The 115343-nt window shown below is 39.3% G+C and carries 120 protein-coding genes, 5 tRNA genes and 2 pseudogenes (1 of these 127 running past the window's edge); 42 read left to right on the forward strand and 85 right to left on the reverse strand.

Annotated elements, in window-relative coordinates; all coding sequences use genetic code 11:
• Positions 1-728, forward strand: a pseudogene (locus tag J678_RS23695) (hypothetical protein); the annotation flags it as partial.
• A 69-nt stretch (positions 729-797) separates the two neighbouring features.
• Here J678_RS23695 and J678_RS15270 read toward each other — a convergent pair.
• The 6 genes from J678_RS15270 to J678_RS15295 all read right to left on the reverse strand — a co-directional run bounded on the left by J678_RS15270 (position 798) and on the right by J678_RS15295 (position 2023).
• On the reverse strand, positions 798-1391 hold the full coding sequence (locus J678_RS15270) for an HAD family hydrolase (protein ID WP_017392652.1): 594 nt from the start codon (positions 1389-1391) through the stop codon (positions 798-800).
• A 106-nt stretch (positions 1392-1497) separates the two neighbouring features.
• Positions 1498-1574, reverse strand: a tRNA-Arg gene (locus J678_RS15275).
• A gap of 39 nt (positions 1575-1613) precedes the next feature.
• A tRNA-Arg gene (locus J678_RS15280) sits at positions 1614-1690 on the reverse strand.
• A gap of 39 nt (positions 1691-1729) precedes the next feature.
• Positions 1730-1806 (reverse strand) — tRNA-Arg (locus J678_RS15285).
• Positions 1807-1845: 39 nt separating this feature from the next.
• Positions 1846-1922: transfer RNA gene (locus J678_RS15290), tRNA-Arg, on the reverse strand.
• 10 nt (positions 1923-1932) lie between these two features.
• A tRNA-Ser gene (locus J678_RS15295) sits at positions 1933-2023 on the reverse strand.
• Positions 2024-2284: 261 nt separating this feature from the next.
• Between J678_RS15295 and rnr the strand changes: the two genes are divergently transcribed.
• The 4 genes from rnr to J678_RS15315 all read left to right on the forward strand — a co-directional run bounded on the left by rnr (position 2285) and on the right by J678_RS15315 (position 7586).
• Positions 2285-4705 (forward strand): ribonuclease R, encoded by a 2421-nt coding sequence (rnr, locus tag J678_RS15300; protein WP_031955899.1) that lies wholly within the window; start codon positions 2285-2287, stop codon positions 4703-4705.
• Positions 4706-4838: 133 nt separating this feature from the next.
• A complete protein-coding gene (locus tag J678_RS15305) occupies positions 4839-6893 on the forward strand; it encodes a M3 family metallopeptidase (RefSeq protein WP_031955901.1) in 2055 nt (684 codons plus the stop codon).
• Positions 6894-6933: 40 nt separating this feature from the next.
• A complete protein-coding gene (locus J678_RS15310; protein ID WP_002049754.1) occupies positions 6934-7143 on the forward strand; it encodes a YheV family putative zinc ribbon protein in 210 nt (69 codons plus the stop codon).
• 11 nt (positions 7144-7154) lie between these two features.
• Positions 7155-7586: a hypothetical protein gene (locus tag J678_RS15315; protein WP_031955903.1), complete on the forward strand. Its 432-nt coding sequence runs from the start codon at positions 7155-7157 to the stop codon at positions 7584-7586.
• A 147-nt stretch (positions 7587-7733) separates the two neighbouring features.
• Here the strand turns inward: J678_RS15315 and J678_RS15320 are convergent, their stop codons facing one another.
• The 5 genes from J678_RS15320 to J678_RS15340 form a co-directional block, all read right to left on the reverse strand.
• Complete coding sequence (locus tag J678_RS15320) at positions 7734-9929, reverse strand: TRAP transporter large permease subunit (RefSeq protein ID WP_031955904.1); 2196 nt, start codon at positions 9927-9929, stop codon at positions 7734-7736.
• Positions 9930-10116: 187 nt separating this feature from the next.
• Positions 10117-10683: a rhombosortase gene (rrtA, locus tag J678_RS15325; protein WP_004711824.1), complete on the reverse strand. Its 567-nt coding sequence runs from the start codon at positions 10681-10683 to the stop codon at positions 10117-10119.
• 83 nt (positions 10684-10766) lie between these two features.
• Entirely contained in the window at positions 10767-11852 is a 1086-nt protein-coding gene (locus tag J678_RS15330) for a hypothetical protein (protein WP_002049690.1), read from the reverse strand.
• A gap of 767 nt (positions 11853-12619) precedes the next feature.
• On the reverse strand, positions 12620-13009 hold the full coding sequence (locus J678_RS15335; RefSeq protein WP_031955906.1) for a hypothetical protein: 390 nt from the start codon (positions 13007-13009) through the stop codon (positions 12620-12622).
• Between the two features lie 6 nt (positions 13010-13015).
• Positions 13016-13273: a succinate dehydrogenase assembly factor 2 gene (locus tag J678_RS15340; RefSeq protein WP_002049719.1), complete on the reverse strand. Its 258-nt coding sequence runs from the start codon at positions 13271-13273 to the stop codon at positions 13016-13018.
• A gap of 189 nt (positions 13274-13462) precedes the next feature.
• Between J678_RS15340 and J678_RS15345 the strand changes: the two genes are divergently transcribed.
• A complete protein-coding gene (locus J678_RS15345; RefSeq protein WP_031955908.1) occupies positions 13463-14635 on the forward strand; it encodes an acyl-CoA dehydrogenase family protein in 1173 nt (390 codons plus the stop codon).
• Between the two features lie 48 nt (positions 14636-14683).
• Here the strand turns inward: J678_RS15345 and J678_RS15350 are convergent, their stop codons facing one another.
• The 30 genes and pseudogenes from J678_RS15350 to J678_RS15495 form a co-directional block, all read right to left on the reverse strand.
• Positions 14684-16174, reverse strand: coding sequence for a flavin-containing monooxygenase (locus tag J678_RS15350; RefSeq protein WP_031955910.1), 1491 nt, complete (start codon positions 16172-16174; stop codon positions 14684-14686).
• A 181-nt stretch (positions 16175-16355) separates the two neighbouring features.
• A complete protein-coding gene (rplQ, locus tag J678_RS15355) occupies positions 16356-16733 on the reverse strand; it encodes a 50S ribosomal protein L17 (RefSeq protein WP_002049717.1) in 378 nt (125 codons plus the stop codon).
• 18 nt (positions 16734-16751) lie between these two features.
• Positions 16752-17759, reverse strand: a complete 1008-nt coding sequence (locus J678_RS15360; protein ID WP_002049752.1) for a DNA-directed RNA polymerase subunit alpha — start codon at positions 17757-17759, stop codon at positions 16752-16754.
• Positions 17760-17776: 17 nt separating this feature from the next.
• Positions 17777-18403, reverse strand: a complete 627-nt coding sequence (gene rpsD, locus J678_RS15365; protein ID WP_002049716.1) for a 30S ribosomal protein S4 — start codon at positions 18401-18403, stop codon at positions 17777-17779.
• Positions 18404-18415: 12 nt separating this feature from the next.
• On the reverse strand, positions 18416-18802 hold the full coding sequence (rpsK, locus tag J678_RS15370) for a 30S ribosomal protein S11 (RefSeq protein WP_001040166.1): 387 nt from the start codon (positions 18800-18802) through the stop codon (positions 18416-18418).
• 19 nt (positions 18803-18821) lie between these two features.
• Entirely contained in the window at positions 18822-19178 is a 357-nt protein-coding gene (gene rpsM / locus J678_RS15375) for a 30S ribosomal protein S13 (RefSeq protein WP_000090816.1), read from the reverse strand.
• Between the two features lie 107 nt (positions 19179-19285).
• Complete coding sequence (rpmJ, locus tag J678_RS15380) at positions 19286-19402, reverse strand: 50S ribosomal protein L36 (protein WP_000867907.1); 117 nt, start codon at positions 19400-19402, stop codon at positions 19286-19288.
• 20 nt (positions 19403-19422) lie between these two features.
• Positions 19423-20742, reverse strand: coding sequence for a preprotein translocase subunit SecY (secY, locus tag J678_RS15385; protein WP_170318186.1), 1320 nt, complete (start codon positions 20740-20742; stop codon positions 19423-19425).
• Positions 20743-20787: 45 nt separating this feature from the next.
• Positions 20788-21228 (reverse strand): 50S ribosomal protein L15, encoded by a 441-nt coding sequence (gene rplO, locus J678_RS15390; RefSeq protein ID WP_002049750.1) that lies wholly within the window; start codon positions 21226-21228, stop codon positions 20788-20790.
• A gap of 3 nt (positions 21229-21231) precedes the next feature.
• Positions 21232-21408, reverse strand: coding sequence for a 50S ribosomal protein L30 (rpmD, locus tag J678_RS15395; protein WP_000849088.1), 177 nt, complete (start codon positions 21406-21408; stop codon positions 21232-21234).
• Positions 21409-21414: 6 nt separating this feature from the next.
• A complete protein-coding gene (gene rpsE / locus J678_RS15400) occupies positions 21415-21912 on the reverse strand; it encodes a 30S ribosomal protein S5 (protein ID WP_001141025.1) in 498 nt (165 codons plus the stop codon).
• Between the two features lie 2 nt (positions 21913-21914).
• Positions 21915-22265: a 50S ribosomal protein L18 gene (gene rplR / locus J678_RS15405; RefSeq protein WP_002049741.1), complete on the reverse strand. Its 351-nt coding sequence runs from the start codon at positions 22263-22265 to the stop codon at positions 21915-21917.
• A gap of 14 nt (positions 22266-22279) precedes the next feature.
• Entirely contained in the window at positions 22280-22813 is a 534-nt protein-coding gene (gene rplF / locus J678_RS15410) for a 50S ribosomal protein L6 (RefSeq protein WP_002049709.1), read from the reverse strand.
• 13 nt (positions 22814-22826) lie between these two features.
• Positions 22827-23222, reverse strand: coding sequence for a 30S ribosomal protein S8 (gene rpsH / locus J678_RS15415; RefSeq protein ID WP_002049732.1), 396 nt, complete (start codon positions 23220-23222; stop codon positions 22827-22829).
• Positions 23223-23233: 11 nt separating this feature from the next.
• The gene (gene rpsN, locus J678_RS15420) at positions 23234-23539 is read right to left on the reverse strand and encodes a 30S ribosomal protein S14 (RefSeq protein ID WP_002049689.1); all 306 of its coding nucleotides are present in this window, start codon (positions 23537-23539) and stop codon (positions 23234-23236) included.
• 9 nt (positions 23540-23548) lie between these two features.
• Positions 23549-24085, reverse strand: a complete 537-nt coding sequence (rplE, locus tag J678_RS15425; protein ID WP_002049698.1) for a 50S ribosomal protein L5 — start codon at positions 24083-24085, stop codon at positions 23549-23551.
• Between the two features lie 15 nt (positions 24086-24100).
• Entirely contained in the window at positions 24101-24418 is a 318-nt protein-coding gene (gene rplX, locus J678_RS15430) for a 50S ribosomal protein L24 (RefSeq protein ID WP_002049703.1), read from the reverse strand.
• Positions 24419-24427: 9 nt separating this feature from the next.
• Positions 24428-24796, reverse strand: coding sequence for a 50S ribosomal protein L14 (gene rplN / locus J678_RS15435; protein WP_001982634.1), 369 nt, complete (start codon positions 24794-24796; stop codon positions 24428-24430).
• Positions 24797-24888: 92 nt separating this feature from the next.
• Complete coding sequence (gene rpsQ, locus J678_RS15440; protein WP_001291845.1) at positions 24889-25146, reverse strand: 30S ribosomal protein S17; 258 nt, start codon at positions 25144-25146, stop codon at positions 24889-24891.
• Positions 25143-25340 carry a 50S ribosomal protein L29 gene (gene rpmC, locus J678_RS15445; protein ID WP_000849928.1) on the reverse strand — a complete coding sequence of 66 codons (198 nt, stop codon included), beginning with the start codon at positions 25338-25340 and terminating at the stop codon, positions 25143-25145. Before rpmC ends, rpsQ begins: the two co-directional genes overlap by 4 nt.
• Positions 25340-25753, reverse strand: a complete 414-nt coding sequence (gene rplP / locus J678_RS15450; protein WP_002049688.1) for a 50S ribosomal protein L16 — start codon at positions 25751-25753, stop codon at positions 25340-25342. The genes rpmC and rplP overlap by 1 nt, the downstream gene beginning before the upstream one ends.
• Positions 25693-26509: pseudogene (gene rpsC / locus J678_RS15455) on the reverse strand (30S ribosomal protein S3). Before rpsC ends, rplP begins: the two are co-directional and overlap by 61 nt.
• A 1-nt stretch (position 26510) precedes the next feature.
• Positions 26511-26840 (reverse strand): 50S ribosomal protein L22, encoded by a 330-nt coding sequence (gene rplV, locus J678_RS15460; protein ID WP_001982638.1) that lies wholly within the window; start codon positions 26838-26840, stop codon positions 26511-26513.
• Between the two features lie 11 nt (positions 26841-26851).
• Complete coding sequence (gene rpsS, locus J678_RS15465) at positions 26852-27127, reverse strand: 30S ribosomal protein S19 (protein ID WP_001138119.1); 276 nt, start codon at positions 27125-27127, stop codon at positions 26852-26854.
• 13 nt (positions 27128-27140) lie between these two features.
• Positions 27141-27965, reverse strand: a complete 825-nt coding sequence (gene rplB, locus J678_RS15470) for a 50S ribosomal protein L2 (RefSeq protein ID WP_002049686.1) — start codon at positions 27963-27965, stop codon at positions 27141-27143.
• Positions 27966-27976: 11 nt separating this feature from the next.
• Positions 27977-28297 carry a 50S ribosomal protein L23 gene (rplW, locus tag J678_RS15475; RefSeq protein WP_002049693.1) on the reverse strand — a complete coding sequence of 107 codons (321 nt, stop codon included), beginning with the start codon at positions 28295-28297 and terminating at the stop codon, positions 27977-27979.
• A complete protein-coding gene (rplD, locus tag J678_RS15480) occupies positions 28294-28896 on the reverse strand; it encodes a 50S ribosomal protein L4 (RefSeq protein ID WP_002049755.1) in 603 nt (200 codons plus the stop codon). Before rplD ends, rplW begins: the two co-directional genes overlap by 4 nt.
• Before the next feature lie 11 nt (positions 28897-28907).
• Positions 28908-29546 (reverse strand): 50S ribosomal protein L3, encoded by a 639-nt coding sequence (gene rplC, locus J678_RS15485; RefSeq protein ID WP_002049740.1) that lies wholly within the window; start codon positions 29544-29546, stop codon positions 28908-28910.
• Positions 29547-29603: 57 nt separating this feature from the next.
• Positions 29604-29915, reverse strand: coding sequence for a 30S ribosomal protein S10 (gene rpsJ, locus J678_RS15490; RefSeq protein ID WP_000070912.1), 312 nt, complete (start codon positions 29913-29915; stop codon positions 29604-29606).
• A 252-nt stretch (positions 29916-30167) separates the two neighbouring features.
• Positions 30168-30896: a type 1 glutamine amidotransferase gene (locus tag J678_RS15495; protein ID WP_004711809.1), complete on the reverse strand. Its 729-nt coding sequence runs from the start codon at positions 30894-30896 to the stop codon at positions 30168-30170.
• 168 nt (positions 30897-31064) lie between these two features.
• Here J678_RS15495 and J678_RS15500 point away from each other — a divergent pair, with 168 nt between their 5' ends.
• From J678_RS15500 to J678_RS15525, 6 genes are all read left to right on the forward strand, one after another.
• On the forward strand, positions 31065-32255 hold the full coding sequence (locus J678_RS15500; protein WP_031955911.1) for a PLP-dependent transferase: 1191 nt from the start codon (positions 31065-31067) through the stop codon (positions 32253-32255).
• A gap of 43 nt (positions 32256-32298) precedes the next feature.
• Positions 32299-33834, forward strand: a complete 1536-nt coding sequence (locus tag J678_RS15505; protein ID WP_031955912.1) for a helicase HerA-like domain-containing protein — start codon at positions 32299-32301, stop codon at positions 33832-33834.
• A 145-nt stretch (positions 33835-33979) separates the two neighbouring features.
• Entirely contained in the window at positions 33980-34744 is a 765-nt protein-coding gene (locus tag J678_RS15510) for a globin domain-containing protein (protein WP_031955913.1), read from the forward strand.
• An 85-nt stretch (positions 34745-34829) separates the two neighbouring features.
• Positions 34830-35267 carry an RrF2 family transcriptional regulator gene (locus J678_RS15515; protein ID WP_001176605.1) on the forward strand — a complete coding sequence of 146 codons (438 nt, stop codon included), beginning with the start codon at positions 34830-34832 and terminating at the stop codon, positions 35265-35267.
• Between the two features lie 108 nt (positions 35268-35375).
• Positions 35376-36152, forward strand: a complete 777-nt coding sequence (gene yihA, locus J678_RS15520; RefSeq protein ID WP_001254456.1) for a ribosome biogenesis GTP-binding protein YihA/YsxC — start codon at positions 35376-35378, stop codon at positions 36150-36152.
• A gap of 123 nt (positions 36153-36275) precedes the next feature.
• Positions 36276-37226 (forward strand): metal-dependent hydrolase, encoded by a 951-nt coding sequence (locus tag J678_RS15525; protein WP_080754110.1) that lies wholly within the window; start codon positions 36276-36278, stop codon positions 37224-37226.
• Positions 37227-37271: 45 nt separating this feature from the next.
• Here the strand turns inward: J678_RS15525 and J678_RS15530 are convergent, their stop codons facing one another.
• Both J678_RS15530 and J678_RS15535 read right to left on the reverse strand, forming a co-directional pair.
• The gene (locus tag J678_RS15530; RefSeq protein ID WP_002000599.1) at positions 37272-38537 is read right to left on the reverse strand and encodes a dicarboxylate/amino acid:cation symporter; all 1266 of its coding nucleotides are present in this window, start codon (positions 38535-38537) and stop codon (positions 37272-37274) included.
• 106 nt (positions 38538-38643) lie between these two features.
• On the reverse strand, positions 38644-39516 hold the full coding sequence (locus tag J678_RS15535) for an acyl-CoA thioesterase (RefSeq protein ID WP_031955917.1): 873 nt from the start codon (positions 39514-39516) through the stop codon (positions 38644-38646).
• A 275-nt stretch (positions 39517-39791) separates the two neighbouring features.
• On the opposite strand from J678_RS15535, the gene plsB reads away from it, so the two are divergent.
• Positions 39792-42365: a glycerol-3-phosphate 1-O-acyltransferase PlsB gene (plsB, locus tag J678_RS15540; RefSeq protein WP_031955919.1), complete on the forward strand. Its 2574-nt coding sequence runs from the start codon at positions 39792-39794 to the stop codon at positions 42363-42365.
• A gap of 43 nt (positions 42366-42408) precedes the next feature.
• Here the strand turns inward: plsB and adeT2 are convergent, their stop codons facing one another.
• Complete coding sequence (adeT2, locus tag J678_RS15545; RefSeq protein WP_031955920.1) at positions 42409-43395, reverse strand: putative multidrug efflux protein AdeT2; 987 nt, start codon at positions 43393-43395, stop codon at positions 42409-42411.
• Between the two features lie 79 nt (positions 43396-43474).
• Positions 43475-44290, reverse strand: coding sequence for an NAD-dependent epimerase/dehydratase family protein (locus J678_RS15550; protein WP_031955922.1), 816 nt, complete (start codon positions 44288-44290; stop codon positions 43475-43477).
• A gap of 20 nt (positions 44291-44310) precedes the next feature.
• On the opposite strand from J678_RS15550, the gene recG reads away from it, so the two are divergent.
• On the forward strand, positions 44311-46356 hold the full coding sequence (recG, locus tag J678_RS15555) for an ATP-dependent DNA helicase RecG (protein WP_016686247.1): 2046 nt from the start codon (positions 44311-44313) through the stop codon (positions 46354-46356).
• The gene (locus J678_RS15560; protein WP_000472273.1) at positions 46349-46984 is read left to right on the forward strand and encodes a ComF family protein; all 636 of its coding nucleotides are present in this window, start codon (positions 46349-46351) and stop codon (positions 46982-46984) included. The genes recG and J678_RS15560 overlap by 8 nt, the downstream gene beginning before the upstream one ends.
• A gap of 2 nt (positions 46985-46986) precedes the next feature.
• Here J678_RS15560 and J678_RS15565 read toward each other — a convergent pair whose 3' ends face one another.
• Together J678_RS15565 and J678_RS15570 are read right to left on the reverse strand one after the other, a co-directional pair.
• Positions 46987-47388, reverse strand: a complete 402-nt coding sequence (locus J678_RS15565) for an NUDIX hydrolase (RefSeq protein WP_000849705.1) — start codon at positions 47386-47388, stop codon at positions 46987-46989.
• A 14-nt stretch (positions 47389-47402) separates the two neighbouring features.
• A complete protein-coding gene (locus J678_RS15570; RefSeq protein WP_001084310.1) occupies positions 47403-47984 on the reverse strand; it encodes a TIGR00730 family Rossman fold protein in 582 nt (193 codons plus the stop codon).
• 157 nt (positions 47985-48141) lie between these two features.
• Here J678_RS15570 and J678_RS15575 point away from each other — a divergent pair, with 157 nt between their 5' ends.
• Complete coding sequence (locus J678_RS15575; RefSeq protein ID WP_002049699.1) at positions 48142-49155, forward strand: CorA family divalent cation transporter; 1014 nt, start codon at positions 48142-48144, stop codon at positions 49153-49155.
• 73 nt (positions 49156-49228) lie between these two features.
• Here the strand turns inward: J678_RS15575 and J678_RS15580 are convergent, their stop codons facing one another.
• The 9 genes from J678_RS15580 to dxs all read right to left on the reverse strand — a co-directional run bounded on the left by J678_RS15580 (position 49229) and on the right by dxs (position 57994).
• Positions 49229-49516 (reverse strand): STAS domain-containing protein, encoded by a 288-nt coding sequence (locus J678_RS15580; protein ID WP_000250997.1) that lies wholly within the window; start codon positions 49514-49516, stop codon positions 49229-49231.
• Positions 49517-49527: 11 nt separating this feature from the next.
• Positions 49528-50169, reverse strand: a complete 642-nt coding sequence (locus tag J678_RS15585; RefSeq protein WP_002049753.1) for an MlaC/ttg2D family ABC transporter substrate-binding protein — start codon at positions 50167-50169, stop codon at positions 49528-49530.
• 26 nt (positions 50170-50195) lie between these two features.
• A complete protein-coding gene (locus J678_RS15590) occupies positions 50196-50879 on the reverse strand; it encodes an outer membrane lipid asymmetry maintenance protein MlaD (RefSeq protein ID WP_002049738.1) in 684 nt (227 codons plus the stop codon).
• Positions 50879-51655 carry a lipid asymmetry maintenance ABC transporter permease subunit MlaE gene (gene mlaE / locus J678_RS15595; RefSeq protein ID WP_031955924.1) on the reverse strand — a complete coding sequence of 259 codons (777 nt, stop codon included), beginning with the start codon at positions 51653-51655 and terminating at the stop codon, positions 50879-50881. The genes J678_RS15590 and mlaE overlap by 1 nt, the downstream gene beginning before the upstream one ends.
• Positions 51652-52470 (reverse strand): ABC transporter ATP-binding protein, encoded by an 819-nt coding sequence (locus J678_RS15600; RefSeq protein ID WP_004711782.1) that lies wholly within the window; start codon positions 52468-52470, stop codon positions 51652-51654. The genes mlaE and J678_RS15600 overlap by 4 nt, the downstream gene beginning before the upstream one ends.
• Positions 52471-52596: 126 nt before the next feature.
• The gene (locus J678_RS23700; protein WP_162181823.1) at positions 52597-52737 is read right to left on the reverse strand and encodes a hypothetical protein; all 141 of its coding nucleotides are present in this window, start codon (positions 52735-52737) and stop codon (positions 52597-52599) included.
• Between the two features lie 136 nt (positions 52738-52873).
• Positions 52874-54727: a DEAD/DEAH box helicase gene (locus tag J678_RS15610; RefSeq protein WP_031955925.1), complete on the reverse strand. Its 1854-nt coding sequence runs from the start codon at positions 54725-54727 to the stop codon at positions 52874-52876.
• 410 nt (positions 54728-55137) lie between these two features.
• Positions 55138-55968: an inositol monophosphatase family protein gene (locus J678_RS15615; RefSeq protein WP_002052337.1), complete on the reverse strand. Its 831-nt coding sequence runs from the start codon at positions 55966-55968 to the stop codon at positions 55138-55140.
• A 121-nt stretch (positions 55969-56089) separates the two neighbouring features.
• Positions 56090-57994 carry a 1-deoxy-D-xylulose-5-phosphate synthase gene (gene dxs, locus J678_RS15620; RefSeq protein WP_031955926.1) on the reverse strand — a complete coding sequence of 635 codons (1905 nt, stop codon included), beginning with the start codon at positions 57992-57994 and terminating at the stop codon, positions 56090-56092.
• Between the two features lie 303 nt (positions 57995-58297).
• Here dxs and ribA point away from each other — a divergent pair, with 303 nt between their 5' ends.
• The 3 genes from ribA (at position 58298) to aroE (ending at position 60944) form a co-directional block, all read left to right on the forward strand.
• Entirely contained in the window at positions 58298-58900 is a 603-nt protein-coding gene (ribA, locus tag J678_RS15625) for a GTP cyclohydrolase II (protein ID WP_024437243.1), read from the forward strand.
• Between the two features lie 127 nt (positions 58901-59027).
• Positions 59028-59978: an oxygen-dependent coproporphyrinogen oxidase gene (gene hemF / locus J678_RS15630; protein WP_004884608.1), complete on the forward strand. Its 951-nt coding sequence runs from the start codon at positions 59028-59030 to the stop codon at positions 59976-59978.
• Positions 59979-60155: 177 nt separating this feature from the next.
• Positions 60156-60944, forward strand: a complete 789-nt coding sequence (gene aroE, locus J678_RS15635) for a shikimate dehydrogenase (protein WP_031955927.1) — start codon at positions 60156-60158, stop codon at positions 60942-60944.
• 47 nt (positions 60945-60991) lie between these two features.
• On the opposite strand, the gene J678_RS15640 is transcribed toward aroE, so the two are convergent.
• Positions 60992-63334 (reverse strand): hypothetical protein, encoded by a 2343-nt coding sequence (locus J678_RS15640; protein ID WP_031955928.1) that lies wholly within the window; start codon positions 63332-63334, stop codon positions 60992-60994.
• Between the two features lie 257 nt (positions 63335-63591).
• Between J678_RS15640 and J678_RS15645 the strand changes: the two genes are divergently transcribed.
• Positions 63592-65415 (forward strand): acyl-CoA dehydrogenase C-terminal domain-containing protein, encoded by a 1824-nt coding sequence (locus J678_RS15645; RefSeq protein ID WP_004884612.1) that lies wholly within the window; start codon positions 63592-63594, stop codon positions 65413-65415.
• Positions 65416-65486: 71 nt separating this feature from the next.
• Here J678_RS15645 and J678_RS15650 read toward each other — a convergent pair whose 3' ends face one another.
• Positions 65487-66134 carry a hypothetical protein gene (locus J678_RS15650; protein ID WP_016803860.1) on the reverse strand — a complete coding sequence of 216 codons (648 nt, stop codon included), beginning with the start codon at positions 66132-66134 and terminating at the stop codon, positions 65487-65489.
• A 251-nt stretch (positions 66135-66385) separates the two neighbouring features.
• On the opposite strand from J678_RS15650, the gene J678_RS15655 reads away from it, so the two are divergent.
• Positions 66386-66640, forward strand: coding sequence for a PspC domain-containing protein (locus tag J678_RS15655; protein WP_002052345.1), 255 nt, complete (start codon positions 66386-66388; stop codon positions 66638-66640).
• Positions 66641-66709: 69 nt separating this feature from the next.
• On the opposite strand, the gene J678_RS15660 is transcribed toward J678_RS15655, so the two are convergent.
• The 4 genes from J678_RS15660 to J678_RS15675 form a co-directional block, all read right to left on the reverse strand.
• Positions 66710-67810 carry an HPP family protein gene (locus tag J678_RS15660; RefSeq protein WP_032027383.1) on the reverse strand — a complete coding sequence of 367 codons (1101 nt, stop codon included), beginning with the start codon at positions 67808-67810 and terminating at the stop codon, positions 66710-66712.
• A gap of 132 nt (positions 67811-67942) precedes the next feature.
• Positions 67943-68740 (reverse strand): TIGR03915 family putative DNA repair protein, encoded by a 798-nt coding sequence (locus J678_RS15665; RefSeq protein ID WP_031955930.1) that lies wholly within the window; start codon positions 68738-68740, stop codon positions 67943-67945.
• Between the two features lie 2 nt (positions 68741-68742).
• Entirely contained in the window at positions 68743-70005 is a 1263-nt protein-coding gene (locus tag J678_RS15670) for a putative DNA modification/repair radical SAM protein (RefSeq protein WP_002052302.1), read from the reverse strand.
• 109 nt (positions 70006-70114) lie between these two features.
• Entirely contained in the window at positions 70115-70531 is a 417-nt protein-coding gene (locus J678_RS15675; RefSeq protein WP_004711766.1) for a lysozyme inhibitor LprI family protein, read from the reverse strand.
• A 29-nt stretch (positions 70532-70560) separates the two neighbouring features.
• Here J678_RS15675 and J678_RS15680 point away from each other — a divergent pair, with 29 nt between their 5' ends.
• The 3 genes from J678_RS15680 to glyS all read left to right on the forward strand — a co-directional run bounded on the left by J678_RS15680 (position 70561) and on the right by glyS (position 74122).
• Positions 70561-70986: a hypothetical protein gene (locus J678_RS15680; protein ID WP_031955932.1), complete on the forward strand. Its 426-nt coding sequence runs from the start codon at positions 70561-70563 to the stop codon at positions 70984-70986.
• An 89-nt stretch (positions 70987-71075) separates the two neighbouring features.
• Positions 71076-72053: a glycine--tRNA ligase subunit alpha gene (gene glyQ, locus J678_RS15685; protein ID WP_000085212.1), complete on the forward strand. Its 978-nt coding sequence runs from the start codon at positions 71076-71078 to the stop codon at positions 72051-72053.
• Positions 72053-74122, forward strand: coding sequence for a glycine--tRNA ligase subunit beta (gene glyS, locus J678_RS15690; protein ID WP_031955933.1), 2070 nt, complete (start codon positions 72053-72055; stop codon positions 74120-74122). The genes glyQ and glyS overlap by 1 nt, the downstream gene beginning before the upstream one ends.
• Positions 74123-74173: 51 nt before the next feature.
• On the opposite strand, the gene J678_RS15695 is transcribed toward glyS, so the two are convergent.
• Together J678_RS15695 and J678_RS15700 are read right to left on the reverse strand one after the other, a co-directional pair.
• Positions 74174-74458: a YciI family protein gene (locus J678_RS15695; RefSeq protein ID WP_004711760.1), complete on the reverse strand. Its 285-nt coding sequence runs from the start codon at positions 74456-74458 to the stop codon at positions 74174-74176.
• 35 nt (positions 74459-74493) lie between these two features.
• Positions 74494-75396 carry a DMT family transporter gene (locus J678_RS15700; protein ID WP_032027385.1) on the reverse strand — a complete coding sequence of 301 codons (903 nt, stop codon included), beginning with the start codon at positions 75394-75396 and terminating at the stop codon, positions 74494-74496.
• A 108-nt stretch (positions 75397-75504) separates the two neighbouring features.
• Between J678_RS15700 and J678_RS15705 the strand changes: the two genes are divergently transcribed.
• The 3 genes from J678_RS15705 (at position 75505) to J678_RS15715 (ending at position 77454) form a co-directional block, all read left to right on the forward strand.
• Positions 75505-76371, forward strand: coding sequence for a LysR family transcriptional regulator (locus tag J678_RS15705; protein WP_004711757.1), 867 nt, complete (start codon positions 75505-75507; stop codon positions 76369-76371).
• A gap of 145 nt (positions 76372-76516) precedes the next feature.
• Positions 76517-76936: a hypothetical protein gene (locus J678_RS15710; RefSeq protein ID WP_002052287.1), complete on the forward strand. Its 420-nt coding sequence runs from the start codon at positions 76517-76519 to the stop codon at positions 76934-76936.
• An 86-nt stretch (positions 76937-77022) separates the two neighbouring features.
• Positions 77023-77454, forward strand: a complete 432-nt coding sequence (locus J678_RS15715) for a hypothetical protein (protein ID WP_006580724.1) — start codon at positions 77023-77025, stop codon at positions 77452-77454.
• A 100-nt stretch (positions 77455-77554) separates the two neighbouring features.
• Here J678_RS15715 and J678_RS15720 read toward each other — a convergent pair whose 3' ends face one another.
• Together J678_RS15720 and J678_RS15725 are read right to left on the reverse strand one after the other, a co-directional pair.
• Complete coding sequence (locus tag J678_RS15720) at positions 77555-78886, reverse strand: S8 family peptidase (protein WP_031955937.1); 1332 nt, start codon at positions 78884-78886, stop codon at positions 77555-77557.
• Between the two features lie 35 nt (positions 78887-78921).
• Entirely contained in the window at positions 78922-79230 is a 309-nt protein-coding gene (locus tag J678_RS15725; protein WP_079377436.1) for a hypothetical protein, read from the reverse strand.
• Positions 79231-79813: 583 nt separating this feature from the next.
• Here J678_RS15725 and J678_RS15730 point away from each other — a divergent pair.
• Positions 79814-80548: a hypothetical protein gene (locus J678_RS15730; RefSeq protein ID WP_031955941.1), complete on the forward strand. Its 735-nt coding sequence runs from the start codon at positions 79814-79816 to the stop codon at positions 80546-80548.
• Positions 80549-80603: 55 nt separating this feature from the next.
• On the opposite strand, the gene astE is transcribed toward J678_RS15730, so the two are convergent.
• The 8 genes from astE to J678_RS15770 all read right to left on the reverse strand — a co-directional run bounded on the left by astE (position 80604) and on the right by J678_RS15770 (position 92262).
• Positions 80604-81581: a succinylglutamate desuccinylase gene (gene astE / locus J678_RS15735; RefSeq protein ID WP_031955942.1), complete on the reverse strand. Its 978-nt coding sequence runs from the start codon at positions 81579-81581 to the stop codon at positions 80604-80606.
• A 12-nt stretch (positions 81582-81593) separates the two neighbouring features.
• Positions 81594-82937, reverse strand: coding sequence for an N-succinylarginine dihydrolase (gene astB, locus J678_RS15740; protein ID WP_031955943.1), 1344 nt, complete (start codon positions 82935-82937; stop codon positions 81594-81596).
• Positions 82938-82954: 17 nt separating this feature from the next.
• Positions 82955-84424, reverse strand: coding sequence for a succinylglutamate-semialdehyde dehydrogenase (gene astD / locus J678_RS15745; RefSeq protein WP_031955945.1), 1470 nt, complete (start codon positions 84422-84424; stop codon positions 82955-82957).
• Positions 84424-85455 (reverse strand): arginine N-succinyltransferase, encoded by a 1032-nt coding sequence (gene astA, locus J678_RS15750; RefSeq protein ID WP_031955946.1) that lies wholly within the window; start codon positions 85453-85455, stop codon positions 84424-84426. Before astA ends, astD begins: the two co-directional genes overlap by 1 nt.
• Positions 85456-85473: 18 nt before the next feature.
• Positions 85474-86688, reverse strand: coding sequence for an aspartate aminotransferase family protein (locus tag J678_RS15755; RefSeq protein ID WP_031955948.1), 1215 nt, complete (start codon positions 86686-86688; stop codon positions 85474-85476).
• A gap of 138 nt (positions 86689-86826) precedes the next feature.
• Complete coding sequence (locus J678_RS15760; RefSeq protein WP_002048804.1) at positions 86827-88098, reverse strand: Glu/Leu/Phe/Val family dehydrogenase; 1272 nt, start codon at positions 88096-88098, stop codon at positions 86827-86829.
• A gap of 1038 nt (positions 88099-89136) precedes the next feature.
• Positions 89137-90570 carry an amino acid permease gene (locus J678_RS15765; protein ID WP_004711738.1) on the reverse strand — a complete coding sequence of 478 codons (1434 nt, stop codon included), beginning with the start codon at positions 90568-90570 and terminating at the stop codon, positions 89137-89139.
• Positions 90571-90984: 414 nt separating this feature from the next.
• The gene (locus tag J678_RS15770) at positions 90985-92262 is read right to left on the reverse strand and encodes a hypothetical protein (RefSeq protein ID WP_031955950.1); all 1278 of its coding nucleotides are present in this window, start codon (positions 92260-92262) and stop codon (positions 90985-90987) included.
• A 127-nt stretch (positions 92263-92389) separates the two neighbouring features.
• Between J678_RS15770 and J678_RS15775 the strand changes: the two genes are divergently transcribed.
• Both J678_RS15775 and J678_RS15780 read left to right on the forward strand, forming a co-directional pair.
• Positions 92390-93184 carry a class I SAM-dependent methyltransferase gene (locus J678_RS15775; protein WP_031955952.1) on the forward strand — a complete coding sequence of 265 codons (795 nt, stop codon included), beginning with the start codon at positions 92390-92392 and terminating at the stop codon, positions 93182-93184.
• A 15-nt stretch (positions 93185-93199) separates the two neighbouring features.
• Positions 93200-93733: a hypothetical protein gene (locus tag J678_RS15780; RefSeq protein WP_006582574.1), complete on the forward strand. Its 534-nt coding sequence runs from the start codon at positions 93200-93202 to the stop codon at positions 93731-93733.
• Between the two features lie 48 nt (positions 93734-93781).
• On the opposite strand, the gene J678_RS15785 is transcribed toward J678_RS15780, so the two are convergent.
• Both J678_RS15785 and J678_RS15790 read right to left on the reverse strand, forming a co-directional pair.
• Complete coding sequence (locus tag J678_RS15785; protein ID WP_006580734.1) at positions 93782-94354, reverse strand: hypothetical protein; 573 nt, start codon at positions 94352-94354, stop codon at positions 93782-93784.
• A gap of 139 nt (positions 94355-94493) precedes the next feature.
• Positions 94494-94961, reverse strand: a complete 468-nt coding sequence (locus J678_RS15790; protein WP_031955954.1) for a Holliday junction resolvase-like protein — start codon at positions 94959-94961, stop codon at positions 94494-94496.
• A 159-nt stretch (positions 94962-95120) separates the two neighbouring features.
• Here J678_RS15790 and J678_RS15795 point away from each other — a divergent pair, with 159 nt between their 5' ends.
• The 4 genes from J678_RS15795 to yccS all read left to right on the forward strand — a co-directional run bounded on the left by J678_RS15795 (position 95121) and on the right by yccS (position 100044).
• Positions 95121-95765 (forward strand): ParA family protein, encoded by a 645-nt coding sequence (locus tag J678_RS15795; protein ID WP_002048798.1) that lies wholly within the window; start codon positions 95121-95123, stop codon positions 95763-95765.
• 125 nt (positions 95766-95890) lie between these two features.
• The gene (locus J678_RS15800) at positions 95891-97009 is read left to right on the forward strand and encodes an AI-2E family transporter (protein WP_002048810.1); all 1119 of its coding nucleotides are present in this window, start codon (positions 95891-95893) and stop codon (positions 97007-97009) included.
• Between the two features lie 116 nt (positions 97010-97125).
• A complete protein-coding gene (gene sodC, locus J678_RS15805; RefSeq protein WP_004884652.1) occupies positions 97126-97701 on the forward strand; it encodes a superoxide dismutase family protein in 576 nt (191 codons plus the stop codon).
• Positions 97702-97893: 192 nt separating this feature from the next.
• Positions 97894-100044, forward strand: coding sequence for a YccS family putative transporter (gene yccS, locus J678_RS15810; RefSeq protein WP_031955955.1), 2151 nt, complete (start codon positions 97894-97896; stop codon positions 100042-100044).
• Positions 100045-100080: 36 nt separating this feature from the next.
• On the opposite strand, the gene J678_RS15815 is transcribed toward yccS, so the two are convergent.
• Together J678_RS15815 and J678_RS15820 are read right to left on the reverse strand one after the other, a co-directional pair.
• Positions 100081-101310, reverse strand: coding sequence for an MFS transporter (locus tag J678_RS15815; protein WP_031955956.1), 1230 nt, complete (start codon positions 101308-101310; stop codon positions 100081-100083).
• A 367-nt stretch (positions 101311-101677) separates the two neighbouring features.
• Complete coding sequence (locus J678_RS15820) at positions 101678-102043, reverse strand: hypothetical protein (protein WP_031955957.1); 366 nt, start codon at positions 102041-102043, stop codon at positions 101678-101680.
• Positions 102044-102264: 221 nt separating this feature from the next.
• Between J678_RS15820 and J678_RS15825 the strand changes: the two genes are divergently transcribed.
• Both J678_RS15825 and J678_RS15830 read left to right on the forward strand, forming a co-directional pair.
• A complete protein-coding gene (locus tag J678_RS15825; protein ID WP_031955958.1) occupies positions 102265-102852 on the forward strand; it encodes an NAD(P)H-dependent oxidoreductase in 588 nt (195 codons plus the stop codon).
• A gap of 13 nt (positions 102853-102865) precedes the next feature.
• Entirely contained in the window at positions 102866-103180 is a 315-nt protein-coding gene (locus J678_RS15830) for a putative quinol monooxygenase (RefSeq protein ID WP_004884660.1), read from the forward strand.
• 45 nt (positions 103181-103225) lie between these two features.
• Here J678_RS15830 and J678_RS15835 read toward each other — a convergent pair whose 3' ends face one another.
• On the reverse strand, positions 103226-103594 hold the full coding sequence (locus J678_RS15835) for a hypothetical protein (RefSeq protein WP_031955959.1): 369 nt from the start codon (positions 103592-103594) through the stop codon (positions 103226-103228).
• Positions 103595-103779: 185 nt separating this feature from the next.
• Between J678_RS15835 and J678_RS15840 the strand changes: the two genes are divergently transcribed.
• Positions 103780-104568 carry a hypothetical protein gene (locus J678_RS15840; protein WP_031955960.1) on the forward strand — a complete coding sequence of 263 codons (789 nt, stop codon included), beginning with the start codon at positions 103780-103782 and terminating at the stop codon, positions 104566-104568.
• 66 nt (positions 104569-104634) lie between these two features.
• Here J678_RS15840 and J678_RS15845 read toward each other — a convergent pair whose 3' ends face one another.
• Entirely contained in the window at positions 104635-106044 is a 1410-nt protein-coding gene (locus J678_RS15845; RefSeq protein ID WP_002051720.1) for an FAD-binding oxidoreductase, read from the reverse strand.
• Positions 106045-106422: 378 nt separating this feature from the next.
• On the opposite strand from J678_RS15845, the gene serA reads away from it, so the two are divergent.
• From serA to J678_RS15860, 3 genes are all read left to right on the forward strand, one after another.
• Complete coding sequence (serA, locus tag J678_RS15850) at positions 106423-107655, forward strand: phosphoglycerate dehydrogenase (protein ID WP_002051786.1); 1233 nt, start codon at positions 106423-106425, stop codon at positions 107653-107655.
• A 98-nt stretch (positions 107656-107753) separates the two neighbouring features.
• On the forward strand, positions 107754-108638 hold the full coding sequence (locus J678_RS15855) for an EamA family transporter (protein ID WP_004884668.1): 885 nt from the start codon (positions 107754-107756) through the stop codon (positions 108636-108638).
• Between the two features lie 90 nt (positions 108639-108728).
• Positions 108729-109592, forward strand: a complete 864-nt coding sequence (locus J678_RS15860; RefSeq protein ID WP_031955961.1) for an EamA family transporter — start codon at positions 108729-108731, stop codon at positions 109590-109592.
• Between the two features lie 7 nt (positions 109593-109599).
• Here J678_RS15860 and J678_RS15865 read toward each other — a convergent pair whose 3' ends face one another.
• From J678_RS15865 to truB, 3 genes are all read right to left on the reverse strand, one after another.
• Positions 109600-110043: a hemerythrin domain-containing protein gene (locus J678_RS15865; protein ID WP_002051715.1), complete on the reverse strand. Its 444-nt coding sequence runs from the start codon at positions 110041-110043 to the stop codon at positions 109600-109602.
• Positions 110044-110254: 211 nt separating this feature from the next.
• Positions 110255-111031, reverse strand: coding sequence for a sulfite exporter TauE/SafE family protein (locus J678_RS15870; protein WP_079377473.1), 777 nt, complete (start codon positions 111029-111031; stop codon positions 110255-110257).
• 19 nt (positions 111032-111050) lie between these two features.
• Complete coding sequence (gene truB, locus J678_RS15875) at positions 111051-111956, reverse strand: tRNA pseudouridine(55) synthase TruB (RefSeq protein WP_004711706.1); 906 nt, start codon at positions 111954-111956, stop codon at positions 111051-111053.
• 153 nt (positions 111957-112109) lie between these two features.
• Here truB and J678_RS15880 point away from each other — a divergent pair, with 153 nt between their 5' ends.
• Both J678_RS15880 and J678_RS15885 read left to right on the forward strand, forming a co-directional pair.
• Positions 112110-113144, forward strand: coding sequence for a lipase secretion chaperone (locus J678_RS15880; protein ID WP_031955964.1), 1035 nt, complete (start codon positions 112110-112112; stop codon positions 113142-113144).
• Positions 113145-113258: 114 nt separating this feature from the next.
• Complete coding sequence (locus J678_RS15885) at positions 113259-114200, forward strand: lipase family alpha/beta hydrolase (protein ID WP_079377478.1); 942 nt, start codon at positions 113259-113261, stop codon at positions 114198-114200.
• A 50-nt stretch (positions 114201-114250) separates the two neighbouring features.
• Here J678_RS15885 and rplS read toward each other — a convergent pair whose 3' ends face one another.
• Positions 114251-114619: a 50S ribosomal protein L19 gene (gene rplS / locus J678_RS15890; protein WP_002051668.1), complete on the reverse strand. Its 369-nt coding sequence runs from the start codon at positions 114617-114619 to the stop codon at positions 114251-114253.
• Positions 114620-114834: 215 nt separating this feature from the next.
• Positions 114835-115343 carry the 3' portion of a tRNA (guanosine(37)-N1)-methyltransferase TrmD gene (trmD, locus tag J678_RS15895; protein ID WP_002051760.1) on the reverse strand. Its footprint extends 247 nt past the window's final position, so the window shows 509 of its 756 coding nt (coding positions 248-756); its start codon lies beyond the right edge, outside the window — the gene reads right to left on this strand; the stop codon is at positions 114835-114837.

Raw genomic sequence — 115343 nt, forward strand, 5'->3', positions numbered from 1 at the left:
CATCTCCTATTTCCCCAGTTGTTGATGCCGTTCAAAGTGGTATTGATGTTCTTCAAGGTGTGGAAAGTTTAAAAACTAGCATTATTAATACAGGCATTAATACTGTTGCGGACACTGTAGTTGGCGTACTTCCTCAAACTGAACACCCTGTTACTGATATTGCTCACCTCGGTACATTAACTTTTGAAACTTCTCGCGATACTGTAAATGGTGCGCTTGAAGTTGTATCTGATTTAGTGGGCGGCAATATCCAAGGTGCAACTGATCATGCGACTGGTATTGTCAACACTCTCGTTTCAAATACCACAACTGCGGCTGGCATTTTAACCGACATTCTTGGTGGTGCGACTGGTGCTATTGGCGGTGTTACTGGTGGTGTAGGCGGTGATAGTCCACTTGGCACTGTAACTGACATTATTGGTGGTTTAACTGGTGGTGCTACTGGAAGTAACCCACTTGGCACAGTTACCGATATTATTGGTGGTGTGACTGGGGGTACAGCTGGCAGCAACCCTATCGGTGTCGTAACAGATATCGTAGGTAGCTTAACTGGTGGCGTAACTGGTACAGGTGGCACAGATGTTATTTCTAACTTATTAGGTGGAGTAACTGGTAACTTAGGCGGAGTATCTTCTACAGTATCTAACGTAACAGACACGGTTCATACTTTAGTACCTCAGTCACTACTTACTGACCACTTCTTAAATATCTCTGTACATACTGTTTAATAATCTTCAAGAAAGCCACTGATAAAGTGGCTTTCTTTTTTAAATATATTTTTAAATATTAATTAATAATTAATTCATCTCTTGCCATCTATAATATTTCTTATGTGCTAGCTCTAACATTGCATAATCATTAGGAGTATCTCCATAAGCATAAATTGTAGAATATTGGGTTAGGTCATATTTATTTTTTATTCTATTTACTTTTTCTAAATAACCACAATCACCATTAATAAAATTACCCGTTAAAATACCATTATCTATTTCAAGTTGATTACAGATAACGTCCAAATCTAAAGACTGACACCAACTTTCTAAATAAACACCCAATGAAGCGGATACCACAACAACCTGATCTCCTTGCTGTTTATGCCAGTGAATACGTTCTAAAGCATTTTCACGAATACAGGTAGGAATTACCGTTTTAGCAAACTCTTGTCCCATATATTTTAGAGAGTTTGCATCATAGCCTATATATCCCACCTGACAGAGCTTAATTCGTATGGTTTTATCCGTTACCCATCCGAACTTATATCCTGCAATATAAGGCGCAAGCCGAAGACCACCTAATATTTGAGTTTTTCTACTCAAAGAGAATTTAAGAAATAAACTAAAAGTATCGTTATGAGTGATCGTGCCATCAAAGTCAAATAAAGCCAGATTCATTTATCATTATCTCTAATATAATTAAAAGTTATAAATTTAGATTTTTAAAATTTTACTAAATAACAGGCACAAAAAAACCGCTATAAAAGCGGTTAATTCTTCAAGTTGGTGCGCTCAGAGAGATTCGAACTCCCGACCCCTTAGTTCGTAGCCAAGTGCTCTATCCAGCTGAGCTATGAGCGCGTAACTTGTGTGCTTTTCAGCGATTCGTTCTGTTTTACTTGGTGCGCTCAGAGAGATTCGAACTCCCGACCCCTTAGTTCGTAGCCAAGTGCTCTATCCAGCTGAGCTATGAGCGCGTAACTTGTGTGCTTTTCAGCGATTCGTTCTGTTTTACTTGGTGCGCTCAGAGAGATTCGAACTCCCGACCCCTTAGTTCGTAGCCAAGTGCTCTATCCAGCTGAGCTATGAGCGCGTAACTTGTGTGCTTTTCAGCGATTCGTTCTGTTTTACTTGGTGCGCTCAGAGAGATTCGAACTCCCGACCCCTTAGTTCGTAGCCAAGTGCTCTATCCAGCTGAGCTATGAGCGCATTAAGTAAATGGCGGTGAGAGAGGGATTCGAACCCTCGATACCAGTAATAGGTATGCTTCCTTAGCAGGGAAGTGATTTCAGCCACTCATCCACCTCACCGGAACGAGCCGCCATAATACAAACTAAAACCTTATTGTTCAAGTCATCATACTGAAATTTTCTTATTTTTTCGTTCAATGAATTATTTTTTAAGCAATTTCCTTATTATTTTCGTCTTTTTCGATCAAACGCTTGTTAAGATAGATATTATTTCTTCATTAAAATACAGTAGCGCATAACACATTATTGCAAACCTAAACGTGCAGTTCGGGTCTGCATGACTTATGCTAAACTTATCTGCCAAGCGTGAAACCAAAAGACATGACAAAAAACTGGGCTGATCCCGAAGCGAAAGCTGAAGCTGAACGTTATGACAATCCTATTCCAAGCCGTACTCTAATATTAGATACGTTGGAACAATTGCAAACGCCGCAATCTCATGCAGAACTTGTTGACCATTTTCATATTCAAGACCAAAAAAGTATCGAAGCTTTAAGCCATCGCTTAAGTGCAATGGTTCGTGATGGCCAAATCATGAAAGAAGGGTTCAAGTTTCAGTTAGTGGCAGACCAACCAACCTATGAAGCCACTGTCTATATTAATAGTAAAGGTTTAGGCACTGCACATATTGATGGCCAAGATGATCTTTTGCTTCCTGAGCGCGAGTTACGTTTAGTCTTTAACGGCGATCGCGTCCGAGTTCGGCAGACCTCAGTAGACCGAAAAGGTAAACCGTGGGGTTTCATTACCGAGGTTCTCCAACACCGTGTAAAACAGTTAATTGGTAAATTGTCGATACACGAGGGTGAATACTTTATTCAACCCAATAATCCAAATCAGCATCAACCTATCCCATTAGAAAAAGAATTAGTTGCACATGCCAAAGCAAATGTTGGCGATATGCTTCGTGTTGCTATCGATACCTATCCAACCCGCGAAGAGTTTGCTACGGCGCATATTATTCAATCTATGGCCGATAAAGCGGATACAGAAATTATTATCCCACAAACCATTCTTGAGTTTGGCTTGCCTTATGAATTCCCAGATGAAGTTATAAAAGAAGCAGAAAGTTTTAAGGAACCTTCTGCACAAGACCGTGAAGGTCGAGTTGATTTAAGAGATTTAGCACTCGTCACAATCGATGGTGAAGATGCTCGAGATTTCGATGATGCTGTGTATGCAGAAAAACGTCCTGGTGGCGGTTATCGCGTTGTTGTAGCAATTGCTGATGTAAGCCACTATGTACGCCTAGGCTCAGCACTAAATGAAGAAGCAGAAGAACGTGGTACTTCAGTTTACTTCCCTCATTTTGTTTTACCAATGCTACCAGAAGCATTATCAAATGGATTGTGCTCACTTAACCCACACGTAGATCGTTTATGTATGGTCTGTGACTTGAAGCTCTCACGTACGGGCCGCGTAACTGGTTATGAGTTTTATCCATCGGTAATGCATTCAAAAGCACGTTTGACCTATACACAGGTAGCGCAATACTTTGACGGTGCAACTGACGCAATTCCAAAAGATCGTGATATTCACAAATCGTTAAATACGCTTTTCCAGCTTTATCAGATTTTGAAAAATTTACGTGCTGATCGTCATGCAATGGAGTTTGAAACCATTGAAACGTACATGACTTTTGATGAGCTGGGCGGAATTAAAGAAATTTTGCCACGTACACGTAATGAAGCACATAAGCTGATTGAAGAATGTATGTTGCTTGCTAACGTTGCTGCGGCTGAATATGCATTAGAACATGATATTCCAATGTTATATCGCGTACACGAAGCGCCTGAGTTCTCACGTATTCAGAAAGTAAAAGACTTTGTAAAACTTCTTGGCTTACCGTTCCCCGACCAACCAACTCAAGCAGATTATCAAAAAGTTATTGAGGCAACTAAAGACCGCATTGATGCGCCAAGCATTCATGCAGTGTTATTACGCTCAATGATGCAAGCTTACTATGGTGCAAAAAATGCCGGTCACTATGGTTTAGCTTATGAAGCTTATACACACTTCACTTCACCAATTCGCCGCTACCCAGATTTATTGTTACATCGTGCCATTAAAGCGCATCTTAAACAAAAGCCTTATCCGCTTTCTGGTGCGGCTTTAGATGATGCTGGTGAACATTTCTCTCAAACCGAGCGTCGTGCTGATGAAGCATCTCGTAGTGTAACGACTTGGTTAAAGTGCCACTATATGCAACAGCACTTAGGTGATGAGTTCATTGGTATTGTAAGTGCTGTCACTGAATTTGGTCTATTCGTTACTCTTAAAGATCTCTATGTTGATGGCATGATTCATATTAGCCAACTCGGCGATGATTTCTTTATTTATGATCAAGCGAGTCAAAACCTTATTGGACAAAATCGTGGTCAGGTTTTCGGTTTAGGCGATGAAGTTAAAATTCAGGTTGCTGGTGTAAATCTAGAAGAACGTAAGATCGATTTCCAACTTATTCAGCAAGTGACACATGCTGGACGAATAGTTCGCAGTCGTGCCCCACGCACAACCAGAACAGCGGCACAAGCAACTGAAGAAGTTTTTGGCAAACCATCTACTCCTTCGAATGATGGTGAAAAACCTGTCCGTAAAAAGAAGGAAAAAGGTAAACCTAGTTCATATAGTAAAAAGTCTGGCAAAAAAACCTCTACGAAAACAGAAGCCAAGCCAGAAAAAGTAAAGAAAAAAGCGAAACCCAAAAAGAAAAAGTCGAATGCCAAGTCTAAGGCTGACTAATTCATAGATGTTTCTATTCCCTTTTATTAAGCTCCCAAGCATGGGGGCTTAATACTTTTAAAACGTTTATTTTCAAATTAAGCTTGATTTCCTGCCTAACAATACCTACATCTAATACTATGTTTAAAAAATAATGTGGCTATTAGCAATGACTTTACAGCAAGCGACTCTACCTACTCCCCGCTTTGACCAAATTACATTAGATAATTTAAAACAAGATATTCAACAAGCGATTCAAGCAGGACAAGAGTTCTTAAATACCCTTACGGCTGCACCATCCGAGACAGATCAGCAACTTGCCGTGCTTGAACAAATTGATGCACTTGAAAATAACCTCAGTGAATCATGGGGAGTGTTGTCACATTTAAATGCTGTGATGAGTAATGCTGAAACTAGAGAGGTCTACCAGTCGCTCTTACCTGCTTTAAGTGAATATTACACTCAGCTTGGCCAACATACGGCGCTGTACCAGACTTATCAACACATTCATGATGGTCAGAGTTATTCAACGTTAAGCCCCGCAAAACAAAGTGCGATCCGCCTTGCATTACGTGACTTTAAACTTTCTGGCGTTGCTTTAGAAGGTGAAGAGAAAAAACGCTACGCAGAAATTTCTGCACGTCTTTCACAGCTTTCTTCGGACTTCTCAAACCATGTACTTGATGCGACACAGGCTTATTTTAAACCACTGACAGAAGATCAATTAAAAGGCCTTCCAGAAAGTAATGTTGAGTTATTAAAACAGTACGGCAAACAGCGTGAGCTTGATCAAGCAGTAGCAACTTTAGATTTCCCAGCTTATTTTGCCATTATGACCTATGCCGATGACCGTACTTTGCGAGAAGAGCTTTATAAAGCTTATGTCACTCGTGCATCAGATCAATCTGAACAAACAGAATTTGATAACAGCAAGATTATGGAAGAAATCTTGAGCCTTCGCCAAGAGATGACAAAACTACTTGGTTTCAATAACTACGCTGAATATTCTCTTGCTAGCAAAATGGCTCCAGATGTTAAAACTGTTCATGACTTTTTAGCCGACTTAGCTGAGCATGCACGTACCCCTGCTCTCCAAGAAGTTGCTGAGCTACAAGCCATTGCCAAACAAGATGGGATTGATGAGCTCAAACCTTGGGATACCACTTACTATTCTGAAAAGCTTAAACAACAACAGTTCAATTTGTCACAAGAAGCATTAAAGCCTTATTTCCCTGCTCCGAAAGTCATTCAGGGTTTATTCCAGATTGTGCAGCGCCTCTACGGTATTAATATTGTTGAACGTGAAGCTCCAGTTTGGCATCCAGATGCACGTTATTTTGAGTTAGAAGACCAAGGTCAAGTGATTGGTGGATTCTACTTTGATTTATATGCACGTACCGGTAAACGCGGCGGTGCATGGATGAGTGGCTTCCGCTCACGTATGCAAACTGTTCATGGTTTACAAAAACCAATTTGCTATATGGTGTGTAACTTCACACCACCTGTAGGTAACCAGCCTGCCTTATTAACTCATGATGAAGTCATCACCTTATTCCACGAATTTGGCCACGGCTTACACCATATGCTCACTGAAGTAGATAATATTTCGGTTGCAGGTACTCACGGCGTTGCTTGGGATGCAGTCGAGTTACCAAGTCAGTTTATGGAGTTTTGGTCATGGGATAAAGAAAGCCTCGATGTTTTAAGTGAGCATATTGAGAGCAAGCAGACCTTACCTCAAGAGTTACTTGATGCTTTATTAAATGCACGTTTCTTCCAGTCTGGTATGCAAACTTTACGTCAACTCGAATTTGCATTGTTTGATTTAACCATTCATACCAAAACACCTGCATTAAATAGTGAGCAAATTCAACAGACTTTAGATGATATTCGTAAACAATATGCAGTGGTTCCAACTGTTGAATACAATCGTTTCCAACATAGCTTTAGTCATATTTTTGCAGGCGGCTACGCAGCGGGTTACTACTCTTACAAATGGGCGGAAGTTTTAGCAAGTGACGCATTTGACCGTTTCGAAAATGAAGGTATTTTCAATACTCAAACAGGTAAAGAATTCCGCCAAGCAATTTTAGCTGTAGGTGGAAAAGACACTGCTCTTGAAGCATTTGTGAATTTCCGCGGTCGTGAGCCAAAAATTGATGCATTGTTACGTCATCAAGGTTGGACGAATGACAATAAAACCGCTTAAACTATGGGCCTAAATTGATCGTGTGGTTAGGGTGATAAAGATGAAAAAACGTTTCATTGCTGGAGCTAAATGTCCAAAATGTGAAGCCATTGATCGGATTGTCATGCTAACCACCGCTGAAGACGAATGGATTGAATGTATCGAATGCGGATATAGCGAAAATCGACCGACTCATGTTGATGAGCCCGAAACGCCTGCTATACCTGATGAAGTTGGAGTAATACAATTCAAGCCTCGTCGTTCTGACTAAAGGTCTTAGACATGCCACTACAAAGAAAACAAAACTCAAAATTATTGTGGATTTTAATTGGGGGCTTAAGCATTCTCGTAGTGCTTTTTTTCGCAGCACAATGGTTTTTCAAAAAAACTGAATCGTCAGCGCCAATGGTTGATCCTCAACTAGCCTCGACACCTCTACCTCAAAAAACGACACAACCATCTGCAAGTTCGGAGCCTGTAGCTCAAACACACACTGCTAACTCGCAGCAACTTGTAAATGAAGATGTGCTCAAACAGCCTGTACCTGCGCAAGAGTCTTTAGCCAAAGAAGAAGTTTCTAAACTTAATGACATTCATCAGCAGCTGCAAGATCAGGAAGCAACACTAAAAGCCCAGCATGCCGATGCAGACCAACTCATTAAGTTAAAAGAAGAGCAAGTAAAACTCCTTGAAGCTCAGGTTAAACAGCAATAGTATTTATTTAAATATCATTAAGATGCAAAAAGCTAGTTCACTCTGAACTAGCTTTTTATTTATTAAGAATTTTTATATCAAAATAACTACCACATAAAAAAACACCCTCCTTAAAGAGAGTGTTTTTATTGAGCTTACATATTTAGACTATTGGTACCAACCAAATAGTTTGAGTACTAATGGAGCATAAGTGACTAATACCAATGATGAGAACAAAACGATAATTGGTAATAACCAACGTTCATAACGGTAATAGAAACTTGTATATTTCTCTTTCGCCTCTGCATCGGCAGCATTTACCTCATCATCACCAACGGATAACCGTGTCAATAGATGGTTCAAGGCAACTGGTGGGGTTACATAACCAAACTCGAATGCAACCAATACAATCATCCAGAAGTGAATTGGATGAATACCATTTTCGTAGGCTACAGGTGCAATCGTTGCTGCTACTAAAATTACCGCGCCAAATGGATCGGTACACATACCAATAATGGCAAGTAGTAATGCAATAAATGCGAGCGAAATATAAATATTACCCAAATGAGTCGGCAACATTTCAACAATTTCGGTACGCTCGATTAAACCACCCACACTTGCTGACAATGCCATCAAAATAATAAGTGCACCAATATGTCCAACTGTTTCTGATGTTGCAAAACGTAATGCTCCACCAAAACCTAGACGGAACTGTGAACTATGCGGATCGTGTGATTGTAAGAACGGAGATTTTTTCTCATGTTCACGAACAATTGCTTCATGAATATTTAAAGCTGGTGCCTCTTTAGGCATAACCATTTTATCGTACAAGATCATCGCAATCAGCACGAGTGGCAGAATTACTGGTGCAGTAAATTCGTTCATTCCTGTATCTAATGCATATTTATAAAATGCAAGAACAACTACAGTAATCAAGATGTATGGAATAACAGGTATAAAAGCACGCGCCATACCTGGAAGTGCTACTTTCGGCGAGTTCACGCGGAATTTCTCTTCTGCCAAGAAAAGAGATACACCTAAGAAAATAAATGCAGTTAACCAGAAGACATAAATACCATGACCAAATAACTCATCAGATGTAACATGGCGACTGTCTAGCATGGCAATTAAAACTACCAATAGACATGGACGTACCACAACACCTAATGAACCTGACATTGCAGATACAGCAAGTGCATACTGACGGCGAGCACCTGCATTCCAAACTTCCTTATAAATAATCGCACCGGCTGCGATAACGAAAATTCCAGAAGCACCCGTATAAGCAGTCGGCACAGCAGCAGCGATTAAAATTAACCAAGTTAAAGTTTCTGGAGCCAAGTTCCATGGACGAAGTACGTTTAGGAATAAATCCATAACACGTGTTTGCGTGAGCAACATACCCGCCCAAATAAATAAGGCAAGGTTTAAGAAAATGCCCGAGAATTCTACCAACTGACCTAGGTAAATCCCTTGGCCCATTGGATAGTCCATAAAGAATGTAAAAGCTACACCTGTAATCACAGCCATATACGCATACAAAGGTACACATAATAAAGCTAGGCCAATATTGCCACCCTCACGTTTTGGCGTAGGAGAAACAAATAGCTGATAAAGGCTAATTAAGGTCAGAATGACAAACAAGATCATCCATAACCAATAAATAATGATTGTTTCATGAGTTGGAGAAACCCCTGAATTAATCACAGAACGGTACTGGCTAATTACTGACGAACTGAGCAATGCATTACCAAGCAACATAAAGAAGGCATACACTTTATAGTCCAGCTTTGTTGCAGGGTTACGTAAACCAATATGGTGAAACTTTAACGATGCAGTAATCGCTGAAATCAAAACCATAAAGACCAGCAAAATTGCGCGATTTTCTGTACCAAATTTAAATATACCAAAGAAACCCGTTTCAATCGTACGGTATGTACGTACGCCTGGATGTGCTTCAATATATTTAATGGTTTTATCGTAAGCCAAATATTTATCTTCACATTGCTGCTGTGCTGCTAGTAAGGATGCACGGACATCACTTTCTGAAGCTGCACCAAAGAAGCTTGCGAAATCATCAGATGCATTCGCTTTCATTTGCTCTTTTACTTGAGCATCAATATTTGGGTGTCGATCACAAGATGGCTTTTCAGGCTCAGCACGCAAAAACGAATATTGCATGCCTGAAGCAGGGTCACCATAAAGGCGTTCCCCGATACGTAATAATTGTCCGTGGATCATTTCCCCGGTACCAATTATGAGCGTCATTAATAACAAAATGAGGATCACGAATGTTGAGATCCATTCGTTCCATACATAACCCAGCAGACCTAATCCAGATCTTTTTTCTTGATATTCTTGCATAAATATTCCAATTTTGTTCTCTCAAATCCCTCATAACAAAGGCTTTGAGTCATGCAATTTCCTTGGTCAGGGGTATCGTCCATTCCCCTTCTACCAATCCCTTTATTCAACGATCAAATTTGCATCAAACTTTATCAATAAAGAATGACTAAAATCTCTTTTTTAACAGTTTGTATTGTCAATCTTTCTATTTGAATCTTTGTATTAGCCAATAGCATCCTCCAAAGATTGCACCGCCTATCGCCCCATATAAATGAGCTTCGGTTAAAACAGGACTTCCAATTAGCTGTGCTGTGCCTGTTTGACCAAATGTATTTTCCCAAATTAGCTTGGCGATAATTAAACCTAAAACCAGTAATGCAAAATTCCGTTCTTTACGGTATTGCAAATAAACTAAAGCAACAGCCGTATACAGCCCATGGAGCACTCCAGATAGACCGGCATATGCATCGATATAAGGCAAATAAAAATAGAAAACCAAACTAATAAAAGGCGGCAGAAGAAAAAGAAGACTTAAAATATGCCACACTTTGGTATGTGGAAATATGAAAGGCAAACATGCAAATGCCATCATATTTAATAGAAAATGAATCCAGCCGACATGTACCCAGTGTGCTGTCCACAAACGCCAAAATTCACCAAGTAAGCTTTCGCGCCAATAAATAAAATAGTCTGGAAATACCTGCAGACATGCAGAAACAGAAATGCACCCTGCGACCAAAAGCACTTTTTTATTGAGTACATGATCTTTCATAGCACACTCCTTTTAAAACTGAACTCCTTACGATTAATACGAAAATAAGTAGTAACGCAAGGAGTGAGTTTCTTCAGATCTTTTTACTGTGCAGGTGCAGTTGTTGAGTCAGCTGGAACTTCTGATGCAGCCCCACCATCAAATAACTCATCCAGTTCTGCTGAACCTTCGTTTTTCTCATCCCAGAAATGAGACATACCACCATCACCTGTACGAACACCGGTATGCTCAGTCCAGTAACGGTCAGAAATGCCACGAACGATTAAACCAGCCATACTATCGATTAACTTAAAGTTCGGATTAACTGGTTTATCATCTGCTTGAGATGCTGCATATGTTTTTAATGCATCACGGATTTTTGCATCGTCACCACTCGCCTGAGCAGCTACAGCATAGAGTGCGTGAGACAAACGAACACCTTTTTGTTCACCAATTTGGACTGACTGTTTTAAAGTCTCATACGGATCAGGCTTACCTTCGTTAGCCCCTGGTAATAAAGTCCAGATCACCGCACGTGTTGCATTTGGTGCGCCCCAGAACTTTTGGTTATCAAGGCAGACCATACCACGCTCTACAATAGCAGCGATATCTTTCGGAACATTGACAGAACCACCTGAGTTAATATCATTCGTCACTGCTTGAAGACCGCTGATCATCCCAAGTAGATATACAGTCTGATCAGTATCACTACGCATAGTTGGACATGAGTCACCTAAATGGTACTTATATTTAGATTCCCAACGATCAGCGAATAATTTATAGCCGGTATATTGGCGTTCAGCAGCAATAGCAGCCCAACGCTTCTGCGCAATACGTGCATCTTGAGCTTCTGTTACCTGTCCTGCTTTTGAAGCGCGCAAGTAACGTAGCTCCTGTTCTAATGCTTGGTTTTCCGCGCATACACCTGAAGCAGCATACATTAAGACAGCAACACGAGTAGGATCTGCACCCATACCCTTAGTCGACATGATTGCAGGAGTTAAGGCACTACCAGTATTACAAACCATTTCCGCATCTTGCATTGCTAAAATAGGTGGAACAACGTGCTTTTCCGTAAAACCTAAAGCAACATTTGCTCCACTTTTCACGACGTATGAACAACCTGATAAAACTGAAGCTGCAAGAAAACTCATCGCCAAACCTTGGCTTATTTTTTGGACTTTAGACATCTTCCTGTCCTCGATGTAATTTGTTTTTTCCTTTTCAGATGTACATTAGCAGATGCATATCTTGAATAAAAGAGTAATTACTCTAATTGTAGCGCTTATACTTTGACACACTTCACAGCAGATAAAATTGACAGTTTTTCAGGGAAACAAAAATTTTAGGCAAAAAAAAGTAGCATTGCGACGGTTCAGCACATGCTACTTATTAACTGGGATAAGCTTTTAACAGCTTATATTATTGTTGTTCTATATAATCCTTGAGTAAAGTTCCTGCTCTTCCTACTACTACAGCCATAACAACTGCAATTAACAGAAACATCCACATTGAAATCTCCATGAGAGACCTCCTTACTACATTCGCACCCAGTAAAACTGGACACTTGATGAAATTAATCGATTAACCAATTAAACTATTGACTGACCGACGACCTTTGCATCCTCTGTCTCTTAACTTTGCTATAATTAGCTTTATTAAGATGTTCCCTGAGTAAAGTTCCTGCTCTTCCTATCACCACTGCCAGAATGATGGCAATGACCAAGAACGACCATGTTGGCATCTCCATTTGAGACCTCCGACACACTTTACGTTGGTGTTTGTACTTTAACCGATAGAATAATAACCATATTGAGAAATTGTCCGACAATTAACTTTCTTGCTCTTTTTTCTGTATTTTAACTAGACAATTTAAATTTTCTAAAAAGAAATAAATAATAATTATCTGATTTTTAATAATTTTAAATAAATATACAAATGTAGAATTGTCTAACAATTAATAAAATTTTTCTAAAGTTTTAAGTTGTTTCCACTGAGATAAAGGCATTTGATCAAACCAAATAACAGAAGTTAGTGTCTTATGCCCTTCAAAATAGACCACTATGAAAATCTGATAATCAATTATTTTTAAAATCTCTACCCGAGAAATTGTTTGTTCTGAATGAAAGCTAAGTGACCATAATTTTTGATCTAAATGAGCAATTTGAGCGAGCTGTGGCCGCTTTAAAAAGAAAATAAAACTTATGAATAGTAAACTGACTGTAACCAACCACCATAGTATTGGTAGGAGTTGATAAAATAGAACTACCAAACTTAAGCCAATAAAAAACTGAAATATAATCGCAAAACGGCTATATTTCAGTTTGAAATTCAAATGGTTGATCAAAACTAATCAGCCATGAACATAATGCTTTAATTTATGGATAAAATCACGTAACTCTGTACGTGGCGGTTCAGATACTTCCATAAACCAATCAAGTAAATCAGGATCTTCCTGCTCTACTAATTCAGCAAACAATGCTTTTTCTGCTGGATCTGCCTTTAAATAATAATTTTTCACATACGGGTCAAAATAGACATCAATTTCCTTTAAACCGCGGCGTGCGCGATAAACTACTTTACGTTCTTCCAAGGTCATTTCTTCAGACATTTATTTCCCCATCTGCGTTGATAGTGCGCCTAGTTTACCTGATCACATAAGAAAGTTCGCTAAAAATCTCAAATTGACCAAACTTATCACTTCATAGCTACAAATGAGCATTCATCACATTGTTAGACCTAGTAAGCTTCCCGTATGTTTAGACTTATAACATCAAGCCCAAACCAAGGAAGAAATACAATGCAATCTGGTGCTATTCGTCCCATTCCAAATATGTTACCTCGCCGTCTATTAAATGAAGAACATGAAGCTTTCCGAGAAACTGTACGCAAGTTTTATGAAAAAGAAGTGGTACCAAATACTGAAAAATATGAAAAACAACAACATGTTGACCGAGATCTTTGGAATAAAGCTGGTGCCTTAGGCTTACTGTGCACAACCATGCCTGAACAATACGGTGGCTCAGGTGTTGACCGCCTATACAGTATGATTCTTATTGAAGAACAAGCCTATGCAATGGACTCAAGTACAGGTTTTTCACTGCATTCCGATATTGTCGCGAACTATATCAATAACTTTGGAAACGAAGAACAAAAGCAAAAATGGCTCCCTAAAATGGCGACTGGTGAAACAGTAACCGCGATTGCCATGACCGAGCCAGGAACAGGATCCGATTTACAAGCTGTGAGAACGACTGCTGTTCTTGATGGCGATGAATATGTCATTAATGGTTCAAAAATATTTATTACCAATGGTTATTTGTGCGATATGGCTATCGTTGTTTGTAAAACAGGCAACAGTGATAAAGGCTCTGCCAATTTATCACTTATTATTGTTGAAGCTGATCGTGCAGGTTTTACTAAAGGTAAGCCACTCAACAAAATTGGCATGAAAGGCCAAGATACATGTGAACTTTTCTTCGACAACGTCCGTGTTCCTAAAGAAAATCTTTTAGGCATGGAAGGTATGGGCTTTATTATGCTCATGAAAGAATTAGCATGGGAGCGTATGTTGGTGGCAATTATCTGCCAAGCTGGTGCAGAAGCAGCGTTTGCTCATACTGTTCAATATACAAAAGATCGTAAAGCATTTGGCAAGCCAATTAGTGCTTTCCAGAATACACGTTTCAAACTCGCAGAATTACGTACAAAAATTGATTTCTGCCGTACCTATTTAGATCGTTGTATGGAATTACAACTCGATGAAAAATTGAGTGTTGAAGCAGCTGCAGCTGCAAAATATAAAATTTCAGATATGTTCTCAAAAGTTGTAGATGAATGTCTTCAATTACATGGTGGTTATGGCTATATGCTGGAATATCCAATTGCTCGCGCTTACATCGATCACCGAGCAAACCGTATCTATGCAGGTACCAATGAAATTATGAAAGAACTAATCTCTAGAACTCTTTAATGTTCACAATAAAAAGGAGGCTTATAGCCTCCTTTTTATTTTTGAATATCAAGATACTAATTTTGGTTTACGTGTAGTAACTTCTGAATGCTTATGAAAGCGTAGAACACCATCATCAAATTTTGCATTTTTTAATGATTTTCGGTCTTCAAGATAATTATTGGTTACCTGCCATGGTGCTTGTTTACCTTGTTTAGGAATCACGTCAGCAGCACGACTAATATAACCAGATGATAAGCTACCCATGACTGTGTCCTCTTCCATCACAGTCTTATCACCAAATGGGATGACTTCATCATAATTATTCTTATCCATATAGTTTAATAAACGACAGATATAATCTGCTGCAATATCAACTTTTAATGTCCACGAAGCATTTACATAGCCAATAATCATCGCCATATTTGGTACATCGCTGAGCATCACGCCGTTATAAAGCATGTGTTCAGATGATTTAACTGGCTCTCCATCAATAGTTGCCTGCACACCACCCATGATTTGAACCTGTAAACCAGTTGCAGAAACAATGATATCTGCATCAAGATGTTTACCTGATTTTAATTGAATACCGGTCTCAGTAAATTTTTCAATTTGATCAGTTTCAACACTCGCCTTACCTTCACGAAGAATTTTAAATAAATCACCATCAGGTACCACACACAAACGCTGATCCCAAGGGTTATATGAAGGTGTAAAATGTTTCATATCTACTTTACCCTTAAGCTGCATTTCAATTGCTTTTAAGAGTAAACGACGAACTGTCTTCGGATGCTTTTGAGACAATGCATAAATTGCCCGTTGCATACCAATATTACGTGCACGTGTAAATTTATAAGCCGCCTCTTCAGACATAAATCTACGTGTTTTTTCATAGATGAAGTCAATAGACGGAACAGAAGCAATATAAGTCGGTGAACGTTGTAGCATCGTCACATGACCTGCGCCACCTTTTGACATAGCTGGTACTAAAGTAATTGCAGTAGCTCCACTACCAATAATTACTACTTTCTTACCCGTATAGTCTAAATTCTCTGGCCAATGCTGCGGATGAATAAGTTGACCTTTGAACGCTTCTTGATTTGGGAATGTCGGCGCATAGCCTTGATCATAATTATAATAACCTGTACAACCTACAACAAAGTTGGCTACCCAGGTCTGCTGTTTTTTATTACTGTCTTCGACAACAACATTCCACTTCTTAGATGAAGAATCATAATTTGCAGAAAGTACACGATGACCAAAATGAATTTTTTCTTTTAATTTAAATTCATCAATAACTTCGCCTAAATATCCTTTAATAGAAGCTCCATCAGCCAATACATTTGCTTTACGCCATGGTTTAAAGTTAAAACCAAAAGTTGACATATCTGAGTCTGAACGAATACCAGGATAACGAAAGAGGTCCCAAGTCCCCCCAAAAGATTCACGACGCTCTAAAATTTCAAACTGACGTTGTGGAGAATTTTTAGATAAATGGGCAGCCACTCCGATTCCTGAAATGCCGGCACCAATGATTAGAATATCAACTTGCTTTTCCATTTTATTTTTATACCCATTGTTGAGAATATGACTTTATTAAAGCACAATTTTGACAATACACAATGTCAAGTTTGACCGTTTATCCGTTTTTTTATGTCACTTGAGGACAATTTTTAAATTTTCCATTTTTCAAAACATAAAAAAGACCGGCATAAAGCCGGCCTTTTTCGAATAATATCAATTATTCAGCTGAAGTGTTCACTTCACGATCTACAAGCTCAACGTAAGCCATCGGTGCTGCATCACCAGCACGGAAGCCCGCTTTAAGAACACGTAGATAACCGCCGTTACGTTCTTTGTAACGAGGGCCGAGTACGGTAAATAATTTACCAACAGTTGCAGCATTACGAGTACGAGCAAATGCTAAACGACGATTTGCTACAGTATCGTTTTTTGCTAGAGTGATTAAAGGCTCAGCAACACGACGTAATTCTTTAGCTTTAGGAACAGTTGTTTTGATCAACTCGTGTTCAAATAAAGAATTAGCCAAGTTTTGGAACATCGCTTTACGATGGCTGCTTGTACGGCCTAATTTCACACCACTATTACGATGACGCATGGTGATAGTCCTACTTAATTAACGGCTACGATAGGCAAAACGGTCGTCCATACGAAGACTAGCTGGTGGCCAGTTTTCAAGACGCATACCGAGTTGTAAGCCTTTCGATGCCAAAACATCTTTGATCTCTGTTAACGATTTTTTACCAAGGTTAGGAGTTTTTAACAACTCAACTTCAGTACGTTGAACGAGATCACCAATGTAGTAAATATTTTCTGCTTTCAAACAGTTAGCAGAACGAACAGTAAGCTCTAGATCATCTACTGGGCGAAGCAAGATTGGGTCAACTTCTTCACGAGGCTCTTGAGCAACTGGAGTTTGGTCTTTCTGAAGATCAACAAAAATTGCAATTTGTTGTTGCAAGATTGTTGCCGCTTTGCGGATTGCTTCTTCAGGATCAACCGTTCCATTTGTTTCAAGGTCGATTACCAGCTTATCTAAATCGGTACGTTGTTCAACACGCGCATTTTCAACGGTGTAAGAAACACGTTTAATTGGGCTATAAGAAGCATCTAATTGCAAACGACCTACAGGACGTGTTTCACCTTCAGGGAAACGAGAATCAGAAGTTTCATAACCACGACCTTGAGCAACTTTCAAGCGCATTTTTAATGAACCTGAAGCACTCAAAGTACCGATTAAATGATCTGGGTTAACCACTTCAACATTATGAGGTAAACGAAGGTCGGCAGCAGTAATATCGCCAGGACCTTGTTTTTCTAATGTTAAATAAGCTTCATTTTGATCGAACAGCTTAATAGACAATCCTTTTAGGTTCAGCAAGAGCTCGACGATGTCCTGCTGCAAGCCTTCTAAAGTACTGTACTCGTGCTCGACACCTTCTATCTCTACTTCAACCACAGCAGCGCCAGGTAAAGAAGACAATAGAATGCGACGTAAAGCATTACCTAGAGTATGGCCAAAACCACGCTCTAAAGGTTCTAGAATCACTTTTGCCGAGGTCCCGCTTACCGCTTCGACCTTGATCGCTTGCGGAGTGAGAAACTCGTTTGCAGTACGCGTCATTATTGCTACCTCAAGGATTATTTAGAATACAATTCTACAATCAAGCTTTCGTTGATTTCAGCAGGTAAATCAGAACGATCTGGTGCAGCTTTAAACGTACCTTCAAGTTTAGAATGATCAACATCAATCCAAGCTGGAATACCACGTTGAGCAGCTAATTCAATCGCGTTTTTGATACGCAATTGTTGTTTAGCACCTTCGTGAACCGCAATTACATCACCCGCTTTAACTTGAATAGATGCGATGTTTACACGACGACCATTCAAAGTAATGCTACGGTGACTTACTAACTGACGAGCTTCTGCACGTGTAGAACCAAAACCCATGCGATAAACAACGTTATCAAGACGGCTTTCAAGCAATTTCAACAAGTTCTCACCAGTTGCGCCTTTTACACGAGCTGCTTCTTTATAGTAGTTACTAAATTGACGCTCTAACACACCGTAAATACGACGGACTTTTTGTTTTTCACGTAATTGTAGTGAATACTCAGATTGCTTACCACCGCGAGCCTGACCGTGTTGACCAGGTGCTTTGTTAGCTTTTTTTGTTTTGACGTCAAATGGTTTAACGCCAGATTTAAGTTGCAGGTCTGTCCCTTCGCGGCGAGAGAGTTTGCATTTTGGACCAATATAACGAGCCATGAATGTTTCTCCTTACACGCGACGTTTTTTAGGTGGACGGCAACCGTTGTGAGGAATTGGAGTCACATCGGTAATGCTGTTAATCTTATAACCCACTGCGCCTAATGCACGAACCGCAGACTCACGACCTGGACCAGGACCTTTTACAAGGACGTCAAGGTTTTTCAAACCGTAATCTAAAGCTGCTTTACCAGCAACTTCAGCAGCTACCTGAGCAGCAAACGGAGTTGATTTACGTGAACCACGGAAGCCTTGTCCACCTGAGGTGGCCCAAGCCAATGCATTACCTTGACGATCGGTAATCGTAACAATGGTGTTATTAAAAGACGCGTGAATGTGTGCAACACCTTCAGAGACGGTACGAGTGACCTTCTTGCGTGTGCGAGTATCTTTAGCCATCTTTTAGCTTCCAGAAATCTTACTTTTTAATCGGTTTGCGCGGACCTTTACGGGTACGTGCGTTAGTTTTGGTGCGTTGACCACGGACAGGCAAGCTGCGACGATGACGAAGGCCACGATAGCAACCTAAATCCATTAAACGTTTAATGTTCATGGAAATTTCGCGACGTAAGTCACCTTCGGTAGGAACCTTAGCAACTTCTGCACGAATCGCATCAAGCTGAGCATCGTCCAACTCACGGATCTTAGTAGTCTCAGTAATACCAACTGTAGCTAAGATATTCTTAGCAGTGTGGCGACCGATACCAAAGATGTAAGTGAGGGAGATAACAGCATGCTTGTTATCCGGAATGTTTACACCGGCAATACGAGCCATTCACTTTTCTCCAAAAAGGCAGTAGAGATAATCAACCGCCCCACAAAAATCTTGAGGGGCGGATATTAACCCAATTCGCCTACTGAAATCAACAGGTCTTGATTAGATTAACCTTGACGCTGCTTATGACGAGGTTCTGCGCTACAAATCACGCGAATAACCCCATTACGACGGATAACTTTACAGCTACCACAAATTTTCTTTACAGAAGCTTGTACTTTCATGATGAAACCTCTAAGTGCGCTTATCCCTTAGGATGAGCAGTCGTTTTTCTCATTAATGTTTGATTGTCATATTGATGAGATGTTAAATGCGCTTGTAGCTGAGCCATAAAGTCCATAACAACAACGACTACGATCAGTAATGAGGTACCACCCAAATAGAATGGAATACCAAAAGAACTTTGTAGAATCATTGGCATCAAACAAATGACTGTAATATAAATCGCACCAATAAACGTCAAACGATTAAGAATATGATCTAAGTAACGAGCAGTTTGCTCACCTGGGCGAATACCAGGCACATAAGCTCCGCTGCGTTTTAGATTTTCTGATACTTCCTTAGGGCTAAATACTAAAGCCGTATAAAAGTAACAGAAAAAGATAATTAACGCACCAAAGAGCACCAAATACAAAGGCTGTCCAGGCGACAATACCAAAGCTAAATCTTGTAAGCTACGTTTAATTAAACCAGCATTCGGATCTGCACTACCCACCCATTGTCCAAGACTTGCTGGGAACAATAGTAAAGAACTTGCAAAAATCGCAGGAATCACACCAGCCATATTAATTTTTAATGGTAGATGTGTTTGCTGAGCTGTAAATATACGACGCCCTTGCTGCTTCTGCGCATAGTTTACTGGAATACGACGCTGTGCTTTTTCAATAAACACAATCGCAGCCAATACACCAAGAGACAAAAGACCAAAGATAACAAGACCAATTAAACTTGTTTGACCATTATCTACAGATGACACTGATTGCATAATTAACTTAGGCAAACCAGCTACAATACCTGCAAAAATAATCATTGAGATACCATTACCGATACCTCTTTCAGTGATTTGTTCACCTAACCACATTAAGAACATAGTTCCAGCGATAAGTGATGTAACTGCAGGTATATAGAATGCAAGTCCTGTAGACAGAGTAATACCCTGACCAATAAGGCCTGCACACATACCTACTGCCTGAACCACTGCAAGTAGTAATGTACCTTGACGCGTATATTGATTAATTTTTCGCTTACCTTGCTCCCCTTCCTTTTTCAAGGCTTCAAGAGAAGGAATCACTGTTGACATTAACTGCACAATAATAGATGCAGAAATATAAGGCATGATCCCTAAAGCAAGAATCGACATTCGCTCTAAAGCACCGCCAGAAAACATATTGAATAGCCCAAGAATAGTTCCTTGGTTTGCATGAAATAAATTTTCTAACGCAGCATTATTAATGCCTGGTACTGGAATATGCGCTCCTAGTCGAAAGACCAGCAATGCACCGATTAGAAAACTCATCCGGCGAATAATTTCACGGTATTTCACATGAAATGGCTGACCTTTCATCATGTTGACATGACCTGAAGAACTAGGAGACATAGACACTCGAGATTACTCCTCGACTTTACCGCCAGCTGCTTCAATTGCAGCTTTAGCGCCTTTAGTCAATGCAACACCTTGAACAGTGAATGCACGAGTGATTTCACCAGAAAGCACGATACGAGCACGAATTTGATCGCGACGAACAACATTCGCAGCTTTTAAAGTTTCAAGGCTAACAATGTCGCCTTCCACTTTAGTTAACTCAGACAAACGTACTTCAGCAGTTTTTAAAGCGATTTGGCTAGTGAAACCGAATTTAGGTAAACGACGATAAATCGCTGTTTGACCGCCTTCGAAACCTGGACGAACGCCACCGCTTTTACGTGATTTTTGACCTTTGACACCACGGCCACCAGTCTTACCAACGCCAGAACCGATACCACGGCCTAAACGACGGTGTTCACGTTTTGCACCTTCTGCAGGTGCAAGCTCATTTAAACGCAGAGTCATGGCTTATTCCTCTACACTAACCATATAGTAGACTTTGTTGATCATACCACGGTTAGAAGGCGTATCTTGCACTTCTACAGTATGACCAATACGACGCAGACCTAAACCTTGTAAGCAAAGCTTGTGATTTTTCAAGCGATGTGAAGAAGATTTAGTCTGGGTAACTTTAATCGTTTTCATGATTGATTACCCTTGAATTTCTTCTACTGATTTACCACGTTTCGCAGCGACTTTCTCAGGAGAAGTCATATCACGCAAACCTTTAAAAGTTGCGTTTACTACGTTAGCAGCATTTGTAGAACCATAACATTTAGCAAGTACGTTATGTACACCTGCAGCTTCAAGAACGGCACGCATTGCACCACCAGCGATTACGCCAGTACCTTCTGAAGCAGGTTGCATGTATACACGGCTTGCACCATGACGAGCATTCACAGGGTGTTGTAAAGTAGTACCAGCAAGGTCTACAGTGATCATGTTGCGACGAGCAGCTTCAAGTGCTTTAGAAATAGCAGCAGGAACTTCACGTGCTTTACCACGACCAAAACCAACACGACCATTACCATCACCCACAACAGTTAATGCTGTGAAAGAGAAGATACGACCGCCCTTAACAACTTTGGCTACACGATCAACGGCAACCAGCTTTTCAACAAGACCTTCGTTTTGTTCAACTTTAGCCATGATTAGAACTCCAAGCCGTTTTCACGAGCAGCATCAGCCAAGGCTTTGATACGACCATGATATTTAAAACCAGAACGGTCAAATGCAACTTTAGTTACACCAGCTGCTTTCGCGCGTTCTGCGATTAAAGCACCTACTTTAGTAGCTGCATCTACATTACCTGTAGTACCGCTACGTAAAGATGCATCCAAAGTTGAAGCTTGCGCTAAAACTTTGCCACCATCTGCTGAAATAACTTGAGCATAGATGTGACGCGGAGTGCGGTTTACACACAAACGAGTCGCACCCAATGCACGAATGTGCAAGCGTGTGCTTTTCGCACGACGCAAACGGGATTGTTTCTTTTCGTTCATAAGAACCTCGCGCCTTATTTCTTCTTAGCTTCTTTACGAAGAATGACTTCATCCGAATAACGAACACCTTTACCTTTATATGGTTCAGGAGCACGGTACGCACGGATTTCTGCCGCTACTTGACCTAACAACTGCTTGTTTGCTGATTTCAAAATGATTTCAGTTGCAGTTGGAGTTTCCGCTGTTACACCTTCTGGTAAAGCGTAGTCAATTGGGTGTGAATAACCAAGGTTAAGGTTTACAACAGTACCTTTAACCGCAGCTTTATAACCAACACCAACTAGCTGTAACTTACGTTCGAAGCCTTCGCTAACACCTTTTACAAGGTTGTTCAATACAGCGCGAGCAGTACCAGCTTGCATCCAAGCATCTTTCGATTCTTTAACTGGAGCAAGTTGAAGTTTACCTTCTTCCTGTTTTAGCTCGACCAGCGCATGCAGGTTGAAAGACAATGTACCTTTGCTGCCTTTCACTTCGACCTGCCGGCCGTTCTGAGTAACTGCTACACCATTAGGTACAGTTACTGGGGCTTTAGCCACACGAGACATGAGGAATCACCTATTAAGAAACAAAAGCAATAACTTCACCACCAACGCCTGCAGCACGTGCAGCGCGATCAGTCATGATGCCTTTGCTTGTAGAAACAATTGCAATACCTAAACCTTGCTTAACGCTTGGAAGTTTATCTTTACCACGGTATTGGCGAAGACCTGGACGGCTTACGCGCTTAACCATTTCGATAACTGGTTTGCCTTCGAAATATTTTAAAGTAATTGTCAAAGTAGATTTTGTCTCTTCTTGAGCAACTTCTACATTTGAAATATAACCTTCTTGTTGAAGTACGTTTGCAATTGCAACTTTCAACTTAGAAGAAGGCATAGAAACAGTTTGTTTCTTAGCCATTTGTGCGTTACGAACACGTGTTAGCATGTCGGCAACGGTATCTTGCATACTCATTTAGTCGCTCCTTACCAGCTTGCCTTAACAACGCCTGGTACATCACCCTGCATTACTGTGTCACGTAATTTGTTACGGCTTAAACCGAACTTACGGAAGTAACCATGAGGACGACCAGTTAAACCACAACGGTTACGAAGACGTACCGGAGATGCATTACGTGGCAATGCTTGTAACTTTAACATCGCTTCGAAACGCTCTTCTTCACTTGCGTTTACGTTTGCAATTGTAGCTTTTAATTCAGCACGTTTTGCAGCGTATTTAGCAACTGTTTTTTCGCGTTTCAATTCGCGATTAATCATACCTTTCTTAGCCATATCGACCTCTTATTTGAACGGGAAGCCGAATGCACGCATAAGCGCACGGCCTTCGTCATCGGTGCGAGCAGTCGTAGTAATGGTAATATCCATACCACGAATACGATCAATCTTATCGAAATCGATTTCAGGGAAAACGATTTGCTCTTTCAAACCCATTGAGTAGTTACCACGACCATCAAATGATTTCGAAGAGAAACCACGGAAGTCACGGATACGAGGGATTGCGATAGAGATCAAACGGTCCAAGAATTCGTACATTTGGTCGCCACGTAAAGTAACTTTACAACCAATTGGCCAACCATCACGGATTTTGAAACCTGCGATAGATTTACGAGCAAGTGTAATTACTGGTTTTTGACCAGCAATTAATTGCATGTCGACTACAGCGCCATCTAATAATTTCTTATCAGTTGCAGCTGCGCCTACACCCATGTTTAGGGTAATTTTTGTGATGCGTGGAATTTCCATCACGTTCTTAATGCCAAGTTCTTCTTTTAACTTTGCTTTAAGTTCATCGTTGTAACGTGCTTTAAGTCTGGCCATTGCCTTTTCAACCTATTACTTCGCTACCGCCACTGATTCACCATTTGATTTATAAACGCGAGTTTTCACGCCATCAATCACTTGGTAACCAACACGGTCAGCCTTCTGGGTTGTAGCATTTAAAATTGCCACGTTTGAAATATGAAGCGAAGCTTCTTGAGTAACTACACCGCCTTCAGCGCCAGTTACACGGTTAGGCTTTTGATGCTTCTTCACTAAGTTAAGGCCTTCAACCTTAACGCGGTCTTCAGAAACAGACAACACAGTACCCTGTTTGCCTTTTTCTTTACCTGCGATCACGATAACTTGATCGCCTTTTTTAATCTTAGCCATGATTGCCTCTTATAGAACTTCAGGAGCCAATGAAATGATTTTCATGAACTGTTCAGTACGAAGTTCACGAGTCACTGGTCCGAAGATACGAGTAGCAATCGGAGCTTTGTTGTTGTTCAAAATAACTGCAGCATTATCATCAAAACGGATCACAGAACCATCTGGACGACGAATGCCGAATTTAGTACGAACTACAACCGCATTCATCACGTCACCTTTTTTAACACGTGCGCGTGGGATTGCTTCTTTTACAGTAACTTTAATAATGTCGCCAACAGAAGCATAACGACGATGTGAACCACCAAGTACTTTAATACATTGTACGCGGCGAGCACCACTGTTGTCTGCTACGTCGAGCATAGTTTCGGTTTGAATCATTGCCCTACTCCAAAACCGAGCATCACCGGTCACAATTTCGAAAGGCTCAAAGAGTACTCGAAATTGACCGATGATGCAACAAGAACGTCGAATTACTCAGCAGCTGCTTCAACTACTTCCACTAAAGTCCAAGCTTTAGTTTTAGAAATTGGGCGGCTTTCTTTAATGGTTACAACATCACCAATTTTAGCAACGTTGTTCTCATCATGAGCGTGTAACTTAGTTGAACGGCGAATTGACTTGCCATACAACGGGTGTTGAACGCGGCGTTCAATAAGAACAACAATAGATTTATCCATTTTGTCACTTACGACTTTGCCGGTTAACGTGCGGACTGTTTTTTCACTCATTGTCCGTTCCCCTGTTTTTCGGTAAGGAGTGTCTTAATACGAGCAATTGTCTTACGAGCAACTTGCACTTCGTGCGATTTACCCAACTGACCAGTTGCTTTCGCCATACGAAGACGGAATTGGTTAAGCTGCTGCTCATCAAGCAAAGCTTTCAACTCTTCTACCGATTTTTCACGTAGATCTTTAGTTTTCATTACATTACCGTCCGAGTCACGATAGTGGTTTTAAACGGAAGTTTAGCAGCAGCTAAAGCAAATGCTTCACGCGCTAATTCTTCGTTCACACCTTCAATTTCGTACAGGATCTTACCTGGTTGGATCTGGCAAACCCAGTATTCCACGCTACCCTTACCTTTACCCATACGCACTTCAAGAGGCTTTTGAGTAATTGGTTTATCCGGGAATACGCGAATAAAGATTTTACCACCACGCTTAATACGGCGGCTAATAGTACGACGTGCAGCTTCAATCTGACGCGCAGTCATACGACCACGTTCAGTTGCTTTAATTGCAATCGAACCAAATGATACTGTACTACCACGATGCGCTAGACCAGTGTTACGGCCTTTGTGCACTTTACGGAATTTGGTACGTTTAGGTTGCAACATGGATTATTCTCCCTTGTCAGCAGCACGGTCACCGCGACGACCACGACGCTCTTGACCTTCACCACGACCACGACCACGTTTAGCTGGACGATCTTCAGCAGGAGCAGGGTTCATGACTTGTTTCATGCCACCTAAGATCTCGCCACGGAAAATCCAAACTTTAACACCAATCGTACCGTAAGTTGTTTCTGCACGCATAGTTGCATAGTCAATGTCTGCACGTAATGTATGCAAAGGTACACGACCTTCACGATACCATTCTGTACGAGCAATCTCTGCACCACCTAAACGGCCAGACACTTCAACTTTGATACCTTTAGCACCAGCACGCATAGTGTTTTGAACCGCACGCTTCATAGCACGACGGAACATAACACGCTTTTCTAATTGAGAAGCAATTGCTTCAGCAACTAAACGCGCATCTAAGTCTGGGCGATCAATTTCGTTGATACTTACTTGCGCTGGAACACCCATAATGCTGGTAAGTTCGCGCTGTAATTTCTCAATATCTTCGCCTTTTTTACCGATTACGATACCAGGACGAGCTGTGCTAATAGTTACTTTAGCAGCGCCTGATGGACGTTCGATAAGAATATTGCTTACCATCGCATTCTTAAGTTTTTTAGTTAAAAACTCACGAACTTGAAGATCTTTAAGCAAGTATTCAGCGTATTGTTTCGGATTCGCATACCAGTTAGCGTTATGACGTTTCACAACACCTAGGCGGATACCGATTGGATGAACCTTCTGACCCATATCAAACCCCTACCTTAACGGTGATGTGACAAGTACGCTTAGTAATACGATCTGCACGGCCTTTAGCACGTGGCATAATACGTTTAAGGCTCATGCCTTCATCAACGTAAATCGTAGAAACTTTAAGATCGTCAACATCTAAACTGTTATTGTGTTCAGCGTTTGCAATCGCAGATTCCAATGCTTTTTTTACTAAAACAGCAGCTTTTTTATTGCTGAAGTTTAAGATGTTTAAAGCATGCGCAACAGATTTGCCGCGAATAAGATCTGCAACCAAACGTGCTTTTTGTGCCGAGATAGCGGCACCGCGTAATTTAGCAGTTACTTCCATCATGACACCTATTAACGTTTAGATTTCTTGTCAACACCGTGACCACGATAGGTACGAGTTGGCGCGAATTCACCGAGTTTATGACCAACCATATGCTCAGTAACAATTACTGGAACGTGATTACGACCATTATGAACAGAGATTGTTAAACCAACAAAATCTGGAAGGATCATCGAACGACGAGACCAAGTTTTGATCGGCTTGCGAGAGTTACTAGCAACAGCCGCTTCAACCTTAGCGAACAAGTGCGCATCGACGAATGGGCCTTTTTTCAGAGAACGAGGCATTAGTCAGATTCCTTTACTTGACGCGACGGTCGCGAATAATCATCTTAGTCGTACGCTTATTGGTACGTGTCTTGTACCCTTTAGCTTTTTGACCCCATGGGCTTACAGGTTGAATACCTTTGTTACGCCCTTCACCACCACCGTGTGGGTGGTCAATCGGGTTCATCGCCATACCACGTACGGTAGGACGAACACCACGCCAGCGTGAAGCACCAGCTTTACCCAATGAACGAAGGTTGTTTTCTTGGTTAGAAACTTCACCAATTACAGCGCGGCATTCAACATGCACTTTACGCATTTCGCCTGAACGAAGACGAATAATCGCGTAAGAACCATCACGACCCAACAACTGAACAGAAGCACCAGCAGAACGCGCTAATTGTGCACCCTTACCAATTTTAAGTTCAACGTTATGAAGTGTAGAACCGATCGGCATATTACGAAGTGGCAAGCAGTTACCTGGACGAATTGGAGCATCGTTACCAGATTGTACTTTATCGCCAGCACGTAAACCTTTAGGTGCAATGATATAACGACGCTCACCGTCAGCATATTTCAATAAAGCAATATGTGCTGTACGGTTTGGATCGTATTCAATACGCTCTACAACAGCTGGGATGCTGTCTTTGTTACGTTTGAAGTCAACGATACGGTAGTGTTGTTTATGACCACCACCAACGTGACGAGTAGTAATGTGACCGTTGTTATTACGACCACCAGTACGTTTTTTAGCTTCAACCAACGGTGCGTAAGGAGCGCCTTTGTGAAGATGGTCATGAACCACTTTCTCTACAAAGCGACGTCCTGGAGACGTTGGCTTACATTTTTGAATCGGCATAATTTTCGTCCTTATTCCGCTGCGCTTTCAGCGGTATCGCCCAAGTCAGCCATTTCAACATCTTGGCCGGCTTTCAGGGTGACGTATGCTTTTTTAACATCAGAACGACGTCCTAATGTACGACCAAAGCGCTTAGTCTTACCTTTAGTAATAGTTGTGTTAACTTTAACAACTTCTACACCAAAAAGTTTTTCAACTGCTTTTTTGATTTCAAGTTTAGTAGCATTGATGTCTACTTTAAATACTTGAACACCAACAGTATCACCTAAAACTTGTGCCTTTTCTGAGAAGACTGGTCCTTTAAGGACTTGATAGATACGTTCGTTGTTCATCCGAGTTCTACCTCAATTTTCTTAGCAGCAGCTACAGACATCACAACTTTATCAAACGCGATCAAGCTTACAGGATCGATTGCAGTTGCATCCACCACATCTACATGTGGAAGGTTACGTGCTGCAAGATATAAGTTCTCATCTACAGCGTCAGTAACGATTAATGCACGAGCAGCATTTAAGTCGTTAAGTTTTGCAAGCAATTCTTTAGTTTTTGGAGCTGCAACAGCAAACTCTTCAACTAATACAAGGCGATCTTGGCGAACAAGTTCAGCTAAGATACATTGCATTGCACCGCGGTACATCTTACGGTTTACTTTTTGAGACCAATCTTGTGGACGAGCAGCAAAAGTTTTACCACCACCAACCCAGATAGGGCTACGAATAGAACCCGCACGAGCACGACCAGTACCTTTTTGACGGAATGGTTTTTTACCACCGCCAGAAACGTCTGCACGCGATTTTTGAGCACGAGTACCTTGACGACCACCTGCTAAATAAGCAGTAACAACTTGGTGTACAAGAGCCTCGTTAAATTCACGTCCGAAAGCAACTTCAGACAATTCAACAGCAGAGCCGGAAACAGTTTTCAAATTCACGGTATTTCCCCTCAGGCCTTGATGGTAGGACGTACAATTACGTCACCGCCAGTTGCACCAGGAATTGCACCTTTAACAACTAAAACAGAACGTTCAGCGTCAATAGATACGATTTCAAGACCTTGTACTGTTACGCGTTCATCACCTAAGTGACCAGCCATTTTTTTGCCTTTGAACACGCGTCCAGGAGTTTGGTTTTGACCTGTAGAACCTAATACACGGTGAGAAACTGAGTTACCGTGAGTAGCGTCTTGGGTACGGAAGTTCCAACGTTTAACACCACCTTGGAAACCTTTACCTTTTGATTGACCAGTTACGTCAACAATTTGACCAACTGTGAACAAATCAACGCCAATAGTACCGCCAACTTCACGACCTTCAAGCTCAGCTTCAGTAACACGGAATTCTTTAACCAAGCGACCAGCAGCAACACCAGCTTTCGCGAAGTGACCTTTCTGAGCGTTAGTTACGCGAGATTCGCGACGTTCACCAGTAGTTACTTGAACAGCTTGATAACCATCAGTTTCAAGTGTTTTGATTTGCGTAATGCGGTTTGGATCGACTTCGATGACTGTAACAGGTACAGAAACACCAGCATCTGTAAAGATGCGAGTCATACCACATTTGCGACCGACTAAACCAATAGCCATGTGCATAAACCTCTAAAAAAGCGGCCTAATTAACTAATCGTTAATTAACCGAAAGCCTTAACCCAAAGCGATCTGAACATCAACACCAGCTGCAAGATCCAACTTCATCAATGCATCAACAGTTTTATCTGTAGGTTGAACGATGTCGATCAAACGTTTGTAGGTGCGGATTTCGTACTGGTCACGCGCATCTTTGTTAACGTGCGGTGAAGTAAGAACGTTGAAGCGTTCGATGCGAGTAGGCATCGGAATTGGACCACAAACTTGTGCGCCGGTACGCTTAGCGGTTTCTACGATCTCTTGAGCAGATTGATCAATCAGACGATGATCAAAAGACTTAAGACGGATACGAATTCTCTGGTTAGACATACCAGTAAACTCCAAGCCAAATATATAAAGAATCACCTTTGACGCATCTCACCTATTGGTAAGTGTCAAAGGCAGTGATAATCACCAAGGTCGTGATCGATGCCACGACTGTAATGCACATTTACTACTTTCTTCGCAGTAAATGCCCTCTTCTTGAGGGTCGCTCATTATAACGATTGTTTAAGTCTTATGCAATTCTCTTTTTCTATTTTTTGCTCAAATTCCACTTTAGCTACGTATTAATAATTCATTCTATGCATTTATTACAAACTCAATTGCTTTATTTAAGAGTTGATTACCTTGTTCAAATTTCTGTGCTTCTGAAGATTGCAGTTCATGTGCAGATTGAACATATTCTCCGTCAAAAATAGATAGCTCTTCTTCATTTTCCAGTAAAAGCTGTAAAGCTGCTGGTGTCATTTCCGGATGAAATTGAAAACCTAATACATTTTTCCCAATCTGATACATTTGATTACGGCAAGCAATGCTCTCAGCCAAACGTATAGCTCCTTTAGGTATTTCAAATGTTTCACTATGCCACTGCATCACATTGATTTCTTCAGGTAGCGGAAAACTTTCTTGTGGTAAGTTTGCAACTCTTTGAACTGTCGACCATCCTAGTTCTTGATAACGATTACGGCTTACTGCTGCACCCAATGCATTCGCAATTAGCTGCCCACCCAAGCAAAGACCTATTGCTGGTTTCCCTGCTGCCAAATATCGACGCAACCATCTTTTTTCTATTTTAAGCCATGGATAGTTTGCCTCGTCATTTACACTCATGGTTCCACCCATAATTAGTAGTAAGTCAACTTCTTCAATACGAGGTAAAGCTTCTATTTCAAGTGACCGATCTACGGGAAGTGCAAAGAATTCTGTAGAGCTAATAGTGGCGTGATGCGCTTTTAAAAACGAATAGCAACTTCCAAAACCTTCGCCAGCAATATGTTGAAAATAGTGAACACGTAAATGCGACTTCATGCGCTTAAACCTATTGTTGTTAGAATGTTGGTTTGATCTTTGCAAAAATAAAGCCAAGTTTTTAGTGAATGTTACAGTAGTAACGAAACATCTTAGAATTAACCAAAAATCTGGCGAATAAATCAGTTTTCTCTTAATCTAATCTTATTATTTAAAGCATAGCGCCCCATGAAAAAGCATAACAATTTCCAAACCCGACTCATTCATGCACCACGAAAAGCACCACAATTTATTGAAACTGTGCAACCTCCCTTATTTCGTGCATCGACTATTATTTTTAAATCAACTACGCACCTTTTTGACCGCCACTGGACCGACCCTTATGATTACAGTTATGGAACGCACGGTACGCCAACCACATTTACCTTAGGCGACAATATTGCTCAAATTGAAGGTGGCTTGTACTGTTTACTTGCACCCAGCGGTTTATCTGCAATTAACTTAGTTAACTCTGCTTTTTTAGCAACAGGCGATGAAGTTTGGGTCCCGGACAATATATATGGCCCAAATCTAGAGCATCTAAATCACTTAAAAGATCAATATGGTATTAGTGTCAAAATTTATAATTCAATTGATGTATCAAGTTTTAAACCGACTGAAAAAACCAAGCTCTTATGGTTAGAAGCAGCAGGTTCAGTGACTCTTGAATTTCCCGATCTTAAAGAACTTGTTAAAAAAGCCAAGTCACATGGAGTTGTAACTGCTTTAGATAATACTTGGGGAGCTGGACTTGCATTTAATGCTTTTGATTTCTCTGATGAGCATTTGTCGGTAGATCTAACCGTACATGCGCTAACAAAATATCCAAGTGGTGGTGGTGATATTTTAATGGGAAGTGTTGTAGCACGTGATGAAAAACTGTATCACCGCCTGTTCCGTACACATGCCATTCTAGGTATTGCTATCTCAGGAGATGATGCAGCACAAGTTCAGCGCAGCCTAGCACATATATCACTACGATATAAACAGCAATCAGATAATGCAAAAACCTTATTGGAATGGTTAAAGCAACAGCCTCAATTTGCACAGGTTCTACATCCAAGCGATAAAGCTTCTCCAGGTCATCAATATTGGCAAGAGATTTGCACTACAGGTAAGAGTGCAGGATTAGTCAGTGTCATATTTAAACCTGACTATGATATTTCAGCAGTACGCCGTTTTTGTGACGCTCTTAAGTTATTTAAACTTGGCTTTAGCTGGGGCGGACCAGTTAGCCTGGTTATGCTTTATGATTTAAAAATGATGAGGAAACTTGAGAATACACATTTACAACAAGGTTTATTGGTTCGTTTGTGTATAGGGCTAGAAGATCCTCAAGATTTAATTCAAGATATCGAAAATGCACTAAAACATTTGTAAAACGACAACATCAATAGTGGCTCGCTCCAAGGGATAAAAATATATGGGTACACCGATTGTTATTGCAAAAAACATTAATGACACATCAAAAGAAATTGTTTTGCTTTCTCAATTTGCCAACCGACATGGCCTGATTGCAGGTGCTACGGGTACAGGTAAAACTGTCACCCTAAAAGTTCTTGCAGAAAGTTTTTCTCGAATCGGTGTTCCCGTCTTTCTTGCTGACGCAAAGGGTGATGTTTCAAGTCTTGCAAAAGCTGGCGAGGCCTCGGATAAATTTAATGAACGCTTAAAGCTTCTACAAATTGATAGTGTTCCATTTGCGGCTAATCCCGTTATTTTTTGGGATCTATTTGGGCAACAAGGCCATCCTATTCGGACCACTATTTCTGAGATTGGACCAATTTTATTAGCACGCATACTTAACCTAAATGATACTCAAGAAGGTGTTTTATCTGCTGTATTCCGCATTGCAGATGATCAAGGATTACTGTTAGTCGACTTTAAAGATCTGAAAGCTATGATCACCTTTGTGAGTGAACATGCGGCAGAATTTAAAGCCGAGTACGGCAATCTATCTCCAGCTAGTTTAGGAGCAATTCAGCGTAATTTACTCGCTCTTGCCGACCAAGGTGGAGACCAGTTCTTTGGAGAGCCAGCTTTAAATATTCTAGACTTTATACAAACTGATGCTAATGGTCGTGGCTATATCAATATTCTTGCTGCAGACAAGCTCATGAATACACCTAAGCTATACGCCACTTTCTTGTTATGGATGCTTTCTGAATTATTTGAACAACTTCCTGAAGTTGGTGATATGGATAAACCAAAACTCGTGTTTTTCTTTGATGAAGCTCACTTGTTATTTGATAATGCCAGTCAAGCTTTACAACAAAAAATTGAACAAGTTGTACGTTTAATTCGCTCTAAAGGCGTCGGTATTTACTTTATCACTCAAAACCCACTTGATTTACCAGAAAGTGTTTTAGGTCAGCTCGGTAACCGTGTGCAACATGCCCTACGCGCCTTTACCCCCAAAGATCAAAAAGCAGTAAAAACTGCTGCAGATACATTCCGTTCAAATCCTGATTTTAAAGTGGATGAGTCAATTACACAGCTAGCCGTGGGTGAGGCACTTATTAGTTGTCTAGATGAGCAAGGTACTCCACAAATTGTTGAACGTGGCTGGGTTATGCCTCCTTACTCTTCATTTACACCTATCACTCCAGAAGAGCGTCAAACCTTAATCTCGCAAAGTATTATTGCCGGGGTTTATGAACAAGCTGTAGATCGTGATAGTGCCTATGAAATGCTCCAAAACAAAGTGGCTGAACGGGAACAGCAAAAACAAGATGCAGAACTCGCAAAACAGCAAGCTAAAGAACAGGAAACTTTAGCGAAACAACAAGAACGTCTAGCACGTGAACAGCAAAAAGAAGAGGAACGTGCGGCGCGTGAAAGAGCTAAACTTACTCAAGATATTGTCGGAACTTTTGCAAAAAGTGCTGCTCGCAGCTTAGGTGGTAGTACTGGCCAAAAATTAGTACGGGGGCTACTCGGCTCATTATTTGGAAAATAAAATTTATTTTTAAATCAGCATATTAATTTAAGGGATTTTATATCCCTTAAATTTTTTAAGGTTTTTATTAAAAAGCTATTGCTACAACTATTTTAAAGATGTATTTTAAATACATCTTATATAGCCAGATAATTAAGGTCTAGCCATGACTCCACAACAAATTGAACTCGTTAAATCTACTGTACCTGTATTGCGTGAACATGGTGTTACTCTAACTACATACTTCTATAAGCGTATGTTGAATAACAACCCAGAATTAAAAAATGTTTTTAATCTTGATGATCAGACCAGCCTGCGCCAACCTCGAGCCCTTGCAGCAGCTGTACTCGCATATGCTGAAAATATTGAGAATCCTACGGTGCTTGCCAAAGCAGTTGAACGCATTACCACCAAACACGTAAGCTTAGATATTCAGCCAGATCAATATGCAATTGTGGGTGACAACTTACTTCATTCAATTAGTGAAGTTTTAAATGTTCCATTTGAATCAGAACTCATTGAAGCGTGGAAACAAGCTTATTTACAGTTGGCAGATATCTTAATTGGTGTTGAAAAACAAAAATATGAACAACTTGAAAGCTTGAAAGGTGGATGGGCTGGCTGGCGTTCATTTGAAATCACACAAATTGATCCACTTGAGTCTGGCAAACGCTTTACTTTAAAGGCAACTGATCATGAAGATGTACTCACCAGCCCAGCAAATGCTTTTATTTCTGTAAAGGTTCAAGTACCTAACCAACAGCTTGAACAACCAAAAGCATTTAAGTTCACAGAGGCTCAAGAGGACAATACTTATCATTTTGATGTTCAACCAGAAGAAAACCATACAGAATTCTCTGTTTCAAACATTTTGCTTGAGCACTATAGCGTTGGTGATCAAGTACAAGTTTCAGCTCCTTTAACGCTGTAACTTAAAAAGCTCTGGCCTGAAAGTTTTATTCTTTAGACTTTCAGGCTAAGATGATCAACCTCTTAACCTTTAGTTTTTGGTGATCATGCAACTTAATAAATTTACCGATTATGCTTTGCGAATATTAATGTATGTCGCTCGTCCAAGTGATGCGCCGTACACGATTGCAGAAATCGCTCAAGATTTATATGTTTCGCAAAATCATCTTGTGAAGGTTGTCCATTTTATGGGTAAACAAGAGTGGATTATTACCATCCGTGGCAAAGGTGGTGGAATTCGATTAAATCCAAAAGCTTTAGATTTAAAACTTGGAACAATTGTCCGAATTTTACAAGGCGACCACCAAATTGTTGAATGCAATACACCGCCTTGTGTTTTACGCTCCCATTGTGGTTTGAAAGGAATTCTTGATCAAGCTTTGGAAAGCTTTTATCAAAGTTTAGATCAATATACGTTAGGTGAAGTTTTACAACAGCCAAAATCCGCTTCAGATCACTCCCCTATCGCCTTTTTGCAAATCTAGTACCCGTTATTCTATTTATCTTTTTAAGCAAGCTTACTGAAAATTAGCAAGAATAACCAAGCTCCTTTATACTAGGCGCGAGCCCTCTCATTTAAAAAGTTATTTTTTATGCGTCGTAGTGAAAAATCGAAAGACACCAAAGCCAGACTCGCACCCAAGCAAAAGATCAGTTATGAAAAGAAACCGGATCCAGCGATTACAGCCTATGCTGTGCAATCTCTAAACTGGTTACGCCAAGCTGAATTTTTAATGAGTGCTCCTAAATTGGCACTATGTGTTGAAGATAGCGGCTACGAGATTGCGTTTGCCGGACGTTCAAATGCAGGAAAATCTAGCGCAATTAATGCATTAACAAACCAGAAACAGCTTGCACGTGCCTCCAAAAAACCTGGGCGCACGCAAATGATTAACTTTTTCAGCCTAGGTAATCCAGATCAACGCTTAGTTGACCTTCCTGGTTATGGTTATGCAGCCGTACCAGAAGATATGAAACGTGTATGGCAAAAAGAATTAGAAAACTATCTAATCCATCGTAAAAGTTTACAAGGTTTGGTTTTACTCATGGATATTCGCCACCCTTTACAGCACTTTGACATGATGATGCTAGAGTGGGCTTATTCACGCCATTTATTTGTTCATATTCTTTTAACCAAAGCAGACAAACTGAACCGCGGCCCAGCGAACAAAGTATTGCTTGAAGTTAAACAACAACTGAAAAAAATGAAGCTTGATTTCTCGATTCAGCTTTTTTCTTCATTAAATAAACTAGGTTTAGAAGAGCTAGCAAGTGTGATGGCTGGACGTCTACATTTTACGCTTGAACAACAGCCAGAATTTGACGTTGATGCAATCCCAGAAGCAAGCGATGAGGATGCAGAAGAGTAAATCGTCAAAACAGATACAATTTCTTCATTAAATTTATATTCAATTGGCCCCTATTGCTAAACACAAATGTAGGGGCTTTTTTTATACTCATCATAACTTCATCGAGTTAAAAATCAGGACTAAATGATGAAATTGCTATCTTTTTTGAAGAATAAGGCTTTAGGTTCTTCTATTGATTATAAAATTCTTCCACGCAAGGTAAAATTTGACTGGAAAGATACCCCTGTAGACTGGATTCCAAACCAACCGTTTGCAAGTTATTTTATTAATGAAATTAACAATATCTTGCCTGCTGGAGAGTTCTGGTTTTGCCGGCTCTATAACAAGGTTTTACCTCGTATTACTGATGAAAAACTTAAACAGGATGTACAAGCATTTATTCGCCAAGAAGCAATGCATGCAAACGCACATACTTCTGCCAATAAAGAATATTTAAGTGCACGCAATATTGATATCCAGAGAAATCTGGACATTATGAATTATCTATTTACCACTGCTTTGGCAGATAAGCCTTTTGACAAAGAAGTTCCGCAATTCTTGCAAGAGCAATGGGATTTATTCCGTTTAGGTGTTATCGCGACAGTTGAGCACATGACATGTGTCCTAGGTAACTATGCGCTTTATAACAAACGTTGGGAAGAGTTAGGCGCAGATCCAGAAATGGTAGACTTGGTAAAATGGCATGGTTCAGAAGAAATTGAACATCGCACGGTTGCTTTCGATTTATATCGCCATTTAGGAGGTGGTTATATCCCGCGCTATTATTTAAGTCTTGCAGTGATTGTGCTTGTGTTAGGACTATGGGTAGACGGCGCTGCACATATTATGAAGCAAGATCCACGTTTTGCTGATGCTGCCAAATCTAGATTTTTCCCAGCTTGGGTTGCTCTAGAATGGTATAAAATCAGCCGAAAAGATAATCAGGTTTTACCAAACCCAATCTGGCTTATTGCTCAGCAAATTGACTACCTCATGCCGTGGTATGATCCAGTTAAAGAAGGTAGCACTGAAGATGCGGTAAGTTATTTATCGCAGTCGCCAGCAGCCAAAAGAGCTGAATTACAAGCAGCTTAAAATAAAAAAAAGCAGGATATAAATCCTGCTTTTTTTATTTAGAGATTAGATACTGATATCTTTATCTTTGGTATATCGATCTACTACCACACTAATCATCATATCTCCCTGCACATTTACAACCGTTCTTACCGTATCGAGTAAACGATCGATTGGAAGTAAAATCGCAATTGCTTCGGCAGGTAAACCCACAGACTGTAATACCATAATCATGGTAACCATACCCGCACTTGGAATTCCTGGTGCTCCAAGTGATGCGATCATTGCGGTTAGGCATACTACAATTTGTTGTGTCAGGTTTAAATCTAGTCCAACTAGATTTGCCACAAAGAGCGCGGCAGCAGCCTCATATAAAGCTGTACCATCCATATTGAGCTGTGTACCCAATGGAATCACAAAACCCGCGGTTTGAGGACGAACACCTAAGTTTTCCTGTGCGCATTTCATACTCAACGGCATAGTGGCAGAGCTAGAGCTCGTTGCAAATGCGGTAATTAAAGCTGTACGTGTGCCTTTGAAGAAAGTCCAAGGGCTCATACGACCAAAAATCCAAAGCAGTAGCGGTAAAACAACAGCGCCATGAAAAATAGTAGTACCTGTTACCACAGCAGCAAACTCCGCCAATCGGCTTAATACTGAAATGTCTTCGGTAGCCATTAATTTAGCGAGTAAGGCAAAAATACCTAACGGCGCCAATTTCATTACCCAGCCTACTAGCATCATCATCATTTCAAAAAACTGATGACTCAATACCCGAATACTTTTAAAACGTTCGCCACCATGAACTAAAGCAACACCCACAAATAGAGCAAACACGACGACAGCTAAAACATTCCCGTCACTAAAAGCTTTAAATGGGTTAATTAAAGTATTTTGAATAAAATTAGTGAAGAAAGTTGCCGGGTTTAAACTATCTGGTGTTTGATAGCTTTGCATAGATGCCTGAAAAATTGAAATATCTACACCTCGCCCGACCTCAAACAAATGAGCACAGCTAATACCTAAAATTAAGGCCAAGGTGGTGGTGGTGATACAACACAAGAATGTGATTTTCCAAACCGGGCCTAATTGTCCACCTGCCTGCAAATTTGAAACTCCAACCACAATAGAACTAAAAATTAATGGCACCAACAACATTTTAAGTAGCCCAATAAAAACACTACTTAATATGCCTAATCCATATAAACTGTGCTTTACAAAAGCAGTGTCCGGATACATGGTAAGTAGGAAGCCAAAGGCTAAACCTAAAATGGCAGCAATCAGAATTTGTGTATTTAAGTTCATATCAACATTATTTTTTTCAGTAGGCAATCCTTTTGTAAATATGACATGAGCTTGCTTTTCATTCGAGCAATTTTTTGTCACATCGTTTCAATTAAAAATAAAAAAGCCATCTTTTCAGATGGCTCATCGTTATTTATTGAGTTTCAATTTCCCGTAAACGCATCAAACCCTCTTGCACCGTACTACATACGAGTTGGCCATTTTGCCACATACGGCCAAAGTTTAAACCGCGAGAAGCCGCACTAACTGTAGCTTCCATGTCATAGAGCATCCATTCATCAGCACGAAGTGGGCGATGGAAATAAATCGCATGATCAATACTGGCACATTGCAAACTCGGAGAAATATAACTTAAGCCATGTGGTCTTAAAGCTGTTGTCATCAAAGTAAAGTCTGAGTAAAACGCTACAATTGCTTGATGCAATGAAATGTCATCTAGCTGTTTTGGAATACGGTCATGGGTACGGATATAGTGCGCATTGAAAGGCGCTTCCGGTTGTGGTTGAAACGGATTGACTGGATCAATCGGACGGATTTCAACATGACGCTCACGCATAAAACTTGCACGAACATTTTCCGGTACAAAATTCAGGATACCTTCTTTCAGCTCACTTTCCGATTTTAGCGCTTCAGGAGTTGGGTAATCTGGTTCTGGATGCTGATAGTTCAAGCCTTCTTCAGGGTTAGCAAAAGACACCATTGCCGAGAAAATAACTCGTCCATGCTGAATTGCCCGAACTTGACGGCTGACAAAGCTTTTGCCATCACGTAAACGGTCTACTTCATAGATGATTGGAGCATTAATATCACCACCATATAAAAAGTAGGCATGCAGAGAATGCGCAGGACGATCAGTTGTGTAAGAAGCAGCACGTAATGCTTGACCGAGAACCTGACCTCCAAAAACACGTTTACCGACCAAATTACGGCTAATTCCACGGTAAATATTTTCTTCAAGCTTTTCTAAAGTGAGCAGCTCAACCAGTTCTTGGGTTAACGCATTCATGAGAGATACCTTCATATTGCAGGCAAAATTGGTATTAAAGGACAGATGTGTAGAATCTATTGTGCCATAAAAAACTATTTGTACATGGAACAATCAGTCAACTTCTGACAAACATTGCCCTTAAAACAGCTAAAAATACGATTTTTAACGATAAAAAATGCCAAAAGAATTATAATTTATCAGAAAATAGCATATTGTTTTTTTTAATAAATACCGCAAAATATTTACCCTCTGCCTTTGGTGCCGGGATTTGTCTTTAAGAAGTAGGAGTTCTTATGTCCAAGAGTGGGTTTGGTCAAATGTATCGTCGGCTTTCGAGTAAACTACTTGACCTCGTGGTAACACCACATGTTCTTGGGGAAGTTCCTACTGAACCAGTATCAGCAATAACAGAAAAAGAAGCGAAGACCGAGCGCCAAAAAGTAGTGTGCTATGTCTTGCAAAACCATTCTCGCAGTAATGCTTTAGTGGTAGATGGGGAAACTCGCCGCTTAAATTTAAAGCCAGCGCTAGATCCATTAGTCATCGGTACTCATCAGGAAAAAGCTTCAGTTTTATTTTTACAACACAATGATGAAAATAACCTACTGAATCCCCCTCCTCATGCTTTTCCGCCACGTTTAATTAAACTGATCGAAGTTTTGCAAGCAAATCCTGAACTCGACATAGAACTGGTTCCGGTAACCGTTTTATGGGGTCGTTCTCCAGATAAAGAAGACTCTTGGTTTAAGTTGTTATTCTCAGATACATGGGCAACACCAAGTACAGTTAAACAGCTTGTAAATATTGGTTTGCATGGTCGCCAATCTTATTTGGAATTCCATGAACCACAGTCTTTACGTGACCTCGTTGAATATGCTCAGAAGCATTATCCGAACCTTTCGCCAGCGACTTATATTGTTAGCACTTTAAATGACTACCTTGATCGTCAACGTGAAGTTGTTTTAGGCCCTGACTTATCTGACCGCCGCAATGTCATGCAGTCGGTATTAAAGTCTCGTGATGTTCAAGAAGCCATTCGACGCGAAAGTATTCGCGGTAAAATCAGCATGCTTGAAGCAGAGCGCCGTGCAATTGGTTATGTGAATGAAATCGTATCTGATTATTCTCACTCAGCAGTACGTTTTGCAGATTTGGCATTAACACGTCTATGGACTCAGCTTTATGACGGCGTAGAAGTTCATAACTTCAGTACTGTCCGAGAGCTTGCAAAAGACTATGAAATTGTTTACACACCATGTCACCGTAGCCACATTGACTACTTACTACTATCTTATGTGATTTATAAACGTGGCTTGATGGTTCCGTATATTGCTGCGGGCGACAACCTAAACTTACCTTTTGTTGGTCAGCTTTTACGTGGTGGCGGTGCCTTCTTTATTCGCCGCTCTTTCCGTGGTAATGGCCTTTATACTTCTGTATTTAAAGAATATTTATATAGTATTCTTTCTCGCAACACACCACTTGAATACTTTATTGAAGGTGGACGTTCGCGTACAGGCCGCTTATTACCACCGAAAACCGGCATGCTCGCAATGACAGTCCATAGTCATTTACGTGGCCGTGCCAAGCCGATTGTATTTGTGCCAACTTACATTGGTTATGAGCGCCTTATGGAAGGTTCAACCTATGTAGGCGAAATGCAAGGTAAGCCAAAAGAAGCCGAGTCTATTTTTGGTATTTTAAAAACACTCCGAAAAATTGAACGTATTTTCGGTAAAGTACACGTTAACTTTGGTGAACCTGTTTTTCTAGATGACTTGCTTAAACAGCATAATGCTGAGAACGTTTATATTGAAAAGAACGATGACCCAGTGCCACCTGCTGTTTCAGAAGCAGTAAACAGTTCTGCAAATGCGATTTTAGAAAATATTAACCGTGCGGTAGTGATTAATCCGGTTTCTTTACTCTCAATTATTTTGCTTGCAACACCAAAGCATACGCTTGATGAAGAAATCTGCATTAAGCAGCTTGAAGCTTACCGCAATTTAGCATCAAATTTCCCTTACGATCAGCGCACAGAAGTGACGCCGCTATCTGGCAAGGAAATTATTGCTTATGGCTTAAAGCTTAAATTGATTAAGCGCGTACAGCATGCCCTTGGTGACATTATTGCGATTGAAGATAACCAAGCGGTTCTCCTCACCTATTTCCGTAATAACATTTTGCATGCATTCGTTTTACCTTCATTGATTGCATCTCTTGTTGAACATAACGGGAAAATTAGCCGTGCTGATTTAAGCAATGTTATCTATACGCTTTATCCATTCTTAAAAGCCGAACTATTCCTTAAATGGAAAAGTAGCGAACTTAAAGAACAGATTGAGCAATATGCAGATGCATTGGTTCAATCAAATCTTATTCAACAAGATGACGAAGGCAATTTAATCAGCTCTGCACCGAATACTGAAGAGCATAATCAGCTTGTTGTATTAGCAACACCTGTTAAACAAAGCCTTGAACGTTATTACATGACTTTAGCTTTAATCACTCAGCGTGGTTCAGGCAATATTTCAGCAAAACAAGTTGAAGAATTAAGTCATTTATTAGGACAACGTTTATCAGTCCTTTATGAATTTAACTCTCCTGAATTCTTTGACAAAGCATTGTTCCAAAGCTTTATCAAAGTTTTAACTCAACAAAACTACATTCGAACGAATGACCAAGGCCAAATCGAGTTTGATGATAATTTCCGTCAAATGGCAGCAGGCGCACAGTTGGTGCTTGATGAAGTGACATTACAAATGTTGCAACACATCACGACCTTTACTGATGAAGAGTTAAAAGAAGCTCTTGAAGCAATGGCTTCTCAGCAAGCTAAACGCCGTTTAAAACGTAAAAAAGCTTAGAATCTTCATATAAAATAAAAGGCAACTTAAGTTGCCTTTTATTTTATCTACTCATTGGACATTCAAAGTAACGCGGATCATCAATACAACGTAAGCGTTTCATTAGCTCCACAAAGTAGGCATCGTAATAACCGGAGCGAACATATTGATTGCGTATTTTTGCCACCATAATGTCATAGCTCTGCTTTTCGTAAAAAGAAACGTCAACCCAATAATAGGCTGGTAAATGGTTTTCCCATTGTATAGCTCGATTTGTTAATAATTGACTATTTTGAACAAACCAAGCCCGAATTTTTCGTCCAAAATTGGCTGGATAATCTTGGGGTTTAATAATTAAATTTACCCCGAAATACGCCAGAGGAAAATTAATCACCTGAGTATCTGGCCCAAAATCTTTCTGTAAGTTATAAGGCAAAAGACCATAAACAGGCGCTGGCATAATATCGATTTTATTTTGTTGAAATTGCGCAATCGCATTCGATAAATCAACATATACCGGCTGCGCACCTACACTTCTCACCAAAGCTTGTTGTGGCGGATTATTGGCCAGAACTCCAATTCGTTGGCCTCTAAGCTGTGCCACTTTTGATATTTTTTTGGTTTTCATGACCATATTTGCAGTTCCAACCGGAATCATGCCGACTGCTTCATAGTCTTTATTAATTAATCTTTTCTCAATTGTAGGATGATTTAAAAGCTGCAATAGATTTCGTGCAGTCCGGTTATTGGGTATAAGACCAATACCTGAGGTACTACCCATAAAATGATTATACTGATAAGTATTAAAGTTACTGGCTGCTAAGCCTGAGCATTTACCCGCATCAAAGGCTTGAATGGCTTGTTGCTCTTTTTGATAACTAACGACTTTGAATTTAACCTGATATTGCTGAGCATATAAACGAATGTCATTTAGTCGACGCGTAATATCCCCTTGGGTACCCGCTGGATCATATGCACACCACACCTGATCCCCAGCCCAACTCGTAACTGACGTTACACTCAAAAAGAGAGCTAAACAAAATTTTTTCACTTTTAACCTTTTTATCTTTATCGGCAATTTAACTGCCTCATCAGGTATTTCTGTTGTTATTTAAAGTTTAGTCTAAATTTTAATTTGTACCATGAGCATTTAAACATAATAAATAGTCATTAAAGCAAATTGGATGCTCAAGTTGAAAACCCGTCTCAAACAAATGTTTCGCATAAATTTTTTTGCCTGACACATGAGCTGAATCTAAGGTAAGTAGCGGTAAATCTAACTGACTTTGAAACCACAGTAAGACTTCATGCAAAGGTACAGGTGCATTATTAGCAACAAGATAACTTTTATGGGGTTTTTCAAAATCAGCTAAAAATGCCAAAAACCTTGCTAAATCATCAATATGAATACGGTTACTATAGTGAATATTTGGATAGGTTTGCGTGTGCTCAGCCATTCGTTTTAGGCGATCAATAGAAGCCCCATAAATCCCTGTAGGACGCACAATCACGCACTGTGACGGAAAATACTTTTGCCATAGGAATTCCATATTGTGCAAGATATGCCCTTGGGCATCGTTTGGGTGAATCTCACTATGATCATCAATTGTTTCACCAGAATTTTCACCATATACCCGCGTAGATGACACCACAATTAATCTTTTAACCGGATGCGATTTTAAAGCCTGACGAATAGGCTCAATACTATCCACATAAGTATGCTGATAACCTTCAACAGTACTATCGTCTGGTGAAAGTAAAATATACACTACATCTACAGGTGCAATTTCGCTTAAATCGAGCGTAAAAATATCCTGTACGAGATGTGTCCCATAAGGGTCTGTCTTTTCACTACGGCTAATTGTGGTAATTTGATGTCCTTTCTCAAATAGTTGTTTAGCAACACGCTGAGATGTTTTACCATAACCGATAAATAATATATGCATAGAGAACTCGTTGAGGGGACATGACTTCAGTCCATCAGTTACAAGGCGTTGGATCGGCTTCAGCAGCCCTACTCGAAAAACTAAATATTTTTACCACAGATGATTTGCTGTTTCATCTGCCCCGTGATTATGAAGATCGCAGTACCATTATTCCTATGAATCAATTGGTGGTTGGTCGTAGTTATTTACTCGAGGGTGAAGTCAAATCTGTTGATTTCCCTCCAGGTAAACGTAAATCTATGGCCGCATTAATACAAGATGAATTTGGTAAGGTGACTTTACGCTTTTATCATATTTATAAAAATTTAACCGACAAAATAAAACCTGGTAACCGTTTACGTATTTTTGGTGAAGTTCGCGTAGGTGCACGAGGGCTTGAGCTTTATCATCCAGAAATTCAACTTATTAATGAACATACTCCCCTTCCAAAAACGCAGCTCACAGCAATTTATCCAAGTACCGATGGACTAACACAAGCTAAATTACGCGAATATGTTAAACAAGCGTTGAAGCATCACAGTGATGCTTTACCCGAGTTACTCCCTAAACAATATACAAATGGGTATGCACTCAAAGAAGCTTTACATTACATTCATGAGCCACCAGTTGATGCCAATATGATCCAATTGGCTCAAGGCTCTCATCCTGCGCAGCAACGTCTTATTTTTGAAGAGCTGGTCGCACATCAAATTAGTCTTCTCACTCGACGTGCTTATATTCGCCAAATTGCTTCACCTGCTTTTCCGAGTAGTAAAGTACTTGCAAAAAAACTGCTAGAAGCTTTACCTTTTCAAATGACCAACGCACAAAAACGTGTATCAAAAGAAATTTTAAACGACTTAAAACAAAATCAACCTATGCTACGTTTGGTACAAGGTGATGTAGGGGCTGGAAAAACTTTAGTTGCAGCGGTTGCAGCATGTCACGCATTGGAAGCAGATTGGCAAGTTGCTTTAATGGCACCTACCGAAATTTTAGCAGAGCAGCATTATTTAAATTTTAAACGCTGGTTTGAACCTTTAGGTATTACGGTAGCTTGGTTGTCGGGTAAACAAAAAGGGAAAGCGCGGGCACACGCTGAGCAACAAATTAAAGAAGGCCATGCTGAACTGATTGTGGGTACTCATGCCTTATTTCAAGATAACGTTGAGTTTGCAAAACTAGGACTCGTGATTATTGATGAGCAGCACCGATTCGGGGTCGATCAACGATTAGCCTTACGTAATAAAGGCGCCGAACAGCTCACCCCACATCAACTGGTCATGACTGCAACGCCAATTCCTAGAACACTGGCAATGAGTGCTTATGGCGATTTAGATACATCAATTATTGATGAATTACCGCCAGGTCGAACTCCAATTCAGACCGTCACGATTCCGCTAGATCGTCGTGAAGAAGTACTGCATCGAATTGCTTCAAACTGCCGAGAAGGCAAACAGGCCTACTGGGTATGTACTCTGGTCGAACAGTCCGAAACTTTAGATGCTCAAGCCGCCGAAGCCACCTATCAAGAAATGAAAGAGCGCTTTCCTGAACTTAATATTGGTTTGGTTCATGGCAAAATGAAAGCCGATGAAAAACAGGCTGTCATGCAAGCATTTAAAAACAATGAACTACAACTGCTAATTGCCACAACTGTTATTGAGGTTGGAGTAGATGTACCCAATGCGTCAATTATGGTCATTGAAAATGCTGAACGATTAGGGCTTTCACAGCTACACCAATTACGAGGGCGTGTAGGACGAGGTGCAAAAGCCAGTTTTTGCGTTCTTCTCTATAAACCACCACTTTCACAAAATGGGCAAGAAAGACTTTCAATTTTAAGAGAAAGTAATGATGGCTTTGTTATTGCTGAAAAAGATCTTGAGCTAAGAGGCCCGGGTGAGTTATTAGGAACAAAACAAACAGGTGATATGGGTTTCCGTGTCGCACGTTTAGAGCGAGATGATCATTTATTGAGTCAAGCACACTACGTTGCACAACAAGTTCTAAAAGATTACCCTGAGCAAGCTGATGCCTTATTGAAGCGCTGGCTTCCTGAAGCTCCTCGATACGCATATGTTTAAGTTTTTAAACCCACAGTATCTTTTTCAGTTGCTGTCCCCTTGCCTACTTTGCGAAATAGGAACACGGGAAAAATACTCTCTTTGTAAAGAATGCTGGGAACAGCTACCGTGGCTTAAGCAAACCATTCAGCGCAATGATCAATCTGTTCTTGTGGCCTGTCACTACGCCTATCCAATTAACCGGATTATTCAGCAGTTTAAATATGAACAAAAATTACATTACCAAACCTTACTTGCTGAAGTTTTACAGCAATTAAAATTTCCTAAGGTACAAGCGATTGTACCCATGCCTATTTCTAAACAACGTTTAACTGAACGTGGTTTTAATCAATCCTTATTACTCGCCAATCTTTTGAGTAAGCAATTAAAAATACCAGTTTGGCAGCCTGTACAACGCTTAAATGAGCATTCTCAAAAGGGATTATCTCGACTCGAAAGATTTGAAAATATTGAACAGCAATTTGTTGCGCTCACTCAAGAAAAACGGCGTTATCGTCGTGTACTGATTATTGATGATGTAATCACAACAGGAAGTTCAATTCACGCTTTAAGTCAGGCGCTCAAACAGCTAGGGTGTACATCTATTCATGCCAGTTGCCTAGCTGCTGCTTCATCTACATCATATTAAAATTATAGAGTTATAGATAAGTTCTGCTCACACCACGGAATTACAATTTCTTTAGTTAATGGTGCGAGTTTTGTCTCGGAATCATTAAATTTCACCCACTTCATTTCAGCAATTTCAGCTGCAATTTGTGGAGATTGTTTTAATCGAACCAAATATAAATGGCTAATAAGCGTATGATCCGGTTCATTGGCAGCTGCTGTCTCAAAACGCCCTATAAATTGTTCTATTACACACGGGCTGCCTATTTCTTCCAAGATTTCACGCTGTATAGCAGTTTCCGGAGCCTCATTCGGCTCCAGTTTACCGCCTACCTGCATAAAAGCTTGTGTATTACGCTTTCTAACAAGCAATAATTCATTTTGTTCATTTAAGATCACCGCAGCGGCAACCGTAATTGTTTTCACCTATTTAACCTCATTTATGGTTGAACGTCGGCATTTGTCCATTTCGGAGCAGGAGCCTGATATTGCTCAAATTGTTGAAGAATATCTTCAATTTTGTCTGAGGCAATCAATTTATCAACAAACCGTGCTTGGCTAAATCCGTTATCTACAGTTCCTTGAATCATTTTAAGCAAATCTTCATAAAAGCCAGCTACATTTAGAAAAGCACACGGCTTTTGATGAATACCTAATTGTGCCCATGTCCATTGTTCAAAGATTTCTTCCAATGTACCTGCCCCACCTGGTAAAGCAATAAAACCGTCCGACAGATCTGCCATTTTGGTTTTACGCTCATGCATATTTTCGACGACATATAATTTTGTCAGTCCAGGATGAGCTAACTCGCGATCAACTAAAGCACGAGGAATTACCCCAATGACCTGCCCGCCGGCTTGCAAAGCACTATCAGCAACAACACCCATTAAACCAGAACGGCCACCACCATAAACGAGTGTTTTACCTTGTTTAGCTATAGCTTCACCAGTTAATTGAGCAATTTGTTGAAAGATTGGGTTTGAACCAAGAGATGAACCACAGAAAATACAAATTGAATTCATAGTATAAAAACCGTTTTATTGAACTGTCATGCTGACAAACTAGACTATCGACAGAGTTTTTTTTTGCAAAATAGCGTATTGGCAAGTGTTTTTCGGCAAATCCTTGTCTAAAATACACCCATCAATTTCCATCAGACTGCGTGAGGAAAAAAGACACATGCTTGAAGCCTTTTATGCCACAGAACGCGGAAGTCTGGAAGATGCCACCATCAACGGTGGATTTGATCTACATCCCGAATTAGTATGGCTTGATCTAATTGCACCCTCTCAAGAAGAACAACAATGGGTCTTAGATGCCTACGATCAGAACTTACCTACACTAAAGTCGCTAGAAGACATTTCATCTTCTGCTCGATTCTACCGTGATGATGACGGCATTTTGCATATCAGCACCTATTTTTTAACGAAAAATAAAAATTATCAGGTTGATGGAGATGCGGAAGATTCATCACATATGCTTGCCATGGTGCAAACCGTAGCATTTATTTTACATAAAGATCGCTTATTTACTTTGCGTGGTGAGAAACTAGTTGCATTTCGTGCATTTCGTGCGCGAGCTCGTCGTAATGACTATGAAATGGATTACAAAGATCCAACTTGGATTTTATTGGGCTTGCTTGAAGCAAAACTGGATGAGCTTGCGGATATCTTAGAAGATATCCACAAGGATCTAGAAAAATACTCTACTGAGGTGCTCAACAACCATCAACGTGAGAAGATTTTAGACCTTGATGACATGATTACCCGCTTGGCTCAACAAGAAGATATGCTTGGAAAAGCTCAACTGTGTTTAATTGATTTACGACGAGTCTTAACGTTTTTATCTCGTCCACGTGCCTTAGGCAGTCATATCTACGATGCAGATATCCGAGAGCTCAGTGAAGACGTTCGTTCACTTGTAGAACATGATGCTTTCTTATTCCAAAAAGTACGATTCTTGCTTGATACAACGTCTGGGTTCATTAACACTGAGCAAAACGATACGATTCGTCGATTCTCGATTTTACCAAGTATGTTAGCGCCACCAATGCTGATCGCGAGTATCTATGGCATGAACACTGAAGTATTGCCTTTTGCTCATGGTAAAAGTAGTTTTATCGCAGTCTTATTAATCATTATTGGCTTTTTTATTGGCCCTATCATTTATTTCCGCTGGAAAAAGTGGATTTAAAGCCTGTCCATATTCACCAATCCTTTATATAAAAAAAGCACCTAAATTTAGGTGCTTTTTTATCTTTGCATAATCAGACCAAATGTAGATCTTCTTGCAAATGGCAAGCTTGAATGATTTTCAGCATCTTCTCTGGAACATTTTTAAAATGTAATCCAGACTTCTGTGGCGTCTGACGTAACCATTGAACTAACACCGCCAATGCTAACGTATTACCGTGCTCAAGCTGTTTTAAATCAACAATTAGAGGAAAGCTAGTCTGCTTTTTAATAATTGCCAATCCAGCTTGATATTGTTGTTCAGCATTTTCAAAATCGATTTTGCCTGAAACAACTAACTCTTGGTTAAGATACTGAACCACTCTTCACCTACTTATTTTTGTTTGTTCTGATTAACAGCAGCATCTGCATCAGGTTGGAACGTAGCAATTGCTTTATTTAAATCGCCACCATTACGCTTAACAGTTGCAGCAAACTGGTTGCGGAACTGTAATCCTAAATCAATACCAGAAACATTGATGTTACGGATTTTCCACTGCGAACCTTTGTCAGCCAACTGGAACGACACAGGAATTTTATCGCCATTGTGGTTGAAGTCTAAAGTTACAACAGGATTTTTGCCTGCTGTCGCTTTATAAGGACGCATGGTGTAAGTCTGGTTTGTATACTTAGCAAATGCACTACCGTAATTCTCAATTAATGTATTACGGAAGTTTGTTTCAAACTGAGCACGCTGTGCAGCCGTACTATACTGATTTGTCGCATAAGTACCCATCACAATACGAGTGAACGCTTGTGAGTCAACATACGGATCTAAATTTTGACGTATGATTGATTTAACTAAAGCAGGGTTGTTTTGCAACTTGGCATGATCTGTTTTTAAACGAGCAATCAAACCATCAGCAACACGCTTAATAAAATCAGGTGGTGCTTCTGAAGGTGCAGCAAAAGCTGTACCAGCAATCATAGTAGACAAAACACTTGCTGTCAGGGTTTGTTTAAACAACTTATTCACCTGGAACCACTCCTTCAAATAATCTCTTACTCAACAAATGACGGCTGTGCGCTGCTGTCAGTACTTGCAGGAGCTTTTTCTTCTGCTGAGGATGATGAACCAGCGGCAACTTTACCTGCGCCACCACCAGTAATAAATTTACTAATTAAATCTTCTAAATCCATCGTTCCTTGGGTATTAGAAATTGTATCGCCACGTTTAAGGTAATTAAGACCACCACCTGGTACGATTTTTAAATATTTCTCACCCAACAAACCATTGGTTGCAACCATTATATAAGCATCTTCATCAATACTGGTGATGGATGACATGTTACTGATCAGTTGCTGTTCCATTGTTTTTTGTTGTGCTGGAGTCGCTTGCGTATAATCAGAACTATAACGTAATTCGTCTAAAGCATTTTTTTGAACTTCTTTTAACTGTTCAGCATTAAAACTTGTCAGTTTTCCATCAAGGTCAAAAGTTACTGTAGCTAAACGTGTAACCGGATCAAGCGTGATTGAATCAACACGACCAATTGTTACACCGCTCATCGTTACTTTAGCACGTGGTTTAAGTCCGTTAACATTATCAAACTGAGCTTTCATGGTGTAACCTTCGCTCAAGTTTGTACCTACCAAACCACTTACTTTCATCGCTAAAAAAAATAAAGCAATACCGAAGATAATGACAAAGATACCTACGGCCAGCTCACTAGTACGTGATTTCATTAAATCCCTCCGAACATGACCGCAGTCAACACGAAATCAAAACCTAAAACACATAATGAAGAATATACAACCGTCCGGGTCATTGCCGTTGCAATGCCTTCAGGTGTTGGATCACATGCATACCCTTGGAAAACAGCAATCCATGTACAAAGTAAAGCAAATACAATGCTCTTAATGATGCCATTTACAACGTCATGGCCAAATTGAACATTATTTTGCATACCACTCCAGAAGGAGCCTTCATCAACGCCAAGAAAGTCAACACCAACCAATTTACCGCCAACGATACCAATCGCAGCAAAGATAACAGTTAACATTGGCAAACTGACCATGCCAGCCCAAAGACGTGGTGATACGATTTGCTTTAAAGGGTCAACACCAATCATTTCCATACTGGCAAGCTGTTCACTTTGTTTCATTGAACCAATTTCAGCAGTTAATGCAGAACCTGCTCGTCCAGCAAACAGTAAAGCAGCAACAACTGGTGCAAGCTCACGCAGTAAAGTTAAAGACACCATAGTGCCTAGCATTGATTCACTACCAACATTGACCAATATTGAGTAGCCTTGCAATCCGAGTACCAGACCAATAAATAAACCTGATACCGTGATAATAAGTAAAGACATTACCCCTACACGATGCATTTGATAGACGAAACGTCCAAAACCGCCTGCTGAAGGTAATGAAAAAATAATTTGTAAGAGCATCAGTGCCGCAACACCAATCCCTCGAATCCGCTCAATAACGAGTCTACCTAACCAGGCAATCGTATTCATGGACGAACCTCGTTATCTAAATAAGCTTGGTGGCTAAACTGGTACTCAACCGGACCTTCTGCAGAACCGGTTAAGAACTGTTTTACAAATGGAGAAGCATATTTTTGCAATTCTTCTGGTGTTCCTTCCCCTTGAATTTTTCCTTCTGCCACAACATAAATGTAATCGGCAATAGATAGGGTTTCAGGAACATCATGCGAAACAATAATGGTGGTTAAATCCAAAGCTTCTCGCAATGAGCGTATGAGACGTGTTAAAACACCTTTTACAATCGGATCCTGCCCTGCAAAAGGTTCGTCATACATAATTAAATCTGGATCAAGCGCGATTGCACGAGCTAAAGCAACTCGTCGATTCATACCACCCGATAGCTCAGTAGGCATAAGCTGTTCTGTTCCACGCAGGCCAACAGACTCAAGCTTTAAAGCGACCAGTTCAGCAATCAGATTTTCAGAAAGCTTAGTATGCGCACGAATTGGAAAAGCGACATTTTCATACACCGACATATCGGTAAATAAAGCACCACTTTGGAATAGCATTCCCATACGCGCACGCGCTGCAAACAATTCCTGACGTGACATTTGAGCAATATCTTTACCATCAAGCAAAACTTCACCATGATCGGGAACAAGCTGCCCACCAATCAGACGTAATAAAGTCGTTTTACCTGTACCAGATGGTCCCATGATGGCCGTAATCTGGCCTCGACGTATATTTAAACTAATATTGTCATAAATGACGCGTTCCCCTCGATTAAAACTCAAATTTTTCACTTCAATGAGTGACTGAGTCGAGAGAGGAGTTTTATTATTCATAATGGCAATCATTCCTGCACTTTTATGCCCGCATACTATAACACTGAATTTTGAGAATCTTGTTGTAATTTTGACAAAAGCGAAACAAGCTCATTCATCAATATGAGCTAGATTTTGAAAAGAAATTTACTGATTGAGAACTTGAAACTGATCTACGAAATGGCCAGTTAATAAAGCATAGGCAAAATAGATTCCATTACACAAAGCGAGTGCAATAAAAAGGTATGGCAAACCATGTTGAAGTAATAATTTACTCAACCATGCCAAAGGAGTCTCTTTTCGCTTACTTTTACGCATTATTACAATAAATGTTGAACTATTTCACACTTTGTTATTTTATAACAAAACTGAAAAATAAAAAAGGCCAGTATGTTAACTGGCCTTTTTTTAAATCTTTTTAAGATTAACGGTCGAATTTACGACGACGTTCACCACGAGATTCTTGATTAAAATGTTCTTCACGAACTGCGCGACGTGGACGGTCTTCACCACCAAAACTACGTTTTGGACGATCACCGAAACCACCTTCACGACGTGGACGATCTTCGCCACCAAAACTACGTTGTGGACGGTCACCAAAACCGTTTTCACGACGAGGTTTATAATCTACGCGATTACCACGGTTGTCATCATTTGAATCAAAACGAGGCTTATCGTTAAAACCACCTTCACGACGAGGGCGTTCAGAGTTGAACTCACGACGTGGACGATCTTCACCGCCAAAGCTACGTTTTGGACGATCTTCAAAACCACCTTCACGACGTGGACGGTCAGAGTTGAACTCACGACGCGGACGATCTTCACCACCGAAGCTACGTTTTGGACGATCTTCAAAACCACCTTCACGACGTGGACGGTCAGAGTTGAACTCGCGACGCGGACGATCTTCACCACCGAATGGGCGATCACCACGTGGTTTATCATCAAAGCTACGACGCGGACGGTCATCACGACCACCTTCACGGCGTTTGAAGTTACTTTCGCCTTCAAAACGACGACCACCGCCGAAACCGCCACCACGACGACCATCACGACCACCGTTGCCGCCACGACCGCGACCACCGCCATCACGACCTGAACGAGCAGGAGGTGGAGATGGCTCTAAACCTTCAATTTCAGAAACACTTAAACGTGCTTCTAAATATTCTTCAAGTGCACGAATCTTACCGCGCTCACGATAAGTCGCTAAAGTAATTGCCTGACCTGTACGACCCGCACGACCTGTACGACCAATACGGTGTACATAATCTTCATGCTTCATCGGTAAGCCGAAGTTAATTACGTGTGAAATTGTTGGAACGTCAAGACCACGAGCAGCAACGTCAGTTGCAACTAAGATTTTTGCACGACCTTCACGGATACTACGTAAACGACGGTTACGAACTGTTTGTGGCATTGCACCGTGAAGTGCAACAACTGAATGACCTGCTTCAGCAAGTTCTTCAGCCAACATATCAGTGTCTTCTTGAGTGCTTGCAAAAACTACAGCTTGATCTAAGTTTTCATCACTTAACCAATGTGTAAGTAATTTTTTCTTATGCTCAAAACCATCAGTCCAATGCAATGTTTGCGTAATATCTGTATTGGTTGAATGACCTGTTTCAATTGCAATACGCATTGGATCTTTCATCATGCATGCTGCAAGACGAATAATACGATCAGCAAATGTTGCAGAGAACATTAATGTTTGTTTACGGTTAGCCGCTAATTCGCTGATTGCCTCTAAGTCTTCAGAGAAACCTAGGTCAAGCATACGGTCCGCTTCATCAACGATTAAAGCATCTACTTGATCTAATTTAATTTGACGACGGTTTACCAAGTCAAGTAAACGACCTGGAGTTGCAACAACAACTTGCGCGCCTTTTAACTGTTGAATTTGTTTAGCAAACGGCATACCACCCATAATGGCAGCAATACGAACACCTTTCATGTGACGTACAAATGCGATTGCATCTTGGCTTACTTGTTGTGCTAATTCACGAGTAGGAGAAATTACCAAAATATTTGGTTGAGTTACAGCTTTCATGCGTTCTTTGAACGGAACGAAAGTTTCTTGACCTGCCAAGTTATTTAATGTCGGCAACAAGAATGCAGCAGTTTTACCAGAACCAGTCTGGCTAGAAACTAAAAGGTCTTTACCTTCTAAAGCTGCAGGAATAGATTGTTCTTGCACAGGAGTCGGGGTAGTAAAACCTAAACCTTCAAGCGCTTGTTGTAAGGTTTCATGCAAAGAAAATTCGGCAAAAGTTTTGCTCATAGAGAGTTTCACCCTAATGGGTGCTCCATTTTTAATAAGTACAAAATAGACATCGGCACAAAGCGGCAAAGCAAAATTAGCTGAACCTTATTATTCAGCGGCAATCCGAGTAACGACGATGTGGATTAAACGCACGCTTGATTACGGCCGAACCTGAAGAATCGCTGAGCGATCGGGGCGCAAGAAATGGTCCTCTCTATGGACAGCGTGCGCTTACAATGAATAGAACAGAATGTTCAGGTAATGAACGGAAATTTAAGTGCGTGGGCGGATTATAGCAGAAAGAATTTAAAAGTCATGTGTTTTAATCAACTTTATCGTTATTTCTATTATTATTTCTATTTTACCGATCATTAAAAAATTAAAACCCTCTATAAAAAGAGGGTTTTAACTCACAAAGCGTTTCTCAATTATTTTGCAGCTTTATCCCAAGCAGGAACTACTGTTTGCATTAATGGTTTTAGCATTTTAAGTGAACAAGCAAGCACTTGACCATTTTCAAGTGAATCATTTCCACCACGAGCATCAACCACTACACCGCCTGCTTCTTTAATAATAAGTTCACCAGCAGCGATATCCCATGGTTTTAAACCAAGTTCAAAGAAACCATCGAAACGACCAGCAGCAACATAAGCTAAATCTAGAGCGGCTGAACCACCACGACGGATTTGAGCACCCGCTTGAGTAACAGCTAATAATGAAGCAAAGTGCTGCTCTGCATAAGATACGATTTCACCAGCACGTTTAGCACGATAAGGATGGCCTACTGCCAAGAACGTATTTTCTAAGCTATCTTTTACATTTACACGAATACGGCGTTGGTTCATCACCGCACCACGACCGCGACTTGCAGAGAACAATTCGTCACGTACAGGGTCATAAATTACGCCGTGCTGAGTAACGCCTTTGTGTTGAACTGCAATAGAAATACAGAAATGAGGGAAACCATTAATAAAGTTTTGCGTGCCATCAAGTGGGTCAATGACCCAGCACCAGTCTGCATCATGGCCTTTGCCTTCTTGCAAACCGAACTCTTCACCTAAGAAGCTATGGTTTTTATAACTTTTACGTAATGTATCAATCGTTAATTGTTCTAAATAACGATCTACACGTGTTACAGGACCATCAATGCCTTTTTCTTCAACTTGCAAATCGAGTTTATGACGATTTTGATGCGCTTTTAAAAGCTCTTGACCAACTGTTTGAGCCGCACGCGCAGCCATCACCACCATAGGTTCCATTGAACACCCACTACAATACAAATTTGAAGATTTTGACAAAGAATAATGCATAAAAGCGCATACATTTTAGCAAATGAATGCGCTTTATGGGAAAAAATGTTTCAAAAATTTTATTAACGGATTAAACGACCTGATTTTGCTTAAGCCAAGCTCTCTCAATTGAGTTCAAAATACCTTTCGCATCTAAACCACAATCTTGCAGCATTTGATTATGTGAAGCCTGATGCAAGAATGAGTCTGGCAAACCTAAGTTAATGATAGGTTTAACAATTTGCTCTTGTGCCATAAACTCATTTACTGCACTACCCGCTCCACCCATAATCGCATGTTCTTCAACTGTCACGAATAAATGAGTATGTTCAGCCAAGTCTCGAATCATTTGCTCATCAAGCGGTTTTACAAAGCGCATATTTACAACACGCACACCAACATCGTGTTTTTGTGCAAGTTGCTCGGCAGCTTCTATAGCAACCATGACACGGCTACCAAATGCTAGAACTGTAATTTGCTCATCACTATTTGGTTTAATTTCTGCAACAATTTCAGCTTTACCTATTTCAAGAACCGTCATTTCTTTTTGAATTTCGACACCAACACCTGCACCACGTGGGTAACGTACTGCGGCAGGACCATTATAGGCATAGGCTGTATGAAGCATTTGACGGCATTCATTTTCGTCTTTTGGTGCCATAATCACCATATTCGGTACAGTACGCATATAGGCATAGTCATATGCACCTGCGTGTGTTGGGCCATCTTCACCGACTAGACCGGCACGATCAATACCGAAAGTTACATCAAGATTTTGCAATGCAACATCATGAATAAGTTGATCATAACCACGCTGCAAGAATGTCGAATAAATTGCAACAACAGGTTTTAGTCCTTCACATGCCATACCAGCTGCAAGTGTTACAGCATGCTGCTCTGCAATAGCGACATCAAAGAAACGCTGTGGGAATTGCTTGGCAAACTTAACCATGCCCGAACCTTCACACATGGCAGGCGTGATCGCAAGCAACCGCTCATCTTGAGCAGCTTCATCGCATAACCATTCACCAAAAACATCCGAATACTTTGGTGGGGCTTTCCCGCCTGAAGTGGCATTAATTTTACCAATCGCATGGTAAGTAATCGGGTCAGCTTCAGCAGGAGCAAAGCCTTTGCCTTTTTTAGTATAAACGTGAACTAAACGTGGACCTTTACGCTTTTTAAGTGCAGTGAACACTTGAACCAACTGATTGACATCGTGCCCATCAAATGGTCCAAAATAATCAAAACCAATTGCTTTAAATAGGTTATCTGCAGCATCGGTTGCCGACTGGTGTAATCGAGAGTTATAGGTCCATTTTGGATGTGGCTGGATATAAGCTTCACCATGTTCATTTACATTGACTAAATGACCTTTTTCCCAAATTGCAGCTAAATGCTTAGCAAAGCCACCAGTACTGCAAGAAATGGACATGTCATTGTCATTGAGTACAACAATCAAGTCAGCATCATGTGCAACCGCATCATTCATAGCCTCAAATGCCATGCCTGCTGTCATTGCACCATCACCTACGATACAAACAACTTCACATGGGTCATTTTGATAACGGCGTGCAAGTGACATACCTAGGCCAGCTGAAATCGCTGTTGATGAATGCCCTACCCCAAAGGTATCAAAAACCGATTCTTCTCTGGCAGGAAAAGCTGCTAATCCATTTTTTGAACGGATAGTTGTAATTTGTTCACGGCGACCAGTCAGGATTTTATGTGGATATGCTTGATGTCCTACATCCCAAACTAACCGGTCATTTGGTGTATTAAAACAATAATGCAGCGCAACCGTCAGCTCAACCACGCCGAGGTTAGCACCGAAATGGCCACCACTCTGGCCTGCTGCATATAAAATATATTGACGCAACTCATCAGCCACTTGAACCAGTTGGCTATGCTCGAGCTGACGTAATTGTTGAGGATGATCAATTGCATCTAACAATGGCGTAACAGGGCGTTGAGTTGGAATTTCGGTATACAACATATGTGGCAAAGCCTTTATAAGCCTGGCAAATCCTAAGCTGGGTCAAAATGGGTCGATCATACAATCGAATGAAGTCACCTTCAATCAGCCACATTTGCGAACGAGATCATGCAAAGCAGTCTCTCATACATTATGGGTATGGTTGGCAGATTATCCTGAATAATCTGACTATTTATCAACTATTATCGTCTTCTTTATACAAAAAAGAAAACCTTAGTGTGCAAAATGATTATGACAATTCGACCAATCTCCCAGCATTACGCTATACTTTAAACCGTTTTCGGTTAAAAGATGAGTTAATCTGTGCCTATAGAGTTCATTGCAACATCAAAACTCCCGACCGCTTTTGGTGAATTCAATATTTCTGTGTTTCAAGATCCCGTTACAGGTGAAGAACATGTGGCACTTTCTAAAGGGTTAGAAAATCCGCCAACAGGCCCTGTTTTGGTTCGTGTACATTCTGAATGCTTAACAGGTGATGCTTTTGCGTCATTAAAATGTGATTGTGGCCCACAATTACAAGCCACTCAAAAACTCATCAATGAAGCAGGACAAGGTGTAATTTTATATTTACGCCAAGAAGGTCGTGGAATTGGTTTAACCAATAAAATTCGTGCCTATGCTTTGCAAGATCAGGGGCACGATACAGTAGATGCCAATTTACTACTGAATTTCCCTGCCGATGCACGCCGTTACGATATGTGTAGCATTATGCTCGATCACTTAAAAGTAAAAGAAGTGAAGTTAATTACTAATAATCCTTTGAAAATTCAGGCACTCAAAGATCAGGGTATTAATGTCGTAGATCGTGTACCGTTAACTGTCGGCCGCAATCCTTTTAATGAACAATATTTAAAAACCAAACGTGAAAGAATGGATCACCTTTATCAAAAAGATGATTTTTGATTCCAATTCCAAAATTTAAAAACAATATTTAAGGGATTTTTTCAAGATTTAGAAAAAATCCCTTACTTTTTTTATGGTTTTATGTTTTGATGTATTTAATTTATATCAATCATCTTTGAGGGTCATTATGCAACATCCGACTTCCACAGATATTCAACGTGTCCGCGAATTTCTCCTCGATTTACAAGCCCGTATTTGTGCTGGTTTAGAACAACAAGAAAAAGCTGGCGGTGGTACGGCAGAATTTATTATTGATGATTGGGAACGCCCTGAAGGCGGCGGCGGTCGTTCACGTGTGCTGCAAAATGGTACAGTGATCGAAAAAGGTGGTGTGATGTTTTCTCACATCAACATTAGTAAACTTCCTGCGTCTGCTACAGAACGTCACCCTCAAATTGCAGGGGCTAAAGCTCAGGCACTAGGAGTTTCTTTAGTTATTCATCCTAAAAACCCAAATATTCCGACCTCTCATGCAAATGTCCGTTTATTCGTTGCAGAACGTGAAGGACAAGATCCGATTTGGTGGTTTGGTGGTGGTTTTGATTTAACGCCATTTTATCCAGATGACCAGGATGTTTTAAATTGGCATCAAGCTGCTTACGACCTATGTAAACCTTTTGGTGACAATGTTTATGCTGAACATAAGCAATGGTGTGATGATTACTTTTATTTAAAGCATCGTGATGAACAGCGTGGTGTGGGTGGCTTATTTTTTGATGATTTAAATTGCTGGGATTTCGAAACTTGCTTTAAATATATTCAAGCTGTAGGCAATGGTTATTTAAATGCCATTTTGCCAATTTTCGAAAAACACCGTGAACAGCCTTATACCGAAGCTCAACGAGAATTTCAGCTTTATCGCCGCGGTAGATATGTTGAATATAACTTGGTTTATGACCGTGGTACGTTGTTTGGATTACAAACAGGTGGCCGTATCGAGTCTATTTTAGTCAGCCTACCTAATTTAGCTGCATGGTCTTATCGTCCTGAATGGGATGAAGACTCTCCAGAGAAGCGTTTAACTGACTATTACTTAAAACCTCGTGATTGGTTAGGTTTAAAAGAAAAAGTCGCTTAATTTTTTGTTTTGGGGATTCTTTGGCTTCCACCCTAAAGAATCTCCTTTTTTGATTTCAATTTCCCTTCCTTCATTCAAATATTTTTTCTTGTGTTATTTTGACTTATAGTGAGGCCTGCTGAATATTTAGCACAGGCTTTATCTGCTTCATGCCATTTTAAAATTTTGGATACAAGAATGACCAAACAGTTTGCAGTAATTGGCAACCCGATCGAACAATCACGCTCGCCTGAATTGCATCATGCTTTCGCTGAAAAAACAGGTGTTGATCTAAACTATCAAAAACGTCTCGCGCCTCTAGATGGTTTTGAGTCAAGCATGCGCAATTTCTTTGCAGAAGGCGGCAGTGGCATGAATGTTACTGTTCCCTTTAAAGAGCAAGCTTTTGCTTTATGTGATGTATTAACCGAGCGTGCCCAAATTGCTAAAGCTGTAAATACCTTGTGGATGAAAAATGGTAAATTGCATGGCGACAATACAGATGGCCAAGGCTTAGTCGCCGCAATACAAGCTTTAGGTTGGAACTTAGAAAATACAACTATTTTAATTTTAGGAGCTGGTGGTGCAACTCGTGGTGTCATTTATCCACTGGTACAGGCTGGCGCTAAAAAGATCGTCATTGCCAACCGAACCCTCGCTCGTGTAGAACAACTTGTAGATGACTTAAAAACAGCAGTTCCACAAGCCCAATTACAAGCAATTTCTCTAAATGATTTAGACGGCGATTTTGATATTGTAATTAATGCAACTTCTGCAAGTCTTTCAGGTGATGCTTTACAACTTCCTGAAAAATTACAGTTCAAATATGCGTATGAAATGGCTTATGGCAAACCTTCTAGTTTCCTTGATCAGGCGAAACAGCGTAATGTGCCTTATGCAGAAGGTTTTGGTATGTTAGTAGGCCAAGCCATCGAAGCTTTTTATATCTGGAATGGTGTGAAACCAGAGTTAAAAGATTTCTTATAAACAAAAAAAGAACCTACTTAAAGTAGGTTCTTTTTTTATCTCATTTACTATTTTTTAGCAGCGACCATTTGCTTATAAACATCTCGGAAAATTTCATAATCAATAAATTCATTATGTTCAGGTTTTAACTTCTGAATTGTTTTTTCCGTAAGCTGTTGTTTACGCGCGGCCACATAAACGTTTCCTAAAATATCAGCTGTTTCTGATAACAAATGCTTTTCTTCAGCAGAAACACCATTTTGTTTTTCAAATTCTAACTGATACTGCTTTGAGAACAGTTGGGCTGGTTGTTTATATTGCTTCTGTAGTTTCTGCCAAGCTTCACGCCCTGCTTTACCTTGCATAGTCTCTATTACAATATGATCTACAGCACGCCCTAACTCATGGTCAAACTGTTCATCCTGTTCAAGATGATGCTTTTTCTGTAAAGCAGTAATACGCTCTAAAGTTTTTCCTTGAGGGTTATAGGTATCTTCTTCTGAGAACCAGTAAGCATAAACCTCTGCAATTTCTTGTAGCTGTTGAACAGAGTAATATTTGATATATGACGGTTTTTCAGCTGTTAATTTGGCAATAAATACTGCTTTATAAGTTTTGTCATAAGCATGCGTTGCATCATAGGTTTTATCAGCCAGTACAGCCAGATTTGCATCTAAATCTTGTACATCACTATGTGTGCCTACGGGATGCTCTAAAACATCACCTTGTCCAAGCTTTTCTCCAAAACCTTTAATAAAGTTTTCGAGCATAGAACTTTTACTTGCTTCAGCTACAGACTTGGCCTGTTTAAGCTGCTTTTGATCAATTGAGGTTGCTTTACCGTAATTTAAAATTTGCATATCAGCTTTAATATTAAAGCTATGTTTAAACTCGGCTGGCGTATAAGCAACATCATAGGTCATGTTCACTGCACGACCTTTATCATCTAAAGCCACATCAATCGTGATTGGATTTCTTTGCTTAGGTAAAGCTTGCTCAATCTCGGCCTTGTGTTTTAGCCATAAAGCTTTGAATGCTTCATCATTGATAAACTGGTTTTGGTTATAAGCTTCAAAAGTTTGTTTTAAAGTGTCTCGGCGAGACTTGGTTTGAACTTTTTCAGCACTTGCCGCACTCTGGTCTAGCACATCAATGCCATAAACTTGACAATAATTAATATCACCTAAAGCAACCGGTTTTTTCAGTGACTTTAATTCAATACATTGATCTTCGGTAAGTGTTACAGCGTCTTCACCTTGTGCATCCTGTACACCACCTGCAGCTGCTTCTTCACTGACATCTTGATCTTCAGAAACTGATGCATCTGCTGCTGCCGGAGCTTGTGCTGCCACACTTAAATTGTCTTCACCTGCATCATTTGATGAAAGGCCACCATCAAAGTGTGCATTGATTAAACTATATAGTTCCTGACTTACAGCAGCGGCATCATCAGAAGAAACCTTTTGTTCTTCTTTATTAACAGCGCCTTTTTTCGCTTCAGAAGCGGCAAGCTCTTTTGCTACTTTTTCAGCCATTTTTTGGTTATCAAAACCTAATACACTTTTTTGAAGATATTTATCATTGACCTGACCATACAGCTCAACTTCTAAAAGCAACTCTTCAATGGTGGTTTTCAAACGAATTTTGTCAACTGCCCCAGCCTTACGATCAGTCTCTGTCAAAGATACACGTTGTAAGTTTTGCGGGTCAGCCAAACGATAAGAAACCGCGCTAGAAGCTTTAAGATATTCAATAAACTTCTTCGTATCGACATTTTTAAAGAAGTCTTTATATTTTGAAAAATCAATATAAGCCAAATTATTTTGATTTTCTTTATTGACTAAATACGGCATTAAACCGAAGTAATTTACGTAAAACTTATAATTTTCCAGATCAAGCACCATTGGCAATTTTGCCTGAACCAATAGCGTTGGTTTTTCATATCTAGCAGTAAGGTTAAATGAACCCATTTTTTGACGGTAATGAATTGAGCCGTCATAGCTAAACTGAAGATCATTCAATAAATTAATTAATACGGCATTTACTTTTTCAGAACGTGCTGAGGGCCCCAAATCACCTTGTTCATTTGCAATAGCTGCATATAAGGTCTGTTTCTGAGCTTTACTTAAACCAACTTTTTGCTCACGTAAATATTGATCAACTTTCTTTTGTAATTCAGCATCAAGTTTTGGACTATTTTCAGCTTTTCCATTTTGCTTTATTTGTGATGGATCAACCGTGATTTTAAAATTTCCGCGATAGTCATAACTTGGATATTCATACATCGCATTAACGCTTTGAATGGCCTTTTGCTCTAAATTCGCAGATGCCACTTGTGGACGCACGCCGTGTTGTGCACATGCAGTCAAGCCCAAACTAAATAAACATAAACTGAGATATTTTAAATGCATAACCTTTTTTAAAACCTTATCACTTTATCTTTTTAACAAAACTTGCTAAAAATAAAAAAATTAGTTGTTTTTTCACATAAAAGTATAAGACCTGACTTTATCAGAAAATATAATTTCCAGTGTATTTATTTTCGACAAAATTCGCTTTTCTGACATTCTTTTCGGGTGTGATTAACATTGTATTTTTATCATGCGAGTGAATAATCAAATCATCGATTCAGATAATCCCACAATGTCTTACAATTAGGATTAAAGCCATGCCAGCATATAAAGCTCCCCTACACGATATCCGCTTCTTAATGAATGAAGTATTAGACTATCCTGCTCACTATAAAACTTTATCAAATGGTGAAAGTGCAGATCCAGATACTGTAGATATGATTCTTGAAGGTGCGGCAGATTATTGTGAAAACGTACTCTCTCCCCTTAACCAATCTGGCGATGAAGAAGGTTGCCATTTTGACAACGGCGAAGTGAAAACACCAAAAGGTTTTAAAGAAGCTTATGACCAGTTTGTAATGGGTGGCTGGCAAGGACTTTCTTATCCTGAAGAATTTGGTGGCCAAGGCCTTCCAATGTCTTTAAACCTGATTAAATCAGAAATGATGGGTACAGCCAACTGGTCATTTACCATGTATCCGGGTTTAAGCTCAGGTTGTATGAATACGATTTTGCAATTCGGTACAGATGAGCAAAAACAAACCTATATGCCTAAACTTGTTGAAGGTACATGGAGCGGCACAATGTGCTTAACCGAACCTCAATGTGGTACAGACTTAGGTCAGGTAAAAACTAAAGCTGAGCCTCAAGCTGATGGTACTTATAAAATTTCTGGTACAAAAATCTTTATTTCTGCTGGTGAACACGATTTAACTGAGAACATTATTCACATCGTGCTTGCACGTCTTCCAGATGCACCAGCAGGTACACGCGGTATTTCTTTATTTATCGTTCCTAAGTTTATTCCAACCGCTGATGGCGGCGTAGGTGAACGTAACACCGTTAGCTGTGGTTCAATCGAACATAAAATGGGTATTCGTGCTTCTGCAACTGCTGTGTTGAACTTTGACAACGCAACAGGCTACCTCATTGGTGAAGTAAACAAAGGCTTACATGCGATGTTTACTTTTATGAACACTGCGCGTATTGGTACTGCGGTTCAAGGTATTGCACATGCTGAGTTATCTTTCCAAGGTGCTCTACCTTATGCCAAAGAACGTATGTCTATGCGTGCCCTTTCTGGTAAAAAAGATCCAGATAAAGTGGCTGATGCGATTATTCACCATGCTGATGTACGTCGTATGTTATTAACACAAAAAGCGATCGCTGAAGGCGGTCGTTCAATGATCTACTACGCAGCACAGCTTGCTGACAAAATGACAGACGCTTTGACGCGCGGTGACCAAGCTGCATTTGAAGATTATGATGACAAACTTGGTTTCTATACACCAATTTTGAAAGGTTTCTTGACCGAGCTTGGCCTAGAAGCTGCTAACCACGGTATGCAAGTGTATGGTGGTCATGGCTACATCAAAGAATGGGGTATGGAGCAAATCGTACGTGATGCTCGTATTTCTACTTTATACGAAGGAACAACTGGTGTTCAGGCACTCGACTTGATTGGTCGTAAAGTGTTGTTAAGCTCAAAAGGTAAAGTAGTGCGTGAATACACTGCTGAAATCTTAAAATTCTGTGCAACACATGCACGTAATAAATACTTACGTCGTTTCGCTTGGGATTTAACAAAGCTTTGTGCTCAATGGAACACTTTAACTGTTCGTATCATGCTTGCTGCACGTAAAGACCGTGACATCGTATCTTCTGCTTCTGTAGATTTCTTGATGTTCTCAGGCTATGTCATGATGGCTTATTTCTGGGCTCAACAAGCCGTAGTTGCTTCTGAAAAATTAGAAGCAGGTGACGGTAAAGAAACTCCTGAATTCTATAAAGCAAAAATTAAAGTTGCTGATTTCTACTTCGACCGCTTATTACCACGTGCACAAGGTCATGCAGAATCAATGGTAACGACTTCTCGTACACTTACTTCATTACCAGTTGAACACTTTAGCTTCGACTACTAATAATAAGTAAGTAGTAAAATAAAAAAGAGCGCAATTAATATTGCGCTCTTTTTTATTGAATTTAAATAACTTTATTCTTTATTAAGTACATAAGCTTTTGTAGGAACAAAATAGTTTTGTTCTAAAAACTCACGATTTTTACCATAATCGCTATAGAACAGTTTTTCTAAATTTACGATTAATTTCTGTTTCGAAATAATATTGAAGTAGAAGTTAACATCTGATGTTGGACACTGAATCTTTAACTCATGTGCAGCAGAATCAACTTTCCACTTTAATGAAGGACATAATCGATTGATGACTGCACTTTTTGCACCATCTTTATTACTGATTCGCCCAAAATGAACAACGTTCCAATACGCAGTGCCATCAGGTAATAAGTTTAAAATATATTCCGCTTCACCTGTTTCACAATCGGCAAAATTATCTTCACATGAAATACGGGTATGATAGCGACCTGCATATTGTTGATCTGATTCAGATATTTTAGATGTCTGATCTGGGGCACCATCGGGTAAAAAAGTTCGTCCCGCTGCATCATCCAACGTTTTAACTGCAGTCGTACTTTTAACTAGACTATTATCATGTTTAGAAGTCGTTGCTAACGCTGAGTGATCCTTAGAATCGGCATGATTTGCATCACAGGCACTCAGCGCCATACATAAGATGGCTGCCAAACCTAAATGTTTAATTAAAAGACCAGACCACTTCAAAGACATATACATCATTCACATACAACAGCAATGTGACTGTTCAAATTATGATTTAAGAGCACTAACATTACTGCTACAAACACTTTTAGCCCCGAAAGGGTGCATTTTAGTAGATGTTGCTTTCATTCATTTAAATCATTTACATATTTTAACTATTTTTAATTTTATCGGACTTTAATTAGTTAATTTTGTCGCCATATTTCAATTAACCAAGGGAAATAACAAACCTTGTCATTTATATATTTGAGGAGAACTACATGACCAATTCTGGTTTATATCGCTCGAACCGACAAAGCATGATCGCCGGTGTAATGGGCGGTATTGCTGAACGTTTTGGTTGGAACGCAAATTTATTACGCATTATTTTCGTATTGGTCTCGGTAATGAGTGCGGCTTTCCCAGGAATTTTAGTCTACTTGGTTTTATGGTTAGTTATTCCGAAAAGACAGCCTGAACAAGTCCAAGGTTATCAACAACCTGTTCGTACTGTACGAGAAGAACAAATACATTAAATCACTTAGTTTATTTTGGTCGCTACGGTTGCATCCCCTAATCAACCGTAGCTTTTTTTATGCTTAAAATTATAGTTTTCGATTTAACTGCTGTTGTAATGCCGCGATCATATCTGCACGGCTAATGATTCCTATCAGTTTTCGCTCTTCAACAACAGGAATATAGTTAAATGACTTCTCAACAAAGTAAGGTACAAGATCTTGAATAGGCTGAGTTGGTAGTACAGTAACAACTCGACGACTCATAATTTGCTTTACATAATGTTGCCATGAGTTTCTTGGATCGGCTGCCCCTTTAAACCACTCCACAACTTCATATAGCGCTAAAGTTCCTACTAAATGGTTTTCTGCATTGACCACAGGTAAGCTCATCAAGTTCACTTGTTTAAATTTATCTAATGCCTGATGAATATCATCATCTTCATGTAGTTTAATCACATCACGGCTCATAATATCCTGACAGGCATATTGGTTCACCATGCGTTCATTGGCATGTTCTTGCGCTTCTAAAATGATTTTTTCTAAATCGTACTGACTAATATCTAATAGTTCAGTGTGATGCTCTAATGCATATTCAATATCTTTTGGCTGAATTGAGACTTTTTGAGTTGGCGTTGGGTCTTTACTACGTTCATTTAAGTGTGCAGTAACCGGATAATGCCGCCCAATCAGTCTATTAAAAAAGATGGCGAAACCGAGTAGAAGTAATGAATTGAGCAGAACCGGATAGAAAACAAAATAGAAACCTAATTTGTGAATAGCCGCACCACCCAACACAGCCGTAATCGCAACTGCACCACTCGGTGGGTGCAAAGAGTCAGTGGTCATCATTAAAAATATAGCAAGCCCTACAGCCACACTAAAAGCCGTAGTTAAATCCGGAATGTACTGTGCACAGGCTACGCCAATAATGGCGGCTAAGGGATTACCAACAATAACATTCCAAGGCTGAGCCAGCGGACTGGTCGACACAGCAAATAAGAGAACTGAGGAAGCTCCCATAGGTGCAATGTACCATGCATTAATCCCATCTAAAACATACCAGCTAATTAAGGAAGAAATTGCTAAACCGCATAGCGCTCCAACGCCACAAAGCAACCGTTCTTTTAGTGGTAAAACCTTAAAATTCGGTTTTAAAATCTGTAACCATTCTGGCTGTATAACACTCACAGTACACCTTAGGGGATATGCCGTTATTTATAACGGGCAAAAGTATACGCCCAAAGCCACATAAAGTGCATTTAAATTATATCTTTCAATTATCAGAAAACCTGTTGAATATATTCTTACTATTTGAAAATTTTAATATTCCATCAATTTTTCATTTAAATAACGCCAGTAACGTTTCGGCAAATATTGCACATGGAGCTTTATATTCTGGCGTTCTGTAATATTTACGCTCTTAAAATAATCTTTCCAAAGCTGATCATACAAAACTTCTTGCTCATCTAACTCAAGCTGAAAGCTTTGACTCATTCCATTTTTTAAATTACGGTCAACGTCCGAGGCTTCGAGCGAAACTTCATATATTTCCCGTAAATCATAATAAATTCCAAACTTACGTTGCTCATCATAAATCAACCAACGCTGATCTTGATAACGCCGTTTAAAATGCGGCTGAATGAGTGGTAAAACATTAAAATCAGGACGAACCAGACTTAAAAAAAGCTCATCTTTAGTTTTCTTAAAACGAATAAAAGCCTCCATCCGATGCTTCTCTCGCCCGACCTTTTTCGTCCACTGTGCAATTGCCAGAACACTAGGATTTGAATAATCTTTTTCTATGGAAACATGGCTAGTAAACACATAAATACAGTAATTAAATAAATGCTGATAGGCATCTAAAGATTCGGATAAATAAGCAAAATAAAATTGTTTTAACGAAGAAGATGAAAGCTTTTTTTGTAGCGCAGCCCATACACGTTCAGCATGTTGCTCATTATTTGCAACCTCAATTTTATCGGCAAATAAACCATGTTGAGCCGCATCATTCAAACAGAGCCTGACCTGTAATTCTTTAAATTGAAATGCACGAAAAACACAGCTCAGCAGCCCAACCATTGAACCATCAAAATAGTAAGCAACCTCCTCATTAAACATGGCTAAAACCCAAGACTTAATTGTGGCGAGAGTTGCTGCACATATTTCGAAGATCCCTGCGTTAAAATCTGCTGCCGAATAAAACTTGAAGACAATTCTTTTTGGAATTTTGGACTGTCTTCACAGCGAATAAAGAATTTTGCACGCTGATAGGCCACACCGAGTTTTTTAAGTAAATCGGTATGGATTTTGCCAAACCGGCGTGCTTGCACAATTTTCTTGGCCGATTTCACCCCAATACCCGGTACACGTAAAATCATTTGATAATCTGCACGATTTAAATCTACTGGAAACTGCTCGGGATGCCTTAACGCCCAGCTTAATTTTGGGTCTACATCCAGATCCAAATTTGGGTGTTTTTCATTAACAATTTCATTGACTTCAAAACCGTAAAAACGCATCAACCAATCACTTTGATAGAGTCGATTTTCACGAAGCAACGGCGGTGCAGAACCAACAGCAGGCAAGTAATTATTTTCGGTATTAATTGGGATATAACCCGAATAATAGACGCGTTTGAGTTTAAATTCTTTATAGTGCTTGTCTGCCATGAACAAGACATCTTGATCTGACTCTTGATGCGCTCCTACCACCATTTGGGTGGTCTGCCCTGCTGGTACATATTTCGGCACATGCTTAATAACTTGTCGTTCATCTTTCAGTTGAATGAGTCTGTCACGAACCAAACCTAAATCTTTTTGTACTTCCTCATGTGATTTTTCTGGCGCAAAAGTTTTTAGCCCCATCTCTGTCGGCATTTCTAAATTAATACTCATCCGGTCAGCATATAAACCTGCTTCATGAATCAGTTCAGGCGATGCGCCCGGAATCGTTTTTAAGTGAATATAACCATTAAAGTTTTCTTCAAGACGCAACTTTTTAACCACTTGGAGCATGCGCTCCATCGTGTGATCTGCCGATTTAAAAATGCCGGAGCTTAAAAATAACCCTTCAATATAATTACGACGGTAAAAATTAATGGTTAAATCGACGACCTCTTGTACCGTAAATGCGGCACGTTGAACGTCATTAGAACGACGTGAAACACAATAGGCGCAGTCAAAAATACAGACATTGCTAAACAGAATTTTTAAGAGAGACACACAACGACCATCTTCAGTATAGCTATGGCAAATACCCGAATGACTAGCATCCCCCAGACCTTTATTTTTGTTTTTACGATCACTGCCACTTGATGAACAAGACACATCATATTTAGCAGCATCAGCAAGAATTTGTAGCTTTTCCCGAATGCGATCAGACATATCAAACGACTCATTTATGGCATCGTTTAGAAAATATCATGTCGCATTCTTAAATTTAATCTAGGGAAGTACGCTCAGCGTCATGAGGTGACGTTTAAAATAATCTGTCTTAATTAACGTATTCTTCAAGCTGCTTTACACGCTTTTCATACTCTTGCATTGGGCAATATGAATACATCGGTGAACCGATATATGAACCTGCATTATTACATTCCTGATCTACATAGGCTTTCCAGAGTCGCTGAGATTTTAAAATATCTTGGTAACGTTCTGGCTGTTTGTATTCTTCGCTTTGTGCACGAATTTGATCAATCAGAGCAACAATTTTTTCTTCATAAGTCTTTTTAGCTTGTTCAGAACAGCTATACACGACCATATTATTAATGCTTTCAAGCTTCATTTCTTTAATGGTCTGGTCTACACATTGATTGTATTCATCTTGCTCATCAGTTTCGGTTTGCGCGTAAAGCCACGGGCTACAGAAAAGGCTGGATAAAACAATAAGTTTGCAGCAAAATTTCAACATAACTTCTTCTCAGTTCTATAATTTTTAATATGCTTCAATATAACAAAAAAACGATTATTCATGCACTTGCGCTTGCACCCCTACCATTGCTGAGTTTATCTGCCTTAGGGGTCATGACATTAAATGCTGAGTTTAACCTTTATTCGATTGGAGTTATTTTACTAGCCCATTTCTTATTTTATTTACTTTTTTATGGCCTTCTAGTTATTCCTTTCGCATATATCATTTCCTATTTTCTGGCCCGTAAAAGTCGTTTAAATCTGATGAGTATTCTCATCAGCGGAACTGCGATCTGGATTTTGATTAGCCCTATTGCACGTTTGTTTTTTGTCGGGTCATTCCCGTCTCCTTGGTGGAATATTTATAAGATTTACAGTTTTTATCTCATGATTTTATTTACCGGCTTTTGCTACTGGTTAAGCTTGAAATGGCTAAGCCGAAAACAAATAGGCTAATCACGTATTCATTTGATTAAGCCTTTGCCACTCCCCTACAAAATCCTTATACTTAGGGGCAATTTTTCTCATAAATTCGTGGATGCTACATGAGTCGCGCCATCTCGCACATTGATACATTTCAGGGCTTAATTCTTGCCCTACAAAACTATTGGGCCGAACAAGGCTGCGTCGTACTACAACCTTACGACATGGAAATGGGCGCTGGAACATTCCACACCGCAACATTCTTACGTGCTTTAGGGCCTGAAACTTGGAATGCTGCATACGTTCAACCTTCACGTCGTCCAAAAGATGGCCGCTACGGTGAAAACCCGAACCGTTTGCAACATTACTACCAATTCCAAGTGGTACTTAAGCCAAACCCAGACAACATCCAGCAGCTTTATCTCGATTCTTTAAAAGCAATCGGGATTGACACGCTTACTCACGATATCCGTTTCGTAGAAGACAACTGGGAATCTCCAACTCTTGGGGCTTGGGGCTTAGGTTGGGAAGTTTGGCTTAACGGTATGGAAGTAACTCAGTTCACTTACTTCCAACAAGTTGGTGGTGTTGAATGTTACCCAGTAACAGGCGAAATCACTTACGGTTTAGAACGTCTTGCGATGTACCTACAGGGTGTTGATTCGGTATATGACCTTGTTTGGACGAAAGGCCAATTCGGCACGGTAACTTACGGCGACGTATTCCATCAAAATGAAGTTGAGCAATCGACTTATAACTTTGAATACGCTCCAGTTGATAAACTATTTGAACTGTTTGATTTCTACGAGTCAGAAGCTAACCGTTTAATGGAAGCTAAACTTCCACTACCAGCTTATGAGCAAGTCGTTAAAGCGTCTCATACCTTTAACTTGCTTGATGCACGTGGTGCAATTTCTGTGACTGAGCGTCAGCGTTACATTTTACGTGTACGTACTTTGGCGCGCGCAATTGCACAAAGTTATGTACAAGCGCGTGCAGAACTTGGCTTCCCAATGGCAGAACCGCATTTACGTGATGAAGTATTGGCACAGCTAAAAGCACAAGCTGAAAGTGAAGCAGCAAAGGCGGAGAAAAACTAATGAGCAAACATACTGTTTTATTCGAACTTGGCTGTGAAGAGCTTCCACCAAAAAGCTTAAAAACATTACGTGATGCATTACAGGCAGAAACGGTAAAAGGCTTAAATGATGCAGGCTTAAACTTCGCATCAATTGAAGCTTATGCTGCTCCACGTCGTTTAGCGCTTAAAATTGTAGATGTAGATGCTGCGCAAGCGGATACACAAAAACGTTTTGACGGCCCTGCTGTTCAAGCAGCTTACGATGCAGAAGGCAAACCGACTAAAGCACTTGAAGGCTTTATGCGTGGTCAAGGCATTACTGCTGATCAGCTTTCTACTTTCCAAGCAGGTAAAGTTGAAAAAGTTTGCTATTTAAAAGATGTGAAAGGTCAAAGCCTTGACGCTTTACTTCCACAGATTTTACAAACTGCATTAGACAATTTACCAATTGCTAAGCGCATGCGTTCTGCTGCAAGCCGTACCGAATTTGTACGTCCAGTGAAATGGGTTCTCTTACTCAAAGATGACCAAATTGTTGACGCGACTATTCAAGATCATAAAGCTGGCAATGTGACTTATGGTCACCGTTTCCATGCACCTGAAGCTGTAACTTTAGCGCATGCAAATGACTACTTGGCTGCTTTAGAAAAAGCTTACGTCGTTGCGAACTTTGAAAAGCGTCAGGCAACCATACAAGAACAAGTGAAAAAGTTAGCTGATGAAGTTAACGCGACTGCAATTGTTCCAGCTGACTTACTTGATGAAGTAACAAGTCTCGTTGAATGGCCTGTAGCTTTACGGGCAACTTTTGAAGAACGCTACTTAGCTGTTCCTCAAGAAGCACTTATTACGACAATGCAAGACAACCAGAAATATTTCTGTTTGATCAATGCGGAAGGTAAATTACAACCTTACTTCATTACTGTTTCAAATATTGAGTCTAAAGACCCGACTCAAATTATTGAAGGTAACGAAAAAGTTGTTCGTCCTCGTTTGTCTGATGCTGAATTCTTCTTCTTACAAGATCAAAAGCAACCGCTTGCATCTCGTAAAGAAAAACTAGCAAACATGGTATTCCAAGCACAACTTGGTACGCTTTGGGACAAATCAACACGTATTGCAAAACTTGCAGTTGCATTATCTTCCATCACTGGTGCAAACCCAGCCGATGCTGAAAAAGCTGCATTACTTGCTAAATGTGACTTAACTTCTGAACTTGTAGGTGAGTTCCCAGAACTTCAAGGTATTGCGGGTACTTACTACGCACGTATTGAAGGTGAAAACACTGAAGTTTCTGAAGCTTTAGGTGAACAATATTTACCAAAATTTGCGGGTGATGTTTTACCAAAAACCAAAACAGGTACAACCATTGCTCTTGCTGACCGTTTAGATACCCTTGTGGGTATTTTCGGTATTGGACAAGCGCCTACAGGTTCTAAAGACCCGTTTGCTCTTCGTCGTTCAGCAATTGGTATCTTACGTTTAATCATTGAAAATGAATTAGACGTAACAATTGAAGAATTAGTGAATCTTGCACTTCAAGGTTATGGCAATATCGTTAAAGACCACGACAAAACTCGCGCTGATGCTGTTGCATTCTTGGAAGGTCGTTACCGTGCCAAGTACGAGGACCAAGGCGTTGCTGTTGACGTACTTCAAGCCGTTCAAGCACTTGCACCAAAATCTCCACTTGATTTTGACAAGCGCGTAAATGCAGTTAATCACTTCCGTACATTACCTGAAGCTGCGGCACTCGCTGCTGCAAACAAACGTGTTGCTAATATTCTTGCAAAAGAAGCGACACCAGAAGGTTCTGTAGTCGAAGCAAACTTGGTTGAAGATGCTGAAAAAGCATTATTTGCTGAGCTTCAAGCAGTAACTCCTGTGGTTGAGCCATTACTTGCAGCAAAAGACTACACTGCTGCCCTTTCTAAGCTTGCAGCACTTCGCGCGCCGATTGATGCATTCTTTGATAGCGTAATGGTAATGGCAGATGATGCTGAACTGAAAGCAAATCGTTTACGTTTATTGGCTCAGTTACGTAACTTGTTTACTGCTGTGGCTGATGTAAGTGTGTTACAGGGTTAATTAGTTCTTTTTAAATAAAGGGATCTTTTATAGATCCCTTTATTTTTTGAGTTAAATAAGCTCTTTAATTTCTTCTAAACTTTTTGACGGCTCAAACCACATAAAATCATAATTGGCCACATCATGAATATAAAATGGATCATTTTTCATGATTTCCTCGGCTTCTTGAATAGAAGAGCTGAGAACCAAAATTACCCCACCTACTCTATTTTCGCGGCGACCTGATGCCAGAAATTTCTTTTGCTCATAGTAATGATCTAAAAATGCGATATGTTCTTTTAGCACTGCATCAACTTCGGCTAACGGTTTTTTATAAGTTAAAGTAACAACAATCATCTCATTCTCTTAAAGCAAGTAGCGCATGATATAGCTTATTCGATAGTACGCCTATTCCCCCAATTCATCCATACCAAACTCCCCACAATAATTACTCCACCTAGCAGGACCATCATTGACGGTTTTTCATTTAAGAAAAGAACCGCTAAACTCATTGCCACAATGGGTGAACAATATAAAAAATTCGATGCAATCGTTAACGGCATATTTTTAAGTACATATCCCCAAAGTACATAAGCCATTGCACTTGGGAAAATACCCAATAAGATAACTGACATATTGGCTTTCCAAGTAGCATGTAAAATTTCACTAGGTAAATGAGCACTATAAAATAATAAAGGAATGGTCCCGAACCAAATGATGTAGCACATCATGCTCAAGGCATCATAATTTAAGGCAAATTTTTTATATAAATTAAAATAAAGCCCCCATGCAATTGCAGCTAAAACAATCAACAAACTATAAGGGCTCGGCACACCAAAACCATGATCTCCACTAACCACCAACACGGCGCCACAAAGGCCCAGCAAAATACACAACCACTGTTTGAAACGAATTTTTTCTTTAAAAAGTAAAGCTGAAATAATAAAAGTGAATAGCGGAATAGATTGACTTAAAATGCTGGAAGCAACAGCAGTTACATATTGCTGCCCGGTATTTATAAGTAAGTGATGTAGCGTTACAGAGAAAAAACCTAATACAGCAAGTGCAGGAGCATCTTTCCACTTTAATGGCTGAATTCCTTTTTTCATAACCAAAAGCAGTAAAAAAACAAATGCAATCAAAAAACGGAGCAAGGCAATATGCTGCGGTGTATATGAATGCAAGGCACTATGTACACCAATAGGTGAATACCCCCAACAAAAGACAGTAATAGCAATACATAAGTAAAGCTTAAAAGCTGGAGGCTGGGTTTCCGCAGCAAGAGAAATTGCCATGTTAAATCTGCACTAATGAAATGGAACTCTTTCATCATATGCACATAGATAGTTGAATAAAATTAACTTATATTGAGTTAAATATTCATTAAAAGTGAATGATTAAATATGGATATTACCCAGTTAAAAATGTTTCAGACCGTGGTTGAATGCGGGACCATGGTTAAAGCATCACTACAACTACATTGCGTACCATCCAATATCACTACACGCATTAAGCAGCTTGAAGAAGAACTCGGCGCACCATTGTTTTATCGTGAAGGGAAAGCTTTAAAACTCACACCGTCAGGAGAAATTTTTCTCGATTATTGCCATAAAATTTTAGCGCTATGCGATGAAGCCAAACGAAGTATTCATCCAGATGCACCTCCCTCTGGCCCGCTCAAAATTGGAGCTATTGAATCTTCTGCTACAACTCGCCTGCCCAACTTACTTGCAAAATATCATCAACGCTACCCTGAGGTTTCTATTCAAATTATTACTGGCACGTGGAAACAGTTATTAGTTGATATTTCTCAGCACAAACTTGATGGAGCAATTGTCGCAGGTAATATTGAATTTCCGATGCTGAATAAACTCAGTATTTACCAAGAAGACATGGTCTTGATTGCATCTCACTCTTTGGGTGAAATTCATTGCCAAGAAGATTTGATTGGTAAAGAAATTTTTATGTGGACTGAAGGCTGTCCTTACCGTGCAGCACTCGAAGAATGGCTTAAACTGAAGAATATCTCTCTCCCTATCACCAGTATTACCAGTTACGCCACCATTATTGGGTGTGTGAGTGCAGGTTCTGGTGTGGCTTTAGTCCCTAAGAGTATTTATGAGCAATATAAAAATTTAGCGCATATTCAAAGCTATAAGTTTGAACATCTTGCCTTTATGCAAAATCACTTTTTCTGGCATAAAAACGTGAGCAACCATAAAGCAAGAGATACGTTTATAGAACTTATTAAGTCTGAATTTTATTTATAAGTCTCAGAAGAGTAAGTCAATTGCTGTTAAATGATGAATTCTCGTAATTAAATCGTATGGGTTTTATCACATGCCTGCACAAGATTTATTTTTAACAGTAAGATCAGCACTTCAACTTTTAAAGTAATTGGGGAGATTGATCCAAATGAAAACCTTACAAGTGTTATGCGTTGCAAGCTCTATACTGGCCTCATCAACCCTTTTTGCTGAAACAACACAGACACAACAAGTAAATGAAGTAGCACCTAAGACGCAACCTTATGGTGACAATCCAAGTTTAGGACGTGTCCTATTATATAAAACAGGAAAAGGCATACAAAATTTAGGAGATTCTATTCAAGGTGCTTCCGAAAACACTTCACAAAAAATTAGTGAAAAATGGCAAAGTACTAAAGAATTTACAGCTGAAAAAGCAGAGGTCGTTCAACAAAAAGCAGATACAGCGAAAGTGTTTACTGAACAGAAAATAGAACAAGCCAAACAAAATATTACTAGTAGCCGAAATGGCCAAAACATACCAATTGAACAAGGCGAGTTAAGCAAATCTAGCACGACGACCAATTAAGTTTGAGTTTGAATAGCGCGATCATTTCGCGCTTTTTAAAAAATATAGACATTTAAAAATACTACAAAGAGCGAGGAATGTGCCTTATGAATAGTCAAAAACTTCTCTTTTCAACACTCTGCTGTGTAGCACTAACTGCTTGTGCAACCACTAAATCCGTTTCTTCTTATTCTCAGGCACAAGTTTTAGAACAAGATACTAATATTGAAGCTTATCCCACCACGACAGGTAATGTAGCCAAACTCATTAAACACGATAAACAAGCTTGTATGATTGAATTTACGGGTTATTTAGGTGGTGGCCAAGTTACTGAGCACTGGATTTTTAACAATAAAGGGTTAATTTCAGCTCAATCATTTACGGAGCAATATCCAGATTCTTCTGGCATATTAAGTCAAGCCATCAACTCAACAACGAAAAGTTCAACCACTTTTAATATCCAAGATCCCGCAATTCAAAATAATTTTAAAAAGCTACAGAGCAATTTTAGTAAAGCCAATTTAGCGAAGTGTGGTTAAAAAACTCCCATAAAAAAAACTCGTTGCAGAAGTAATCTTTTGCAACGAGCCCTAGCCATTTAAATTTCTTGGACCTAATAAGAAATTATAAATATGCTATTTAGTTAACGGTTAAACCATTGGTTGCCGCCAGTAAATCAATACGTGGGAAAACCAAACCTGTTCTTGAGTCTGTAATAGGTTTACCCGTGGTTTTTAAACGATTAATGGTCTGATCAATAGTTTCAGTTGGTGTAACACTGTTTGCTCTTAATAACGCAATTGCGCCAGCCACATGTGGCGTGGCTTGAGAAGTACCTCCCATAGTATAACCACCCGCAGTAATCATTGCCCCTGGTGCCAATAAAGTCACAAGACTGCCCCCGTTACTAAAACATGCCACCTTGTCCGCTGCCGTGGTTGGGTCAGAACATTTCACTGGGTTCCCCCATGAAACACCACCAATATTACTATCATATACAGCACCTACTCTTACCGCTCCAGCAACACAAGCAGGTGAAGAAATACCATCAGGAAATGCATCGTTACCTGATGCAACTACTGGTACTACCCCAGCAGCTCGCGCATTTGCGAACGCCGTTGCATAACTACTATTACTACATTCAGATTTGTATTTAACACCAGGAATACCAAGACTTAAATTGATCGCTTTAATATTGTATGTTTTAGCGTTATTTACTGCCCAGTTAATCCCTGCAAGGATATCGCTATCATAGGCTGAACCTGACCGAAAAACGTCTATTCCAATAATTTTTGTTTTGGTGGCAACTTTAGACACAATCGCTGAAACATTACTACCATGACCATTATCGTCAAGTGAGCCATCATCTGGGGCACTATCAAATGCATAAACGACACGGCACGTACTTGAAGGTGAATTAACTGCTGTACAACCAAAATCCGAATGTAAGTAATTTACCCCCGTATCAAGCACAGCCACACTAGAACCAGTTCCATTAAAGCCTTTGGTATTAGCTTGAGGCTGGTTAATTAAAGGCAAACTTTCCACGGTTGTCGCCTGATTAATCCGGTTTGGATATACAGCCTTAACGTTCGGATCATTAAGCAAATCAACCAAAGCTTCTTTATTACTAATTCGGTAAAAAGCTATAGGTAAATTATTGTAGTCCCGAAGTACTTGTACCCCTACACCACGATTAAACCTTGACTGGATATTCTTTTTATTTGCAGCAATATAATTTCGTCGCTCCAAACCTGTAGCCACACTTTCCGAAGGAATATTGTATTCAACAATAAGATCATTAGATTCATTGGTAACCAAAGCATCTAAGTTAATTTTACCCTGAAATACTTTTTGTTTTGCTGCTTGATTTAACTGCTGTTTGGCACCTTTAGCGTCCAAAGGAACAGCGGATGCAGTTGTACTTAAGATCGTACATAGACCTAATAGAAATAACGTTTTACTTTGCATTATTTTTCTCCGTAGTTTTTCAACTAACAATTTACTTATTTCGCTTTTATTTCATTTGCTGGATCTTTTTCTGGATCAATCGGTTGAATCGAAGGATCACTTTTTGTGTCATAAAAAGGAACAGTATCTTCTGATACGGGTTTGGGTTGAGTTGAATTTAAAGATAAGTTTTTAGGTTGAGCAGGCTCCTTAAGTTTAGAAAGTAAAGATGAAGTGTCTGGTTGTGATGAATTCGTCTTGTTTAAAGCAGAATTGAACACCTCAGATGCACCGTTTGTTGGCTTAAAATAGAGAACAACGGCGACTAAGCCGATCAATATGAAAAGGGAAGCAATAATTTTCATCATTTAAGATCTCTGTTATTTTGTTTATAGACATCTATATTTATTTTTGATTATTCGAAATAAAGCACTATTTCTTAAGATATATTTCATGTGAAATTTCTATTTCATGAAATATATAAACATGAGAAAAGCAAAATCATCTTTTCCCGAATAAGCAAAAATACAGTTCTGCCCTTTACGTTTATATTTCTGGCAGAATATGGTTCAAAAAAGCGCCAAAAAGCACCTTATTCTCATAATAAGCAATAACTATGCCGTTATCTCGAATAAAAAATGAAAAAAGAATCATCTTTATAGATATAGAAAAATGGTCATGTTAAATATTTTTGGGTATTTTTATTTTAGAAAAGAAAAAGACGAAAAGTATTTTGCTCGTTTTTAAATCATAAAATATCGGTATCTATTTCACTTTATTATTAATATTTTCTTTTCTCCACAATTTCTCCCTAATGTGTTGAATGACTGTAATGCTGTTGTAACGTTTTGATTAAGGTGATTCCCAAACGAATCAAGCCTTAGATATGATGCGATTGCGTTTATGAAATACCTCACTAAAAGGGTATATTCTTTGAAGGATATCGCAATGAAAATGATGAAAACAGCTATCGTGACTGCAAGCGTTCTTGCCTCTGCTTCTATTTTTGCACAAAGTGCGGGCATTAATGCAGACGCTTCTGCTCAAGTAAATGTACAACCGGGTGGACTTGTTAGTGGCGTAACAAATACAGTTAAAAATACTGCACATACTGTAGGTAGCACTGCAAAACATGCTGGTCATGTAGCTGCTAACACTACGGTTAAAGCAACTAAAAAAACAACAGGAAAAGTAGCTGAACTTTCTTCTGATGCTGTAACAGGCACTAAACATTTTGCTACTGAAGCAGCAACAGGCACAAAAAATTTAGCGACTAAAGCTGCAACAGGTACTAAAAACTTAGCAGTTGAAGCTAAAGCTGATACAAAAGCACATCTTGATGCAGTAAAAACCAAAGTTGCTGAAAAACAGGCTGAACAAAAAGAATTTAGCGCTGAAAAACAAGCTGATGCTCAAGCACGTGTAGATGCAGTTAAAGCTCGCGTAGCTCAAAATCAAGCAGAGCAAAAAGAATTTGTTGCGGGTACTAAAGCTGATGCTCAAGCACAATTAAATGCAGCTCAACCAGCTCATGCAATCAACGCTCAAACAGGCTTAAATGTTGGTGTTAATGTTGCTCCGGTTGGAATCAGTGCAAATGCAAACGTAAATGCAGGGGCTCAAGGCTCTACACAAAAAACTGAAAAGAAATCTTTCGTTAAAGGCCTTTTCGGCACTAACTAATTAAAGTTAGCAATAAAAAAGGGCGATTCATCGCCCTTTTTTATTTATCTAAAAATTATGAGTGTGTTTCGGTTAAAACCAAACCTGCACGTAAACCAATCTTCACATTTGGGTTTGGAAATAAAATCCAGACCTGATCTTGTTCAACTACATAGTTACCAGAAGGTTGAGTCGCAATGATTTCGCCTTTGGTAAATGTTAAAAAGTTCGGAGCCTCAGCCGATAAGTTCATTTGGAAATCCTCATCTTTTTTAATTAAAGAATCAGATACCTGAAACACTCGAATTTTTGTTTTATTTCTTAACGGTAAAGCTTGTTCAGAAACGACATTGCGAATAACTTCATCAATTGCGGCAAACTGACTCAAGTCATTTTGTCCAAATGGCAAAGCTTTGCCTAACTCCAAAGTTGCACTCGCAGCTTTAAAGCTTTCACTTGTAAAATGTGTAAATGTTTTACCCGCAGCCCTGTGATAAACCAAAGCATCTAAGTCAGCAGCTTCAAGGCTTGCTGTCAAATCAACATCATAGTCATGCGTTTGATAAGGTAATAGAGCAAAGGTTGGTAACAATGAAGCACGAATTGCTGTATGTAAATCATAGTGATAGCGCTTAGCATTACTTGCACTTTCTTTAAAGAAAGTAGCAACTGCCTGCTCTAAAACCTCAGCTCGCTTAGACTCTTCAGTTAGAGGCAGATTTTTATACCCACCACAGAACATACGGTTTACATCATCATGTACATAACGCTTGCCTTGACGCATTGCATACGGATTACCCAATACAAGCAATAATCTCACTGCAAGTTTTAAGCGTCCGGCAAATAAATCGGTGCAAAGATGAGATAACAACTCAATTGGTGCCGTTTCATTCCCATGTACTCCAGCTGACAGTACGACAGCTTTGTCGTACTGCTTATGTGGTGTACATTCAAGAAGCCCCTCACCTAACCAACGCCAAGAAAAATTATCTTGTTTTCCCTCGCGCTTTGCAGGCAGCTCACCTTGTAAGGTTAATGCTAGAAAATCTTGCATGTCACCTCCTCATTATTTTTGGAAAGGATAAACCGAACCCAAACCTAAAATTTTGGTCAGTTCATCAAGCGCCATACGGCTTTCCATGAGTAGGTGCGGATCTGCCAAATCTTCTTGAGCTAAACGATCACGATAATGTTTATCTACCCACTGATTAAGCGTCATAAACAATTGATCATTCATAAGAACTTTTGGATTTACAGCATTTAATTCGGTTTCATTTAATGCCACACGTAAACGCAAACAAGCCGGACCACCACCGTTACGCATACTTTCACGTAGGTCATACACTTGAATTGCATCAATTGGTGTACCCATTTGAATCATATCGTTCAAATAGCTCCATACCGCAGCATTTTGGCGAGACTCTTCTGGTACAACAATGGTCATGCCGCCATCTGGACGAGTCAAAATCTGGCTATTAAACAAATAAGTAGCAACAGCATCGTCTACAGTAACGCGGTTTTCAGGCACTTCAATCGAAATAAAGTCTTCACCGATGCTTGCCATCTTTTGACGAATTTCAGCAAATGCCTGATCTTGATTTAAGAAAGCATGTTGATGGTGGAATAAAACCTGTTGGTTACTTACCGCAATCACATCGTTATGGAAAACACCCTGATCAATCACATCTGGATTTTGTTGAACAAAAACCGTATGTGCATCATCTAAACGGTGCAAACGTGCAATTGCTTCACTTGCTTCACGCGTCTGACGTGCTGGATAACGTTTTGGTCCCGGTAAGCCATTATTTAAATGTTGTTGACCATAAACAAAAACCTGAATACCGCGCTTAGCATAATCACCACCTAAACGATTGTGATTTGCTGCACCTTCGTCACCAAATAAAGCCACTTGTGGTAAAGCTTCATGGTGTACAAAGTGACGTTCATTTTTAAAGATGGCTTGTAAAACTTGGCTTGTAGTTTCAGCTTCAATTGAACGATGAAATTTATTGTTCAGGTTTGCTGCAGTAAAATGCACGCGCTCATCTTGGCTATCAGCCGAAGGTGAAACAGTTGCAGCATTTGCAGTCCACATTGGAGAAGCTGAACTTAAAGATGACAATAGCTCTGGTGAATAGCGCATTGCTTGAGCAACAACACTAATGTCATCTCCAGTAAAACCTAAACGGCGTAGCATTGGAACATGTGGGCGTTCATGCGGAGCAAGTACACCTTGTTTCATTCCCATATCAGCCAAGGCTTTCATTTTTAATAAGCCTTGTTTTGCTGCTAATTTTGGATTCGAGGTATTGTTACGGTTTTTGGTTGATGCTTCATTACCAAAAGACAAACCCGCATAGTGATGTGTTGGCCCCACTAAACCATCAAAATTTACTTCATATCCTTTCATTTTTTCTTTCCCTAGTGTTAAGGCAACACAATCCCTGGAGATAATTTTTCTGGCAACGTCAAGCTTTCACTTTCAAGTGAAGCCATTGGCCAAGCACAGTAGTCAGCAGCATAAAACGCACTTGCACGGTGGTTACCTGAAGCTCCAACACCACCAAATGGCGCAGCACTTGAAGCGCCTGTTAATGGTTTGTTCCAGTTCACAATACCGGCACGCGCTTCAATGAGTAAGTCATCAAATAGTTCACGTTTTGGAGAAACCAATCCAACAGACAAACCAAAACGAGTTGCATTGGCAATTTTTAATGCTTCATCAAAACTGTCATAACGTTGAATGGTGGTAAGCGGACCAAAATATTCTTCATCTGGAATACCCGCCACACCTGTTACATCAACAATACCTGGAGTAAGTAGCGAGCTGTCTTCTTGAGGACGTGTCATTGGCAACAAGCTTTTTGCACCAAGCTCAAGTAGCTTTTGCTGAGCATTCATCATGTTTGTCGCAGCAGCCGATGAAATTACGCCGCCCATAAATGGTTGTTGCTCATCATTCCAACGGCCAACTTTCAGGTTTTTAGCAACCTCAACAAAACGTTGAATAAATGCATCACCTTCAGCACCGTTTTTTACCAAGATACGGCGTGCACATGTACAACGCTGACCTGCCGAAACAAAAGCAGATTGAATAGTGAGGTTAACAACCGCATCAATATTTTCAATTTCATCAATAATCAATGCATTATTGCCGCCCATTTCAAGCGCAAGAATTTTCTCAGGCGCACCTGCCATTTGCTTATGCAAGTGGTAACCAGTGTTTGCACTTCCGGTAAACAATAAACCATCAATTTCATGAGAAGCAGCCAAGGCTTCACCAGTAGTACGGCCACCTTGAACTAAGTTCATTACACCATTTGGCAAACCTGCTTGTTGCCAAAGTTTTACAGTTTCTTCAGCAGTCCAAGGCGTTAATTCACTTGGTTTAAATACAACTGTGTTGCCCGCAAGTAATGCAGGAACGATATGCCCATTTGGTAAATGGCCCGGGAAGTTATATGGACCAAAAACTGCAAGTACACCATGTGGACGATGACGTAAAGATGCCACACCATCTGCCATTTCAGTTGAGCTTTCGCCAGTACGTTGATGATAAGCACGAATCGAAATCGCAACTTTGCCAATCATTGACTGAACTTCAGTTAACGTTTCCCAAAAAGGCTTACTGGTTTCTTGACTAATTACTTCAGCTAAATGTTTTTTATTTTCTTCAAGCAGCTTTGCAAACTTTTCTACAATCGCTACACGCTCAGCAAGAGGTAAACGTGCCCATGCAGGAAATGCTGTACGTGCAGCTTGGCAAGCTTTCTCAACATCAACGGCCGTAGCTTCACCACCTGACCATACAGTTTGGTTATCAACCGGATTTGTTTTTACAAATGTTGTACCGCTGCCTTGTAACCAGACACCGTTTATAAATAAAGAGTTTGACATCAGGATACTTCCATAGGATTTAGTGATAACACACGAACAGCGTGGCCTTCTTGTACACCGAGTTTCTCAGCTTGTTCATGGGTTAAATTTAGAGTGCTATCTACGAGATCAAGCTTCATTAACATAGCCCGATAGTCGTGATAGTTATCATTGGCAACAAGGTATTGTGTTTTACCCACTGTCGCTTCATTAGTAATTTTGACAGTTAAAAATTGGCTTTCTTTAACTGCACGCAACTCATCAATATTGGCTTCAATGGTTGGACCTGCATCAAAAATATCGACATATCCTTGATAGCGTAAGCCTTCGGACTCAAGCACATGATAAGCAGGTAAAGTATGTGGATGCATTTTTCCAATCACTTCTTGTGCAGCCTTTGGTAAAAGGTCTACATAGACTGGAAAACGTGGCATAAGTTCCGCAATGAAAACTTTTTGGCCAATTCCACTTAAATAGTCTGCTGTGGAGAAATCCATATTAAAGAAATGGTGTCCAATCGCATCCCAGAAAGGTGAACAACCATTTTCATCAGAAAAACCACGCATCTCGGCAATAAGTTTTTTCTCAAAATATTGCTTAAATGCTGCGATAAACATAAAACGGATTTTTGATAAGAATTTACCGTTTTGGTTTTCACGACGTTCCGGATCTAAAAATAATGTGCAGAGCTCACTACTTCCTGTTCGATCATTACTTAGGAATAAAGTCGGTAATGCTTTATAAACATTTAATGCTTTTGAAGCATGTACTTGGGTTCCCACATGAAAGTTATACCAAGGTTCGATTAAACCCACAGCAACTTCAATTGCACTCACCCCAATAACACGTTGAGCTTCTGTATCCTCAAGAACAAACAAATAACCCTGTTCGCTCTTATGAACATTACCATTTAAAGTATTGCGAGTACGTGAAATTCGAGCCGAAAGCGTATCCATATTTTGTGGCAAGGAAGTCAGGCCAACACCTGACTTACCTGCTAATTTATAAATATCTTCAAGGTCTCGAAACTCGGCATGACGGACAATCATCATGGCTAGCTTTCCTTTTTTTTATTTAGCCAACTTTGCCAAAGCTCTTTTTAAACGAGCTATCCCTTCATCAATATCTTGTTCAGGAATAATGAGTGAAGGTGTGAAACGAACTACGTTAGGCCCTGCGATCAAAGCAAGTAAACCTTCCTCACCTGCCCAAGTCGTAATATCTTTTGCTTTACCTGCATATTCAGCTTTTAATACGCAACCAATCAATAAACCTTGACCACGAATTTCATCAAAAACTTGATATTCAGCATTTAACGTATTTAATGCATCAAGGAAATATTGATGACGGTGTTTCACGCCTTCAAGTACTTCTGGTGTATTAATAAACTCAAAGACTGCGCCTGCAACTGCACTTGCCAGCGGGTTACCGCCATAAGTTGTGCCGTGTGTACCCACTGAAAAATGCGGCGCAAATTTGTCAGTTGTTAGCATTGCACCGACAGGGAAACCACCGCCCAGCGCTTTTGCAGTAGTGAGTACATCTGGAGTCACACCGTAGTTCATGTAAGCATAAAGTGCACCTGTACGGCCAACACCTGTTTGCACTTCATCAAAAATAAGTAAGGCACCAAACTGATCACACAGTGCACGTAAACCTTTTAAAAATTCGATATCAGCAGGAATTACCCCGCCCTCACCTTGTACAGGCTCTACAATTACTGCACAGGTTTGCTCATTAATAATTGCTTTAGCTGCTTCTAAATCATTATAAGCAACATGGCTAATGCCGTTTGGAAGTGGTGCAAAGTCTTGTGAATATTTTGGCTGACCACCAGCCGAAACGGTAAATAAAGTACGGCCGTGGAACGCGTTGTTAAATGCCACAATACCGCTTTTGCCTGCGACACCGCTGTCGAGTCCAACTTTACGAGCAAGCTTTAATGCTGCTTCATTTGCTTCTGCACCTGAGTTACAGAAGAATACTTTGTCTGCAAATGTATTTTCAGTGAGTTGTTTAGCAAGACGCAGTACTGGTTCATTGGTATAACCATTGCCGACATGCCAAAGTTTTTTTGCTTGTTCTGTTAACGCATTGACTGCCACTGGATGCGCATGACCTAATGCATTTACTGCAATCCCGCCTGCAAAATCGATATATTCTTTATTTTCTTGATCCCAGATACGTGAACCTTCACCACGTACCGGAATGAAATTTGCCGGTGCAAATACTGGAACCATCCAGTCATTAAAGTTGCTTCGAGTTACAGAAATTGGCTGTTCCATGCTTACCTCAGTATCTATTTAATTTATTTAATCTGTCTTACTGTCTTTAATTCATTTAGAAAAAGGGACTGAACAAATAACCCTATACATCCTTTATATTTGCTCAGCCCACTTTTCCTAAAAGGTAATTTCCTCAGATTAGCCTGGGAAAATACCGCGTTCTTTACGAGCTTTTAAGATACGCTCACAAGCCAAGATGTAAGCTGCTGTACGTAAAGTACAAGCATTCTTATTCGCTGTATTCCAAACGTCATCCATTGCTTGAACCATCAACTTGTCTAAACGTTCGTTGATTTCTTCTTCGCTCCAGAAATAGCTCGCCATGTCTTGAACCCATTCGAAGTAACTTACAGTTACACCGCCGGCGTTACATACAACGTCAGGAACAACAACAATGCCACGCTCAACCAATACATCTTCAGCTTTAGGATAAGTCGGGCCGTTCGCGCCTTCCAAAATCAACTTAGCTTTAAGTTTTTCAGCACGCTCAACTGTGATTTGGCCTTCTAATGCAGCAGGAATAATGATGTCTACTTCAGCAGTCCAGAAATCTTCATCTGCAATTGATTGTGCACCAGCAAAACCGCCAACACCTTGGTTTGCGTTTACGTGCTCACGTAATGCAACAAGATCAATACCGTCAGCATTAAAAATTGTGCCAGTGTGGTCTTGAACGTGAGTGATTTTTGCTTTTGATTCAACAAATAAGAAAGCAGCTTCACTACCTACGTTACCAAAGCCTTGTACAGCAACTTTCGCGCCTTCAATTGGTAAGTTGATTTTTGCAGCAACTTCACGGCCAGTAACGAATACACCACGACCAGTCGCTTTAACACGTCCTAAAGAACCGCCTAAGTGAACTGGTTTACCAGTTACAACACCAGTTACTGTGTGACCTTGGCTAGTAGAATAAGTATCCATCATCCAACCCATGATATTGGCATTTGTACCAACGTCTGGAGCAGGAATGTCTTTTTGAGGTCCGATAATATGACCAATTTCAGTCGTATAACGGCGAGTTAAACGCTCTAATTCACGAGTAGATAATTTACGTGGGTCAACACGGATACCACCTTTTGCACCACCAAATGGCAAGTTCAAAACAGCAGTTTTAATTGTCATCCATGCAGACAACGCCATCACTTCATTTAAATCAACATTTGGATGGTAACGAACACCACCTTTACCAGGACCGCGAGACAAGTTGTGTTGTACACGGTAGCCTTCAAAGTGCTGGATTGAACCGTCATCCATTACGATTGGTACATCAACAATAAGAGCACGCTTAGGGCGCTTTAAAGTATCGATATAATCAGCTAAGTGTTCTAGATATGGCGCTACACGGTCAATTTGTGCCAAGTAAGTTTGCCATGCATCGCTATGTTCGTTTACGTATGAAAGATCTGACATCTTTTTTCCTATATACCTACATAGACTCAGATGTGATAAATCCGTAGTCTTTATTATTCAGCAACCAAAACCTTGCAATAACAATGTTTTGATTTATTTATAAAATCTTCCGCTCTTCTAAAGCTTCAGACCTTTTAAATTCCATCTTGTGATATCAAAAGTAAGATTTACTTTTATATATCGATATCTTTTACAATCTTTCTCTTGCCTCATCTGCTGTTTATAAAAAATGTCTTTATAAAAGCAAAAGTTCCACCGCAATCAACTCAAACAAGTCGATTGGAAATAAGTGCAAAAGAGGTGACATAACCGTTTGGGAGTTAAAAAGAACTAGGGTTCATAAAACAAAAAAACCATAAGTCCATGAAATTATTTTTGACTAATCGATAGATCCCTCCATTAGTCTTTTTAAATAAAAATTGTTCAATAATACTGCAAGCTTCACATCACTACTCAAGCTGATTAATCGCGCTTTCATATAGACATAAAATCTTTAAGTAAATATAGCACAGAGCAAGATAATTTAGAACATTTTAAAATAAACAAGCAGAGAAAAAATAATCAATTTTCCCGAAATTTTATAATAAAAAAGTAACAAAGCCTAAAAAAAGCCTCAGCCATAATAATTTTATTTTATGGAAATTAAAAAAATATTAAAATTAAAAATGGTTAAAAAATTACCATTTAATAACAATAACTTAATTAACAAAAAATTTCAAAAATCCTTCAAATTTTTTAGAAAATTTCATAATATTTTTTTGTACAGTCTTATTTAAAATAAAAAATAGAAATATAAAAATTACACAACTATTAAATAATCATGTTAAACATATACTTATTTAAAGACTTATAATAATTAGCTATTAATAACATTCCGATAAATGGTTAATTTATGAATCATTATTTGAATTTATTATTAAAATAAAAAAAACATTTTTAAAAAAAATATATAAAAGTACTCTTCTATGCACAATTTATAGACATAAAAAAAGGTCCCATGAGGGACCTCTTATCAACCAAATTAAGCAATAAATAGGCTTAGTTTGGAGCACTCTCTTTCTTACGATAAAAGACAAAATAGCTGATATAACACAGTAAGATAAAGATAATACAGCAGATAAATCCAACCTGCATAGATGGATCAAACACCATACTGATACAAGTGACTATACAAAATAGCCCACCTACAATTGGAGTAAGAGGGAAAAGCGGAGCAGCGAAACGTAAATCTTTTGCTGTCTTTCCTGACTTATACCATTGTCTACGGAAGTTAAATTGTGAAATACAAATGGCAATCCAAACAACAACCATTGTAAAGGCAGCAACACCTAACAAATTTTTGAAAATTGTTTCTGGTGCAAACTGTTCTGAAAGCAACCCAGGAATAGCACCAAACATCGTCACAATAATGGCAACAATAGGTGTGCCAGATGGTGTAAGTTTAGCGAAAATTTTAGGTAATTGATTTTTTGCTGAAAGCGACCACATCATTCGTGATGCAGCAAATAAACCAGAATTGGCAGCTGAAAGCAGCGCCGTAATAATTACGAAGCGGATAATGTCTTCTGCATACGGAATACCAATATAATTAAATACTGTCACAAATGGACTACTGCTCACATCATTTGCATTAAGACCAGCAAGATGAAATGGAAGCAAAGAACAAATGACAACAATTGTTCCCACAAAGAATATGAGCAAACGCCAAATCGCTGCATTAATTGCCTTAGGTACAGTCTTTGCCGGTTCCTCCGCCTCACCTGCAGCAACTCCAATAAGCTCAGTACCAGAGAAGGCAAAGTTTACAATGAGCATGGTTGTGAAAATTGGGAATAAACCGTGCGGAAACCAACCTTGAGCCGTTAAATTGCTGAATAAAGGCGCTGTTTCATGTCCGTGATAAGGAATAAAACCAAAAATTGCCAATAAACCCAAAGTAATAAATACAATAATTGTTATAACTTTAATCAGAGCAAGCCAGAACTCAGATTCGGCAAATAAACGCGTTGAACTAATATTAAGGAAAAAGACAAGACCACCAAAAAACAAAGTCCACGCCCAAACAGAAGTAGATGGAAACCATTCCTTAACCAGCAAAGCTGCGGCAGTAAATTCAGTTCCTAAAGTGGCAGTCCAAGTCAACCAATATAGCCAGGTAATCATATAACCTGTGCCTGGACCAATATAGCGTCGTGCGTATTCACCGAAAGAGCCCGATTCAGGCACATGAACCGCTAGCTCACCAAGACAGAGCATAACGGTGTAGGCAATCAAACCGCCCAAGAAATAAGAGATAATTGCGCCAATTGGGCCAGCTTGAGCAATTACGTCGCCAGACCCTAAAAAAAGACCTGTACCTATGGCACCGCCAAGGGAGATCATCACCAAATGTCGAGTACTCATTGCTCGTTTCAAAGGTGCAGAACTTCCATGTTGCGATGCATCATTATTCCGATAATTTAATGATTGCATATAAAAAACTGTAACGACAATTTAGTAAAAAATCATTTTAGGAGAAAAAAATAAATATGCAATTATCTTTGAATAGTGAAGCTATTTTAAGCACCCCTTCTCAACACAAATAAAATTGCAATAAAAAACAATTAATTAATAGACTCCAAAGCAATCATTGTATTTTAAATAACCCAACAATATTTCTTTAATTTATATAAAACTAAAAACCATTAATTTTTAAATATAATAATTTTTCGCTTAATTTATCATGGCTACTTTTAGCCCTATCTTTATTTAAAAATTAATCGCATTATTTATTTAAATAATGACTTTTGATTTTATATACAAATAAATTAATAAAAAAATATTTTTTGAGCAAAAAATAAAGCCCAAATTTGAAGATTTGGGCTTTATTTAATCAGTAAATTAAAATTAATAACTGGTCAGTACAAATTGTTGCGATGGTTGAACTGAACCTTCAATGTAGTCACAAACGCCTTGCTCATCACAATCTAAATTAAATTGCTTGTAGCTCAATGCAAAAAAATCAGCATATTGTTTAATGACAAACGGACTCATATCCGAGCTTAATGCATCACCTTGTTTGAATAATTTAATAATTTTTCGGTCATTCATACCTAACAAATAAATTTCATTATTTAATTCAATATGTGCAACTCCAGTCTGCTCTGTCACAATCGGGATCAGATACGATGTGTTTGCTAGCACAACATCTATAGCATAAGCTTCAAGCTTTAAATTAATTAAATTGAATACCAAGACTGTATCAGAGTGAGTCTGCAAACCTTTTTTATAAGTTGCAGCTTGCTGAATGTACTGAATTTTAATTCCAAGCTTTTGAAAATCGTGCTCAGTTGCCTGCTTTGTTTTTAAAAGACTACGTGTAATCGCTTGTTTGAGCGGGTTATCTAAATAACGTTCATCTAATTGAAAATCATTTTGACGTAAAATTTTTAATAACATGCTGTCATGGTATGTCAGCACATTCGCAAGTACATTACGGTAATAGAATTTACTTTGTTTTTTGATTTTACGCACATGTTGATAGAAATACGTTTCATCAAATTCATGCTCAATAAAATCATGTAACAGACTTGAGCTTGCCAATACTGATAAAGCTTCATGCCCTGTAAAAGGTAAATGAACCGTATGTAAACTTGGCAATAGCTCTTTTATTTTTAAGTAATGTTCGCGATCGACAGCAAAGTAAGGGTCATAAACAATAATATATTCACGACTTGCATCTACATCTTGCTGTTGAATTTGCATATCTTTATTTGCAACAGCATCAAAGAATTCAGCATAGCGGCGGTCTTCGACCTGTTCAGGGTCAATTGAATATTGAGGTACAAATGCAACGATTCGATTCATGTTTAAAAGGTTCGAATACTTGATTGCTGCATAGCCGCCCATTGAGCCGCCATAACCTACAATATTTTTAAAACGCTGAATAATAGGCAAAATGGCTTTGGTCATTTCAACCATACTGGCTTTTGGGAACCATGATTTTTGTTTTGGCATAATCCCAATAACATTGTATTGGTACTTTATTAGAGACTTTTCAGCATTGATAGATAAGCCACTCGCTCGGGTAATCAAATCGCCAAAAGAGAGAACTAATGTATTAGAATCGCCTTGTAAAAAAATGGCTCTAATGTGTTCGTCTTCAAAAATAATTTGCTTATCCATGCTCACACCGAAAGAAAATTTACTCCCACATACATCGTCAAAAATGAAACAAAATAGGTGTTTTGCCAATTTATGATTGCGGAGTATCTTATTTTATAGATGCCAGTCAGATTAAAAAGCGCAAAATATGACACAATCCTTACATCCTGCCGCTCAAAAAGGATTCAGCTCCGCTGCGGAGCTTTATCAGCAAGTTAGGCCGAATTATCCAGCAGAAATAGTCAGTTGGCTGCAAGAACGTCTCCAAATACATGAAAATTCTACTGTTATTGATCTTGGCTCAGGTACTGGCAAATTCTTACCCTACTTAAAACAAACACGTGCCAATATTATTGCAGTAGAGCCAATTGGCGAGATGTTACAACAGCTTCAGCAAGCCTATACTGATATTAAAACTTTACAGGCATTTAGCCATGCTATTCCGGTAAACGATCAACAAATTGATGCGGTCATTTGCGCTCAATCTTTCCATTGGTTCGACAACATGGAAACACTGACCGAAATCCATCGAATATTAAAACCGCAAGGACATTTAGGTCTCGTTTGGAATCAGCGTGATAAGCGTACAGACTGGGTGAAAGCCTTAGCAGATTTTTTACTACCTCTTGAAGGCGATACGCCGCGTTATCATAGTGAAAAGTGGAAAAAGGTTTTTGAAAACCAAAATTTATTTAGTTTTGACAGTTTAGAAACTTTTCCGCAATCACAGCATGGTACTGTCGAACAAGTGGTGAGTAAAAGATTACTCTCTACAAGTTTTATTGCAGCAATGACTGAAAAAGATCAATTACAGCTCAAAGCTCAATTTGAGAAAATTGTTTATGATTTTACAGGCCTAGGCCCACAAGATCAGATTGATTTTCCATATGTCACATATGCATATCACTTTCAAAAAAGTACGTCGTCAAATCATAGAGAATAGGTTCGGTTGAAAGCTATGTTTAAAAAAACGCCTCATATCATTTTAATGTCTTTGCTCAGCTCTAGCCTATTATTGACTGCTTGTAAAAAAGCAGATGAACCAGCAAAGACTCAGCAATCTCATACAAGTTCATCTACTGATCAGGTGATGGAAAAGCTCAATGAAAGGCCTGTTAAAAAGTTCACAGCCACTGCTGACGATGCGCATGATATTGCTTTATTAGAAGACTATGACCGTCGCTTTACTGAAATGAGCGATGAAATGGAAACTGAGTTAGAAAAAATGCATGCGGCAGGTACACTCACCACAGAGTTTGAACAAAAACGTACACTTGATAATGTTCGCTCAGCATTGACCATGTTAAAAGACCTCGACTTAAAAACTGAACAAGGTCGCTATATTCAAGGCTTACTTTATCAATATTGGGAAAATCAAGAAAAACACATCAGTGATAAACAGGCCAATAAAGATGAACAAGTCAATCAACTTGCTGACTACTTACAAGCTCAGAACCAGTTGAAATACTGGAAAGCTTCACAGCAGCATTAATTTTATAGTGTGCAATAAAAAGCCTTCTGAACAAGAAGGCTTTTTAATTTATATATTTTGTTTTTCAACCCAATGAATCGATTGAACACGGAATAACTCACAAGCACCATCACCTGTATCACTTGAGGTTAAAGATGATCGCCAAACTAAATTTTTATCTTTAATTTCGACCAATTCACCTTTGAGGTATACCAAGTCACCGCGTTTAACTTGTTTAATTTGTTGAGCAATTTGAGGACTCGCAGGAATGATGTGCATATTAGACACCATTTGCATCGCTTGCTCAGCAGGTACAGGAAGCTTACTCATTTTCCAGTTTAAATAGCGGTCATACTGTTTAACTGAAATGGTACGAGCAATATCTGGTTGAGCAAATAACCCCCAACTTACCGCATAATCGATCGGTGAAAACTTAGCTTGTTCATCATTTTTATAAATTTTTGAACCTAAAATTCTAAAATTGCCTTGAAATGGCTGTAACACAGAAATTGACTGATCTTTTTCAATCGGTAACAAACCATTTGCAATATTATATTCACCAGAAGTAGAGGCCGTCGAAGCAAAAGCTGAGCTGATACATAAAGAGGCCAATAAGCCTAACATTACATGTTGTTTTTTCATCGCTTTATACCTCAAATATTACTAGATCAAATGCAGCAGATCTCTAATTTATAGTAGCTCTAAGCGATGAAAAAAATATCGGTATTTAGTAACAATACAGATCAATTTCGTCTATTTTTGTGCTTAATTAAATTGATTGTTAATCTTCAAAATCAATTCGCAACGTTTCAAAGCGTACCTTTCCTTCTTTTATTGCTTGAGCAATTGCTTGCTGTCCTTTGGTTAGACGAGCTCCCCCACTTTTAATATCAAGCAAGATAATCTGGATATCCTCGGCAGTTCCATCTCCATCTCTAAAATCGGTATAGCCATCAAAAATAACGTAATCAACCGGGTCACCCAGAAATTTGGCATCACTTGGTAAGTATTGAAACTCAGGTAAAATCGGAGCAAATTGTTCTGCCATTTTACCTTTTAATACAGCGCGGCTTGTATTCACACTCCGCTTTTGTGCCTGGGCAAGCGTCTGTTGATGCTCAAGCTCTAACTCTGCAATATATTGCTCGTATTCAGCCTTGATTCGACCATTACGGGTATTTGATAAAATAAGCGTTGTGATAATAATACCAATACCAGCACCTATAAGCATGGCCAGCCATACGGACATAAATTTTCCTTAATAAATTACATATCATCACGGTAGATGAGCAATCATATCTAAAATTACGAACTAGCTTAAACTTTTGTCAAAGGCAGTCATCTACTTCTCATAAAAAGATGCTAAGGTATAAGCAGAACAAGTGTGCTGCTGAATATAACTGAATTTATGAAAACGATACTTATTGCAAATCAAAAAGGTGGATGCGGAAAAACCATGACAGCCATTACGTTGGCAACAGCTTTGGCACAAAAAGGATATAAAGTAGCGTTAGCGGACTCTGATAACCAAAAATCTTCCTTACAATGGTTAAAGCAACGTCCAGAAAATGTAGCTGCAATTCAAAGCCTTGATTGGCGCCAAGAAAAATCTATTGGTGATGCACCTAAAAATTTAGATTATTTAATTATTGATGCACCCGGCGCTCTTTCAGGCGACCATGCTGAACAATTAGTCAGCGAAGCTCATGCCATTATTACACCACTTCAACCTTCATTTTTTGATATCGACAGTACACGTCGTTTTCTCAAGCATTTGCAGGATATTAAACGTATTCGCAAAGGAAAAGTACAAATTTTACTGCTTGCAAATCGAGTTAAACCGAATAGTGCTAGCTCAAAAGATATTCAGCAATTTTTTGAAAAAATCGAACATGAACCGATTGCATGGATTGCAGAGCGTAGTGCTTATGGCAGTTTAGCAATGCAAGGTTTGAGTGTGTTTGATAAACCACAAAAAAACTTTATTGCAATTCAAAGCCAGTGGCAGCCACTTTTAAATAAACTAATCGAAGATAAGTCCGAGTGGTTTTAAAAATAACTTTTTCATTTTTATTGAGCAGAAATGTATAGATCAGCATTTCTGCCTAAAATTTGCCTCAGGTCATTTTTCAGTTAATATGACCCCATTCTATTTAAATAATTAGAGAATTTTTGTTCGTGCATCCATACGCTCCTACTTTACAGCGCGTTTTATTGTTTGGGCTGTTTTTCATCCTGTTATTTTTAGGATTTAACATCCTGAAGTACTTTATTGTACCTGTAGTTTGGGCTGCGATTATCGCCTACATGACTTGGCCAATTTATTTAAGAATTCAGCGTTTTTTTGGCGAAAACCGTAATAATTTAAATGCCACAGTCATGATTAGCTTTGTTATTTTAGTTGTTGGTGTACCCCTGATCTGCGCTATTTTTATTTTGCAACATGAAGGTCGCAATCTCTATCTTGATTTACAGCGTCAGGTTTTTTCTGGTCATTTAAGCGTACCTGATTTCATTAAAAATCTTCCTTTTATTGGCAAAGAAATAACCAGAACACTAAATGATATAAACACCGACCCAAATAGTACGATTCAGAGTATTGCAGCTTGGATACAAAGCCATTTAAGTTATGGGCGAGTTTTAATCAATGAAATTAGTAAAAATCTCGTCAAACTTGGTTTTGCAATTTTAAGTCTTTTCTTCTTTTACCGTGACGGTCACACGATCTTAACTCAAGTGAGTAAAGCCTTAGAAATGGTGATTGGCCTACGTATTCACCATTATCTAGATACAATTTCAGAAACAACCCGTGCCGTTGTCTATGGTGTCGGTTTAACTGCAATTGCTCAAGCAGTCCTTGCTGGATTAAGTTATTTCGTCGCTGGTGTACCCAATCCAATGGTGCTCACGATTGCGACGTTCTTATTAGCACTCATTCCCTTCGGTACCCCTGTTTCCTATTTAGGTGTTGGTCTATGGCTGTTTTCACAAGGGCAAACCATGGAAGCCATTGGCGTGGTTTTATGGGGTGTTCTGATTGTAAGTAGCTCAGACAATGTGATTCGCCCACTTGTAATTTCTGGTGCAACTCAAATTCCGTTTTTACTGATTATGTTTGGTGTACTGGGTGGTATTGCGAGTTTTGGTTTAGTCGGTTTATTTATTGGCCCTGTTATTTTAGCTGTTTTATTAGCGATTTGGCGTGAATGGCTTCATGAAACGATTGATCCTGAACCCATGCCTAAAACGACCATGATTTATGATTCGGATGATGATTTACCACCATCTAAAAATTAAGCCAATGATTTAAAAATGTTTCAGGATACAAAGTGACTATTTAAATTAACTTGTAGGGTTTACAGGCCTTTGCTTGAATAAAAAAATCAGATTTATATCTATAAGGACATCTAATAATGCCAGTATTAAATAAAATGAGTGCAGTATGTGCACTAACAGCTTTATTAACAGTTGGTTGTAGTACGGTAAGCAAAACAGTATCTGATACGACTCATGCATTAACGACAATGCATACCAAAAAAGTAGTCGATGTAAATGAAGTCACAGCTAATGGGATTGGTAAAAAAATCGGGACGATTAGCTTTCAAGACAGTGATAAAGGCTTAATTATTACCCCTGCTTTAGCAGATTTACCAAGCGGTACTCGTGGTTTCCATATTCATGAAAATGCATCGTGTGCTCCTGCTGTTAAAGACGGAAAACCAGGTGCTGCTTTAGCTGCGGGTAGTCACTATAACCCTAATCAAGCACCACATCATGGTACGCCAACTACCGGACACTTGGGCGACTTACCAGCATTAGTCGTCGACAGCACTGGTGTTGCTACTACCGCTGTTATTGCGCCACGTTTAAAACTTGCTGACATTCAAGGTCGTGCAATCATGATTCATGCGGGCGGTGATAACTATTCAGATTCTCCTCTACCTTTAGGCGGTGGCGGAGCACGAATTGCCTGTGGCGTAATTCAATAATTTGTTATTTTTTAAATTGTAGGTATCTAAAAAGATATCCACAATTTTGTTATTTTATTAAGCAGTTTAGACAAATTAATTATTATAAAATCTTAAAAACAAACTGACTTTTTTAAATAAAACGCATAATATTTTTCAAGTAATAAAAATTTAAATATCCCTTATCACGTACCCTCTCATTTAGAAAAAGCCGTGAATTATTTGACTCAAATATTTAATCGTTTTAAAGCGAATTCAATTTTAATTTACTGTCTGCAAATTTTAATTGTACTCACAGGCACAACTTTAGGCTTACTGTGGTTGGGCCATAACGAACTCATTGTTCCTGTAACGTTAGGTGCGATTGCCGCAGCACTAACCGATTTTGACGATCGCTTAAGTCTTCGTTTACGCAACTTACTGTATGTCTGCCTACTCTTTTTTACTGTCAGCACTATTCTTGGATTTTTAGCACCCTATAAACTTTTATTTATTTTATATCTTTCAATTTCAAGTGCTTGTTTCATTTTATTGGGCGCCTTAGGTCAGCGCTACGCTACCATTTCTTTTGGTACAATTTTACTTTCAATTTATAGCATGTTTGGTTTAGGAGAGTATGCTCACTGGTATCAACAGCCTACTTATTTTGTCTATGGCGCACTGTGGTACGGCCTAACATCTATTTTATTTTTTCTTTTAAAACCAACCCTTCCTTTACAAGATAAGCTTTCGCAAATTTTTGAAGAAATCTCTGCCTTACTTCAAGCTAAAGCGCGCTTGTTCGATCCAGACAATAGAGAAAATGTTGAACAGCTTTTATTTGAATTATCACTACAAAATACGCAAGTCGCGCAAAGCCTTAACCAAATACGTAGCTCCCTGCTTACTCGCCTTAAGGCATCACGAGTCAGTAATAAAAGTATTTACTGGTTAAACCTGTACTTTTTTGCCCGCGATATACATGAACAAGCGACTTCTAATTATCTACACTACGAACATATTCAACAAAATTTTAGCCGTAGTGATCTTATTTTCCGTTTTCAAAAAAATCTGCGTTTACAGGCCCAAGCTTGCCACGATTTAGCCAAATGTATTTTGCATAACCAGCAATATCAGTCTTCTCAAGAAGGACAAATTGTTTTAAACCATTTGGAAAGTTCTTTAAAAGACTGGATACAACAGCACCCGCAAAATTTTGAAGTTAAAAATCTAAAATTGATTTTTAATAATTTAAAAGGCATGCATGAACAATTTGAACAGCTTCAATATGCGCAGCCGTTTAATGAAACGCTAAGTCAAAACAAACAAGAACACCTCAATTTGCTAGATGATGATATTCAAGGTTTTTCTGACCTTGTATTAAAAATTCGGCAGCAACTAACACCACAATCTGCCCTATTTAGACATGCAATACGAATTGCGGTTGTGTTTGCTGCGGGTTACGCAATTTCTCTATTACCTTTTGCCCAACATGGCTACTGGATTTTACTCACTAGTTTATTTGTTTGCCAAATTACTTACTTTGCAACCAAAAGCCGTTTAAAACTTAGAACAATTGGAACCTTACTTGGCGTTTTATGGGGTATTCCTATTTTGTATTTTGTTCCAAGCATTGAAGGTCAACTCATTCTCACTATTATTTGTGGAGTTAGCTTTTTCTACTTGCGCCAGAAGAAATATGCGTTGGCAACACTGATGGCAACCTTAATGGTATTGCTCATTTTCAACTTAAAAGGCGCAGGTTTTAGTATTATTTTACCTCGTCTAATCGACACCTTATTAGGCTGCTTTATTGCATGGCTTGCTGTTAATTTTATATGGCCAGACTGGAACTTTCGTAATATTCCAAACAATATTAAAAAAAGTAGCCAAGCCACCCTGGATTATTTCAATGTGATTGTTGAGCAATACCAGCATGGTAAAAATCAGGACATTGAATATCGTAGAATTCGCCGTGCTGCACATAATGCACAAATTGAGCTCTCGAATATGATTTCGAGCTTAAGTGCTGAGCCCAACCCAAAACCAGAGCTGATTCATTACGCCTTTCGTTATTTAGTTTATAGTCATAGCCAGTTGAGTTATGTCGCAGCATTAGGTAGCCAAAGACAAAAAATTGAAGATCAACAGGTATTACAGCTTTTACTGGATTGCCAGCAAATTCTTAACCAAAGTTTATTTGAACAAGTTTCTGTTGACTTGAATTTTATTGAGCAAACTTTAAAGCAAATTCAAAGCTTAACAACTCATGAAGACTTTTCAGAAAGCTACACGCTCGTGTTAAAACAAATGAGCTTACTATTAGAAACCTTGCCTGAGTTGTTGACCCTTAAAAACAAACTTTTAGAGCAAGAAATTAAGTAGAATAAAAAATACCGGAATATAAATTCCGGTATTTTTTTAATGTAAATTTTGTGCAACTCTTTCCTGCATTTCCTCTTTTAAGGCCAAGCGTGGTTGAGTAAACCACAGTGCGATAAATGCAAAAGCAGATAGCACGAAAGCCCATAAGTGAAATTGAGTATAGAGATAACGTACAAGCTCAATCATTGCAAAAAAGCTCGTCATTAATAGCATTGAAACAGCAGCAGCTACAGTTCCTTTCGACACTTCAGATGACATCAGTGCAAAACGGTACAACACTGAAAAGCTAATTCCTTCACCAAAGCAAATGAGTGTCATACCCGTAAGCAAACAAGGAATTAAATAGGTTTGCCAGACAACGCCTAATATTAAAATGAGTGTACCAGTGAGCATAATTGGTAAACCAATTAGGACTGTTCTACCTAAAGCCAAACGGTCAATAATTTTAATTAAAACGATGTTACCTACAATTAAACCTAAAAATACTGGGAATTGAGCTAATCCATATTGCACACTCGTTAGCTTGAGCTCATCGACCAAAATAATTGGCGATAATGCAATCCAAAGCATAAGCGGCATACCGACAAGCGGTAAGGCTAGCGTTAAACCAAGGAATTGCCGATTGCTAAATACTTTTTTAAAGTCATCAAAAAGATAACTAAAAGGCTGTTTGGTCACACTTACCTTCTGACTCGGCATTTGTTTCTTTAAGCCAACCCAACTCAGCAGTGCAAGTAAAGCAATTGCCACAAAACCCCAGTGCCAAGATACATAATCAATTAAGAAAGCTCCAAGTACAGGTCCTAGCAAGGGTGCAAGTAATGAGATATTTGCCATGAGTGCCATGACTTTAATTGCATCACGTTCGGCAAAATTTTCTTGAATTGCCGCATATCCGACTGCTGAAATTACACTTAGCCCAATACCTTGTAGAAAACGTAGCGTCAGAAAGTGTTCGATTTGTTTTGTTAATAAAATTAAAAAACAACACAAGGCAAAAAATAATACACCAGTTAAAAGAACTTTCTTACGGCCCAATCGGTCTGATAAAGGCCCAAGTAACCATGCAACAGATGCACCACCTAATAAATAAAATGACATTGAAGACGGTGCCCAAGTTGCACTCACACCAAAATCTTCAGTAATTGCCAACATAGCTGGCTGAATCAGGTCATTACCAATATAAACCGCAAATTCAAATAGCACTAAAGCTAAAGGAAACATCAACGTTGTACGGTTCAACGCTGTCGTTTGAATATTTTTCATGAGTTGTACACTTCAAAATAGCGGCCACTATGTCTCAGCGACTACATATTGAAATAAATTATGTAGTCATGACGATGACAGTATGGTCAGTCAATCTTTAGTTAAGTTGTTATATGCCGTGAGAGTGCATGTTTAGAATGTGAAACACCGTATTCACAAGGTGTCTAAAACGAGAAAAATGTATGACGTGAGATTCGGTAATTTTTACCATCTGGCATAATTGCCGGATGACACAATATCACTTTTCAAATTGATCATCAATCGGACAATTCCAACAATTTTAAATTCTATATTTTAATGATGACGAACTCATTTTTATATTGTGAATAACCCTAAAGTTATCCACATATTCAATAGAGATTCAGCTTTAAGGACAAGGATTAACTTGAAAGTCTGCTGTTTCCTCGCCTTTTGTACATTGATAACTTTGTTTTTTATTCACGATTTTCCAAACAGTCTGATCTTTTTTTAATAAATACTCAGTACGTGTTTTCGAAACAGCATCTTCACTCGGCTCTGTCTGCAAAATAGTGACTTGAGCATTAGAAGCATCATCCAAAGCATTCATTTGCTGTGAAATACTTAAATTACTTGCGTTATTTAAAAGGTTTGGTTGATCGATCAAAACAGCTTGTATCGGACTATTAGCTTGAGGTGTAGGTGGGTTTGTATTCGGTGTACATGCACTCAGAACCAATAAATTACACATCATGAGTAAACCAATTTTTTTCATACTCAACTCCACCACAACTTCACCTTGATGCTAAAGGCTACAAACAATTTTTTCCGTTCAACTTTGTAAAATATATCTTTCAAGTAAAGCATAAATACAATATATCCAGTCCATATTAGTGATTTTTACTCAATAATATTTTTCCAATTACTGCATTTTTCTCTAAGAGTATCTTCTCTAAAGTATCGCTCAAGTTTAAGAATTGAATTAGAGAAACTTCCATGAGCAATATTTTAGTCATTAATGGCGCTAAACAATTTGCGCATTCAAATGGTGAATTAAATGACACACTCACGGCATTGGCAACGGACCATCTCACTGAACTAGGCCATGACGTACAAGTCACTCGTGCAGATAGCGACTACAATGCAGAAGCTGAGGTAGAAAAATTCTTATGGGCAGATGTCGTGATTTATCAAATGCCCGGCTGGTGGATGGGTGCACCGTGGACTGTAAAAAAATATATTGATGATGTATTTACGACAGGTCACGGTTCATTATATACAAACGATGGTCGTAGCCGCTCTGATACCTCAAAAAAATATGGTTCAGGTGGTTTAATTCATGACAAGAAATATATGCTGTCACTCACTTGGAATGCACCGATGGAAGCATTTAACGATGCGGATCAGTTCTTCCACGGCGTTGGTGTAGATGGTGTTTATTTACCATTTCATAAAGCCAATCAGTTTTTAGGTATGAGTACTCTGCCAACTTTCATTGTAAACGATGTGATTAAAATGCCTGACATTGATAGTTACGTTGAAGAATATAAAGCACACCTAAACACTGTATTTGCAGCAGCTTAATAAGGAGAACACAATGCTTACCATTATTGCGGAAATTCGTACTCAATCGGGCGAACAGCACCGCCAAAACGTATTGGATGCATTTCAGAAAATCATTCCAACTGTTTTAGCAGAAGAAGGTTGCCATGGTTATGAACCTTTAATTGACCATAAATCAAATGCGAGCTTCCAGACTCAAGAGCCTGACACGATTGTTATGTTAGAAAAATGGGAAAGCGTGGCTCATCTTGAAGCACACTTAGCTACACCTCATATGCAAGCGCATCATGAAGCAGTCAAAGATGATGTCGTTGATGTCAAAATTAGAATTTTAGAGAGTGGCGCATAATTTAAAGGGTATAAAAAAGACGATATATTTATCGTCTTTTTATTTTTATAAGCAAAGCTGTGTCTGGAAACCTTTAGTATTTTTTCCTCTCGCACATTGGTAGCTCTTTTGCTTATTTTGCAATTGCCACTTTTCATCGACTAATTTAAATGAATATTCTGTACGAATAGCTGAAACAGAGTCATCCATTAAACCTGTTTGAATGACCGTAATACGAGAAACAGTCGGAGACTCTACACGGTTAAACACTTGCTGAACTGAGGTGTTATTGTGCTCTTTTACAATCTCAGGTTGAGCTTTAAGTACTTGTTGCATTGGAGTTTCCGAACCCACAAATGGAATTAATTTACTGGTCGTCGCACACCCAGTGAAAAGTCCAGCACAAAGTGCCGAAATTAAAAATAAACGTTGCATCTTTATCACCAAAACAAAAGGCATAGCTTTATGATGCTATGCCTTGCTCGGTTACTCTGTAGAAACTATGTAGTTGTAAGTATGGCTACTCTTTTACAGACCAAATATTTGTTCTTGCTTACTCAACTTTAATGACAATCGTTTGATAAAATTAACTTCAAATACACATAACAAATAGGGTCGTTATGCAACTGACTTATGCGGGACAAGTTTTCTTGGTGGTCGTTGCAGTTTTGATGATTTGGTCATTTGTACTCGCCAAGTTTTGGGTCAAGCGTTTAGCTAAAAATCGTAAAAGTAGTAAATTTGAATTTGCTTATTTATTTGCCGTGGTTTTTAGTATTAGTGCTTTATTTTTCCCATTTACTTATTGGGTTTCTCAGGCAGTCTACGGCTTAGCAACCAAACCAACTTACGATGCAACTGTAGTGAGTTATACTTCTGAATGGGTAGATACTGAACGCACAGACTCAAATGGGCGTAAATATAAAACTAAAACACTCATGCATACTGCTCAGGTTCAATTTAAAGATAATCAAAATAGAACTCTAACTTTAGATAATTCAGTTCGCTCTGTTGATATGCCTGTAGTTGGTGAACATATTACTGTTGTTTATGAATCTGGTGATCACACAGCGCAAGAAAAGAGCTGGCGAACAATTCTATTGTTCGCAGCCGCTTTATTTATGCTATTTATTTTAGGTTATGTGTTGCTCATGATTATTGCCTACAGTCTAAAGCACGACATGGAACCCTACAAAACATTTGCTAGCATGTTAATTTTTAAAGTCACGCTTCCACTTGGAACAATGGCGATGTTTTCGATGTTGTCTTATTCTATTTTTGCCTATTTCTTTTTAGGTAATCCAAGGGATTTACCTCTATGGGCCATTGTGCTTTGTAGTTTTTTTGCTCTTAGTCTTTTACCGTTGATTTATCATATTCTGACAGGTTGGAAAGCGTACAAGAAATAAAAAAATTAATAAAAAAGCGCATCTTACGATACGCTTTTAGCAGAACTTCTTTTATTTAATAAAGCATTAGAGATCAAATAATTTACCCGGGTTCATAATACCTTTCGGGTCAAATACTTTTTTCAAAGCTTTCATATATTCAATTTCTTCAGGAGAACGCGAATATTCCAAATATGGCTTTTTCGTCATACCTACGCCATGCTCAGCAGAGATTGAACCATCGTATTTTTTCACGGTATCAAATACATATTTATTTACCACCTGACATTTCGCAAAGAACTCATCTTTGGTTAAGTTTTCAGGTTTCAAAATATTTAAGTGCAAGTTACCGTCACCGATATGACCGAACCAGCAAATTTCAAAATCAGGATAGTTCTCTTGAACAATTGCATCAATCTCACGAATAAATGCAGGTACGTGAGTAATTAATACAGAAATATCATTTTTGTATGGAATAAACGGTGCAATAGATTCAGAAATATCTTCGCGTAAACGCCATAAACTCTCTACTTGATCAAGGCTTTGGCTCATCACGCCATCAAGTACCCAGCCCTGCTCCATACAGTGCTCGAAAATTTCCATTGCTTTGTCGATAATCGGCTCGTATGGTGCTTCAAACTCAAGCAATACATAGAACGGACATTCGGTTTCAAATGGACGTTGTACATGACCATTGTTTAAAACTTTTTGCATTGCAAGTTCACCAAAGAACTCAAATGCTGTTAAGTCGATATCTTTTTGGAACGCATGTAATACAGGCATCACTGCATCAAAATCAGGAACACCTAAAACTAAAACTTGTAAGTTTTGTGGTTGACGCTCAAGTTTAATTTCTGCTTCGGTCACTAAACCTAATGTACCTTCACCACCAATAAACAAATGCTGTAATGCATAACCAGTTGCATTTTTAACCATGCCTTTGTTTAAACGTAAAATGTCGCCTTTACCAGTAACAACAGTTAAACCAAGCACCCAGTTACGTGTCATGCCATATTTAATGACTTTAATACCGCCAGCATTGGTACCAATATTACCGCCAATCTGACTAGAACCTGCTGATGCAAAGTCAACCGGATAATACATACCTTGTTCTTCTGCATAATTCTGCAATTGCTCAGTCACAACACCAGCTTGAACACGCACCATACGGTCTGCCGGGAAGAACTCAAGAATTTGGTTCATTTTGTCCATACTAATGACAATTTCACCATTGGTTGCTACTGCGCCAGCAGAGAGACCAGTACGGCCACCAGATGGCGTAATCGCGACATTAAACTGGTTCGCAAGTTTTACAACTGCCTGAACTTGTTCAGTCGTTGATGGAAAAACGATGACCGATGGGTTCGGATTAAAATGCTTGGTATGATCTTTACCCCAGTTTTCGAGACTATCAGCATCGGTTTTAATACGGTTTTCACCGACGATTGCTGTTAATTGGGTGAGTAACTCAGGTGTTAAAGCGACTGGAGCATTCATCGTTTGCAGACCTAGCAAGAAGTAAACTGTGGTGGGACTATGACCTCATATTCTCAAGGTTTTCACCTGAGCAAAGCCATAATGTTCAAGGAACTTCTATATTCTACATGTAACCGCACAAGCGATAAAGTTCATAATAGAGATACTGTCACTACAAAACATGTTTAAAACCAATAAATGTGTTTTTATCAGGCTCCGAAGGAAAATCTAAGCCTTTAAGAATACCAAGCATATTTCATAGCGCTCGGCAAGCCATAAACAGAAGTGATTAGACATAGATAAAATTGCCATAAGGCGATGGTATAAACGAAATATCTATAGCGCTGCCCAGTATGTTATTATACCGCCACCAAATTTGGCCTTTGTAGCGGAGCCGTAATGAGCCAACATCTTTCACTACCTAAAGATAAAATCCGTTTCCTTTTGTTAGAAGGCGTTCACCAAAACGCAGTCGATACTTTAAACGCTGCGGGTTACACCAATATTGACTATCGTAAAACTGCTCTTGAAGGCGAAGCGCTTAAAGAAGCAATTAAAGATGCTCACTTTATTGGTATTCGTTCGCGTACCCAATTGACTGAAGAAGTTTTCGAAGCTGCAAATAAATTGATCGCAGTAGGTTGTTTCTGTATCGGAACAAACCAAGTTGATCTCAAAGCAGCAATGGCACGTGGTATTCCTGTATTCAACGCACCATATTCAAATACGCGTTCGGTAGCAGAGCTTGTACTTGCTGAAACAATTCTTCTTCTTCGCCGTGTTCCTGAAAAGTCAGCGGCTTGTCATCGTGGTGGTTGGGACAAATCTGCTGTGGGTTCTTTTGAAACTCGTGGCAAAACTTTAGGTATTGTGGGTTACGGTTCCATCGGTTCTCAACTTTCAGTTCTTGCTGAAAGCATGGGTATGCATGTTATTTATTATGATGCAGTCACTAAGTTACCAATGGGTAATGCTCGCCAAGTGGGTTCTTTAGATGAACTTTTAGCAACTGCTGATGTTGTGACTTTGCATGTACCAGATGTTCCGTCTACACGTAACTTCTTTACTAAAGAACAATTTGCAAAAATGAAAGAAGGCGCAATCTTCTTAAATGCTGCACGTGGTACATGTGTAGTAATCGAAGATTTAGCTGATGCAATCAAATCTGGTCACCTTGCTGGTGCAGCGGTTGACGTATTCCCTAAAGAACCAAAAGCAAATGGCGAAGAATTCCAGTCTCCACTTCGTGGTTTAGACAACGTGATCTTGACTCCTCACGTTGGTGGTTCAACGATGGAAGCTCAAGCAAACATCGGTTTAGAAGTAGCAGAGAAATTCGTTGCTTACTCTGACAAGGGTATGACACTTTCTGCGGTAAACTTCCCAGAAATCGCATTGCCATTAACGGCGGGTCAACACCGTTTACTACACATCCATAAAAACGTACCGGGTGTATTGTCTAAAATCAACAACTTGTTTGCTGAACAAGGCATCAACATTTCTGGTCAGTCTCTTATGACTAAAGGTGACATTGGTTACCTCATTATGGATGTTGACGCTTCTGCATCTCAAGAAGCTTTAGATACATTACACGAAGTTGAAGGCACAATTCGCGTACGCGTATTGTTCTAATTCGAACTGTAAATTTAAAAGCCACAGCATTGTCTGTGGCTTTTTTATGGGTATTTACATTATCATGTGAAAAGTATACCAATTGATCAAATAATAAAATGTCCAGTCCAAGCCAGAAATCCCAGCTCCATGCTTTGGGCTTCCTTATTCTTGCTATGTTGAGCGTCCAAAGTAGCGCATCGTTAGCTAAAGTTTTATTTCAGAGCTTTCCCGTTTTGACAGTGTCTGCAATGCGTTTATGTATTGGAGCGTGTATTCTGGCTTTTATTTTTAAAATCTGGCGGATTAATTTTAGTCAGGTTCGATGGAAAGCGATTTTGGCTTATGGCTTTGCTCTTGCAGGCATGAATGCTCTTTTCTATTTATCTCTTGAACGTTTGCCGATCGGTATTGCAGTTGCATTTGAATTTATTGGCCCATTAAGCGTGGCTTTATATCACGCGCGCCAAAAATATGATTTTGTATGGGTCACTTTCGCAATTCTTGGGCTCATTTTATTATTTCCTTTTAATCAAGCTCATAGCTTGGATTGGATCGGCGTTTTATTTGCAATGAGTGCAGGCGCATGTTGGGCGCTTTATATTATTGCAGGACAAAAACCTTCTGGAATTTCAGGTAATCACACCGTTTGCTTGGGTATGGCTATAGGTGCTTGCATACTTTTACCAATTACATTTTTTTCAGGCTCAATTGCTCAAGTTATAGAGCTGCCCTATCTTTTTTATTTTATTGGCTTAGCAATTTTGGCCAGTGCGCTTCCGTTTTCTTTAGAAATGTTAGCACTACGCAATTTAACCCCACTAAGCTTTGGAACATTGATGAGCCTAGAACCTGCAGTTGCAGCCCTTTCTGGCTTTATATTTTTAGGCGAATATCTGTTATGGAACCAATGGTTGGCGCTCGCAACAATTATTACTGCTTCCGTCGGTTGTACCATAACGACTCAAAAAGCTCGTCAACAACGTGAAAAAACAGCAGGTTAACGCTATAAAACCTGCTGGTTAAAACACAATATTGGCTATAATTAACCACTCTTATTTTTTAAATATCAAATGAAGCGTTAAGGTAAGTCCATGCAAAATCTTTCAATTATTGCTGTGCTATACATGATTTTGTCGATGGTCTCATATCAAATCAGCGCCTCATTTGCCAAGCAACTTATTGCAGCTTTGGACCCTCTTACCGTTACTATCTTAAGGTTATGTTTTGCCACAGTTATTGTTGCGGTCATGTTTCGCTCTTGGAAAATCTGGTCGCGCTTACCCTACTTAAAATGGCGTGATTTATTGATGTACTGTGCATCTTTAGGGTTAATGAATATTTTATTTTATACGTCGCTTGGAAAACTACCTCAAGGGATTGCTGTTGGATTAGAGTTTATTGGTCCATTAGGTCTTGCGCTTCTTTCGATTAAACAAAAGAGCGACTACATTTGGGTAGCGCTTGCCATGTTAGGTATTGCACTTATGGTACCTTGGCAAAACCCAGTTCAGCACCATTTCTCATATATAGGTGCAGCATGTGCTCTAGGTGCTGGGCTTTGCTGGGCGTTCTATATTTATTTCGGCCATAGAGTTGTGACTCAGAATATAGGAATGCATGCATTAACAATTGGAATCGGCGTATCTGCACTTGCATTACTACCAATTGGTATTTGGCATAATGCAACTGCATTACTTGAGACACAGTACTGGGGTAAAGCATTACTTATCGCTGTTTTAGCGACTGCAATTCCCTATGCACTCGACTTAATGGCACTCAAACAACTCAATAAATTAACTTACGGCACTCTAACGAGTTTAGCGCCAGCATTGGCAGCATTAACGGGTTTCCTATTACTTCATGAAGAAATCAGCATGCTGCAATGGGTGGCTTTGGCTTGCGTAATGCTGGCCTCGATTGGAGTTACTTTAAGAAGTACTAAAAAAGCTGCATAGGTTTAATCTACTGCTGCTTTTTATACTTTTTATATTCCTTTAAATATTTATTGCCGAGCGTTTCTTTTTCACTGTCTTTAAGAATTTTTCCAGCTTGTTGAAAAAATTTATGCTCTTCTTCTTTTAAATGATGATGAACTTTTTCACTTAACTGTCTGGCAGTGGCCAACCAGCTTGGGCTACTCATATCCGTTTTTTCAAGCTGTTCAACCAACTCATCCATTTCATGATGTTCAGATAAGGCATGTCGAGTAATATCCAAACCCACATCGTCAAACATTAAAGGGATATACAAATAACGGTCCTCGGCAACTGAATGAGCATAGAGTTCATTTTTTAATGCATCAAATAATTGTTTTCGTTCTTCAGTTAAACCATGAGTCTGGATTAATTGTTCAGAAAGGTTACGTTGATTTTCATGGCTTTCTCTTAATGCTTCGAAAATATTCATTCTCTTCCTCATTTTTTAGCTAAAAAATCTTTTTTATTTCAAGGTTTATGATACGTTGAAATTTATATTGTTTACGTAGCTTAAAATGAGACTATTTTTTACACAGTTCTCTTTCTAGTAAATTTCTGTAATGATTTTTATATTTCGAATTTTAAATGATACATAAAAGTATGAACCGAACTCAAAGACAGCTCATACTTTCAATACTATTTTAGCCGGTGATAAAAATTTGATACCCTAAACGGCAAATCAAGATACTGACTAAAATTAAAAAGATAATACGGACAAAACCACTACCGTATTTAAGCGCGGTACGCACCCCAACAATAGAACCAATAACGTTTGCAGCTGCCATCATTAAACCGATATGTAAAATAGCGTGACCAGTTGGAATCAGAAAACTCAAAGCAGCAAGATTCGTCATGAAGTTACCGATTTTTGACAATGCTGAAGCATGTAAAAAATCGACTTGTAAAAAGCGGATAAAGAAAAAGATAAAGAAACTACCCGTACCCGGCCCAAAAATACCGTCGTAAAAGCCAATCGCCAAACTACCAATACCTGCTAAAACTAGCATTTTCGTAGTAATTTTTTGCTCAGTATGAACTTGACCAAAGTTCTTTTTTACTAAGGTATAAATAGCAATTACGATCAGCATTACAAACACAAAAGGGCGTAATACAGATTGTGGAATAAGTGATAAGCACGCTGCACCAGCAAATGAACTAATGAGAGCACAAATGGCAATGACTGCCAAAAGCTTCCATTGCAACCTCACTCTTTTTGCAAACGTATACGCCGCCGATGCCGTACCAAAAATCGATGAAACTTTATTTGTACCAATAACCGTTGCAGTCTGCATGGACGGGAAAGTACTCATAATGCCGGGAATCTGGATGAGTCCACCGCCACCAACGGCAGCATCAATTGCTCCCGCAGTAAACGCAAAAAAGATCAAACTAAGGATAACATCCCATTCCATGCCCATGCTCTATACTCTACATCTACTACAAATTTAAGATACGCTTAGGTACCAACCGTTTTTTATCAGTAATCTCAGCCAAACCTAAACAGCGTTCACCCGAAAAAACCAAAACTTCTGCTTCCGCAGAATGATCAATATTGCTTTCTAAACCATTGCAAAAATATTTTTCCCTTCCTTCAGGAACCTGAATTTTTAAGAAATGGTCAATTGGCGCATACACTGGTAGTAACAAAGTTTCTCTTTGCTCTTCCGTTAAGCTTTCTAAATATTCAATGGTATAACTTGGGATTAACTCAAAATGCCCCGTTTGAATACGGTGAAGTATTGTCAAATGACCACCACAGCCAAGTGCCTCACCAATATCTTCACCTAGCACACGAATATATGTTCCTTTAGAACAGGTTACATCTAGAGTGATACTATTTTCGGTAAATTCAATAAGCTCTAAAGCATAAATCGTAACTGGGCGCGCTTCACGTTCAATCTCGATTCCTTTTCTGGCAAGCTCATATAACGGCCTGCCCTCTTTTTTTAACGCCGAATACATCGGTGGAACTTGTTGAATATCTCCCCTAAACTTTTCTAAAGTTTGCTCAATAAGCTCTTTGCTAAGAACAGGAATAGGACGTTCTTGTAAAATATCGCCTTCAACATCGCCTGTTGTTGTAGTTTGGCCTAATCGAACAGTCGTCTGATAACGCTTTGTCGAGTCAAGCAAATAATGTGAAAACTTAGTGGCCTCTCCTAGACAAATAGGAAGTAAACCAGTCGCTAATGGATCTAATGCGCCAGTATGGCCTGCCTTTTGGGCACGGTATAGCCAACGCACTTTTTGCAAAGCGGCGTTTGAACTGAGCCCTAATGGTTTATTTAATAGAAATACACCACTGATATGGCGACGAGAAATTTTTTGATTTTTTGTCGTCATTTTTACTGGAACACAAAGCTAGAAAAAAGTGCCGACATGTTAGCAAATTCGGCAAGATATTTTCAGAATATTTAGATGCGTTTTCACTTATTTTATGGCACATTAATGATCGAGTAAAAAAACAACAAATTAAAACTTAAGGAAGATATCTTTATGCAAAGGATGCAGAAAAAGATATTGTGGTGTGTGCTCGGATTTTTTATTTTGAGCCTCATCGCATGTGTATATTGGCTAAGCCCCGATTCGAAAAGTAGCTCACCTCGGTTCAATCAGGATGAGACTAAAACTTTCACATCTACTCATCAAACACCTTTAAATTCAATAACAAGTGATAATGCTTACTTAAGTAAAAGTCAGCAAGATACTCAAGTTAATTGCCAGTTAAAAATTGATAGTTCTCAACATTTAGTTGTAAATAACCAAACCCGTGACTGTTTTGAATATTTTATTACACAGTATGGAGAATCTAATTTACAACAAGTCAAAACGCATTTTGAGAAATTCATACAAGATCAGTATTTAGAACCAGCCCGCTCACAGGTTATTGACTTGTGGACTCGTTATTTAAAATACCGTGAGGAGCTTGCACAAATTCAACCACCTCAATCTAAACAACAAGATCAAAATTATTTTCAAAAGATCTTTAGTTCAATTCAAGATATTAGAAAGCGTTTCTTCTCTGCATCTGAAATTGAAGGACTCTTTTCAACAGAAGATATCTATCAGAACTACACATTAGATCGCATGAAAATTTTGGAAGATTCATCTTTAAGTGAAATTGAAAAAGCTAAAAAGCTGAAAGAACGCTTTGAACAGCTACCAGCAGACTGGCAACAAAATCTGCAAGAACTATCAAAACTTGATGATTTGCATACACTGACTAAACAAATTAAAGCTCGCAATGGTTCAGCGGAGGAACTGCGTCAAATGCGTACAGCACTTGTAGGAGCTGAGGCAACACAAAGATTAGAAACTTTAGATACGCAGCGTAATGCTTGGCAACAGCGAGTTACAGGCTTCTTAAAGCAGCGTGATGAAGTTCTCAATAGCAATATGAGTGATAGTGCTAAAAATCAAGCAATTCAACAACTACGCCAACAACAATTTAGCTCATCACAGGAACAACTTCGTCTTCAAACTTTTGAAAAAGTCCATGACCAAGGAGGTGAACTACCATTTAACTATTAGGCTTTTCTATTTCAAAGTGAGCCAAACCTTATCCAGCAGTAACAGCTGCTGCTCATACAAAATAAAAATAGTGAGTAAAAAATGAAAAGGAACTTAATATTTTTCTGTGCTGCAATACTCTCAGGACTGAGTGTTTCAGCAACCCATGCCACAAATGCAGAGCAAGTAAAAAGCTCATTTGTCTATTCGAATTATGCTCAAACCAAATATCCATTGGTTTTTAATCATGGTATGGCCGGTTTTAGCCGAGTTGGGACAGATACGCTTGGTCTTGATTATTGGTATCAGATTCTTCCTGACCTTGCGCGTAACGGAGGAAATGTCTGGGCAACAAGGGTTTCACCGTTTAACTCAACCGAAGTTCGCGGAGAACAACTTGCCCAACAAGTAGAAGAAATTATTGCTATTACGGGAAAACCTAAAGTCAACTTGATCGGACATAGTCACGGGGGACCAACAGTTCGCTATGTCGCTGGTATCATGCCAGATAAAGTTGCTTCACTTACTACTATCGGAGCACCTCACAAAGGATCTCCAATGGCAGATGTCATCCTGAACGTTGAGGGTACTCCTCTGTCCGGACTGGCAACATTAGTAAACTGGTTTTCAGCAGCGATTACTTGGGCAGAAGGCCTAGATCCAACTAGTTATCCGCATGACTCTTTAGCTGGCGCTCATAGCCTATCAACTCAAGGCTCGGCACAGTTTAATGCACAATTTCCGATGGGTGTCCCTACCACGTCTTGTGGTGAAGGTGCTTATCAAGAGAAAGGAATCTATATGTATTCATTCTCTGGCAATAAAGCACTCACAAATCCATTAGATCCTTTTGATATTGCATTAACAGGAAGTAGTTTGGTTGTTGACCCACTAGGAGATAACGATGGACTAGTTTCTAGATGTAGTGCCAAGTTTGGTAAGACTATTCGTGATGACTATAACTGGAACCATTTAGATGAAGTCAACCAAGTGCTTGGTATACGTTCTATTTTTGCAGCAGACCCAGTCTCGGTTTATCGTCAACATGCTAATCGTTTAAAACTACAAGGATTATGATTCCAAATAAAAAAATGCGCCAAAAGGCGCATTTTTTACTCGGTATAAGCTTACGCTTTACGAGCTGGTAATTTTTCACGAATACGTGCAGCTTTACCAGACAAGTCACGGAGGTAGTAAAGTTTAGCACGACGAACGTCACCACGACGTTTCACTTCGATTTTAGCAACAACTGGTGAGTGAGTTTGGAATACACGCTCAACACCAACACCGCTAGAAATTTTACGTACTGTGAACGCAGAGTTCAAACCACGGTTTTTCTTAGCGATAACAACACCTTCAAATGCCTGAAGACGCTCACGGTCACCTTCTTTTACTTTAACTTGAACAACTACTGTGTCACCAGGAGCAAATTCAGGAAGGTCAGTTTTTAACTGTGCATTTTCAACAGCTTGAACTAAAGGATGTTTACCACTCATTGTGGGAATCTCCAATATGTGCAGAGTCAGAAGAGGTCTGAGTTTCCGCTGGGGATAGAGGCTAAAAACGCATATCAACCCGTTTAACTTTCCCTTTACGACAATCGTAAAGAGCCTTAATTACACATAAATCTATAAATTTAAATAGACTTATGGTTTAACTCGAAGCATTGCTTCTCGTCTTGTGTTAGAACTTTCGTTCTTGAGAATAGCAATTAAGAATTACCGCTATTCCCTTGTATATCTTTCAGCCATTTTTTTTGCTGTTTAGTCAACTCTACTTTTTCTACCAACTCTGGTCGGCGTTCTAAAGTCCGTTGATATCGCTGCAAAAAACGCCACTTTTCAATGTTGGCATGATGTCCTGATTTTAAAATTTCAGGGACATCCAAACCTTCAAAATGGTCTGGCTTAGTATATTGCGGACAATCTAAAAGACCATCTACAAAAGAATCCTGTATCGCTGATTGCTCATCTGACATTACATTCGGCAAACGGCGAATAATACTATCAAGCAACACCATGGCAGGTAGTTCACCGCCAGATAAAACATAATCTCCAATTGACCATTCCTGATCAACATAATGCTGGATCAAACGTTCATCGACGCCTTCATAACGTCCACACAATACAATCAAGCCGTCATAATCAACAAACTGCTGTACTGCCTGTTCATTTAAAGTTTTACCTTGTGGAGACATATACACCACAGGTACATGAACAC

The organism is Acinetobacter sp. 1424608 (assembly GCF_000588255.1).
Classification (GTDB): Bacteria; Pseudomonadota; Gammaproteobacteria; order Pseudomonadales; family Moraxellaceae; genus Acinetobacter; species Acinetobacter nosocomialis.

What these genes read in the sequence shown, in the direction of transcription:
- J678_RS15270 (WP_017392652.1), bottom strand. Translation starts at nt 1,391, where the DNA reads ATGAATCTGGCTTTATTTGACTTTGATGGCACGATCACTCATAACGAT.
- rnr (WP_031955899.1), top strand. Translation starts at nt 2,285, where the DNA reads ATGACAAAAAACTGGGCTGATCCCGAAGCGAAAGCTGAAGCTGAACGT.
- J678_RS15305 (WP_031955901.1), top strand. Translation starts at nt 4,839, where the DNA reads ATGTGGCTATTAGCAATGACTTTACAGCAAGCGACTCTACCTACTCCC.
- J678_RS15310 (WP_002049754.1), top strand. Translation starts at nt 6,934, where the DNA reads ATGAAAAAACGTTTCATTGCTGGAGCTAAATGTCCAAAATGTGAAGCC.
- J678_RS15315 (WP_031955903.1), top strand. Translation starts at nt 7,155, where the DNA reads ATGCCACTACAAAGAAAACAAAACTCAAAATTATTGTGGATTTTAATT.
- J678_RS15320 (WP_031955904.1), bottom strand. Translation starts at nt 9,929, where the DNA reads ATGCAAGAATATCAAGAAAAAAGATCTGGATTAGGTCTGCTGGGTTAT.
- rrtA (WP_004711824.1), bottom strand. Translation starts at nt 10,683, where the DNA reads ATGAAAGATCATGTACTCAATAAAAAAGTGCTTTTGGTCGCAGGGTGC.
- J678_RS15330 (WP_002049690.1), bottom strand. Translation starts at nt 11,852, where the DNA reads ATGTCTAAAGTCCAAAAAATAAGCCAAGGTTTGGCGATGAGTTTTCTT.
- J678_RS15340 (WP_002049719.1), bottom strand. Translation starts at nt 13,273, where the DNA reads ATGTCTGAAGAAATGACCTTGGAAGAACGTAAAGTAGTTTATCGCGCA.
- J678_RS15345 (WP_031955908.1), top strand. Translation starts at nt 13,463, where the DNA reads ATGCAATCTGGTGCTATTCGTCCCATTCCAAATATGTTACCTCGCCGT.
- J678_RS15350 (WP_031955910.1), bottom strand. Translation starts at nt 16,174, where the DNA reads ATGGAAAAGCAAGTTGATATTCTAATCATTGGTGCCGGCATTTCAGGA.
- rplQ (WP_002049717.1), bottom strand. Translation starts at nt 16,733, where the DNA reads ATGCGTCATCGTAATAGTGGTGTGAAATTAGGCCGTACAAGCAGCCAT.
- J678_RS15360 (WP_002049752.1), bottom strand. Translation starts at nt 17,759, where the DNA reads ATGACGCGTACTGCAAACGAGTTTCTCACTCCGCAAGCGATCAAGGTC.
- rpsD (WP_002049716.1), bottom strand. Translation starts at nt 18,403, where the DNA reads ATGGCTCGTTATATTGGTCCAAAATGCAAACTCTCTCGCCGCGAAGGG.
- rpsK (WP_001040166.1), bottom strand. Translation starts at nt 18,802, where the DNA reads ATGGCTAAAGATACTCGCACACGCAAGAAGGTCACTCGTACCGTCTCT.
- rpsM (WP_000090816.1), bottom strand. Translation starts at nt 19,178, where the DNA reads ATGGCTCGTATTGCCGGTGTAAACATTCCGGATAACAAGCATGCTGTT.
- rpmJ (WP_000867907.1), bottom strand. Translation starts at nt 19,402, where the DNA reads ATGAAAGTACAAGCTTCTGTAAAGAAAATTTGTGGTAGCTGTAAAGTT.
- secY (WP_170318186.1), bottom strand. Translation starts at nt 20,742, where the DNA reads ATGAAAGGTCAGCCATTTCATGTGAAATACCGTGAAATTATTCGCCGG.
- rplO (WP_002049750.1), bottom strand. Translation starts at nt 21,228, where the DNA reads ATGACTCTGCGTTTAAATGAGCTTGCACCTGCAGAAGGTGCAAAACGT.
- rpmD (WP_000849088.1), bottom strand. Translation starts at nt 21,408, where the DNA reads ATGAAAACGATTAAAGTTACCCAGACTAAATCTTCTTCACATCGCTTG.
- rpsE (WP_001141025.1), bottom strand. Translation starts at nt 21,912, where the DNA reads ATGGCTAAAGTTGAACAAAACGAAGGTCTTGTTGAAAAGCTGGTTGCC.
- rplR (WP_002049741.1), bottom strand. Translation starts at nt 22,265, where the DNA reads ATGAACGAAAAGAAACAATCCCGTTTGCGTCGTGCGAAAAGCACACGC.
- rplF (WP_002049709.1), bottom strand. Translation starts at nt 22,813, where the DNA reads ATGTCTCGTGTGGCTAAAGCCCCAGTAACTGTACCTAATGGTGTAGCA.
- rpsH (WP_002049732.1), bottom strand. Translation starts at nt 23,222, where the DNA reads ATGAGTATGCAAGATACCGTTGCCGACATGCTAACACGTGTTCGTAAC.
- rpsN (WP_002049689.1), bottom strand. Translation starts at nt 23,539, where the DNA reads ATGGCTAAGAAAGGTATGATTAATCGCGAATTGAAACGCGAAAAAACA.
- rplE (WP_002049698.1), bottom strand. Translation starts at nt 24,085, where the DNA reads ATGGCCAGACTTAAAGCACGTTACAACGATGAACTTAAAGCAAAGTTA.
- rplX (WP_002049703.1), bottom strand. Translation starts at nt 24,418, where the DNA reads ATGGCTAAGATTAAAAAAGGCGATCAAGTTATCGTGATCGCAGGTAAA.
- rplN (WP_001982634.1), bottom strand. Translation starts at nt 24,796, where the DNA reads ATGATTCAAACCGAAACTATGCTCGACGTAGCAGACAACAGTGGTGCT.
- rpsQ (WP_001291845.1), bottom strand. Translation starts at nt 25,146, where the DNA reads ATGAGTGAAAAAACAGTCCGCACGTTAACCGGCAAAGTCGTAAGTGAC.
- rpmC (WP_000849928.1), bottom strand. Translation starts at nt 25,340, where the DNA reads ATGAAAACTAAAGATCTACGTGAAAAATCGGTAGAAGAGTTGAAAGCT.
- rplP (WP_002049688.1), bottom strand. Translation starts at nt 25,753, where the DNA reads ATGTTGCAACCTAAACGTACCAAATTCCGTAAAGTGCACAAAGGCCGT.
- rplV (WP_001982638.1), bottom strand. Translation starts at nt 26,840, where the DNA reads ATGGAAGTAACTGCTAAATTACGCGGTGCCGCTATCTCGGCACAAAAA.
- rpsS (WP_001138119.1), bottom strand. Translation starts at nt 27,127, where the DNA reads ATGCCTCGTTCTCTGAAAAAAGGCCCATTCGTCGATGCGCACTTGTTC.
- rplB (WP_002049686.1), bottom strand. Translation starts at nt 27,965, where the DNA reads ATGCCGATTCAAAAATGTAAGCCAACGTCTCCAGGACGTCGCTTTGTA.
- rplW (WP_002049693.1), bottom strand. Translation starts at nt 28,297, where the DNA reads ATGAACAACGAACGTATCTATCAAGTCCTTAAAGGACCAGTCTTCTCA.
- rplC (WP_002049740.1), bottom strand. Translation starts at nt 29,546, where the DNA reads ATGGCTATTGGTTTAGTCGGTCGCAAATGTGGTATGACTCGCATCTTT.
- rpsJ (WP_000070912.1), bottom strand. Translation starts at nt 29,915, where the DNA reads ATGTCTAACCAGAGAATTCGTATCCGTCTTAAGTCTTTTGATCATCGT.
- J678_RS15495 (WP_004711809.1), bottom strand. Translation starts at nt 30,896, where the DNA reads ATGAAGTCGCATTTACGTGTTCACTATTTTCAACATATTGCTGGCGAA.
- J678_RS15500 (WP_031955911.1), top strand. Translation starts at nt 31,065, where the DNA reads ATGAAAAAGCATAACAATTTCCAAACCCGACTCATTCATGCACCACGA.
- J678_RS15505 (WP_031955912.1), top strand. Translation starts at nt 32,299, where the DNA reads ATGGGTACACCGATTGTTATTGCAAAAAACATTAATGACACATCAAAA.
- J678_RS15510 (WP_031955913.1), top strand. Translation starts at nt 33,980, where the DNA reads ATGACTCCACAACAAATTGAACTCGTTAAATCTACTGTACCTGTATTG.
- J678_RS15515 (WP_001176605.1), top strand. Translation starts at nt 34,830, where the DNA reads ATGCAACTTAATAAATTTACCGATTATGCTTTGCGAATATTAATGTAT.
- yihA (WP_001254456.1), top strand. Translation starts at nt 35,376, where the DNA reads ATGCGTCGTAGTGAAAAATCGAAAGACACCAAAGCCAGACTCGCACCC.
- J678_RS15525 (WP_080754110.1), top strand. Translation starts at nt 36,276, where the DNA reads ATGATGAAATTGCTATCTTTTTTGAAGAATAAGGCTTTAGGTTCTTCT.
- J678_RS15535 (WP_031955917.1), bottom strand. Translation starts at nt 39,516, where the DNA reads ATGAATGCGTTAACCCAAGAACTGGTTGAGCTGCTCACTTTAGAAAAG.
- plsB (WP_031955919.1), top strand. Translation starts at nt 39,792, where the DNA reads ATGTCCAAGAGTGGGTTTGGTCAAATGTATCGTCGGCTTTCGAGTAAA.
- J678_RS15550 (WP_031955922.1), bottom strand. Translation starts at nt 44,290, where the DNA reads ATGCATATATTATTTATCGGTTATGGTAAAACATCTCAGCGTGTTGCT.
- recG (WP_016686247.1), top strand. Translation starts at nt 44,311, where the DNA reads ATGACTTCAGTCCATCAGTTACAAGGCGTTGGATCGGCTTCAGCAGCC.
- J678_RS15560 (WP_000472273.1), top strand. Translation starts at nt 46,349, where the DNA reads ATGTTTAAGTTTTTAAACCCACAGTATCTTTTTCAGTTGCTGTCCCCT.
- J678_RS15570 (WP_001084310.1), bottom strand. Translation starts at nt 47,984, where the DNA reads ATGAATTCAATTTGTATTTTCTGTGGTTCATCTCTTGGTTCAAACCCA.
- J678_RS15575 (WP_002049699.1), top strand. Translation starts at nt 48,142, where the DNA reads ATGCTTGAAGCCTTTTATGCCACAGAACGCGGAAGTCTGGAAGATGCC.
- J678_RS15590 (WP_002049738.1), bottom strand. Translation starts at nt 50,879, where the DNA reads ATGAAATCACGTACTAGTGAGCTGGCCGTAGGTATCTTTGTCATTATC.
- mlaE (WP_031955924.1), bottom strand. Translation starts at nt 51,655, where the DNA reads ATGAATACGATTGCCTGGTTAGGTAGACTCGTTATTGAGCGGATTCGA.
- J678_RS15600 (WP_004711782.1), bottom strand. Translation starts at nt 52,470, where the DNA reads ATGAATAATAAAACTCCTCTCTCGACTCAGTCACTCATTGAAGTGAAA.
- J678_RS15610 (WP_031955925.1), bottom strand. Translation starts at nt 54,727, where the DNA reads ATGAGCAAAACTTTTGCCGAATTTTCTTTGCATGAAACCTTACAACAA.
- J678_RS15615 (WP_002052337.1), bottom strand. Translation starts at nt 55,968, where the DNA reads ATGGAACCTATGGTGGTGATGGCTGCGCGTGCGGCTCAAACAGTTGGT.
- dxs (WP_031955926.1), bottom strand. Translation starts at nt 57,994, where the DNA reads ATGTTGTATACCGAAATTCCAACTCAACGCCCTGTTACGCCATTGTTA.
- hemF (WP_004884608.1), top strand. Translation starts at nt 59,028, where the DNA reads ATGCAACATCCGACTTCCACAGATATTCAACGTGTCCGCGAATTTCTC.
- aroE (WP_031955927.1), top strand. Translation starts at nt 60,156, where the DNA reads ATGACCAAACAGTTTGCAGTAATTGGCAACCCGATCGAACAATCACGC.
- J678_RS15640 (WP_031955928.1), bottom strand. Translation starts at nt 63,334, where the DNA reads ATGCATTTAAAATATCTCAGTTTATGTTTATTTAGTTTGGGCTTGACT.
- J678_RS15645 (WP_004884612.1), top strand. Translation starts at nt 63,592, where the DNA reads ATGCCAGCATATAAAGCTCCCCTACACGATATCCGCTTCTTAATGAAT.
- J678_RS15650 (WP_016803860.1), bottom strand. Translation starts at nt 66,134, where the DNA reads ATGTCTTTGAAGTGGTCTGGTCTTTTAATTAAACATTTAGGTTTGGCA.
- J678_RS15655 (WP_002052345.1), top strand. Translation starts at nt 66,386, where the DNA reads ATGACCAATTCTGGTTTATATCGCTCGAACCGACAAAGCATGATCGCC.
- J678_RS15665 (WP_031955930.1), bottom strand. Translation starts at nt 68,740, where the DNA reads ATGTTTAATGAGGAGGTTGCTTACTATTTTGATGGTTCAATGGTTGGG.
- J678_RS15670 (WP_002052302.1), bottom strand. Translation starts at nt 70,005, where the DNA reads ATGTCTGATCGCATTCGGGAAAAGCTACAAATTCTTGCTGATGCTGCT.
- J678_RS15675 (WP_004711766.1), bottom strand. Translation starts at nt 70,531, where the DNA reads ATGTTGAAATTTTGCTGCAAACTTATTGTTTTATCCAGCCTTTTCTGT.
- J678_RS15680 (WP_031955932.1), top strand. Translation starts at nt 70,561, where the DNA reads ATGCTTCAATATAACAAAAAAACGATTATTCATGCACTTGCGCTTGCA.
- glyQ (WP_000085212.1), top strand. Translation starts at nt 71,076, where the DNA reads ATGAGTCGCGCCATCTCGCACATTGATACATTTCAGGGCTTAATTCTT.
- glyS (WP_031955933.1), top strand. Translation starts at nt 72,053, where the DNA reads ATGAGCAAACATACTGTTTTATTCGAACTTGGCTGTGAAGAGCTTCCA.
- J678_RS15695 (WP_004711760.1), bottom strand. Translation starts at nt 74,458, where the DNA reads ATGATTGTTGTTACTTTAACTTATAAAAAACCGTTAGCCGAAGTTGAT.
- J678_RS15700 (WP_032027385.1), bottom strand. Translation starts at nt 75,396, where the DNA reads ATGGCAATTTCTCTTGCTGCGGAAACCCAGCCTCCAGCTTTTAAGCTT.
- J678_RS15705 (WP_004711757.1), top strand. Translation starts at nt 75,505, where the DNA reads ATGGATATTACCCAGTTAAAAATGTTTCAGACCGTGGTTGAATGCGGG.
- J678_RS15710 (WP_002052287.1), top strand. Translation starts at nt 76,517, where the DNA reads ATGAAAACCTTACAAGTGTTATGCGTTGCAAGCTCTATACTGGCCTCA.
- J678_RS15715 (WP_006580724.1), top strand. Translation starts at nt 77,023, where the DNA reads ATGAATAGTCAAAAACTTCTCTTTTCAACACTCTGCTGTGTAGCACTA.
- J678_RS15720 (WP_031955937.1), bottom strand. Translation starts at nt 78,886, where the DNA reads ATGCAAAGTAAAACGTTATTTCTATTAGGTCTATGTACGATCTTAAGT.
- J678_RS15725 (WP_079377436.1), bottom strand. Translation starts at nt 79,230, where the DNA reads ATGAAAATTATTGCTTCCCTTTTCATATTGATCGGCTTAGTCGCCGTT.
- J678_RS15730 (WP_031955941.1), top strand. Translation starts at nt 79,814, where the DNA reads ATGAAAATGATGAAAACAGCTATCGTGACTGCAAGCGTTCTTGCCTCT.
- astE (WP_031955942.1), bottom strand. Translation starts at nt 81,581, where the DNA reads ATGCAAGATTTTCTAGCATTAACCTTACAAGGTGAGCTGCCTGCAAAG.
- astB (WP_031955943.1), bottom strand. Translation starts at nt 82,937, where the DNA reads ATGAAAGGATATGAAGTAAATTTTGATGGTTTAGTGGGGCCAACACAT.
- astD (WP_031955945.1), bottom strand. Translation starts at nt 84,424, where the DNA reads ATGTCAAACTCTTTATTTATAAACGGTGTCTGGTTACAAGGCAGCGGT.
- astA (WP_031955946.1), bottom strand. Translation starts at nt 85,455, where the DNA reads ATGATGATTGTCCGTCATGCCGAGTTTCGAGACCTTGAAGATATTTAT.
- J678_RS15755 (WP_031955948.1), bottom strand. Translation starts at nt 86,688, where the DNA reads ATGGAACAGCCAATTTCTGTAACTCGAAGCAACTTTAATGACTGGATG.
- J678_RS15760 (WP_002048804.1), bottom strand. Translation starts at nt 88,098, where the DNA reads ATGTCAGATCTTTCATACGTAAACGAACATAGCGATGCATGGCAAACT.
- J678_RS15765 (WP_004711738.1), bottom strand. Translation starts at nt 90,570, where the DNA reads ATGCAATCATTAAATTATCGGAATAATGATGCATCGCAACATGGAAGT.
- J678_RS15770 (WP_031955950.1), bottom strand. Translation starts at nt 92,262, where the DNA reads ATGGATAAGCAAATTATTTTTGAAGACGAACACATTAGAGCCATTTTT.
- J678_RS15775 (WP_031955952.1), top strand. Translation starts at nt 92,390, where the DNA reads ATGACACAATCCTTACATCCTGCCGCTCAAAAAGGATTCAGCTCCGCT.
- J678_RS15780 (WP_006582574.1), top strand. Translation starts at nt 93,200, where the DNA reads ATGTTTAAAAAAACGCCTCATATCATTTTAATGTCTTTGCTCAGCTCT.
- J678_RS15785 (WP_006580734.1), bottom strand. Translation starts at nt 94,354, where the DNA reads ATGAAAAAACAACATGTAATGTTAGGCTTATTGGCCTCTTTATGTATC.
- J678_RS15790 (WP_031955954.1), bottom strand. Translation starts at nt 94,961, where the DNA reads ATGTCCGTATGGCTGGCCATGCTTATAGGTGCTGGTATTGGTATTATT.
- J678_RS15795 (WP_002048798.1), top strand. Translation starts at nt 95,121, where the DNA reads ATGAAAACGATACTTATTGCAAATCAAAAAGGTGGATGCGGAAAAACC.
- sodC (WP_004884652.1), top strand. Translation starts at nt 97,126, where the DNA reads ATGCCAGTATTAAATAAAATGAGTGCAGTATGTGCACTAACAGCTTTA.
- J678_RS15815 (WP_031955956.1), bottom strand. Translation starts at nt 101,310, where the DNA reads ATGAAAAATATTCAAACGACAGCGTTGAACCGTACAACGTTGATGTTT.
- J678_RS15820 (WP_031955957.1), bottom strand. Translation starts at nt 102,043, where the DNA reads ATGAAAAAAATTGGTTTACTCATGATGTGTAATTTATTGGTTCTGAGT.
- J678_RS15825 (WP_031955958.1), top strand. Translation starts at nt 102,265, where the DNA reads ATGAGCAATATTTTAGTCATTAATGGCGCTAAACAATTTGCGCATTCA.
- J678_RS15830 (WP_004884660.1), top strand. Translation starts at nt 102,866, where the DNA reads ATGCTTACCATTATTGCGGAAATTCGTACTCAATCGGGCGAACAGCAC.
- J678_RS15835 (WP_031955959.1), bottom strand. Translation starts at nt 103,594, where the DNA reads ATGCAACGTTTATTTTTAATTTCGGCACTTTGTGCTGGACTTTTCACT.
- J678_RS15840 (WP_031955960.1), top strand. Translation starts at nt 103,780, where the DNA reads ATGCAACTGACTTATGCGGGACAAGTTTTCTTGGTGGTCGTTGCAGTT.
- J678_RS15845 (WP_002051720.1), bottom strand. Translation starts at nt 106,044, where the DNA reads ATGAATGCTCCAGTCGCTTTAACACCTGAGTTACTCACCCAATTAACA.
- serA (WP_002051786.1), top strand. Translation starts at nt 106,423, where the DNA reads ATGAGCCAACATCTTTCACTACCTAAAGATAAAATCCGTTTCCTTTTG.
- J678_RS15855 (WP_004884668.1), top strand. Translation starts at nt 107,754, where the DNA reads ATGTCCAGTCCAAGCCAGAAATCCCAGCTCCATGCTTTGGGCTTCCTT.
- J678_RS15860 (WP_031955961.1), top strand. Translation starts at nt 108,729, where the DNA reads ATGCAAAATCTTTCAATTATTGCTGTGCTATACATGATTTTGTCGATG.
- J678_RS15865 (WP_002051715.1), bottom strand. Translation starts at nt 110,043, where the DNA reads ATGAATATTTTCGAAGCATTAAGAGAAAGCCATGAAAATCAACGTAAC.
- J678_RS15870 (WP_079377473.1), bottom strand. Translation starts at nt 111,031, where the DNA reads ATGGGCATGGAATGGGATGTTATCCTTAGTTTGATCTTTTTTGCGTTT.
- truB (WP_004711706.1), bottom strand. Translation starts at nt 111,956, where the DNA reads ATGACGACAAAAAATCAAAAAATTTCTCGTCGCCATATCAGTGGTGTA.
- J678_RS15880 (WP_031955964.1), top strand. Translation starts at nt 112,110, where the DNA reads ATGCAAAGGATGCAGAAAAAGATATTGTGGTGTGTGCTCGGATTTTTT.
- rplS (WP_002051668.1), bottom strand. Translation starts at nt 114,619, where the DNA reads ATGAGTGGTAAACATCCTTTAGTTCAAGCTGTTGAAAATGCACAGTTA.